The organism is Glycomyces mayteni (assembly GCF_042428885.1).
Lineage (GTDB): Bacteria > Actinomycetota > Actinomycetes > Mycobacteriales > Micromonosporaceae > Glycomyces > Glycomyces mayteni.
In genome coordinates this window covers 168,134-281,072 of record NZ_JBHMBP010000001.1, presented here as the reverse complement: position 1 = coordinate 281,072, position 112,939 = coordinate 168,134, and the positions used below count along the sequence as shown (strand labels likewise).

Here is a 112,939-nt window from a genome sequence, read left to right as displayed (position 1 = left end):
AGCCGGGCTGCTGGCCCTGCGGCTGGCCGTACGGCTGCTGGCCGGGCGCGGACTGCGGGAGCTGGCCCGAGCCGAGCGGGTTCGGCGGCGGGGCCTGCGGGGTCCCGGACGGGTTGAACCCGGTCTGGGAGCCGGTCTGCGGCATGACCGTGGTCTGCGCGTACTCGGCGGCGGGCGGGTCCGACGGGCCGGTCGGGTTCCCGAGCGGGGAGGGCGGCGGGGGCGGGGTGCCCTGCTGGGCCTCGACCCGGTTGATCTTCATGGTGCGGTCGAGTCCGGCCTCCTCCCCTCCTTCAGGGGCCGCGGCGGGCGGCTGCGCGCCGGGCTTGAGCTTGAAGGTGCCGCCGTCCTCGTCGTCGGGTCGGTCGTTCTCTGGGGGAGTCATGACATCCACTCTCCATGCCGGATCGGTTGTGACTGCTCTCCACCTCACCTTACCGACCGTCACGCCGCAAGGGGGTATGCCGTCCGAAGCGGGACGACCAGGGCAGGCCTTTGAACCGTTTCAGCGGCGGTTCGCCAAGCGGCTCAGTCGAAGTGGCGGCGGAGCACGCCCCGGTAGGTGGGCTGCGCGGCCTCGTAGCGCTCCTGCCCGGCGGGGGTCAGCATGAGGAACATGGCGCGGCGGTCGAAGTCGCAGGTCGCGCGCGTGACGAGGCCGGCCTTCTCCAGGCGGGTGACCGTGCGGGAGAGGGCGCTCTGGCTGAGGTACATCTCGGCTTCGAGGTCCTTCATCTTGGCCTTGCCGGTGCTGTCGCAGCACTTGCTGGACAGGATCTTGAGGACCTCGAACTCGCTCAGTCCAAGGTCGTGCCCGTCCTGGAGCGCGTTCTCCAGCTCGCAGGATGTGTTGTGGTACACGCGGAGTGTTTCAGACCACTGGGTGCACACGTCTTCGGATACTTCGGCCTCCATGACCAGGAGATTACCATGTCAAGACATTTAATGTCCACGCATTTGATGTGTTGACATCCAATGCACGTGCATGTAAGTTTCTCGGCATGACGATCACCGAACCGAAACCCCTCCCCACCTCGACTTCGACCAGCATCGATACGCCGTCACACGCCCCGAGCCGCTGGGGTCCAAAGCTGTGGGCCGTCCTCTTCGTGGCCGGCCTCGCGATGTTCCTGGACGCCCTCGACGTCTCCATGGTCGGCGTCGCGCTCCCGTCCATCGGCGCCGAGCTGGGCCTGGAGACGGCCTCGCTCCAGTGGATCGTCAACGGCTACATCCTCGGCTACGGCGGCCTGCTCCTGCTGGGCGGACGCATGGCCGACCTGCTGGGACGCCGCCAGGTCTTCCTCACCGCGCTGGTCGTCTTCGGCGCCGCCTCGCTCATCGGCGGGCTCGTCGAGCACGAGGGCCTGCTCATCGCCTCGCGCATCGTCAAGGGCGTCGCCGCCGCGTTCACCGCCCCGGCCGCGCTCTCGATCATCACCACCACGTTCAAGGAGGGCCACGACCGCAACAAGGCCCTGTCGATCTTCACCGTCTTCGGCGCCACCGGGTACGCCTCGGGCCTCATCGCCTCCGGCCTGCTCACCAGCGTCGACTGGCGCCTGACGTTCTTCGCGCCCGTCATCGTCGTGGTCGGCGTCCTCATCGCCGCGTTCGTCGTGGTCCCCAAGAACAACGAGCGCGAGAAGGGGCACATCGACTTCCTCGGCTCCGCGACCCTGACCGGCGGCATGCTCGCCGCGGTCTACACCATCGTCACGGTCCCCGAGACCGGCTTCACGCCGCTCGTCACCGCCACGACCGCGGCCGCGGTCCTGCTCCTGGGCGCGTTCTTCGTCATCGAGAACAAGGTCGCCCACCCGCTGGTGCGCCTGAGCATCTTCAAGGTCAAGTCGATCGTCCGCGCCAACCTGGCCGCGCTCGCGATCTTCGGGTCCTACATCAGCTTCCAGACGATCGTGTCCCTGTACCTCCAGAACACGCTCCAGTGGGAGCCGATCCAGATGGCCCTCGCGCTGGCCCCCGCCGGGATCATCGTGGCGATCCTGTCGCCGCTCGCGGGCAAGTTCATCGACCGATACGGCACCAAGTCGATGATCATCGCCTCGATGGCCGCGTTCGTCCTCGGCTACCTGTGGTTCATCCTCCGCGGCGGCTCGGCCCAGCCGAACTACCTCACCGACTACCTGCCCGCGTTCCTGCTGCTGGGCCTCGGCTTCGCGATCGGCTTCTCGTCGGTCATGGTCCAGGCCACCGAGGGCATCTCGGACGACGAGCAGGGCCTGGCCTCCGGCCTGGTCCAGACCTCCGGGCAGATCGGCGGCGCCGTGGTCCTCGCGATCGTCACCGGCCTCATCGCCGGGGGCGCCGCCACCTCGATCGCCCAGTACCGGCCCGGCCTGTACCTGGTGACCGCGGTCGCCGCGGTCGGCCTCCTCGCCAGCGCCACCGCCCTCATGGGGCGCCGCACCGCCGAGGTCGTCGAAGCCGCGTAACCGCCGCCTGAGAGAACACCCGCACCGCAGGGCCCGCCGAATACGGCGGGCCCTGCGGTGTCCCTTGCTACCGAGTGGAAGTCAGTACCGGACGCAGCCGCGCCCCTTCGAGTGCGAACGTCGCGTGCGCGCGCGAGGCCGCCGCGGGGTCCTGCGTGACCATGAGCAGGCCCGGCGCCCACTCGTCCACGAGGGACCGCATGAGGTCGAGGACCTCCGAGGCGTCCGCCGGACCGAGCGCCCCGGTGGGCTCGTCGGCGACGACCACGTCAGGGCGCGAGGCGAAGGCCCGCGCGACGGCCGCGCGCTGCTGGAGCACCGGCACGAGGTCGGCGGGGCGGCGCTGGAGGAGCCGGTCGATCCCGGTGCGCTCCGCGAGGTGGCGCAGCCAGTCGCGGTCCTCGGACTCGCCCGCCAGGCGCAGCGGCATCGCCAGGTTCTCCTCGATCGTGAGCGAGGGCAGCAGGTTGAACGACTGGAACACGAAGCCAACCCGGCCCTGCCGCAGGAGCGTCCGCTTCGCCTCCTCCAGGCCCGTGATGCGCCGGTCGGCGATGCGGACCTCCCCGCCGGTGGGGTCGTCGAGCCCGGCCGCGCAGTGCACGAGCGTGGACTTGCCCGAGCCGGGGGCGCCCATGACGGCGATGAGCGCGCCGCCGGGCACGTCGAGGCTGACGCGGTCGAGGACGGTGTGCGCGCCGTCGTAGGTCTTCGTGATCTCCCTCAGGGCGAGCGCGGGCGCGGCGGTCGCGGGGCGCCTGCTCGGGGGAGCGGCGAGGGTGGTGGTCATCGGTGTGCCTCCGGGGTCTCCTTGGTACCGACGACGCTATGGCGTTCCGTGTCCGTTTCCAATGCGGTCAGCTGCCGGAAAAGGGGTGGGGACAACCGGAGCCGGGCGGGTACAGCCAGCTGTAGTACCGGCCCGATCCGGCTTGTACAGCAGGCTGTAGCGACGGCGCGGGCCCGCCGCGGGTACGTTTCCAAGCGAGTTCTTGGAGGAAGCGATGGCGATCGGCAGGCGTGAGCGCGTGCGGGCGTGGTTCGACGCGCAGCTGCGCCCGGACGGCGAGGGCAGGGCCGGGCTCGGCTCGGTGGTCGCCGCGGCCCTGCGCGCCTCCGGGTACGGCGCGGTCGGCGCCGGGTTCGGCATCCTCGCGCTCTACACGATCCCCGTCGCCGTCCTCGTCGGGTTCCTCTCGCTGCTGGGCGCCGGGCGGTTCCTCGTCCACCCGACCATGCAGTGGGTGCGGACGCTCGCGGGCCTGGAGCGGCGGCGCCTGCACCGCCTCGGCCACGACGTCGAGTCCCCGTACTCCGGCCCCGACGTCGAGGCCCCGCGGAGCCTGCGCGAACTGCGCGCCGACCCGTCCGCGCGCCGCGACCTCCAGTGGGTGTTCCTCCACGGCACGTGGGGCCTCATCCTCGGGGCGGTCCTCATCAACATGCCGTTCGTGTCCGTGCGCGACGCGACCTATCCGCTGTGGTGGGCGTTCGCGCCCTCCTCGGAGCAGCAGATCCTCTCGGGCATGATCGAGGCCCAGACCGCGCCCGCCGCCGCCCTCGGCTTCGCCACCGGCATCGCCGTGTTCGCGCTGTGGCTCCTGTTCGGCCCCAAGCTCCTCGACCTCCAGGCCCGCGCCGGCGTCAACCTCCTCGGCCCCGACCCCGACATCGACCTGTCCGAGCGCGTCGCCCGCCTCACCGCGACCCGCGCCGCCGCCCTCGACGCGCACGCCGTCGAGCTGCGCCGCATCGAGCGGGCCCTCCACGACGGGGCCCAGAACCGGATCGTCGCCGTCGCCGTCCTCGTCGGCGCCGCCAAGCGCGAGGTCCCCCGCGACCCCGACCGGGCCGTGGAGATCCTCGGCCGCGCCCAGGACACCGTCGAGGACGCCCTCGCCGAGCTGCGCGCGGTCGTGCGGTCGATCCTCCCGCCCGTCCTGGAGGACCGCGGGCTCGCCGGGGCCCTGAACGCGCTGGCCTCCGACTGCGCCGTGCCCTGCACGGTGGCCGTGGACGTGCCGGGCCGGTGCCCGGCGAGCGTCGAGGCCACCGCCTACTTCGTGGTCGCCGAGTCGCTCACGAACGTGGCCAAGCACTCCCGCGCGACGAGCGCGTCGGTGGAGGTGACGCGGCGGGGGAATACCCTCACTGTGGCCGTGGTCGACGACGGCCGCGGCGGCGCCGACGCCGGGGCAGGATCGGGCCTGGCGGGCATCACGCGGCGCGTCGAGGCCCTCGACGGGACCGCGGCCGTGACCAGCCCACCCGGTGGGCCGACCGAGATCAGAGTGGAGCTGCCGTGCGGATCGTGATCGCCGAGGACGACACCCTCCTGCGCGAGGGCCTGAACCTGGTGCTGCGCGGGGAGGGCTTCGACGTCGTCGCCTCCGTGGGGGACCCGGCCGCGTTCCTCGCCGCCGTCGAGGAGCACCGCCCCGACGTCGCGGTCGTGGACGTCCGCATGCCCCCCACGCACACCGACGAGGGCATCAAGGCCGCCGTCGCGGCCCGCCGCGCCCACCCCGGCCTCGCGGTCCTCGTGCTCTCGGCCTATGTGGAGCAGTCGTTCGCCACCGACCTCCTCGCCGACGGCGCCCGCTCCGTCGGGTACCTCCTCAAGGAGCGCGTCGGCCGCGTCGACGCGTTCGTCGAGGCCCTGCACCGCGTCGCGGGCGGCGGCACCGCCATCGACCCCGAGGTCGTCGCCCAGCTGTTCGCGCAGCGCCGCGCCGACGACCCGGTCGAGCGCCTCACGCCCCGCGAGAAGGAGGTCCTGTCGGTCATGGCCGAGGGCCTGGGGAACGGCGCCATCGCGCAGCGGCTGTTCATCACCGAGAACGCCGTCCACAAGCACATCCGCAACATCTTCCTCAAGTTCGGGCTCACCCCCGACGACGAGACCGACCGCCGCGTCGCCGCCGTCCTCCACTACCTCGACCGCGCCTGACCTCCGCCGCAACCCAGTCCAAATAGCGCAAACGCTCACGAAGCCGCCCCAGTCCTGCCATCCTCTGGAACAGACGTAGGAAACGGTTTCGAGGAGGACGTCATGCGCGCGATCTGGGCCGAACTGGTCGGCACCTTCTGCCTGGTCTTCTTCGCCGTCGGCGCGGCCGTGTACGGCATCGACGGCGAAGCGATCGGATTCGTCGGCGTCGCCTTCGCCTTCGGCCTCGTCCTCTTCGCACTCGCCTACGCGATCGGCCCGATCTCCGGCGCCCACGTCAACCCCGCCGTCACCCTCGGCGCGCTCCTGACCGGACGCGTCGACGCCGCCACCGCGGTCGGCTACTGGATCGCCCAGTTCGCCGGCGGCATCGCCGCCGCCGCGCTCCTGAAGTTCATGACCACCGCCGGGGACGTCACCGACCAGACCGGCGCGCTCGGCTCCAACGACTACGGCGCCACCGTGAACCTCACCGGCGCCATCGTCATCGAAGCGCTCCTGACGTTCCTGCTCGTCTTCACCGTCCTCGCCGTCACCAGCAAGAAGGGCGCCACCCCCGCCGCGGGCGCCGCCATCGGCCTGGTCCTGGTCATCATCCACCTGGTCGGCCTGCCGCTCACCGGCACCTCCGTCAACCCGGCCCGCTCGCTCGGCCCGGCCCTGTTCGCCGGGGGCGCGCCCCTGGAGCACGTCTGGGTCTTCATCGTCGCCCCGCTCGTCGGCGGCATCCTCGCCGCGGCCGTCCAGCCCTGGCTCTACGGCCGCGAACCCAAGGAGACCGACCGCCAGACCTCCGAAGCCCTGTAGCCGCAACGCGAACGAGGGACGGCCCCGCCGGGGCCGTCCCTCGTTCCGTGCCGTCTCAGTCGTCCTGCCACATGCCGCGGTCCGCCGCCTGCGCGAGGTCCTCGGCCTTCTCCAGGGTGTCGCCGATCGTCAGGTCCTGGTGCCGGAGCACATAGGCCTCCGCCATCCCGTCGGCCACCGCCAGCACCGCGTAGTTGATCCCGTTCTCCATCACCACGTGCGCCAGCAGCCGGTCGTACTGGTCGAACACCTCCGCGCCCGGGTCGGTGAACAAGTGGACCATCCGGCCTTCGAGCTTCTTGCGCGCGTACTCCTTCGCCTCCTCGCCCCAGTCCTGCTCCTCGCGGAACCCGCCGGACTCGGGCGCGTTGATGCCCAGCACGCGCACCCGGATCGACTCGCCGTCGATCCGCACCCGGAACGTGTCGCCGTCGATCACGTCGTACGCCTCGGCCGTCGCGTAGAACTCGCCAGGACCATCCATGCCAGTCTCCTCACTGTGAACTCGACCCATCCTCGCACCGGTCCGCCGGTGCCGGGAAGGCGCTGCGGGCGGCGCCCTTGTGACAGACTGGTCGGCGTGGAGCGACGACCGAACCGACGCCCTGGCAGCACAGGGTCCGCGCAGCGCCACACCGTGCGCATCGACGCCTCGGCCCCGCCCCGCCAGCCCCGCAGCGAGAACGAGCGCCCCACCGAGGTCCTCGACACCGGCGCGCGCCCCCGCGCCAAGCGCCCCCGCGCGCTGCTCGCGTCCGCGCTGGCGACGACCGTGTGGTGCGCGACCGTGGTGTTCACGCCGATCCTGGTGTGCGTCATCGCGGGCTGGTGGCAGGCCGGGGCCCAGGGCCCGGTCTCGGTGGTCGCGGCCGCGGCCGGAACGGCCTGGCTCGCCGGGCACGGCGTGCCCGTCGACATCGGACCGGTCCACCTGAGCGTCACGCCGCTGGCCCTGACCGTCCTCATCGCCTGGCGGCTCGCGAAGGCCGCCGCCGGGACGACGCGCGCGATCGGCGGCCGGGACGCCGCGGCCGTGCGCGCCGCCGCCGGGCTCGTCTCGATCCTCTACACCGGACTCGTCGCCGGGGCCGCCGCGCTCAGCGCCCGCGGGCCCTTCGCGATCGACATGCTCCCCGCGCTCCTGCACGCCGTGCCGCTGGTCGTGGCCGCCACCGCGTTCGGCTCCGCCCGCGAGGCCGGGGTCCTGCCGTGGGACGCCGCCTCGGTGTGGCTGCGCCGCGGCCTGCGCACCGGGCTCATCACCACCGGCGCGCTCCTCGCGTTCGGCGCGGCCGCCACGGGCGCGGCGTTCGCCGTCCGCGGCCCGATCGTCGCCGACACCTTGGGGCTGTACGGGAACGCGTCGTGGATCGTGGCGCTCATGAGCCTGCTGTACCTGCCGAACCTCGCCGTGTGGGCCGCCGCGTACCTCGCCGGGCCCGGCTTCGCCGTCGGCGCGGGGACGGCCGTGCAGACCGAGCTCGTGTCGGTCGGGCCGCTCCCGGCGTTCCCGGTGTTCGCGGCCGTGCCCACCGCGCCGCTGCCCGAGTACGCGACGGTCCTGGTCGGCCTGCCGCTCATGCTCGCGGCCGTGTTCGGCGTGATCCTCACGTACCGGTCCCCGGACCTGCGGCTGCCGCGCGTCACGACCGCGTCGATCGTCGCCGCCGCCACCGCGGCCCTGGCGCTCGCGCTCCTGGCGTACCTCTCCGGCGGGGCCGCCGGGCAGGACCTCCTCGCCGACCTCGGGCCCGACCCGGTCGCCGTCGCGGGGGTCGCCGGGGTCCAGTTCCTCATCGGCCTCGTGGGCGCGGCGCTGGTCGCGCGCCTGTTCGCCGTCCACCGCCGCGCCGCCGAAGCCGAGCTCGTGCGCAGAGACACGGTGGTCATCCCCGAACCCGCGCCCGGCCGCGACGACGGGTTACCGTTTCACCCGTGACCGCTGATCTCGTCGTGCTCGTCTCGGGCTCCGGCTCGAACCTCCAGGCCCTCCTCGACGCCTGCGCCGACCCCGCCTACGGCGCGCGGGTCGCCGCCGTGGGCGCCGACCGCGACGGGACCTTCGGGGCCGAGCGCGCCGCGAAGCTCGGCATCCCCACGTTCGTGCACAAGGTCAAGGACTACGCCACCCGCGACGAGTGGGACGCCGCGCTCACCGCCGAGGTCGCCTCCTACGAGCCGGACCTCGTGGTCTCGGCCGGGTTCCTCAAGCTCTGCGGGCCGCGGTTCCTCGACGCGTTCCCCGGCCGCTACGTCAACACCCACAACTCGCTCCTGCCCGCGTTCCCGGGCATGAACGGCCCCGGCGAGGCCCTCGCCGCGGGCGTCAAGATCGCGGGCGCGACCCTCTTCGTCTGCGACTCCGGGGTCGACACCGGCCCGATCGTCGCCCAGTGCGCCGTCCCCGTCGAGGACGACGACACCGTCGAGTCCCTGACCGAGCGCATCAAGGAGGCCGAGCGCGCCCAGCTGGTCGAGTCGGTCGGCCGCATGATGCGCGACGGCTGGAAGGTCCAGGGCCGCAGGGTGATCCTCGGCTAGCATCGCCGAATGCAAGCACCCCTCGCCGTCAACGCGCTGGAGGCCGCCACCGTCTGGGCCTCGCTCCTGCTCGTCCCGCTCGGGCTCCTCCTCGCCTGGGCCCTCGCGGCCCTGCGCGCCCGCCTCGGCCGGCCGCACCCCTGGCGCGACTCCGTCGCCGAGGTCGGCGCGGTGTTCGGCACGCTGCCGTGGCTGTTCCTGGTGCTCACGCCCCGCGGCGGCGACGGCGGCCTGCAACCGGTGCCCTTCGCCGACCTGATCGACCTCGCCTCGGCCGACCCGCGCACCATCGCGGAGCAGCTCGTGGGGAACCTCCTCCTGTTCTTCCTCGCCGGGCTCTTCCTGCCGATCCGGTTCCCGCTGGGGCCGTGGGCGGTCCTCGGGCTCGGCGCGGCGGGGGCCGCGCTCGTGGAGGCCGCGCAGCTCGCGTTCGGGACCGGCCGGGTCGCCTCCGTGGACGACGTGCTCCTCAACGCCCTCGGCGCGCTGCTCGGCGCCCTGGCCTCCCGGCACTGGTGGCGGGCGTCACGCACGGTCGCCGCCCGGGAGCCCGCCGAGAGCGTGTTACGCTCGGCCGGTCGCGACTGGCGAGTGACGTCTTTCGAGGTTTCCCGTGGCACGGACCGGGCAGCTCGTTGTTGAGGGGGGACCTTCAGAAGACGCCACGGGTGGAGTACCACCGGGGAGCGGCGCTGCTGAACCTGTTACTGCGGTCGAACGCCTGGGCCGCAGTCATCTTCGATCAGGAGCAGTGCATTCATGTCCGAGCGGAAGCTCATCAAGCGGGCCCTCGTCTCCGTCTTCGACAAGACCGGCGTCGTCGACCTCGCCCGCGACCTCCACGCCGCCGGCGTCGAGCTCGTCTCCACCGGCTCCACCGCGGCGCGCATCGCCGAGGCCGGCATCCCCGTCACCAAGGTCGAGGACCTGACCGGGTTCCCCGAGATCCTCGACGACCGCGTCAAGACCCTCCACCCGAAGGTCCACGGCGGCCTCCTCGCCGACGTCCGCCGCGAGTCCCACCGCGCGCAGCTCGCCGACCTCGGCATCGAGGCGTTCGACCTGCTCGTGGGGAACCTGTACCCGTTCCAGCAGACCGTGGCCTCCGGCGCGGGCTTCGACGACATCGTCGAGAAGATCGACGTCGGCGGGCCCTCGATGGTCCGCGGCGCCGCCAAGAACCACGCCAACGTCGCCGTCGTCGTGGACCCGGCCGACTACTCGTGGATCCGCGACGCCGCCAAGGAGGGCACCACCGCCGAGCAGCGGCTCCGCCTGGCCGCCAAGGCGTTCGCGCACCTGGCGACCTACGACGCCGCCGTCGCCACCTGGCTCGCCGAGCAGGCCGCCGCCGAGGGCCTGGGCGACTTCCTCGCCCTGCCCGCCGCGAAGCTCGCGGACCTGCGCTACGGCGAGAACCCGCACCAGGACGCGGCCGTGTACGCCGTCCCGGGCGCGCCGGGCCTCGCGCAGGCCGAGCAGCTCCACGGCAAGGCCATGAGCTTCAACAACTACACCGACGCCGACGCCGCCTGGCGCGCCGCGCACGACTTCACCGCGCCCGCGGTGGCGGTCGTCAAGCACGCCAACCCGTGCGGGATCGCCGTCGGCGCCTCGATCGCCGAGGCCCACCGCAAGGCCCACGCGTGCGACCCGCTGAGCGCCTTCGGCGGCGTCATCGCCGCGAACGCCGAGGTCGACGCCGAGGCCGCCGCGCAGATCGCGGAGATCTTCACCGAGGTCGTCGTGGCCCCCTCGTTCACCGACGAGGCGCTCGCGATCCTCACCGCGAAGAAGAACCTGCGGCTGCTGCGGGCCCCTGCATGGGCGCCCGCGGCCCTGGAGCTGAAGCCGATCTCCGGCGGCGTGCTCGCCCAGCGCCCCGACCGCATCGACGCCGACGGCGACGCCCCCGCGAACTGGACGCTGGCGACCGGCGAGCCCGCCGACGACGCGACGCTCGCGGACCTCGAATTCGCGTGGCGCGCGGTGCGCTCGGTGAAGTCGAACGCGATCCTCCTCGCCTCCGGCGGCGCCTCCGTGGGCGTGGGCATGGGCCAGGTCAACCGGGTGGACTCCGCGAAGCTCGCCGTCGAGCGCGCGGGCGCCGACCGCGCCGCGGGCTCGGTCGCCTCCTCGGACGCGTTCTTCCCGTTCCCCGACGGCCTCCAGATCCTCGTGGACGCGGGCGTCAAGGCCGTGGTCCAGCCGGGCGGCTCCGTCCGCGACGACGAGGTGATCGCCGCCGCGAAGGAGGCGGGCGTGACGATGTACCTGACCGGAACGCGCCACTTCACCCATTAGCACGCGGTGAGCGGGCGCTCTGGCTGTGAGAACTCACAGCCGGGGCGCCCGCTTCCGGTTGGGCATCCATGGCCGATTCACGATAGGTTGATGTCATGATGCAGATGCTCTGTCCTAAATGTCAGAACCCGATGCACCAGTACGAGCGGAACGGCGTCGTCGTCGAGCAGTGCTCCGAATGCAAGGGCATCTTCCTCGACCGCGGGGAACTCGAACACCTGATGACCGCCGAGTCGGCCTTCCAGCGCGGCGCCGCCGTCGCGCCCCCCGGCCCCGCCCCCCGCGACCAGCCCCGATACGACGACCGCCGCGACGACCGCCGCTACGAGGACCGCCGCGACGACCGGCGGTACGACGACCGCCGCCGCGACGACCACTACGACGACCGCCGCCACCACGGCGACGACTACCACTACAAGAAGAAGAAGCGCAAGAGCGTCTTCGAGGACCTCTTCGACTTCTGACCGGATCGGCTCAACTCAGGCCGAGCTTGAGGAGCAGCGCCCGGTTGAGATTGTCCAGCTCATCGAAGTCCAAGGCGCCCATGAAGTCACCGAGTCTTCCATGGTCTACCGAGTAGATCTGGTCCGTGAGGACTCGGGACTTCGCGCCGAGGAATTCGATCTCGGGCCGGTAGATCGTGTGATGGGCGCCGGTCGAAGTGAGCGCGATGGTGATGGTGCTGGTGGCGAAGGCGTCGGACTGGATGACGACGCCGTAGCGCCGGCCCTGCTGTTCGTGTCCGGTGGCCTCCTTCGCGGGTTTGACCTCGTAGATCGCCCCGCGGAAGATCACTACGCGACCCCCATGTACCGCATGATCGCCTGGATTTCGGCGCGGTCCTCGGGATCCGCCTCGACTCGGTCGGCGTCGGCTTTGGCCTGCTTGATGAGCTTCTCGCGATAGGCGTGCAGGAGCGCCTCGCGCACCGCCTCGGTCTTGGTCTTGCCGTCGGCGGTCAGCTCGGCGATGGCGATGTCCATCGCCTCGTCGGTGCGTACGTTCAACATGCTCATGCCGCGAGTGTAACACAAATTGTATTGCGAGTTTCATTCGCGAAGCGGGAAGACCGCCCTCGGGGTCCAGGGGACCGGGGCCCCCGCGAGGGTCTCGAAGGTCCAGGCGCCCGGGCTCGGGTGGGTGTAGAGCGTGAAGGACTCGACGCGGAACTTCGCCTCGAAGCCCGCGAGGGACGCGAAGGCGTGGTCGAGGGCCGGGGTGCCGACGTTCTGGGCCACCGTGACGTGCGGGTGGTAGGGGAACGTGCGCTCGCGCTCGGCCGGGCCGGTGCGGATCGCCGCTTCGAGCTGCTCGCAGATCGCGATGCCGTCGGCGACGGCCACGAACACGACCTCGGTGACCGGCCGGAACGAGCCGGTGCCGCGCAGGTGCAGGTCGAAGCGCGGGCAGGAGCCCGCGACGGCCGCGAGGTGGGCGCGGAACGCGTCGAGCGAATCTGCCGGGATCTCGGTGGGCCCCAGGAGCGTCAGGTGCGCCGGGACGATCCCGCCGAGGGGGTCGCCGGAGGCGATGCGGGCGCGGTCCAGGACCTCGCCCCACGGCGGGGGCACCGGGATCGCCACCCCCACCGTGACGGTCCTCCCGCCGGTTCCGGCCACTAAAGCGCCACCGGGGGATAGAAGCCGATCTTCTTGTACGTCTTGGCGATCGTGCGGACCGCGAGGTGCCGGGCCTTCTCGGCGCCCATCGTGAGGACGCGGTCGAGCTCGGCCTTGTCGGCGAGGATCTCCTTGGTGCGCACCGCGACCGGTCCGAGCGTGTCGGCGACGACCTCGGCGAGGTCGCCCTTGAAGTCGCCGTAGCCGCGCCCGGCGTACTCCGCTTCGAGCTTCTCGACCGTGGTGCCCGCGAGGGCCGTGTAGATGTTCATCAGGTTCGACACGCCGGGCTTGGTCTCGGGGTCGAACCGGACCTCGGCCTCGGAGTCGGTGACGGCGCTCTTGATCTTCTTGCGCATCTGGTTCGGCTCGTCGAGCAGGTACAGGCACCCGCGCGGGGAGGCCGAGGACTTCGACATCTTCTTCTCGGGCTCGGCGAGGTCCTTGATGGTCGCGGTCGCCTTGACGATGTACGGCTCGGGGACGGTGAACGTCTCGCCGTACGTGCCGTTGAAGCGGATCGCGAGGTCGCGGGTGAGCTCCAGGTGCTGGCGCTGGTCCTCGCCGACGGGGACCTGGTCGGTCCGGTACAGGAGGATGTCGGCGGCCATGAGGATCGGGTAGGTGAACAGCCCCACCGTTGTGCGTTCTTGTTTGGCGGACTTGTCCTTGAACTGGGTCATGCGGCTGGCCTCGCCGAACCCGGTCTCGGAGCCGAGGATCCACGCGAGCATCGCGTGCTCGGGGACCTGGGACTGCACGAACAGCGTGCACCGCTCGGGGTCCAGGCCCAGCGCCAGGAGCTGCGCGGCGCTCACGCGTGAGCGCTCGTGCAATACCTTTGGGTCGTGATCGACGGTGATCGCGTGCTGGTCGACGACGCAGTAGAGCGCGTCCGTGGTGTCCTGCATCGCCACCCACTGCCGCAGCGCCCCCAGGTAGTTCCCGAGGTGGAACGAGTCCGAGGTGGGCTGGATCCCTGAGAAGACGCGGGGCTTGCGGTCGGCAGTGGTCATGGACCGATTCTGACATCCGGGCCGAGACGGCGGCCACCCGGTATTGCGGCCCCGCCGATCCTGATGTTTAATTGTGTTGGATCTTGAGGGAAGGGGAGTCGCCGATGCTGGCGCAGCAGCGACAGAGCCGGATCGCCGAACGCGTGCACCGGACCGGGGCGGTCCGCGTGGCCGAACTGGTCGAGGAGTTCGGCGTCTCGGACATGACCATCCGCCGCGACCTCGAAACCCTCGCCGACCGCGGCCTGGTCGCGAAGGTCCACGGCGGCGCGACAGCTGTCGACTTCGGCTCCACCTCCGAGCCCGGGTTCGCCGTCAAGCAGGTCCGCCAGGAGCCCGAGAAGCAGGCCATCGCCGACGCCGCCGCGACGCTCGTCGGCCCCGGCCAGGCCATCGCCCTCTCCGCCGGGACCACCACGTGGACCCTCGCGCACCGCCTCACCGACGTCCCCGACCTCACCGTCGTCACCAACTCCGTGCCCGTCGCCGACGTCTTCTACCGGGCCGGCCGCCCCGACCAGACCGTCATCCTCACCGGCGGCGTCCGCACCCCCTCCGACGCGCTCGTCGGGCCCTTCGCCGTCGCCTCGCTGGAGCGGGTCAACGTCGACACCGTGTTCCTCGGCGTCCACGGCATGTCCGCGCGCGCCGGGTTCACCACCCCCAACCTCCTCGAAGCCGAGACCGTCGCGACCCTCGCCGCCAAGGGCCGCCGCCTCGTGGTCGTCGCCGACCACACCAAGTTCGACGTCGTCGGCATCGCCACGGTCGCGTCCCTCGACAGCGCCGACGTCGTCGTCACCGACTCCCTCCTCGACGAGGAGGCCCGCCGCATCCTCGGCGAGCACGTCGACCAGGTCGTGCTCGCGCCCGTCCACATCGAGAAGAGACCATGACCGCGTACTCCGTGGAGACCGGCGGCCTCGCCGACGGCCGCCAGATCCTCTACTTCAACACGCAGCCGGACGCCGGGCGCGCCTCGTTCGCCGACAAGCGCGACCTCGGCGACCGCGTCAGCGCCGGGGAGATCCGGTACGACGTGCTCCGCGACGAGTGGGTGGCCGTCTCGGCCGGGCGGTCCGGCCGCCCCAACCTCCCCGTCGCCTGCCCGCTGTGCCCCTCCGACGGCGACGAGCTCACCGAGGTCCCCGCCCCCGACTACGAGGTCGCCGTCTTCGAGAACCGCTTCCCGTCCTTCGGCGGCTTCGGCGAGCCCGGCCCGCTCCCCCCGACGGAGGCCACCGGGATGGAGACCTCCGCGCCCGCCTCCGGCCGCTGCGAGGTCGTCGTCTTCTCCGACGACCACGACTCCTCCCTCGTGGACCTCAGCCCCGAGCGCGTCGCCCTCATCGTCCGCGCCCAGGCCCAGCGCACCGCCGCCCTCCAGGCCCGCGGCGACGTCGCGCAGGTCTTCTGCTTCGAGAACCGCGGCGTCGAGGTCGGCGTGACCCTCCACCACCCGCACGGCCAGATCTACGGCTACCCGTACACCACCCCGCAGACCCGCAGGCACCTCGAAGCGAACCGCCGCCACCGCGCCGCCACCGGCCGCGACCTCTTCGACGACATCCTCGAATCCGAGCGCCGCGGCCCCCGCGTCATCGCCGAGAACGACCACTGGACCGCGTTCACCCCCTACGCCGCCCGCTGGCCCTTCGAGGTCCACCTCTACCCCAGGCACGAGCGCTTCGCCGACCTCACCGAGCTGCCCGAGGCGTACATCGAATCGTTCGCGCCGCTGTACCTGGAGGTCCTCAAACGCTGCGACGCCGCCTACCCTGGCGAGCAGATGCCGTACATGGCCGGCTGGCACCAGGCCCCGGTCGGCGAGGACCGCGAACTCGGGCGGCTGCGCTTCGAGCTCGTCTCGATCCGCCGCGGCCCCGGGCGCGTGAAGTTCCTGGCCTCCTCGGAGTCCGTCATGGGCGGATGGGTCCACGACCTCGGACCCGAGACCTCGGCCAACATTCTCAAGGAGGCACTGTGAAATACCTCGTGACCGGCGGCGCCGGCTACATCGGCTCGATCGTCGCCACCATGCTCCTCGAAGCGGGCCACGAGGTCGTCGTCCTCGACGACTGCCCTCCCGCAGCGGCAGTGCGCGTCCCTGTCGGGGCGACGCTGGTGCCCTCCGCTGTTCAGTGGGCCAGCGAGGTCCTCGACGAGTCCTTCGACGGAGTCCTCCACTTCGCCGGCCTCATCGCCGCGGGCGAGTCGATGGAGAAGCCCGAGATCTACTGGGAGCACAACACGTCCGGGACGTTCGCGCTGCTCGAAGCGATGCGGGACGCGAATGTGAAGACGCTCGTCTTCTCTTCGACCGCCGCGGTCTACGGCAACCCGGTCGAGGTCCCGATCAGGGAAGACGCGATCAAGGCGCCGACCTCGACATACGGAGCGACCAAGCTCGCGGCCGACATGGCCATCCAGTCCGAGGCCACCGCCCACGGCCTCGCCGCGGTCTCCCTGCGCTACTTCAACGTCGTCGGCGCCTACCAGGACCGGAGCGGCGTCTGGCACGGCGAGAACCACGAGCCCGAGACCCACATCATCCCCATCGCCTTCGACGCCGCCTCCGGGCGCCGGGAGTCCTTCGCGATCTTCGGCGACGACTACCCCACCCCCGACGGCACCTGCGTCCGCGACTACATCCACGTCGCCGACCTCGCCGAGGCCCACCTCCTCGCCCTCGGCGCCGCCGCGGCCGGAGAGCACAAGATCTACAACCTCGGCAACGGCAACGGCTTCTCCAACAAAGAGGTCGTCGCCACCGTCAAAGCGGTGACCGGCACCGACTTCCCCGTCGCCGTCGGCCCCCGCCGCGCCGGAGACCCCGCCGAACTCGTCGCCTCCTCCGAGCGCGCCAAGACCGAACTCGGCTGGAAGCCCAGCCGCGACACCCTCGACCGCATGGTCGCCGACGCCTGGGAGTACTACCAGCATGCCCGCCGATAACCACGCCCTCGAACTCGCCGGGACCGCCGCGGCCGCCTTCCGCGACGCCTACGGGACCGAGCCCGAGGGCCTGTGGGCCTCGCCCGGTCGCGTCAACCTCATCGGCGAGCACACCGACTACAACGACGGCTTCGTGATGCCCTTCGCGCTGCCGTTCTACGCCGTCGTCGCCGCCGCCAGGGCCGACCAGTGGTCCTTCCACTCCACCTACGGCGACGGCGAGACCCGCACGAGCGCCTCCCTCGACGGCGTCGACGGCTGGGCCGCCTACCTCGCCGGGACCGCCTGGGCCCTGAACGAGTCCGGCTACCCGGTCGGCCCGACGCGCCTCGCCCTCCACTCCGACGTGCCCGTCGGCGGCGGCCTGTCGTCCTCGGCCGCCATCGAGTGCGCGGTGCTCATCGCCCTGGCGGACCTGTACGGCCACGACATCGACCGCGCGGAGGCCGCGCGCATCGCGCAGAAGGCCGAGAACGAGTACGTGGGCGCGCCCACGGGCGTCCTCGACCAGTCCGCGTCGCTGCTGTGCGAGGCCGGGCGCGTCATGTTCATGGACTGCCGGGACCTCTCGCGCGAGCAGGTCCCCTTCGACCTGGCCGCCGAGGGCCTCGCGATGCTCGTGGTCGACACGCAGGCGCCGCACCGCCACGCCGACGGCGAGTACGCCCAGCGCCGCGCCGACTGCGAGGAGGCCGCCCGCCAGCTCGGCGTCGCGTCCCTGCGCGACGCGCCCAAGCACGCGAAACTCGACGACGAGCGGCTCAACCGGCGCATGCACCACGTCGTCACCGAGAACGAGCGGGCCCTCAAGACCGCCGAGATCCTCCGCTCGGGCCGCGTCCGCGGCATCGGCGAGCTGCTCACGGCCTCGCACACCTCGCTGCGGTACGACTACGAGGTCTCCTCGGTCGAGCTCGACTGCGCGGTGGACGCGGCCCTGGGCGCGGGCGCCCTCGGCGCCCGCATGACCGGCGGCGGCTTCGGCGGCTCCGCGATCGCCCTGGTCGAGGCCGACGCGATCGCCAAGATCGAGGACGCCGTCACCGGCGCCGCCGCCCAGGCGGGCCTCCCGGCCCCGCGGATCTTCACCGCCCGCGCCGCCCAGGGCGCCCACCGGGTCGCCTAGGGCGCGGTCGTCTACGAGCACAGTCTCCGAAGAGCGCACCGAGAGAGGGGCCGGGCAATTCGCCCGGCCCCTCTCTCGCGCTATCGGAGGAGTCGCGATCCGCTGACGTGCGGTTCCGGGTCCGCCGACAAGCCCAGGCACCAGGCCCGCATGGCCCGGGTCGTCGTCGCGGCGATGAGGCCGACGAAGAGGGCGATCCCCAGGAAGCATCCTCCGGCGACGGTGATGGAGGTGACCGACCAGGACGTGAACGCCACCCCGATCCAGTACACGCAGGCCGCGATGCCCCCGGACTGGAGGACCAAAGCGGCGATCCGCGCCCAGTTCGCTCCCCACCGCAGGTTGAGCGCGACCACCACGTGCGCGGCGGTAAGCAGCCCGTACACGCCGAAGCTGATCGCGGCGCGGCCGGTCAGATCGGTGGCGTCGCCCATGACCGCCAGGTCGAAGACGAGGTAGAGCGCGTTGATCAGGAAGCCCGAGCACAGGCCGGTCGCGACGACCCACAGCCCGGCGAGGGCGATCCCGGCTTCACCGGGCATCGGGCGGGGCGCGGGAGGGGCCTCGGCCTCCTCAAGCGCGGCCTCGTCCACCACGGCGACCTCGGCGACTTCGGGGTTCGGCCCGGTCTCGGATGATTCCTCGGACATGGGGGCTCCTCAAGGGGCGGGGGTCAGCCCAGGATAAGGGCCGCGGGGCCGCCCGGCGGTCCCCGATGTGACTGCGGTTTCGGGACCGGTGACGCTGCGGTGTCACGGTTCCCGCACTCTGGAATACTCCGCGGCATGGACTTCGTACACCTCGTGCTGCGCTACCTCCACCTCCTGGGCTTCGCCGCGGTCTTCGGCGGCTGGCTGGTGTCGTGGCTGTCCGGCAGGTTCAACTTCAACACGGCGATGCTGTACGGGATCGCGGTGCAGCTCGCGACCGGCATCGTGCTCTACGGGATCGTCGCCGCCGCAGGGGACGCCAACCACGCGAAGCTCGGTGTGAAGTTCCTGCTCGCGCTGCTGCTGGCCGTCATGATCGCCATCCCGGTGTGGAAGAAGCGCGACAAGGTCGCCGCCGGGCACTTCTGGGCCACCGGCGGGCTCATCGCGGTGACCGCGGGCGTCGCGGTCTTCTGGCAGTAGACGCGCCCCCTGGTTCACCCGCCCGTAACGCGGGCCGCTGCAATGCGCCTGTATTAGGGGCGAAACACCAGTTCACTCCTGGTCTCAGTCATAGGATGTTTCGGTAACGAAATCATCAAGGAGAGTGTCAGAGGCCATCAAGTGCGGCCATGATTAGGCGGGTATCGACTTACCCCCTTGAATCCTCGAAGGAGACAGTGATGGCTGTGAAGCCGTTCAAGCTGGTCGTGGCGGGCCTTTCCGCCGTTGGCCTTGCCGCTCTTGCCGCTTGCGGCGACGCACCCACTGACGGCGGGAGCGACAACGCTGACGCCTCGTTCCTGGCCTGCATGGTGACCGACTCGGGCGGCATCGACGACAAGTCGTTCAACGAGTCCGCCTGGGCCGGTATGGAGGCCGCTGAGGACGAGAACTCCGACATCGACGTCAAGTACAAGGAGTCCTCGAACACCGACGACTACGACCCGAACCTCCAGGGATCGGTCGACGACGGCTGCGACTTCATCGTCGGCGTCGGCGGGCTCATGTCCGCGAACGTCACCACCGCCGCGCAGGCGAACGAGGGCGTGGGCTTCGCGATCGTCGACGGCTCGCCGTCCGACGCCGAGGGCGCCCCGGTCGAGACCTCGAACGTGTACTCCATCCAGTTCGACACCGCGCAGTCGGCGTTCCTCGCCGGGTACGTCGCGGCCGCGCAGACCCAGACCGGGACCGTCGCGACCTGGGGCGGCATGCAGATCCCGCCGGTGACCATCTTCATGGACGGCTTCGCCGAGGGCATCGCCAAGCACAACGAGGACAAGGGCACCGACGTCAAGCTCCTGGGCTGGGACGAGGCCGCGCAGACCGGCACGTTCCTGAACAACTTCGAGGACGCCGCCGCCGGCAAGTCCACCTCGGACACGTTCATCAGCCAGGGCGCGGACATCCTCTTCCCGGTCGCCGGCCCCGCCGGCATCGGCGCGCTGACGGCCGCCGAGGAAGCGGGCGACGCGGTCAACGCGATCTGGGTCGACACCGACGGGTTCGAGTCCACCGACTACGGCTCGAAGCTCATCACCTCCGCCGAGAAGGGCCTCGCCCAGGCCGTCCAGGACGCCGTCCTGGCCGCCTACGACGGGGACGCCGGGAACGGCACCTACGTCGGCACCCTGGAGAACGGCGGCGTCGGCATCGCCCCGTTCCACGACTTCGACGCCGCGGTCTCCGACGAGACCAAGGCCGAGGTCGAGGCCCTGACGCAGCAGATCATCGACGGGACGCTCGTCGTCGAGTCCCCGGCCAGCCCGGCCGCCTCCTAGCGGTCCGCACACCGGCTTCCATCTCACGAGGGACGTGCATTGCGACTCGAACTGAAGGGCCTGACGAAGAAGTTCGGCTCGTTCACTGCTGACGACGACATCGACCTCGCGGTCGAGCCCGGCCAGATCCACGCGATCCTCGGTGAGAACGGCGCGGGCAAGTCGACGCTCATGAACATGCTCTACGGGATCCTCCAGCCCACCAGCGGGGAGATCCTCATCGACGGGGAGCCGATGGCCTTCTCCGGTCCGGGCGACGCCATCGCCGCCGGGATCGGGATGGTCCACCAGCACTTCAAACTCGTCGGTCCCTTCAGCGTCGCCGACAACGTGCAGCTCGGCCGGGAGCACACCCGCGGTGCGGGAGTGCTCTCGGCCAGGGCCGCGCGCAGAGCCGTCCTGGACGTCTCGGAGCAGTACGGGCTCCGGCTGGACCCCGACGCGGTCTGCGAGGACCTGCCCGTCGGCGTCCAGCAGCGCGTCGAGATCGTCAAGGCCCTCTCGGGCCCCAAGACCGAGCTGCTCATCCTCGACGAGCCGACGGCGGTGCTCACGCCCGCCGAGATCACCGAGCTGCTCCAGATCATGCGGAACCTCGCCGCGTCCGGCACCTCCATCCTGTTCATCTCGCACAAGCTCAAAGAGGTCCAGGCCGTCGCGGACAAGATCACCGTGATCCGCCGCGGCAAGGTCGTCGCCGAGCTGGAGCCCACCGCGTCCGAGTCCGAGATGGCCTCGGCCATGGTCGGCCGCGCCGTGTCGCTCCAGGTCGACAAGACCCCCGCGGCCCCCGGCGAGCCCCGCCTGGAGGTCAAGGACCTCACCGTCGTCTCCGACGCGGGCGTCAAGGTCCTCGACGGACTCGAACTGACCGTCCACGCCGGCGAGATCGTCGGCCTCGCGGGCGTCGAGGGCAACGGCCAGACCGAGCTCGCCCGCGCGATCCTCGGCCTCGTCAAGCCCGACGAGGGCCACATCGCCGTGGACGGGAACGACGTCCACGGCCGCTCCCCGGCCCGGCGCATCGCCGACGGCCTCGGCTACATCCCCGAGGACCGCGGCCGCGACGGCCTCGTCTCGGAGTTCTCCGTCGCCGAGAACATCGTCCTCAACCAGTACCGCGACGCGCCCTACGCGAAAGGCGGGGTCGTCGACACCGCCGCCGTCCACAAGCGCGCCGTGGACTCCATCGCCGAGTTCGACATCCGCACCCAGTCGCCCGACGAGTCGGCCTCGTCGCTGTCGGGCGGCAACCAGCAGAAGGTCATCATCGCCCGCGAGTTCTCCCGGCCCCGCCGGTTCCTCGTCGCGGCGCAGCCGACCCGCGGCGTCGACGTCGGCGCCACCGAGTTCATCCACTCCCGCCTCATCGCCGAGCGCGACACCGGGACCGGGGTCCTCCTCATCTCCTCCGAACTCGACGAGATCTACGCCCTCGCCGACCGCATCGCCGTCATCTACAACGGCCGCATCGTCGGCGAAGTCGCCCCCGACACCCCCCGCGAGGTCATCGGCCGACTCATGGTCGGCGCCTCCGCGGCCCCCGAGACCCAGACCCAGACCGACGAGGACGCCGCCGGAGGTGACCGATGAGCGACAGCACCACCACCGAGGCCCCGGCCGAACCGCCCGCGCCCGCTGAGGAATCGGAGTCGAAACCGAGCTTCATGCGCGTCTTCGGCGGCTACCTCACCGAGGCCAACTCGGTCATGGTCACCGTCTACTCGCTGCTCCTGGCGTTCCTCATCGGCGCGATCCTCCTCATCGTCTCCGACGAGTACACCCGCTCCACGTTCTCCTACTTCTTCGCCCGCCCCCAGGACGCCCTCGCCGCGTCCTGGTACCTCGTGCGCGACTCCTACACCGCGCTCTTCGAGGGCGCGATCCTCAACCTGAACACCCTGGAGTCCTACCAGGCCGGGCAGGCCGACTTCGGGAACCTCCTGCGGCCCCTGTCCGAGACGCTCACCTACGCGACGCCGCTCATCTTCACCGGCCTCGCCGTCGGCCTCGCGTTCCGCGCCGGGCTGTTCAACATCGGCGCCCAGGGCCAGCTCATCTTCGGCATGATGGGCGCCCTCATCGTCGGGTTCAGCCTCGACCTGCCGATCTGGCTCCACCTGCCCCTCGCGATCATCGCGGGCGGCCTCGCCGGCGGCGCCCTCGGCGCCGTCCCCGGCGTCCTCAAGGCCGCCACCGGCGCCCACGAGGTCATCTCCTCGATCATGCTCAACAACATCGCCGCGCTGTTCCTCGTGTGGGCGCTCGGCACGAGCTTCCTCCACTCCGAGACCAAGTCCGACCTGGTCTCCAAGCCCGTGGACGAATCGGCGATGCTCCCGACGCTCCTGTCCTCGTTCAACCCGAGCCTTCGCGTCAACCTCGCCCTGATCATCGGCTTCGCCGCCGCCGTCTTCACCTGGTGGCTGCTCTCCAAGTCCACGTTCGGGTTCCGCATCCGCGCCGTCGGCTTCAACGAGCACGCCGCCGCCACCGCGGGCATGCGCATCGGCTCCACCTACACCACGACGATGACCGCCGCGGGCGCCCTCGCCGGACTCGGCGGCGCCGCGCTCGCGCTCGGCGTCTCCTCCGGCGGCATCACCACCAACACCGCGCTCGACTACGGCTTCAGCGGCATCACCGTCGCGCTCCTGGGCCGCGCCAACCCCGGCGGCATCGTCGCCTCCGCGCTCCTGTTCGGCGCGCTCAAGGCCGGCGCCCTCTCGGCGCAGCCCGACGTCCCGGTCGACATCTCGACCCTGCTCCAGGCCACCATCGTGCTGTTCATCGCCGCACCGGCCCTGGTCAAGGCGATCCTCCACCTGCGCACCCCGCGCGGCGGCCTGGTCACTCTCGAAGCGAAAGGCTGGTGAGCCCGATGGCAGTGGACACCGCGCCCGCGCCCGCGCTGGTCGACGACCGCGCCCCGGCCCGCCACGCGAGGGCCGGGACCGTCTACGCGGTCCTGGGGCTCCTGCTCGTCGCCGTCGCCTTCACCTGGCTCGGCGGCAAGAGCACCGTCATCGCGTTCGACAAGACCCTCACCGACGCCTCCTGGTCCGTCCCGACCTTCGGCGCGGTCCTCGTCCTCGGCCTCCTGTGCGCCGCCGCGGGCGCCTGGATGCTCGTGGGCCTGCCGCAGCGCCAGTTCAAGCTCGCGTCCACCGCGGGTGTCGCCGCGCTGGTGCTGGCCCTGCTGTTCTGGGCCTACTCCCAGGAGGGCACGGTCTTCCGGGCCGAGTCGATCCTCGCCGGGGCCCTGTTCCTGTCGATGCCGTACATCTTCGGCGCGCTCTCGGGCGTCGTCTGCGAGCGCTCCGGCGTCATCAACATCGGCATCGAGGGCCAGTTCCTCATGGGCGCCTTCACGGGCGTGCTCGTCGCGAACATCACCGGCAGCATCTACGCCGGGCTCGTCGGCGCGATGGTCGCCGGGTCGCTCTCGACCATGCTCCTCGCGCTCCTCGCCACGAAGTACCAGGTCAACCAGGTCGTCGTCGGCGTCATCCTCAACCTGCTCGCGCTCGGCTTCACCAGCTTCATGTACGACCAGCTCAAGAAGGCCGAGGGCTTCAACGACGCGTTCGCCGTCCCGGTCATCTCCTGGGGCCCGCTCGCGGACATCCCCGTGATCGGCCCGGTCCTGTTCCAGCAGAAGCTGTTCGTGTACGTCGGCATCGTCATGGTCGCCGTCGTCTGGTTCCTGCTCTACCGGACCCGCTGGGGCCTGCGCACCCGCGCCGTCGGCGAGCACCCGGCCGCCGCGGACTCCATGGGCGTCAACGTCAACCGCCTCCGCTACTGGAACGTGGTGGCCGCGGGCCTCCTCGCGGGCTTCGGCGGCGCCTGGTTCACGCTCGGGAACTCCCTGGCGTTCAACAAGAACATGACCGCCGGGCTCGGCTTCGTCGCGCTCGCCGTCATGATCGTGGGCCGCTGGAACCCACTCGGCGTGCTCGCCGGGGCCCTGATCTTCGGGTTCACCACCCAGATCGCCCGCGACCTCTCCGCCGCCGGGTCCTCGGTGCCCGGCGAGTTCCTCCAGATGCTCCCGTACGCGGTCACGCTGGTGGTCGTGGCGGGCCTCATCGGCAAGGCCAAGGCCCCCGCGGCCGACGGCGTACCGTACAACCCGGGGGACAAATAGGCATGGACGTCGACTGGGAGACCCTGCGCGGCAAGGCCCGCGAGGCCATGGCGCACGCGTACGTGCCGTACTCGAAGTACCCGGTCGGGGTCGCGGGGCTCGTCGACGACGGCCGGATCGTCTCCGGCTGCAACGTCGAGAACGCCTCGTACGGCCTGACCCTGTGCGCCGAGTGCGGCATGGTCTCCCAGCTCGCCGCCACCGGCGGCGGGCGGCTGGTCGCGATCGCGTGCGTCGACGGCGCGGGGGAGCCCCTCACCCCCTGCGGACGGTGCCGCCAGCTCCTGTTCGAGCACGGCGGCCCGGACTGCCTCGTGGACGAGGCGTCCGGGACGACCACCGTGGGGGCGCTGCTCCCCGGTGCGTTCGGCCCGGACCACCTGTCCGCCAACTAGATCCGTATATGTAGTGAGGGAAAGCCAATGATCACCGCCGTCGACGTCATCCGCACCAAAAGGGACGGCGGCGAGCTCTCGTCCGCGCAGATCGACTGGGTCATCGACGCCTACACGAAGGGCGACGTGGCCGACGAGCAGATGTCGGCCCTCGCCATGGCGATCTTCCTCAATGGAGCGAAGCCCCGCGAGATCGCCGACTGGACCGCCGCGATGATCCGCTCGGGCATCACGCTCGACCTGGCGGCCGTGGGCAAGCCGTGCGTCGACAAGCACTCCACGGGCGGCGTCGGCGACAAGATCACCCTCCCGCTCGCCCCGCTCGTGGCGGTCTTCGACGTGGCCGTCCCGCAGCTCTCGGGCCGCGGCCTCGGCCACACCGGCGGCACGCTCGACAAGTTGGAGTCGATCCCCGGCTTCCAGGTCGACATGTCCGAGGCCCAGGTCATCGAGCAGCTCAAGGAGATCGGCGCGGTCATCTGCGCCGCCACCGGCGACCTCGCGCCCGCCGACAAGAAGCTCTACGCGCTCCGCGACATCACCTCCACTGTGGAGTCGATTCCGCTGATCGCGTCCTCCATCATGTGCAAGAAGATCGCCGAGGGGGCCGACGCGATCGTCCTCGACGTCAAGGTCGGCTCGGGCGCCTTCATGAAGGACTTCGCCAAGGCCCGCGAGCTCGCCGAGACCATGGTCCGCCTCGGCGCCGACCACGGCACGGACACCCGCGCCCTCCTCACCGACATGTCGGTCCCCCTGGGCCGCACCGCGGGCAACGCCCTCGAAGTGCGCGAGTCCGTGGAGGTCCTCGCGGGCGGCGGCCCCGCCGACGTGGTCGAGCTGACCGTGGCCCTCGCCAAGGAGATGCTCGCCGCCGCGGGCAAGCCCGACGCGGACCCCGCCGCCGCGTTGAAGGACGGCCGCGCGATGGACAAGTGGCGCAAGATGATCAGCGCCCAGGGCGGCGAGGTCGACGCGCCCCTGCCGATCGCCCGCGAGACCGAGGAGCTCACGGCCGGGTCGGACGGGTACGTCGCCGACATGGACGCCTACGCCGTCGGCGTCGCCGCCTGGCGCCTCGGCGCGGGCCGCGAGCGCCAGGGCCAGCCCGTCCAGTTCGGCGCGGGCATCGAGATCCTCAAGACCGTGGGCGAGCCCGTCAAGGCCGGGGAGCCCGTCCTCCGCCTCCACACCGACACCCCCGACCGCTTCGCCGCGGCAAAGGACGCCCTCGCGGGCCGGTGGTCCGTCGGCTCCCGCCCCGCCGACCGCGGCCCCATCATCCTCGACCGCGTCACCGCGTAACCCGATCCACCGCAAGGGCGGCCCCGCATCGCGGGGCCGCCCTTGCGCGTGTCCGCTGGTGTACCCGGGGTGCAACCGATTTCTGAAAGAATGCGTGTAGTCCATGTCGGACCCCCGGCATCCCCTGGCACGAACCCCAACCTCCAATTGAACAAGGAGCCAGATGAACCCCGATTCCCTCAGGCGCGTTGCCACGCGCCTGGTAGCGGGCGCTGCCGTCGGCCTGATGGCCGCAGCCGCATTCGCAGCACCGGTGGCCGCGCAGGAGGACGACAACATGCCGTTCCTCCATGGCGACGTCACCGTCACCGAGGCGGCGGCCGGCACGACCGCGAACGCCACCCCGGTCTTCTTCCAGCAGCAGGACCTCGCCGCCGGCACCGCGGCCGTCGTCGTGTCGTTCAGTGCGCCGACCGTGCCCGGCACGGTCACCGACGTCGCCTACGACAACTGCACCTCCATCGAGACCGGCGTGGTCGACTGCGTCTTCGCGGGCTTCACCGGCACGACCGGCACCGCCTACACGCTGACCGGCCCGATCGGATACGCCGTCCCCGCCGGGACGCCCGGGCCGATCGAGGTGTGCGGCTGCGAGTACACCGTCACCACGATCGACGAGGCGGAACTCGCCGAGTACCCGGACCTCCCCACGGACCCCGAGCATCCGAACCTCCTGGGGATCACCGAGGCCGCGGCCTGGGACGACCCGTCGGCGACCGCCGACGCCGGGTCGATCTCCGTGGTCACCGCCGCGAACCAGTTCGACCTCTACATCGAGGGCACCGAGCAGGTCGGGACCGCGATCGGCACCGAGCCGATGGTCAGCCTGTTCGTGCACAACGCCGGTCCCGCCGACGCCGCCGACCTCGCGGTGGACGAGCCCGGCTCGTACGTGCTGCGCGGGCGGCTGCCCGACGGCACGGAGCTCACGCAGCTCAACTCCGGCGGGAACGCCGCATGGACGTGCCTGGACGAGAGCGAGCTCGCGGCCGAGTACGCGCGCACCGAGAACACGCTGCTCGACCGCTTCGACTTCGTCTGCCACGTCCAGTCGATCGCCGCGGACGACCACGAGACCTTCCGCTTCTACACCGAGATCACCGGGGGCGCCAACGAGCCCGGCCGGTTCGAGGTCGCCCCGACCTACACGAGCGAGTACAGCGAGAACCTCGACGCCGTGCCGTACAACGACATGTGGTTCGTGCTCTCCGGCATGCCCGCGGTCCCGCTGGCGCGCAACGACTTCAACGACGACGGGTTCGACGACTTCATCTCCGTGCGCGAGACCGACGGCGCGCTGCGCCTGCACGCCGGCAACGGCGACGGGACGTTCGACGGCGCGGTCACCGTCGCCACCGGCTGGGGCGGCTACGACGTCGTCATGGCCGGGGAGGTCAACAGCGACGGCCGTGCGGACCTCCTGGTGCGCGACAACGCCTCCGGCGTCCTGTACACCTACCCCGGTGACGGGAACGGCGGCTTCGGGACCCGAATCCGGTCCGGTTCGAGCTGGAACACCATGGGCGTCTTCACGACCGCCGACGTCACCGGCGACGGCGTCATGGACGTCATGGCCGTGCGCAACTCCGACGGCGGCATGTACGCCTACCCGGGCAACGGCGACGGCACGTTCGGGACCGGCATCCTGTTCGGCTGGGGCTACAACTACATCGACGCGATCGTCTCCCTCGGCGACGTTGACAAGGACGGCGCCGACGACCTCATGGTGCGCGACAGCCAGACCAAGGGCTACTGGGTGCTCGCGTCCACGGCCGAGACCTGGATCGAGCTGTCCCCGTCCCTGGACGACGGCTCGGGCCGCGTCTACCGCCAGGTCACGGGCGCAGGTGACCTCGACCGCGACGGGTACGTGGACCTGCTCTCGGTCGACACCCGGACCAGTGCGCTGTACCGGCACTCGTTCGAGCTGAACGGCTACCTCCAGCCGGAGCCGCCGGTGCAGTCCTCGGGCTGGATCGGCGTCAGCCTGCCGATGGTCACCACCGACCGCGCGCACGACTTCGACGAGGACGGCGGCGACGACATCATCGTGCGGCGCGAGTCCGACGGGAACACGTTCGCGTACTACGGCAACGGGACCGGCGGCTTCGCCGGGAGCTACTCGTGGGGCACGACGTTCTCGGGCATGAACCTGCTCGCGACCGCGGGCGACTTCACCGGCGACGGCCTTGCGGACGTCATCGGCCGCGTCGGCTCCTCCGGGGCCCTGTACGTATACCCGGGCAACGGCATCGGCGACTACGACTACGACGCGCGCATCCGGATCGGCACCGGCTGGAACATCATGAGCGCCATCGTGTCCGCCTACGACTACAACGGCGACCTCAAGGTGGACGTCATCGCCCGCGAGGCCTCGACCGGAGTGCTGTGGCTCTACCCGGGCAAGGCCAACGGGACGGTCGGCACCCGGATCAAGATCGGGACCGGCTGGAACGCGATGAAGGAGATCACCGCGATCGGCGACCTCGACCACGACGGCACCGCCGACATCATCGCGGTCCGCACCTCGGACGACTGCCTGTACTTCTACGGCGGCAAGCCGACCGGCGGCGTCAAGAACGGCGTGAAGATCGGCTGCGGCTGGGGCGCGCTCGACAACATCACCGCGGCGGGCGACTTCAGCGGCGACGGCCACATCGACCTCGTGGCCCGGCGCAAGTCGGACGGGAAGCTGTTCATGTACAAGGGGAACGGCCAGGGGAGCTTCGGCTCCTCCACCCAGATCGGCTCCGGCTGGGGCGGTTTCGACCTCTTCGCCTAGCCACTGAACCATCAAGGACGGGCGGCACCGCGATAGCGGTGCCGCCCTTGCGGCGTCTCAGCAGGAGGTCCGCTCGGCCAGCCACGCGGACATGGCGCGCACGCCGTGGGCGATCGACGCCTCGTCGGGGTCGAACGTCGGGAAGTGCGGGTAGGAGGTCGCGATGTCCGCGCCCGGGGACCGGACGCCGAGGTACGTGTAGGTGCCGGGGATCTCGTCCAGGAACAGCGCGAAGTCCTCGCCGCTGAAGGGGATCGCGGCGTGGACGACCGCCGTCTCGACGTCCCGGCGGTCCAGGAACCGCTTGAGCCCGTAGGCCTCCGGGGCCGGGAGGACCATCGCCGGGAACGGGTCGGCCGGGAACGCCGCCCTCGCGCCGTACGCCTGCGCGAGAGCGTCGACGCCGGCGCGGACCTCGGTGTACCGGTCCTCGGGCCAGCAGCGGGACGAGAACGACACCGTGCCGTCCTCGGCCTGCGCCCGCGTGTACACGAACTCCGCGAGCGGCCCGTCCTCCACCTGGAGGTCCGCGATGAGCCGCTCCAGGTCCGCCGAGTCCTGCGGGACGGCGACCGTCGCGAGCGCGGCGATGTCGGCCGCGAGCCGCGCGGCCCGGCCGGCCGCGTCCGCGCCCGTCAGCGTCACCGTGCCGCGGTCCTGCCCCGGCAGCCCCGAGCCGGGGTTGATCCCGAGCATGCCGACGGGCATGGGGCCGCAGTGGAGCGCGTGGACCTCCTCGGGCCGGTGCGCCGCGAGGACGCCCGCGTCGATCATCGCGCGGGCCCCTTCGAGGGTCTCCTCGGCGGGCTGGAACACGAACACGACGGCGCCGTGCAGCCGGTGCCGTAGCCGCGAGAGCACTTGCGCCGCACCGACGCCGACGGTGGTGTGGATGTCGTGCCCGCACAGGTGCAGCGGCGCGGTCCCGCCGCCGATCTGGTCCTCGGCAGGGACGGCGTCCATGTCGGCCCGGTAGGCGACGGTGCGGCCGCGGTGGCGCCCGCGCAGGACGCCCACGACGCCGTGCCCGCCGACGCTGGCGGTCACCGACAGCCCGGCGTCCCGCAGCGCCGCGGCGACCCGGGCCGCGGTGCGCGACTCGTCCCCGGGGCCCTCGGGATGGGCGTGGAGGTCGCGGCGGAACGCGACCAGGTCGCCTTCGAGCCGGTCCACCTCGGCGTCGATCGCGTCCGGACGCGGCGCGGCCCCGGCGGGTGACGGGAGGCCGACCGCGGCGGCGACGGCCGCGGAGCCGAGCAGCGCGCGGCGGCTGAGGCGGGGGAGACGGGGTGCGTTCATGGTTCCTCCGAATGGAAGTGGATGCCCCGATTCTCGATCCGCCACGGCCCCTTGCGCAGTCATGCAGGCCCCCGGAACGCCGGTCGGGCAGGCCCGTCATGACGTTCGCGTGAGCGATGCGTGGCGGGCGGTGCCACGATCACCGGACCCACTACCGCACCACCGCTTGCGAGGACCGCCGTGCAGACCGGATCGATGATCGCCGACCGCTACCGACTCGACGCCCCGATCGCCTCCGGCGGAATGGGGTCGGTGTGGAACGCCCGCGACACCAGGCTCAGGCGCGCGGTCGCCGTGAAGGTCCTCAAGTCGAACCTGGAGGGCGACGCGACCGCGCGGGCCCGCTTCGCGCACGAGGCGCAGGCCGTCGCCTCGCTGCGCCACCCCGGGATCGCCGCGCTCCACGACTACGGCGAGACCCCCGACGGCGAGGGCGGGACCCTCGCCTACCTCGTCATGGAGCTCATCGAAGGCCCGACGCTGACGGAGCGCCTGCGCGGGGGCCCGCTGCCGCACGCCGACGCGATGCGCCTGACCGCCGAGGTCGCCGAGGCGCTCCACCACGCGCACGGGCACGGCATCGTCCACCGGGACATCAAGCCCGCCAACATCATCGTCGACCCCGGCGGCCACGCCGTGCTCGTCGACTTCGGCATCGCCCTCTCGCCGGGCCGCGGGACGATCACCGAGTCGGGCATGCTCATGGGCACCCTCTACTACGCGTCCCCCGAGCAGCTCGAAGGCCGCCCGCTCACCGGCGCGACCGACGTCTACTCGCTCGGCGCGGTCGCCTACGAATGCCTGTCCGGGACGCCGCCGTTCACCGGCGACACGGCCGGGACCATCCTCAACGGGCACCTGAACCAGCCGCCCCCGCCGCTGGACGCGGCCCTCCCGCCCGCGCCCGCCGCCGCGATCCTCCAGGCCCTCGCGAAAGACCCGGAGCAGCGGTGGGCCACCGCCGAGGACTTCGCGCGCGTGTGCCGCGAGGCGGTCGCCGATCCGCTGACGCCCCAAGCGGTCTCGCCGGTCCTGTCAGTCCCCGGCGCGGCGGGGCCGTGGACGCCCCCCGCCGGGGCCGTGCCGTTCGAGCCCGTCACCGCCGCGACCCCCGCCCCCCGCCGCCGGGGCCGCCGCCTGCTCCTCGCCGCCCCGGCCGCGGTCGCGGTCCTCGCGGCGGCCGTGGTGCTCGCGCTCTCGCCGTGGAGCCGGGCCGACGACAACGGGGACGGCGCGACGGGCGTCATCGAGACCCGCAGCGCCGCAGCGGAGGACACCACCCAGCCCGCCACCGGCACCGGCTCGCCCCCGGCCGACCCGTCCGCGTCCGCGACCGAGCCGCAGACCGCCGAGGCCGCCACCGAGGCCGCCGCATCCGAGTCCGAGGACGACGGCGGCCCCGAAGGCGGCGGCAGCGGCACCGACCCGACGGAGGACGAGGGCGGCCAGGTCGAGCCCGGCGCGGCGTCCCTCCCGGACGTGACGGGCATCTGGTACACCGACGCCCGCGACGAACTCGCCTCGGCCGGTTGGGAGTCGGTCGTCCTCGACACCGTCGCCGACGACCCGGGCAACGGCCAGACCGAATGCTCGGTCGTCCACCAGAACCCCTCCGGCGGCACCCCCACCCACTACGACACCACCGTGACCCTGACCTACTGGGAGTCGTTCCCCGGCGCGTGCTGACCGGCGGCGCGGTGCCGTTGACACCCCGTCCCGGTTCGACCACACTGGAGGCCGCCCGCGCCGCCGGAACGCCGAGGAGACCCATGCCGTCCGAGGACCCCACGCACCCCGCGCCCCTGTACCGGCTCGTGGAGTCGGCGTTCGGCCGCGCCTACCTGCGGCTGCTCGGGCGCCCCGACGGCGAGGACATGGTGTACCGGATCTCGGGCTCGGTGTACGCCGACGTCCCCGGGGACGCGCTGGCCCCGGCCCTGCGGCACGGGACGCGGCTGTTCGGCTTCGAGGGCTTCAACATCCGCCGCCTGCACCGGGAACCGGGCACGGACCTGCTGCACCTGCTGACGCGGGAGATCGTGTTCTACACCGACCCGGCGGACCCGGCGAAGATCCTCACGGAGTGGGCGAACCCGGTGGACGGGCGCACCTACCCGGTCGTGCCGGTGAACAACGACGCGGTCAACCAGGGGCCCTTCCCGATCGCCGCGTCGTTCACCGGCCCGCCGCCGCGGGCCGCGCACGGCCAGGTCGTGTGGTCCATGGACATCCCGCCGCGCACGGACCTGCGCGCGACGCTCGGCGACGACTTCGGGCTGCCGGGCGGTGTGTACACGACGTTCGAGCTGTTCGACTTCATGGTCGCGGAGGACGCGGTGGACGCGTGCCGCCACCGCCGGGTCCCCGAGGGGGCGATGCCGGTGGTGAACACGTGGACCCGTTCGGGCCCGTGGCCGCCGTTCACGGGCCTGGCGGAGGCCGAGACCGGCGGGGCGGGCGTGGTCTACCACGCGCGCTCGTGGACGCTCGGCGGCTTCGAGGAGCTGGAGCGGTGGCTCAAGGACGCGGTCCGCGCCGACTACCCGCTGTACACCGCGGCCCCGCGGGAGCCGGGCCCGAGCCGGACCTCCTGGAGCTCGTTCTGGGCCGACCAGCTCGGCGGGGGCGTGCTGACGTGGGAGGAGTGGCGCGAGGCCAACGGCGCCTGAGCGGCCAAGCCGCACTTCAGGTCCGGCGCGCTGGCCCGCGGACCGGTACCGTCGATCGCAGACCCCCTGCGGGGCCCCGGCCCCGCGCCTCCGTTGCTTCGAGCAGGAAGGCCGGCCATGCACGACGACCACGACATCGAGCTGCCGCCAGGCACCGACACCTCCGTCCCGGCGACGGCGCGCGTGTACGACGCGCTGCTGGGCGGGACGACGAACCTCGCGGTGGACCGGGCCGCGGCGGAGGTGTTCGCGCAGCACATCCCGCAGGCGCGCGAGTGCGCGAAGCTGAACCGGAGCGCGCTGATCCGGGGCGTGGAGTACCTGGTGCGGACGGCGGGGATCGACCAGATCCTCGACATCGGGTGCGGCCTGCCGTCGGCGCAGAACACGCACCAGGTGGCGGCGGGCCTGAACCCGGCGGCGCGGGTCGCGTACGTCGACCACGACCCGATGGTGGTGGCGCACGCGGAGATGATGCTCGCGGACGCGCAGGGCGCCATGGTGATCGAGGCGGACCTGCTCGACCCGGACTACATCCTGTCGCGCACCGAGCTGCGGGCGTTCCTGGACTTCGACCGGCCGGTGGCGCTGCTGCTGGTGGGGATGATCATGCAGATCAGCGACGAGCAGCGCCCGAACGACATCATCGCGGCGCTCATGGGCGCCCTGCCGACCGGCAGCCACCTGCTGATCTCCTCGTGGCCGGACACGGGGGAGGCGGCGCAGGCGGCGCTGTCGGCGGCGTGCATCGAGACGCTCGGGAACGGGTGGATGCGGCCGGTCCCGGTGCTGGAGAGCCACTTCCTGGGCATGGAGATGGTCGCGCCGGGCCTGGAGTACATCCCGCGGTGGTTCCCCGAGGACCCGGACCGGCCGGTGCGGGCGGTCGCGGACCTGGCGCCGTACGAGCGGACCCAGATGGCGGGCATCGCCCGGAAGGTATAGGGGCGCAAGGCGACAGGCAGGGCCCGCGCCGTGCGGCGCGGGCCCTGCCCTCTCATCACTTCAGGCTGCTAGCCCAAACCGTGCTACTGGAGGAACGCGGTGTTCAGCAGGAGGTTCGGGCTGCCGTTGACGCCGGTGACGGCGTCGGGGACGGCGCCTCCGGTGAGGGCGGCGGCGACCTCGTCAGGGGTGGCGTCCGGGCTGGACTCCAGGAACAGGGCGGCGACGCCCGCGACGTGCGGGGTGGCCATGGAGGTCCCGGAGATGGTGTTCTCGGCGTCGTCGGCGCCGATCCACGACGAGGTGATGCCCACGCCGGGGGCGAGGATGTCGACGCACTCGCCGTAGTTGGAGAAGGACGCGGCCGCGTCGTCCTCGTCGGTGGCGCCCACGGTGATCGCGGAGGGCTCGGAGCCGGGGGAGACGTTGCAGGCGTCCTGGGACTCGTTGCCCGCGGCGATCGCGAAGGTGACGCCGGAGTCGACGGCGGCGGCGATGGCGTCGTTGAGGGCCTGGCTGAAGCCCCCGCCGAGGCTCATGTTGGCGACGGCCGGGCCGGTGGCGTTCTGGGCGACCCAGTCGATGCCGGAGATGATCCCGGAGTAGGAGCCCGAGCCGTTGTCGTCCAGGACGCGGACGGCGCGGATGGTGACGTCCTTGGCGAGGCCGTACGTGGTGCCGCCGATGGTCCCGGCGACGTGGGTGCCGTGGCCGTGGCCGTCGGCGGGGTCGGTGTCGTCGTCGACGAAGTCGTAGCCTTCGCCGACGCGCCCTTCGAACTCGGTGTGGGTCGCGTTCAGGCCGGTGTCGAGCACGAACGCCTCGACGCCGGAGCCGGTCTGCGTGTACTCGTAGGAGGCGTCGAGCGGGAGCGCGTCCTGGTCGACGCGGTCGAGGCCCCACGACGGCGGGTCGGTCTGGACCTCGGCGACGTGGGCGAGCTGGTCCTGCTCGACGTAGGCGACGTCGTCGTCGGCGGCGAGTTCGAGGGCCTCGGACTCGGTCAGCTCGGCGACGTAGCCGTTGACGGTGTCGAGGGTGTGTTCGATGTCGACGTCCACGCCGAGGTCGTCGGCGAGGGCGCTGAGGCCGGGGGCCTGGTCTTCGAGGACGACGATGTAGGAGCCGTCGATGGCGTCGGGGGAGTCGGCGCCGATGATGTGGGCCTGCGCGGGCTCCTCGGCGTTCGCGAACGAGGTGGCGGCGATGGCGGACCCGCCGGCGGCGACCGCTGCGGCGGCGATCGCCGCGGCGGTGCGCACGTGTCGGCGCTGGGGCTTTCTGGTTCCTGCCGTAGACAAGAGGAACTCCTTCGGTTGTCCCCGGCGGGCGCGGTGCTTGGGTCGCGCCGCCCGGGGGGAGGGTTTTCGGGTGGGCCCGGTGCTCCGGGGGGAGCGGGGTGCGGGCCCCGGGGCCCGGCGAAGCGCGGACCGGGCCCCCTCGGCCCGGTCCGCGTCACCCGTCCGGGCGCTGCGGCCGTGCGACGGGCCGTCAGACCCTGGCAGTGAGCCTAATACGAGAGAACAAATCGTGTAAAGGGTCCGTACCGGATTTAAAGTTCAGTGAATGGGCAACTACCGTCAAGTGTCCGAAACAGACGAACGGGCTGAGGCGCTGCCCGCCGGTGGCGCGCAGGGCCTCAGCCCGCCTGGTCAGCGGCCTGTCGCGGGGCCGCTCACCCGGTTAGAGGTAGGTGTAGAGCAGCCGGTTGGGGCTGCCGGTGCCGGGGCTGGTCACGACGCCGGTGGTGGCGTTGGAGGTGATCCAGCTCGACACCGCGGACGGGGACGCGCTCGGGTTCGCCTGGAGGTACAGGGCGGCGACGCCCGCGACGTGCGGGGAGGCCATCGAGGTGCCCGAGATGGTGTTGGTCGCGGAGTTGGACGAGTACCACGCCGAGGTGATGGACGAGCCCGGCGCGAAGACGTCCACGCAGGTCCCGTAGTTGGAGTAGGAGGCGCGGGCGTCGGTGGAGGTGGTGGCGCCGACGGTGATGGCCGAGGGCGTGGAGGCGGGGGAGCGGTTGCACGCGTTGGTGGACTCGTTGCCGGCGGCGACCACGAAGGTGACGCCGGAGGAGACCGCGCTGGCGACGGCGTTGTTGAGGGACGCCGAGTAGCCCCCGCCGAGGCTCATGTTGGCGACGGCGGGCTTGATGGCGTTGGTGCGCACCCAGTTGATGCCGTTGATGACCCCGGCGGTGGTGCCGGAGCCGGAGTTGTCGAGGACGCGCACGCCGTGGAGGGTGACGTTCTTGGCGACGCCGTGGATGGTCCCGCCGACGGTGCCGGCGACGTGGGTGCCGTGGCCGTTGCCGTCCTGCGGGGTGGAGTCGTTCTGGATGAAGTCGTACCCGTTGCCGACGCGCCCGCTGAACTGGGTGTGGGACGCGTTGATGCCGGTGTCCACGATGTACGCGTGGACGCCCGCGCCGGTGTAGTTGTAGGTGTAGGTGCCCGACAGCGGGAGGTTCCGCTGGTCGATGCGGTCGATGCCCCAGGTCGCGCCGGTCTGCGTGGCCTGGGTGGTGAACGCGGCGTTCTGCTCGACGAACGCGACGCCGTCCTGCGCGGCGATCTCCCGGGCTTCGAGCTCGGTCGACTCCACGAGGAACGCGTCGACGCCCCGGTAGGTCTCGACGACGTCGGCGCCGCCGCCTTCGACGCTCTTGACCTGGGCCGAGAACGACGCGTCGTCTTCGAGGACGACGATGTACTCGCCCGCGATGGCCCCGGCGGCGTCGTCGCCGAGGATGGTGCCGTACTCCGGGGCGGCCTCGGCCGCGGTCGCGGTGAACGCGAGGGCGGTGAGGGTCGCGGCGGCGAGCGCCGCTGCGGCGCCCGTCCTCTTTCTGATGGGTGACATTGGACATCGGTCCCTTCGGGTGGTCCCGGCGAGTCCAGCGCCGGGACGGGGGTTTTTCAGGGTGGTGCGGGGATCGGTGCGGCGTCCGTCCGTCCGGGGTGGACGGGCGGACACCGGGTCCGATGGATCGTACGGGTGCCGGGCGGCCCCGGTCCGCTCCCGCCGGGGCGACGGCTCCAGGTCGCGGTCTCCGGCGGTCGCGGCCGACGGGGAGGGTCCGCCGCGGTCACCCGCTATTCAGTTGTGAGGGGGGCGGATCAGAGTTCGAGGGTCCAGGAGTTGAGGCGGCCGGTGTCCCCGGCGTAGGCGTCGACGATGCGCAGCGTCCAGGTCCCGGCGGCGGTCTCGTTCGCCAGGTTCACCGTGTAGGTGGCGATGACGTTGTCGGCCGAGTCGCTCGACGAGGAGTTCTTCAGCGTGTACGCGGTGCCGTCGGGGGCGATGAGGCTGATGGCGAGGTCGCCGCGGTAGGTGTGCGTGATGTTCACGGCCACGGTGCTGTTGGAGCGGGCGGTGCCGTCGCAGGCGAGCGTCAGCGTCGAGTTGACGGTGGCGCGGTCGGCGATGGCGGTCGCGGTGGAGTTGGTGGCGGCGCAGTCGCTCGGCTCGGGGTCGCCCCCGCCGTCCTCGTCGCCGGTGTACAGCAGGAGGTTGGGGCTGCCCTGGACGTCGGAGACGCGCCCGGCCCCGGCGTTGCCGGTGATCCACGCGGCCACGTCGTCGGTGGTCGCGCTCGGGTTGAGGCCCAGGTAGACCGCGGCGGCGCCCGCGACGTGCGGGGAGGCCATGGAGGTGCCGGAGATGGTGTTGGTCGCGGTGTTCGAGGAGTACCACGCGGAGGTGATGTCCACGCCCGGTGCGAACACGTCCACACAGGACCCGTAGTTGGAGAAGTACGCACGGGTGTCGGTGTCGTCGGAGGCGGCGACGGTGATCGCGGCGGGCGCGGAGGCGGGGGACACGTTGCACGCGTCCTGGTCCTCGTTCCCGGCGGCGACCGCGAAGGTCACCCCGGCGTCCACGGCGGCCTCGACGGCGTTGTTGAGCGTCGCGGAGTAGCCCCCGCCGAGGCTCATGTTCGCGACGGCGGGCTCGACGGCGTTGGCGGCCACCCAGTTGATGCCGTTGACGACCCCGGCGGTGGTGCCGGAGCCGGAGTTGTCGAGGACGCGCACGCCGTGCAGGGTCACGTTCTTCGCGACGCCGTACGTGGTGCCGCCGACCGTGCCGGCGACGTGGGTGCCGTGCCCGTTGCCGTCCTGCGGGGTCGAGTCGTTCTGGACGAAGTCGTACCCGGCGCCGACGCGCCCGGTGAACTCGCTGTGCGAGGCGTTGATGCCGGTGTCCACGATGTACGCGTGGACGCCCGTCCCGTCGCCGAGGTACTCGTAGCTCCCGTCGAGCGGCAGGTCGAGCTGGTCGATCCGGTCGATGCCCCAGGTCGCGTTGGGCTGCACGTCGTTGATCGAGACGACCGCGTTCTGCTCGACGAACGCGACGCCGTCCTGCGCGGCGATCTCCCGGGCCTGCTCCTCAGTGGACTCCACGAGGAAGGCGCCGACCTCGCCGTAGGAGGCGACGACGTCGGCGCCGCCGCCCTCGATGCTCTTGTTCTGCGCGGAGAGCGAGGCGCCCTCGTCGAGGACGACGAGGTACTCGCCGTCGATGACGTCGGGGGAGGCGGCGTTGAGGATCTCGCCGAGCGGTTCGGCGTGGGCGGCCAGGCCGCCGAAGGTGAGCGAGCCGACGGCCGCCGCGCCTGCGATGGCGGCGGCGGATATCCGGCGGACGGAACGGTGCGAGACGGTCATAGGGGGGTACTCCCTCTCGGTTCAGTTGTTCACCGCGCGAAGCGAAAAGATGGGACGCATCCGCGCGGAGCACACAGTTCGGTGGAACCGGCCCTTTCGGGCTTTCACACCGAGGTTAGGGAAGTCACAACATAAAGTGAAGACCCTGGAAGACCCCCATAAATCACTGAATGAAGAGTCGGTTACCAACCGGTATGACCGGGTCCGGGACTGGTAGGATGTTTGGTTCGCCGCGGCCCCGCTACTCCGCGAGCTCCATCCACCGCTCCTCGATCCCGTCCCGCTCCTCTTCGAGCGCCGCCAGCTTCCCTTGCAGCTCAGACAGCTTCGCCGGGTCCGTCGCGAACTCCGCCATCTGCGCGTGCACCCCGGCGATCCCCGCCTCGGCCCTCTCCAGGCGCCGCTCCAGTTTGGACAGCTCCTTCTGCACGGCCCGGTCCTGCGCGCCCGACGCCTTCGCCGCGGGCGCGGCCTGCACGGCGGCCGCGGGCCGCTCGGCCTTCGGCGCGTCCCCCCGCCGCTCCAGGTACTCCTCGACGCCCCGCGGCAGCATCCGCAGCCGCCGGTCGCCCAGCAGCGCCCACGTCTCGTCCGCGACCCGCTCGGTGAAGTACCGGTCGTGGCTCACCACGACCATCGTCCCCGCCCAGTCGTCGAGCAGGTCCTCCAGCTGCGTCAGCGTCTCGATGTCCAGGTCGTTCGTGGGCTCGTCGAGGAACAGCACGTTCGGCTCGGCCATGAGCAGCCGCGCCAGCTGGAGCCGCCGCCGCTGCCCGCCCGAGAGGTCCCGCACCAGCGTGCGCTGGCGCCCGCCGACGAACCCGAGCCGCTCGGCGAGCTGCCCGGCGCTCATCTCCTTCTTCCCGAACTGGACCCGCTTGGCCACCAGCTCGATCGCCTCCAGGACCCGCCACGACCCGTTGAGGTCCTCCATGTGCTGCGTCAGCCACGCCAGCTTCACCGTGCGGCCCACCTTGACCCGCCCGGCCGCCGGCTGCTGCTCGCCGGCGCCGTCCCAGTCAGCGGCCTGCGCGAGCGTGCGCAGCAGCGAGGTCTTCCCGGCGCCGTTGACGCCCAGCAGCCCGATCCGCTTGCCCGGGCCCAGGATCCAGTCCAGGTGCTCCAGGAGCGTCTGCTCCCCGGCCTTGACCGTGACGTCCACGGCCTCGAACACGGTCTTGCCGAGCCGCCCGGTCGCGAACGACACCAGCTCGGCGGTGTCGCGCGCGGGCGGCTCGTTCGCGATGAGCTCGTTGGCCGCGTCCACGCGGAACTTCGCCTTCGACGTGCGCGCCTTCGGGCCCCGGCGCAGCCACGCGAGCTCCTTGCGCATGAGGTTCTGGCGCTTCTCCTCGGCGACGTTCGCCTGCCGCTCCCGCTCGGCCCGCGCCAGCACGTACGCCGAGTACCCGCCGTCGTACTCGAACACGCTGCCGCGCTGCACGTCCCAGATCCGGTCGCAGATCTCGTCCAGGAACCACCGGTCGTGCGTCACCACGGTGATCGCCGCCCGCGTCGAGTTCAGGTACCTCGCGAGCCAGGCGATCCCCTCGATGTCGAGGTGGTTCGTCGGCTCGTCGAGCAGCAGCAGGTCCGCGTCCGCGGTGAGGACCCGCGCCAGGTCGGTGCGGCGCCGCTCGCCGCCCGAGAGGACCCCGATGACCGAGTCGAGGCCCTCGGGGAGCACGGGCGCGTCGAGGCCGCCGAACAGGCCGGTGAGGATCTCGCGGACCTTCGGGTCCGAGGCCCACTCGTGCGCGTCGAGGCCGCCGAACAGCTCCTCGCGCACCGTCCTGGCGTCGTCCAGGCCGTCGGTCTGGCCCAGCACCGCCACCCGGGTGCCCCCGGTGTGCACGACGCGGCCCGTGTCGGGCTCGTCGGCGCGCGCGATGAGGCGCAGCAGCGTGGACTTCCCGTCGCCGTTGCGGCCGACGACCCCCACGCGCTGGGAGGCGGCGATGCCGAGGGAGACCGCGTCGAGGATGACCTGGTCGGGGTAGGCCTTCGAGACGGCTTCGAGGTTGACGAGATTGGGCGCTGACACGAGGGCCAAGCCTACCCGCCGCCCCCGCCCCACCCGATCGGGTGACACCGGCGGCCCGGGTGCCCGTTTTCGTCGGACCCGGCGGGAAATATCGCACCTACCTTTCCCCGGGCGGGTGGGGGCTCGGGACGGCCGACGGGGCTGCGCCCGCACCGCGACTCTGATATGGTGTCATCGCAAAGTCATTATGACGTCATGAATGGATTCATATGGCACCCCCGCTGAAACCGCGCTTCGAGGCCGCCCGCGCCGTCCTCGCCGTCGTCCGGCTCCTGCCCCGCATCAGCCGCCCCCGCACCGCCCTCTTCACCGCCACCACCGTCCTCACCGCCGCCCTCCCCCTCGCCATGACCATCGCCACCGGCCTCCTCATCGGCGCCGTCCCCGCCGCCGCCGAAGCCGGACCCGGCTCACCCCAGGCCCGCACCGCCTACCTCCTCCTCGCCGCAGGCGTCGCCGCACTCCTCGCCGGACGCCTCGTCAACAACTTCCACAACGCACTCGCCGCCAACCTCGGCCGCGACCTCGAACTCCTCCTCCAAGACCGCCTCCTCGCCGCCGTCGCCCGACCCGTCGGCATCGCCCACCTCGAAGACGACGACGTCCTCGCCCTCCTGCGCATCGCCCGCCAACTCGGCGCCGACTTCATCCGCCCCGAACGCGCCGTCCGCGGCCTCGCCGCCATCGCACCCGAATTCCTCGCCGCCGCAGGCGCCTCCATCGTCCTGTGCCACTTCAACACCTGGATCGGCCTCGCCTGGCTCATCGCCTGGCCCGCCGTCTTCATCGCCATGCAGGCCGACTACAACCGCATCGGCAAAACCGTCTACATGCGATCAACCGAGATGCGCGAGACCGAATACGTCCGCGACCTCGCCATCACCCCCGGCCCCGCCAAAGAGATCCGCGTCTGGGGCCTCATGGGCTGGCTCTTCGACCGCTACGACCGCCAATGGCACGACCGCATGGACTACGCCCACCGCCACCAGCGCCTCCGCGCCCGCACCGCCGTCGGCGTCATCGGCGCACTCCTCATCCTCACCGCCGCCACCAGCCTCGCCCTCGTCGACGCCGGACTCACCGGCGCCGTCGGCTTCGCCGCCCTCTCCGTCTACCTCGTCGCCCTCACCACCATGTTCAACTTCTCCGCCTTCGACGACACCGCCGCCTTCGTCGGCCTCGGCTCCCTCCCCGTCCCAAAAATCCTCGACCTCGACACCCGCCTCACCGCCGACGAACACCCCGCCACCGCCGAACTCCCCACCGCCGCACCCCAACACGCCATCCGCTTCGAGAACGTCGCCTTCGCCTACCCCGGCGCCGACCGCCCCGTCATCGAAGGACTCGACCTCGACATCCAAGCGGGCTCCTCCCTCGCCATCGTCGGCCACAACGGCGCCGGCAAGACCAGCCTCGTCAAACTCCTCGCCGGCCTCTACGAACCCACCGGCGGCCGCATCACCGCCGACGGCACCGACCTCGCCCACGTCGACCCCGCCCAATGGCGCACCCGCCTCTCCGCCCTCTTCCAGGACTTCACCCGCTACCAGCTCACCGTCCGCGACAACATCGCGTTCGGCGCACCCCACCTCGCCGGCGACACCGACCTCATCTGGAAAGCCTGCGAGCCCATGGGCATCCGCACCCTCATCGAATCCCTCCCCAAAGGACTCGACACCGTCCTCTCCAGCGAATACGGCGGCGGCACCGACCTCTCCGGCGGCCAATGGCAGCGCATCGCGCTGGCCCGCGCCCTGTTCGCCGTGCAGGCGGGCGCGAAGGTCCTCATCCTCGACGAGCCCGCCGCGGCCCTCGACGTCCGCGCCGAAGCCGAGCTGTACGAGCAGTTCCTCGACATCACCGCCGGGCTCACCACCATCGTGATCTCCCACCGGTTCTCGACCGTGCGCCGCGCCGACCGGATCGTCGTCCTCGACGGCGGCCGCGTCGTCGAGGACGGCTCCCACGACGAGCTCATGGCCCTCGACGGCCGCTACGCCGAAGCGTTCACCCTGCAGGCCAACCGCCTCGCCCGCACCGCGCCCCTGGAGTCCGAATGATCACCCGCATCCGCAAGAACCTCGGCGGCCTCAAGTACGCCCTCGCCGTGACCGCCAGGGCCCACCCCAAGGCCGCCGCCGGCCAGATCGTCCTCGGCCTCGTCCAGGCGGCCCTCCTGCCGACGACCGTGTACCTCACCAAGGTCATCATCGACTCCGTCCAGGCCGGGCACACCCGCGACGCCTGGCTCGCCGCCGCCGGGCTCGGACTCGGCGTCGCCCTCATCTGGACGGTCGTGTTCGCCTACGTCAAACTCGTCTTCCTCGTCTTCGACCACACCGCCCGCGCCTCCGACCGCGAGATCATGGAGCTCATGGGCACCCCGCCGGGCCTCGACCACCACGAGCGCCCCGGCCACCTCGACCAGGTCCAGCGCATCCGCGAGGACCGCGGCCTCCTCGGCGGGGCCGTCAACTGGCTCGCCCAGTTCCTGCGCGGCCTCGTGACCATCGCCGTCGGCGGGGCCCTCCTCCTCGCCGTCCACCCGCTGCTCCTGGTCTTCCCGCTCGTCTCCCTCGGCGCCATGGCCATCGCCAAACGCGCCGGGGACATCGAAGTGAAAGTCCAAGAGGCCACCAGCGAACCCGAACGCCGCCGCCGCCACCTCTTCGAAGTCGCCACCCTCGCCGAGTCCGGCAAAGAACTGCGCGTCTTCGGCTCCGCCCCCGAAGTCGCCCGCCGCCACCACGACACCGGCGCCGAAGTCGTCGCCGAACGCAACCGCGGCCAGTGGAAGGCCGCGCGCCTCGCCACCGGCGAAGGCCTCCTCTCCGCCGTCGGCATGGCCGCCGGCATCGGCATCGTCCTCTACCTCGCGATCCGCGGCGAGGCCACCGCCGGAGACGTCATCCTCCTCGTCAGCCTCATCGGCATGGTCGCCAACGCCGCCGGCGCCCTCGGCATCCAGACCGCGCTCCTCGTCCGCACCGGCAAGCTCGGCACCCGCCTGATGTGGCTGCGCGAGTACGCGAAGCAGTCCGCCGGCCCCGCCGTCCCCCTGCCCGTCCCGGCCCGCCTCGACGACGGCATCCGCCTCGACGGCGTCACCTTCGCCTACCCCGAAGCCGAACGCCCCTCCCTCGACGACGTCACCCTCACCCTCCCCGCCGGGAAAGTCGTCGCACTCGTCGGCGAGAACGGCGCCGGAAAGACCACCCTCGTCAAACTCCTGTCCGGTTTCTACCAGCCGACCTCCGGCACCATCGACGTCGACGGCACCGACATCGCCCACTTCGAGACCGACGAGTGGCGCGAGCGCATCGGCGCGACCTACCAGGACTTCACCCGCTTCGAGTTCACCGCCCGCGAGACCGTCGGCATCGGCGACCTGAAGAACGGGTACGACGACGACGCCGTCCGCGCCGCCATGACCCGCGCCGGAGCCGAGGACGTCATCGACGACCTCCCCTCCGGCCTCGACACCCGCCTCGGCGCCCGCTGGGACGACGGCACCGACCTCTCCGGCGGCCAATGGCAGAAACTCGCCATCGGCCGCGGCCGCATGCGCCGCGACCCCCTCCTCGTCGTCTTCGACGAGCCGACCGCCGCCCTCGACCCCCAGACCGAGCACGCCCTCTTCGAGCGCTTCGCCGAAGAAGTCCACGCCGGACGCGCCCGCGGCACCGTCACCGTCCTCGTCTCCCACAGGTTCTCCACCGTCTCCATGGCCGACCTCATCGTCGTCCTCGACGGCGGCCGCGTCGCCGAATCCGGCACCCACGACGACCTCATGGCCCGCGGCGGCGCCTACGCGGAGCTGTACACCCTCCAGTCCTCCGCCTACCGCTGACGAACCCCTCCCCGGCGCCTCCATACAATGCGCAAGGTCCCGGCCCGCCCGGGCCGGGACCTCACCTCTCCGAAACCGGAAGCGCCCCAATGGAACACGAACCCGACCAACCGCGCCCCGACACCGCCGCCCCCACAGCCGAGACCACGACCGAACCACGCCCCGAGACCGACCCTCCCGCGGACGAGACCACAGCCGCCGAAACCGAGGCCGCCGAAGCGGTGATCGGCGAGATCACCGTCGAACCCGGCGCCCCCCGCCCCGGAACCGAAGCCGCCGAACCTGAACCCGAACCGGCCCCCGACGTCTGCCTCCACCGCGTCCGCCTCCGCGACCTCACCCCCGGCGGCCGCGCCCTCGCCGCCCTCGGCCTCCTCGCCGCCCTCCTCGCCGGACTCCTCCAACTCGCCGCCCTCTTCGCCGGCGGCTTCCTCGTCTCCATCGGCGCCGAATTCGCCGAACGCGCCCTCGCCGAAGGCATCCTCCTCATCCTCGGCTCCATGTTCGCCATGATCGGCGTCTTCGCCCTCCCCGGCACCTGGCGCCGCCTCCACCGCCCCGAAGCCCCCATCCTCTGGCTCACCATCACCGGCACCCTCCTCACCACCGCCGCGCTCTACCTCCTCGGCGAAACCACCGCCCTCCCCTGGGCCGCCGCCGTCGCCCTCCCCAACCTCGCCGTCGCCGCCCTCCTCGCCTACCTCCGCACCGTCCTCGACCCCCGCGAAACCTGCGACACCAACCCCGCCCTCCCCACCCGCTCCCGCTACCTCCGCCACCCTTGACGCCCCCGCCACCCGCCCACTAAACTCCCCTCACCCCACCCGCCCCCACGGCCGGGACCTCGCCCTATGCGTCACTGAAAGCCCCAAAATGGATAACGAATCCGGCTTGTCCCGGCTCGCCGACCCGCCCGTCACGGTCGAGCCCGGCGGCGAGACGACCGACGGCCGTACCGCGTGGACGACTCCTCGACCGGCCCAAGCGGACACGCCGTGCGCCCACACCGTCCGCGCCCGCGACCTCAAGCCCGCCGGGCGACTCCTGTTCGCGACCACCGTGATCGCCTTCGTCCTCAACTCCCTGCTCCAGGGCCTCGCCGTACTCTTCGGCCTGCTCGAACTCAGCTTCCTCATCGACGGCGACATGCTCGACGCCGCGGTCGCCGCGGCCATGTTCGTCGGCCTGGGCCTGACGATCCCCGGCGGCGCGGCACTCCTGCGCATCTGGACGCGCCTGCACCGGCCGCCGCGAGGGATCCCGGTCCTCCACGCCCTCGGCATCACGGCCTGGGCCGCCGGATACCTGATGCTCGGGTACGTGACCGGCTGGTACCCGCTCATGTTCCTGGTGCTGTTCGCGCTGCCCGTCCCCGCATTGCTGCTCGCCCTCGGGAACCTCCTGTACGACCGGGGCACCTGCCGGAGCCATCCGACCCTGCCGCCGCGCTTCCAGGAGCTGGTCGCCCGCTGCCCGGAGCCGCAGGCGGCCCCGCCCGCGCCGTACCGCGCCAAGGACTGCCCGCACTTCGTCCCCTTCGCCGACCTGCGCCCTCGGCCCCGGTTCATCGCGGCCGTCAGCCCCGTCCTCTCGGTCGTCTACTTCGCGGTGATCGCGCTGTACATCCGGGAGATCTCCCTCGGCGGTGCACAACCCGACCTGGCCATCGGGTCCGCGATCGTCCTGCTGCCGTTGAACTTCGTCGGCCTGCACGAGCTCGGCCGCTGCGCGAAGCGCCTCCACCGGCCGGGTGCCGGCGTCTTCGTCCTGAGCCTCCTGGGCTACCTGATCACCCTGCTGCTCATGGGCGAAGGCGCGCTGTACGGCCTGGGGTTCTGCTGGCCGGGCGCGATCCTCGCGGCGTCCCGGGCGGTCGGCCTCATCGCCGCGATGCGGCGCCTCCCGAAGCGCGCCGTCTGCCGGTCCCTGCCGCCCGACATCCCCGCCATGGCGATGATCCGCCGCGCCGCCCCGATCGCGCCCGCGTCCGCATTGCGCGCGAACGCCTAGCGGCTCAGCACATCACTACCCGGTTCGGGTGGTCTTCGGCGGCGGGGCAGTAGTAGAGCTGCAACGTGTACCCGCGGCCGATGAGGACGTCGACCGGGTCGGCGAACCGCCGGCCGGTGCCGGCCTCCTCGACCGGCTGCCAGCTTCCGGTGCCGCCGTCGAACTCGCCCGACGCGGCCGCCAGCAGCGGCAGTTGCAGCTCCCCGCAGTCGCACACCACCGGGAACGGGTCGATGATCCCCCAGACCCCGCCGTGCCCCAGTGCCTTCCAGCCCGGCGCCTGGGCGTCCCGGTGCGGGTACTCGGTGATCGCCTCCGGATGCAGCACGCACCGGTTCGGCACGTAGTTCTCGTTGCAGACCAGCGGCACCGGCGCCGACGCCAGCGGCGCCGTCACCGAACCCGCAGTGCGCCAGCGCAGCTGGAACTCGGGGTTGTACAAGGCCTCGCCCTCCGGGTGGTCGCGCGGGCACCACAGGATCTGGAGGAGGTCGAACCGGTCGGGCCAGGGCAGGCCCGGCACGTCCCGGTAGTACAACTGCGCCACCGGGATCAGCGCCTCGGGGACGCGTTCGACCGGGCCGTCGAAGGGCTCGTCGAAGACGTCCTCGTGCTCCAGCGAGCACACCGGCCAGGGCTCGTCGGCGGGCCACAGCAGCGGGCCGCCGATGGAACTGGTGTCGGCCGCGGGCTCCCCGAGGCGGGGGTGGAGGCGGATCGCGGTGCGCGCCTGGGCGTCGAGCTGCGGGAAGAGCCCGAGGAGGTCGTGCGGGCGCGGCGGGCTCGTGCGGGTCACCGGTCCGCACCGTCCTCGGGGAGGCGGAGGGCGTCGCGGTCGTCGGCGAGGTTGAACACCGGCGGGTGGGACCAGTCGGCGACGCGGGAGAAGTCGAGGACCGCGGCGTCGATCTCGGGGCGGTCGAAGATGACGGACGTGCCGGTGAAGCTGGCGCGGTTGAAGTCCAGGAGCGGCGCGGCACCGGCCACAGGGGACGCGCAGACCGTCTTCGTGAAGTGGACCTGGCCGCCGGTGAACGCGGTCCCGTCGAACGCCACGTCCCTGGCGAAGTGCGCCGAGCCGAAGTCGAGGAGCCCCGCGGCGATCGTCATCTCCGACAGCAGGACCGGGCCCGCGAACCGCGTCTCGGTGAACCGCAGCCGCGCGCCGAGGAACCGGGCCCGCGTGAAGTCCACGGGGCCTTCGAAGCGGACGCGCGAGAAGTCGACCGTGCCCGCCGTGAAGCGCCCGAACGCGAACGAGACGCGGCCGAGGAACAGGGCGTCGTTGAGGTTCCCGCCGTCGAGGTTCGTTCCGGTGAAGTCGAAGTCGTGCTCGTGCCAGGTGCGGCCCGGCACCGGCGTGCGGCGCAGGCGGCCGCCGACGACGTTGATGACGGTGTGCCGGATGAGCCGCTCCTCCAGGACCGCGCGGAACCGGGGCGGGTCGTTGGCGGCCTCGCGCTCGTGGCGGAACGGCGGCGTCTCGTACGGCATCCGCACGTACGCGCAGAGGACGTTGATGCAGGTCTGGCGCCCGGCGTCCCAGTCGTCGGCGAGCGCGGCCATGGCGTAGACGCCGGCGAGGCGGTTGGCGGCGTGGTCGGAGGAGAGCTGGTCGGCGGCGGAGGCGAAGCGCTCGTTGAACAGTTTGGTGGCCTCGCGGACCTCCGTGGCCTCCGTGATGCGCTGCTTGCGGTAGGAGACGGTGAGGGCGATGACGCCGCCGACGCCTGCGATCGCGTAGAGGGACAGGCGGATGACCTCAAGGGTGGTGCGGTCGTCGGGGTCCGAGCTGAGCGGGGAGGTGAGGTCGCTGGTGAGCAGCCACAGCAGGCCCGAGAGGAGTGCCGAGGCCAGGACGACCATGAGGAGGACGTGCACGGAGAGCGGATAGGTGGGCCGCTCGACACCGCTGCGTTTGAACGCGGTGCGGAAGGCGCTCATGGGGTCGCGAGGGTTCGGCATCGTTCGGTTGTACCAGACGGAGGCGACATTTCGGCTCCCCGAGCGGCTCAGCACCCGGCTGCGGCCCCGCCCATGCCCGCGTCGGCTCCCGTTCCCTCCGCCGCTCCCGCTCCCGCTCCGATTGTCCTGCCGAACGCCCGCCGGTACGCCGCGGGCGTCGTCCCGAGCCGGTCCCGGAACCGCCTGCGCAGGTTCAGAGCCGACGACAACCCCACCCGGGCCGCGATGGCCTCGATCGGCAGGTCCGTGTCCTCCAGCAGCGCCTGCGCCGCCGAGATCCGCTGCGCCAGCAGCCATCTGCCGGGGCTGACCCCCAACTGCTCGTCGAACCGCCGCGCCAGCGTGCGCACCGACACCCGCCCCCTCTCCGCCAAATCCTCGATCGACAACGGCTCATGCAGTCGCTCGGTCGCCCACTCCAACACCGCCCCAAGGGATTCCGAGGGCTCCCCTGCGGCCCCGACCGCATACTGCCGCTGCCCGCCCTCTCTATGCGGCGGCATCACCATGTGCCGCGCAATCCGCCCCGCCAGCCCGGCCCCGTGGTCGCGCCGCACCAGGTGCAGGCACAGATCGATCCCCGCCGCCGTCCCCGCGCTCGTCGCGATGTCGCCCAGGTCCACGTACAGCGCATCGCAGTCCACTTCGACCTTCGGGTACCGCGACGCCAGCTCGCCCGCGTACCGCCAATGCGTCGTGGCCCGCCGCCCGTCCAGCAGCCCCGCCTCCGCGAGCAGGAACGCCCCCGTGCAGATCGCCACCATCCGCGCTCCGCGCGCATGCGCCGCCCGCACCGCCTCCAGCACCGCGGGACTCGCCTCCGAGTCCTTCTTCGCCCACGCCGGAACGAGCACGGTGTCGGCCGCCTCCAGCGCATCCAGCCCCTCGGTCACCGCGAGCGCGCACCCACCCGCCTTCGTCGGCACGATCCCCGGCCGCTCGGTGCACACGGTGAACGAGTACCGGCTCGGCAGGTGCGGCCGGTCCAACCCGAACACCTCGGCGGCACTCGCCAGCTCGAACTCGGCCTGCGGCGGTTGGACGAGCGCGACGACCCGGTGGAGCTCCATGGCATGAAAGTACTCCAGGATGACGATCCTGTCACTGTCGCGCCCGCCCGCCACGGGGCAGACTCGGACCATGAACGGGACCATGAGCAAGGCGCGCAACGACATCCAGTCCGTCCAGGTCGACGCGGTCAAACCCGTCGAGGTCGCCCCGGGCGTCATCCGCCGCCACCTCCCCGGCGCGGGCCCCTCCGACGGCTGGCTCTACGACCTCGTCCCCGGCATCGAATGGCCCGAATCCGACCTCCACCCGGGCCTCGCCCGCACCTACTACATCCTCTTCGGCGAGATCACCTTCAACGACCGCCACCTTGGCCCCGGCGCCTACCTCGTCCTCACCCCCGGTGACCCCTTCCGCCCCCGCACCACCACCGGAGCCCGCCTCCTCGGCATTACCCTCCCCGGCTGATCCCTGCTAGGCGGACCCAGCCCCGCACCCCACCGGCCCGCCCGGGAACGGGCCCCGGTGTCGGTGCGGGTTCGTATGCTCGGGGCATGGAACTGGAGTTCAGCGGCGAGATCTGGCACTGGCGCGGCCCCGCGCCCTGGTTCTTCGTGTCCGTCCCCGAGGACGGCTGCCGCGAACTGGCGGCCGCCTCGGCCGTGGTCAGCTATGGCTGGGGCATGGTCCCGGTGACCGCCGCGATCGGCGACGTCACCTGGTCCACCTCCTTGTGGCCGAAGGACGGCGGCTACATCGTGCCGCTGAAGGCCGACATTCGCAAACGGGCCGGCGGCGTCGACGAGGGCGACACGGTCACGGTCCGCCTGGCGGTCGACGTGTGATGGGCCCGGGCTGCGCTGTTCGGTTGTTTGCGGGCGGCCGACCTGGTGTGGTCGGCCGCCCGCGGTGTGCCCCGCGGGGGCTGGTACCGGCGGGGGCAGGGCCGCGGGTGGTGTCCCGCGCCTGGCCTTGGTATGGCGACGTTCGCGAATTCCCTCTGTCGCCGCCATCCCGCCGATACCGGATGGCGTTTTTTGCTATCTACTACAACAGGTGGGGCAGCCGAGTGTCGAATGTGAAGAAGCTACTTGTGGATAACTCTGTGGATGGCTATTGATTCGCAGTTCAGGGGCTTGTGGATTGTGCGGTGCGAGTGCGTTCTCTGTGGGCGCGGACTTTTGCGATGCCGCCGCAGGAGCGGCCGTCGGGGCCGCCTGCGGTCATGAGGCACCAGCGTTTGCTGCCGTTGCGGCTGTGGTCGTAAAAGACCCAGCGGCAGTCGGGGCAGGCTTTGAGCCGGTGCCACCGGTTCGCCGCTATCGCCTCTAGGACGGCCGCGAGGAGGGTGGCGGCGAGTGGGGTCGGCGGCTGATCGGGTCTGTATTCGATGGCGCCGTTGGTGAGGTGGGGGCGGATCTTGAGGTGGGTGATCCAGTGGTTGAGGGTTTCGGAGGTGTCGGCGGTGTGCTCGACGGCCGCCCGCAGGTCTTCGCGAAGGTCCAGGATCGTCTGCCGTTGGGTTTGGGGCAGTCGGGCTTCACTTGCGTAGGCGTCGAACTCGTCTTCTGCCCGGCGGGTGTCGTTGGGGATGCGCCAGGTGTTGAGCAGGGTTCGCACTGCTTCGAGCGCTCCAGGGGCCTCTTGGCCGCCGCCGTTGTTAACCATTCAATTATTTTACTGGTTTACGATGAGAGTGAGAAGTGTTAACCTCCCATGATGATGGATGGTTATCGTGATGTGCTGCGGCGCCAGATCATGTGGGAGTCGGTGCAGTGGCCGGGCAGTGAGCATCTTGACTTGCGGGCCGATGCAGAAGGCGTCGTCGCCGACGGGGTCGTCCTGGCCGCACCGGAGGGGGACCCGATCCGCCTGGCCTACCGGGTCGAGTGCGATGCGGATTGGCAGACTCGTTTCCTGTCCGTCCAGTTCCACGGCGACTCGCGCCGGACCCTCGTGCGCGACGACGCCGGGAACTGGAGCGAGGACGGGCGCGCCCGGCCTGATCTGAACGGCTGCACCGACATCGACATCGCCCTCACCCCGTTCACCAACACGCTCCCGATCCGCCGCCTCGGCCTCGCCGCAGGGGACGCGGCCGATCTGCGCATCGTCTACGTCCAGCCGGCGCCCGAGCCCCTCTTCAGCGCCGCCGACCAGCGGTACACCCGCCTCGCCGACGACCGCTACCGGTACGAGTCCGGGGACTTCCAGTCCGAGATCGAGGTGGACCGAGACGGGCTCGTCACCGCCTATCCCGGGCTTTGGGCCATGGCCTCCTGACCGGGGACGCCGTAGGGGCGGGCCGCATCGCGGTCCGCCCCTGCGGGTTCTTGTATTGGTCGCTGCTGCTTCGTGGTGGTCGGCTTGTGGCCTCTCCGGGTGCGGCGCTCCTGGTTCGGGCGCGCGGGAATGCGGGACGGCCGGTGGGGCGTCTCGGGTTGCAACAGGGCGGCCGGGTCCCGGCCGAGGTGCGACCTCGCCGGGCCGCGAGGCCCGGCGGAGTCCTAGGCGCGGTTGTAGGCGCTGGCGACGGCGCGCATGGTGGCGAGGACGATGTTCGGGTGGACGCCCGCGCCCCAGACGGTGCGGCCGTCGATGGCGCACTCGACGTAGGAGGCGGCCTGGGCGTGCTGGCCCGCGGACAGGGCGTGCTCGGCGTAGTCGAGGACCTCGACGTGGACGCCCACAGTGGACAGGGCGTCGGTGAACGCGGAGAGCGGGCCGTTGCCGGTGCCGGAGACCTTCTGCTCGACGCCGTCCAGGACGATGGTGGCGTCGAGGTTCAGCTTCTCGTCGGCGTACGTCGTGTCGTGGTCCTCCACGACCAGGCGGGTGCGCGGCTGGTACTCCGGGTGGTACTCGCTGCGGAACACCTCGTGGATCTCCTCGGTGGAGATCTCCTTGCCGGACGCGTCGGTGGCGCGCTGGATCGCCTGGCTGAACTCGATCTGCATGCGGCGCGGCAGGTCGAAGCCGTACTCGCTCTGCATGACGTACGCGACGCCGCCCTTGCCGGACTGCGAGTTCACGCGGATGACCGCCTCGTACGTGCGGCCCACGTCCTTCGGGTCGATCGGCAGGTACGGGACGCCCCAAGTGAAGTCGTCGATCGCGACGCCCGCGGCGTCCGCGTCGGCCTCCAGGTGCGTGAAGCCCTTCTTGATGGCGTCCTGGTGCGAGCCGGAGAACGCCGTGTACACCAGGTCGCCCGCGTACGGGTGCCGCTCGTGGACGGGCAGCTGGTTGCAGTACTCGACGGCGCGCTTGATCTCGTCGATGTTGGAGAAGTCGATCCGGGGGTCCACGCCCTGGCTGAACAGGTTCATGCCCAGGGTCACCAGGCATACGTTGCCGGTGCGCTCGCCGTTGCCGAACAGGCAGCCCTCGACGCGGTCGGCCCCGGCCTGCACGGCCAGTTCGGCGGCGGCGACGCCGGTGCCGCGGTCGTTGTGGGGGTGGACGGACAGGATCAGGGACTCGCGGTTCGGGAGGTTGCGGTGCATCCACTCGATGGAGTCCGCGTAGACGTTGGGGGTGGCCATCTCGACGGTGGCGGGCAGGTTCACGATCAGCGGCCAGTCGGGGGTCGGCTGGATGACCTCGGCGACCTTGGCGCACACCTCGACCGCGTAGTCCAGCTCCGTGCCCGTGTACGACTCGGGGGAGTACTCGTAGCGGATCGCTGTGTCGGGGGTGTGGATGTCCTTGTACTTCAGGCACAGCCGCGCGCCCTGCGTGGCGATGTCGGTGATGCCGTCGCGGTCCAGGCCGAACACGACGCGGCGCTGGAGCACCGACGTCGAGTTGTAGAAGTGGACGATGGCCTGCTTCGCGCCCCGCAGGCTCTCGAAGGTCCGCTCGATGAGGTGCTCGCGGCACTGGGTCAGGACCTGGATCGTGACGTCCTCGGGGATGAGGTCCTGCTCGATCAGCATCCGCACGAAGTCGAAGTCGGTCTGGGAGGCCGACGGGAAGCCCACCTCGATCTCCTTGTACCCCATGGAGACCAGCAGTTGGAACATCTTCTTCTTGCGGTCGGGCGTCATCGGGTCGATGAGGGCCTGGTTGCCGTCGCGCAGGTCCACCGCGCACCAGATCGGGGTCGTGTCGACCACCTTGTCGGGCCAGGTCCGGTCGGGCAGGGCGACCTTGAACTGGGAGTGGTACGGCTGGTAGCGCTTCGCGCGATCGGCGAACGGCGCGGAGGAAGACGTGGAAGTCACGGGAATGCTCCTGAAGAATGACGCTGGTTGTCTGAGCCTGGGACTGATCCAGCCGGCATGCGAAAACCCGCGGCGAGGAGGCCGACCTAGTTGGCCCCGCCGCGGCAGATAAGGAGCATCGAGTACCGCATGACCCCGCGAGCGTACACCGCGGAACCGGCGCCGGTCGATCCCGATGCCCGGATCGTGGGACGGCGCGGCGCGGATGCGGGACGCGTCGCCCCGGGCCGCCGGGACGGACGGGCCCGGCCTACGGCTCGATGAGCAGGTCCTCCACCGGCAGCCGCTCGCGCAGCTTCCGGTCCGGACCGGCCACGTGCTCCGGCAGGTCCGCCGGGTCCCCGGCCACGCCGATCGCCGCCACCGTCGTCGGCACCAGCGGCGCCTCCAGGTCGAACTCCGAGGCCAGCGCCGCCGCGTCGAAGCCGCCCATCTGGCGGACCGTGAGGCCCTCGGCGGCGGCCTGGAACGTGAGGTGCGCCATGGCCTGCCCGAGGTCGTACATGGCGTGGGACAGGGGGCCTCTCGCGTTCGCGTCGGTGCGGACGGCGACCAGGAGCGCGGAGGCGTGGCCGGCCCAGTCGCGGTTGCCGGGGTTGAGGCAGTCGAGGACGCGTTTGAACTCGCCGGTGCCGCGCTTGGCGAGGAGGAACCGCCACGGCTGGGTGTTGCCGGCGCTGGGGGCCCAGCGGGCGGCTTCGAGGAGCGCGGCGATCTGGGCGTCGGTGAGGTCGGTGTCGGGTGCGAGGGCGCGGGTGGAGTGGCGGGTGGCCAGGAGCGGGTGGATGGGGACCGCCGTCGTGGCGTGGCGGTCGATGGGTGCGTTCATGGGCGGTCCTTCGGTTGCGGTCGAGCCCGCCGCCGGCGCCCCTGGCGGGGCCGCCGGTTCGGGCCGGTCGGCGTCGTCGCCATCGTTCATGGTGCCACGCTCAGCAGCGGAAACCGCATGTCGTGTCGGTTTCCTTACTCTCATGTCGCCTCATCGGGGGACGGGCTGAGGGTTTCGGCGGGGGTGGCTGAGGGGTCGGGTGAGGGCGTCCCGGTGGGGGTCGCGGACGGGTCGGGGGTGGGTGTGGGCTCGGGGGGTGCTTTGGCGCTCAAGGGCTCCTCTTCGACGATGTCGCCGGGGAGTTCGACCGTGGCGGCGGCTTCGGCGGGTTCGCCTTCGAGTTCGAGGGTGCCGAACTCGCCGGTCTGGACGGAGAGGATCGTGCCGTCGTCGTCGAGGCACCATTCGCCGCCGGGGATGGGCGTGTCGACGACGACGGTGTTGGGGGTGAGGGTGAAGCAGTCGCCGTCCTGGGCGACGGAGAAGGGCATGTGCCGGTCGAGGAGCAGCGGGAGCCATTCGGTGAAGGGGCGTTGGACGCGGGGGTCGTAGCGGCCGGGGATCTCGCCGGTGATGCCGGCGAGTTTCACGCACCGGCCGGCGGCGCACTGGAAGAACCCGCCGGTGGTCCAGGCGACGGTCACGTCGACGGTGCCGCCGAGGCCCCAGTCGGGGACGTCGACGCGCCAGGTCCCGTCCTGGGCGGCCCACATGGTGACGGTGCCGCCCTCCGACCACGTGTACTCGGCGGTGAAGGTCGTGTCGAGGGCCCTGGTGACGCGCCCGATGAGGGTGGCCTGGGCGCTGTGTCGCGGCGGGGGCTCGTGCGGTTCGGGCTCGGCGGTGGCGGTGCCGCATCCTGCCGCGGCGATCACCGCAGCCGTCGTGAGCGCCGCCACTGTCCGGTTCGTCCATCTCGTTCCCACCGGCCGATTCTCTGTCCCGGCACCCGGAACGACCTGGCGACACACCGGTACGCGCAGCTAAGGTGACATGGCCGCCCCTCTGGGGCGCCGAGAATGTCACGCGAGACATGAGCGAGTGAGGTGAAACCCGTGGCGCTAGTCGTGCAGAAGTACGGCGGTTCATCGGTCGAGAATGCCGAGCGCGTCAAGCGCGTCGCCGAGCGAGTGGTGGCCACGCGAAAGCGGGGCGACGACGTGGTCGTCGTCGTCTCCGCCATGGGGGACACCACGGACGAGCTGCTCGACCTCGCCGCGCAGGTGTCGCCCGTCCCCGAGCCGCGCGAGCTCGACATGCTGCTGACGGCGGGGGAGCGGATCTCCATGGCGCTGCTGGCGATGGCGATCAACAACCTGGGGTTCCAGGCGCGGTCGTTCACCGGTTCGCAGGCGGGGATGATCACGACGGCCGCGCACGGCGTGGCCCGGATCATCGACGTCACTCCCGGGCGGATCCGGTCCTCGCTCGACGAGGGGTTCATCACGATCGTCGCCGGGTTCCAGGGCGTCAGCCAGGACACGAAGGACATCACGACGCTGGGCCGGGGCGGCTCGGACACGACGGCGGTGGCGCTGGCTGCGGCGCTGGAGGCGGACGTGTGCGAGATCTACTCGGATGTGGACGGGGTGTTCACCGCCGATCCGCGGATCGTCCCGAATGCGAAGAAGCTCGACGCGATCACGTTCGAGGAGATGCTGGAGATGGCCGCGTCGGGCGCGAAGATCCTGCACCTGCGGGCGGTGGAGTACGCCCGCCGGTACGGGCTCCCGCTGCACGTCCGCTCGTCGTACTCGACCAAGACCGGCACGATGGTGTCGGGTTACATGGAGGATCTTTCCGTGGAGCAAGCACTCATCAGCGGCGTGGCGCACGACCGCTCCGAAGCCAAGATCACGGTGACCCGCGTGCCCGACAAGCCGGGTGCGGCGGCGCAGATCTTCCAGGTCATCGCGGACGCCGAGATCGACATCGACATGATCGTGCAGAACGTGTCGACGGCCGGGAACGGGCACACGGACATCTCGTTCACGCTCCCGAAGGAGTCGGGGCCGAAGGGCACCGAGGCGCTGAAGAAGCACCAGGGGGCCATCGGGTTCGAGAAGCTCATCTACGACGAGAACATCGGGAAGGTGTCGCTCATCGGCGCGGGGATGCGGTCGCATCCGGGCGTGACGGCGAACTTCTGCCAGGCGCTGGCGGACGCGGGCGTGAACATCGAGATCATCTCGACGTCGGAGATCCGGATCTCGGTGGTGTGCCGGGACACGGACCTGGACGCGGCGGTGCGCGCGGTGCACGACAAGTTCGACCTCGGCGGCGATGAGACGGCCGTCGTGTACGCGGGGACGGGGCGGTAGGCATGGCGCGCAAGCTGAACGTCGCGATCGTCGGCGCCACGGGCGTCGTCGGGTCGATCATGCGCCGGCTCATCGCGAAGGAGCGCGGCAACTGGGGCGAGGTGCGCCTCATCGCCTCCGCGCGGTCCGCCGGGAAGCAGCTGGAGGTCGGCGACGAGGTGCTGACGGTGCAGGCGATCGGCCCGGACGTGTTCGACGGGATCGACATCGCGCACTTCGACCTGCCCGACGAGGTGTCGGCCGAGTGGGTGCCGGTGGCGGCCGCGAAGGGCGTCGTCGTCATCGACAAGTCCGCGTACTTCCGCATGGACCCCGAGGTGCCGCTGGTGTGCAGGGAGGCGAACCCCGGCGACGCCGCGAACCGTCCGAAGGGGATCATCGCGAACGCGAACTGCACGACGCTGGCGCTGATCCCGACGCTCGCGGCGCTGAACGAGCGGTTCGGGCTGGTGTCGATGTCGGTGGCGTCGTACCAGGCCGCGTCGGGTTCGGGCAAGGAAGGGCTGGAGGCGCTGTATGCGCAGCTCCAGAAGGTCGGCGGCGCCGAGGGCGTGGGCACGGCCGGGAACGACCTGCGGCTGGTGCTCGGCGAGGAGTTCAACGCGCCGTTCGGGGCGCCGCTGGCGCTGAACGTGGTGCCGAAGGTCGGCGGGTGGCGCGAGGACGGGTGGACCAGTGAGGAGCTGAAGGTCCGCAACGAGTCCCGCAAGATCCTGGGCCTGCCGGACCTGAAGGTCGCGTCCACGTGCGTGCGCGTGCCCGTGGCCGTCGGGCACTCGCAGGTCGTGCACGCGACGTTCGCGAGCGAGGTGACGGTGGCCGAGGCGCACCGGGTGCTCGCGGCCGCTGAGGGCGTGGACCTGGTGGACGACCCGGAGAACATGGTGTTCCCCATGCCGATCGACTCGGTCGGGCGGGGCGGCACGCAGGTCGGGCGCATCCGCCAGTCGATCGACTTCCCGAACTCCCTGGAGTTCTTCGTCGTCGCCGACAACCTCATGAAGGGCGCGGCCCTCAACTCGATCGAGACCGCGGACCTCGTGCGCCGCGAACTCGAAGCGCAGCAGTAGCGGACACGCGCGAGCGGCCCCGGGGCATCGCCCCGGGGCCGCTTCGCGGTTTTCGGGCACACCAAGCACCGGGGGTTTCGGGGATTTCGGGCCCCCGGCGACAACCCTTGCCGACGGGTACGACGATTCCAAGGTAACGAGACGCGGCCCGTGGCGGATGCCACGGGCCGCGGTCGTGTCTGCGATCAGGCGTCGCGTTTCTTGAAGAGGGTCCAGGCCGAGGCGAGGATGAGGGCCGCGAAGAGGGCGAAGATCCCTCCGGCGCCCCAGCGGGGGAACAGGTCGAAGTCCGGGGCGCCGGGGCCGAAGTCGCCGGGGGCGCTCAGCTCCAGGAGGCGGGCGCCGTCGGAGAACGGGAGGAACTTGACGACCGGGACGAGCCAGTCGAGCTGCGGGATCATCGACAGGCCCATGACCATGTTCTCGATGATGAGCGGCATCAGGAAGATGACGACCAGCGCCGAGGGCACGCCGCGGAACAGCAGGCCCAGGCCGAAGCCGACGAGGACGTACAGGAGCATGTAGACGACGTACCCGATGAGCGACGTCCCGAGGGGGTCGTCGAACAGGCCGGGGGCCTCGCCCCACACCGCGTACACCACGCCGAGGTTGACCGCCATCGACACGAGCGTGACGACGAGGGTCGTGGACAGGACGACCGCGAGCTTCGCGAGGATGAGCCGGTTGCGCTGCGGGAGCGAGGTGAGGGTCGGCTGGATCGTGCCGTGGCGGTACTCGTGGCCGCACGCGAAGATCCCGATGATCGCCATGAACACGGCGAGGAACGGGAGCCCGAACCCGGCGCCGCCGTTGAGGGCGATCCACATGATGTCGGCGGAGACCGGGTCGTTGCGGGCGGCGACGCCGACGAGGACCGCGACGCCGGTGGACACGAGCAGGCCCATGCCGATGAGCCAGTAGGTGGAGCGGAGCGTCGTCAGGCGCTTCCACTCGAAGCGCAGTGCGTCAAGCATCGGGGTTCCCTCCAGCGGCGACGGGGTCCTTGGCGACGAACTGCCCGGAGGCGCCCGTCGCGGACATGAACGCCTCCTCCAGGGAGGCCCGGCGCGTCGACAGCTCGTGCAGTTCGACGCCCGCGGTGAAGGCCAGGTGCCCGACCTTGCCGATCTCCAGGCCGGAGACGACCAGCGCGTCGGCCTCGGGGACCACTTCGGCCCCTTCGGTCTTCAGCGCCGCGGCGAGCGCGGTGGTGTCGGGGCCGCGGACGACGACCTGCGACTGGGTGAACTCGCGGACGAACGTGTCGACGTCGCCGTTGAAGATCATCGTGCCGCGGCCGATGACGACGAGCTCGTCGGCCATGAGCTGCATCTCCGAGAGCAGGTGCGAGGACACGAAGATGGTGCGGCCCTCGGAGGCGAGGGTCTTGAGGACGTCGCGCATCCAGTGGATGCCGTGCGGGTCGAGGCCGTTGGTGGGCTCGTCCAGCAGGAGCGTGCCGGGGTCGCCGAGGAGGGCCTGGGCGAGGCCGAGGCGCTGCGCCATGCCCAGGGAGTACCCCTTGGGCTTCTTGCGTTTGACGTTGCCGAGGCCGACGAACTCCATCACCTCGTCCACTCGGGAGTCGGCGATCCGGTTGCCGGCGGCGAGCATCCGCAGGTGGTTGCGGGCGGACCTGGTGGGGTGGAACGGTTTCGCCTCTAGGAGGGCGCCGACCTCGTTCATGGGGCGGCGGATCGTGCCGAACCGCTGGCCGTCGAAGAGGGTCTCGCCCTCGCCGTGGTCGAGGCCGAGCATGAGGCGCATGGTCGTGGACTTCCCGGACCCGTTGGGGCCGAGGAATCCGGTGACGACGCCGGGGCGCACGTCGAAGGAGAGGTGGTCTACGGCGACCGTCTTGCGGTACCGCTTGTACAGACCCTTCGCGGTGATCATGGGGCTCCCATCCGGGAATCGCGGGTCAGGGACGGGCCAAGTCTATGAGCGCGGGGCGCCTGCGCGCATGGGCGCGCGGACCGATTTCGCGTTCGTGCCACGGGGGGAGGAAAGGGCCGCAACCGGTACCGGGGTACTACGCGGGGGCCGATTCGCGACCCGGAGTTCACTCCCCGTTTCCCCGCCGCTCCGCCCCGGGACCCCTGGCCTCGGTGGACTGGGGCCGTCACCCCCGCATCCCCCGAGAAGTCAGGAAACCGCTGTGCAGAAGCGACTGCTCGTGCCCGCGCTCGCGGTCGGGCTGGCGGCCCTCGCCGTGCCCGTCCCCGCGCTGGCCCAGGACGACCCGGCCCTGGACCTGTCGGTCCTGGGCACCTACTCGACCGGCGCGTTCGCCGCGGGCGGGTCCGAGATCACGGCCTACGACCCCGCGACGAAGCGCGTGTTCGCGGTGAACGCCGAAGCGGGCGTGGTCGACGTGATCGACGTGTCCGACCCCGCGGACCCGGTGAAGCACGCGGTCCTCGACGCCGCGGCCGCCCTGGGCCAGGCGGGTGCGACCGTCAACTCCGTGGCCGTGAACGGCGGGACCGTCGCGGTCGCCGTCGAGGCCCCCGTGAAGACCGACCCGGGCTGGGTCGCGTTCTTCGGCACCGACGGCGTCTTCCAGGGCTCGGCGCAGGTCGGCTCCCAGCCCGACTCGATCGCGTTCACCCCCGACGGGTCCAAGGCCGTCACCGCCGACGAGGGCGAACCGGACGACGACTACGCCGTGGACCCGGCCGGGACGGTCTCCATCGTCGACGCCGCCACCTACGCGGTGACCACCGCGGACTTCACCGCGTGGGACGAGGACTCGCTGCCCGAGGGCTTCCGGGTCTTCGGCCCCGACCTCACCGGCGGCGACGCCGTGCAGCGGGCGATCGAACCGGAGTACGTGACGATCGAGGACGACGCGACCGCGTACGTGACCCTCCAGGAGAACAACGCGATCGCCGTCGTGGACCTCGCCGCCGGTGAGGTCGCCGAGCTCCTCCCGCTCGGCTTCAAGGACCACGCGGCCGAGGGGAACGGCCTCGACGCCTCCGACAAGGACGGCGAGGTGAACATCACGGCGTGGCCGGTGCAGGGCATGTACCTGCCCGACGGGATCGACTCGTTCGCGACCGGCGGCGAGACGTACCTGGTCACCGCCAACGAGGGCGACGTGCGCGAGTGGGGCGACTACTCCGAGGAGGCCCGCGTCAAGGACCTGGAGCTGTGCGAGGGCGCCTTCGGCGGCGCCGACCTCGACGCGCTCCAGGCCGACGAGGCGCTGGGCCGCCTGAAGGTCACCTCCACCCTCGGGCGGACCGAGGACGGCTGCTACGACGAGCTGTACTCGTTCGGCGGGCGCTCGTTCTCCATCTGGTCCACCGACGGCGACCTCGTGTTCGACTCCGGCGCCGAGTTCGAGGCCGTGATCGCCGAGGTCGAGTCCGCGAACTTCAACGCCGACAACGAGGCCAACGACTTCGACGACCGCTCCGACGACAAGGGCCCCGAGCCCGAGGCCGTCGCCGTCGGACAGATCGGCGACGCCGTGTACGCGTTCATCGCGCTGGAGCGGCAGGGCGGCGTCATGGTCTACGACGTCACCGACCCCGCGAACGCCGTCTACGTCGACTACGTGTCGAACCGCGACTTCACCGCCGAGCCCGCCGCGGGCCAGGGCGGCGACACCGGGCCCGAGTCGATCGCGTTCGTCGCGGCCGCCGACTCCCCGACCGGGCGGCCCATGCTCGCGGTCGGCAACGAGATCTCCGGCACCACGACCCTGTGGGACATCGCCGGGGACGCCGTCCCCGGCGGCGGCGACCCGTCCGAGAACCCCTCTGACGACGCGTCCGGCTCCGGGGTCCTCCCCAAGACCGGCACCGGCGCCACCGGGCTCCTGGTGGGCCTCGCCGCGGTCCTCGCGGTCGGCGGCGGCGTCATGGTCGCCCTGCGCCGCAGGGCCGCCTAGGGCCGCCTCCTGACACCGACTGCCTCCCGATGACGGGCCTCCGGCGCGAGCCGGGGGCCCGTTCCGTCTCGCGCCCTTGACACGCGGCCCTCGGGGCGCTAGGGGCGGTCCCCGGTTGTCTAGAATCAACGGGTGAGCCTGCGACTGTACGACACCGGCACCCGTTCGATCCGCGAATTCCAGCCCCGGAATCCCGGGCGCGTCGGCGTCTACCTGTGCGGCCTCACCGTCCAGGGCCCGCCGCACATCGGGCACCTCCGCTCGGGCGTCTCCTACGACGTGCTCATCCGCTGGCTGCGCCGCACCGGCTACGACGTCACCTACGTGCGCAACGTCACGGACGTGGACGACAAGATCCTCGTCCGCGGCGAGGAGCAGGGCCGCCCCTGGTGGGCCATCGCCTACGAGAACGAGCGGAAGCTCGCCGCCGCCTACGCCGCCCTCAACGTCGAGGCCCCCACGTACGAGCCGCGCGCCACCGGCCACGTCACCCAGATGATCGACCTCGTCTCGGCGCTCATCGAACGCGGCCACGCCTACGCCACCGACTCCGGGGACGTCTGGTTCTCCGTGTCCTCCTGGGCCGAGTACGGCCAGCTCTCCCACCGCCGCCCCGAGGACATGCTCGCCTCCGCCGAGCCCGGCGGCGGCAAGCGCGACTCCCGCGACTTCGGCCTGTGGAAGGCCCACAAGGCGGGCGAGCCCGCCGACGCCGCCTGGACGTCCCCCTGGGGGCCCGGCCGCCCCGGATGGCACATCGAGTGCTCCGCGATGGCCCGCCGCTACCTCGGCGACGCCTTCGACATCCACGGCGGCGGCACCGACATCATGTTCCCCCACCACGAGAACGAGCTCGCCCAGTCCCGCGCCGCCGGGCTCGGGTTCGCGAAGTACTGGGTGCACAACGGGATGCTCAACCTCTCCGGCACGAAGATGTCGAAGTCCCTGGGCAACACCCTGTCGGTGGCCGCGCTCGGCGAGAAGGGCTTCACGGCCGCGGCGATCCGCTACTACCTCACCGGCGTCCAGTACCGGTCCGCCGTCGACTTCTCCGAGGACGCGCTCGCCGAGGCCCAGTCCGCGTGGGAGCGCCTCTCGAACTTCGTACACCGTACGGTCGAGGCGCTCGGGCGCGACGCCGTCATCGGCGGCGCCCTCGCGCCGGAGTTCACCGCCGCGATGGACGACGACCTGAACACGCCCGCCGCCGTGGCCGTGATCCACGACATGGCCCGCTCAGGCAACGCCGCCCTCGACTCCGCTTCGACCACCGGCGACGACGCCGCCGCGGCCCGCGTCGGGGCCGCGGTCCGAGCTATGCTCGACCAGCTCGGCCTCGACCCGCTCGACCCGCAATGGGACGACCCGGGTGACGCGAAGCTCACCGGCGCCGTCGACGCGCTCGTGAAGCTCGCACTCGAACAGCGCGCCGACGCCAGGGCCCGCAAGGACTACGCGGCTGCCGACCGCATCCGCGACGACCTCGCGCACGCCGGCATCACCGTCAAGGACACCCCTCGCGGTCCCGTGTGGACCGTGGACTAGGCGACCGCCCGTCCGCAGACGACCGACACCACTGGGGAACTTGAACCGATGAGCACCAAGGGCGGGCACCCGAACCGTCGCAAGACCAGCAAGGCCGGCCCGAAGATCGGCTCCGGCGGGGGCAAGAAGGGCCTGGCCGGGAAGGGCCGCACCCTCAAGGCCGCCGACCGCCCCTGGCACAAGGAGTACACCGGGGACGACAAGCCCCAGAAGACCCAGCGGAAGCAGTCCGCCGAGCGCGCCAAGGCCGCCTCCGAAGGCCGCACCACGAACATCGGCCGCGCCCCGCGCCCCACCGGCACCCGCCGCCGCCGCCGCGACGACGAGCCCGAGCTCATCCTCGGCCGCAACCCCGTGCTCGAAGCGCTCCGCGCGAAGGTCCCCGCGACGGCCCTGTACGTGGCGTTCGGCACGGAACTGGACGACCGGGTCGCCGAGTCCGTGCGCATCGCCGGGAACCGCGACCTGCCGATCAAGGAGCTCGCCCGCCGCGACCTCGACCGGCGCACCAACAACGCCCTCCACCAGGGCATCGGCCTCCAGATCGAGCCGTACGAGTACGCCGAGTTCGAGGACCTCCTCCACATCTCCCAGACCTCCGGGACCGCGCCGCTGCTCGTCGCCCTCGACGGCGTCACCGACCCGCGCAACCTCGGAGCGATCATCCGCTCCGCCGCCGCGTTCGGCGGCCACGGCCTCATCATCCCGTCCAAGCGCGCCGCCTCCGTGACCGCCGTCGCCTGGCGGACCTCCGCGGGCGCCGCCGCGCGCCTGCCCGTCGCGAAGGTCGTCAACCTCACCCGCACGATCCAGGCCTGCCAGCAGGCCGGGTTCATGACCGTCGCCCTCGACGGCGGCGGCGACGTCGACGTGTTCGACCTCCCCGTCGCCGCCGACCCGCTGCTCATCGTCGTCGGCGACGAGGGCAAGGGCGTGTCCCGCCTGGTCGCCGAGACCTGCGACCACCGCGCGGGCATCCCCATCAGCGGCGAGGTCGAGTCCCTGAACGCCTCCGTCGCCGCGTCCATCGCACTCGCCGAGGTCCAGCGCCAGCGCCGGTAGTGAGCGCGCACTAACCTGAAACCCTCCCGCACGCCCTACACCCCGGAGCTGCACGACCATGCCGGCCGATTACCTGCTCAGCGTCGACCTCGGTACGTCCCACACCGTGGCCGTGGTGGTGTGGCCCGACGGCCGCACCCGCCCGCTCCTGTTCGACGGCTCCCCGGTGATGCCCTCGGCGGTGTTCCTCGACCCCGCCGGGACGCTCCACACCGGGAAGGACGCCGAGCGGCTCGCGCTCACCGCGCCCGAGCGGTTCGAGCCGAACCCGAAGCAGCGGATCTCCGACGGGACGCTCCTCTTGGGGGACAGGGAGATCCCGGTGACGGCGGCGTTCGCGGCGATCCTGTCGCGGGTCGCGAAGGCCGCGGTCGAGTCGGTGGGGCGGCTGCCCGACGCGGTGCTGACGTGCCCGGCGGCATGGTCGGAGCAGCGGCGCGCGTCGCTGCACGACGCGGCCGCGCAGGCCGGGTACCGGCCGGTGAAGATCCTCACCGAGCCCGTCGCGGCCGCGCACTACTACACGTCGCGCCTGTCCCACCAGGTGCGGACCGGCCAGCCTTTGGCGGTGTTCGACTTCGGCGGCGGGACGCTCGACATCGCGGTCCTGGAGCGGCGGCCGGACGGCTCGTTCGGGGTGCTCGCCGACGGCGGCCTGCCCGACCTCGGCGGCCTCGACTTCGACGCGGCCCTCGTCGCCCACATCGGGGAGACGGTGCGGCGGCGCGAGCCCGAGATCTGGAAGCGGCTCGAAAACCCCAGCGGCGCGAGCGAACTGCGCAACCGCCGGGAGCTGTGGGAGGAGGTGCGGGCGGCGAAGGAGATGCTGTCGCGGTCCTCGGTCGCGCCGGTGACGGTCCCGGACATGGCGCAGTCGCTGCACCTGACCCGCGGCGAGCTGGACCAGATCTCGCGCCCGCTGCTGTCGCGCGCGGTCGGCGAGACCCAGCGGGTCCTCGGCCTCACCGGGCGCCGCCCCGAGCAGCTCGCGGGGCTGTTCCTCGTCGGCGGGTCCTCGCGGATGCCCATGGTGTCCAAGATGCTCCACGAGGGACTGGGGATCGCGCCCACGGTCCTCGAACAGCCCGAGCTGCCGGTCTCGGAGGGCGCGGCCCTGGCGATGACCGCGGCCGTCCCGGTCACCCCGCCCGCGGCCGTGACCTCCCCGCCCTCGGTCCTGACGGCCCCCTCGATGGGCCTGCCGCCGGTGACCCCCGCCTCGGACGAGACGGTCCTGCTGCGCCGCAGCGGGGGCGCGCCGCTCCCGCCGCCGCGGCGCGGCACCGTCCACACCGCCCGCCGTATTCCTCCGAAGTGGATCGCGATCGGCGTGACCGCGGCCGTGCTCGTCGCGGCGGTCGCGATCGGCGCGTGGTGGCTGCTCAACCCGTACAAGCAGCGCCCGTTCGCCGACGGCCTCACCGAGGTCGCCCCCGCCACCGCGGTGAGCGGCGAACTCGACGACGGGATCTACGAGGTCCGCTCCCGCGGCGACCTCTCGGTGTTCTTCTACACCACCGCCTCCGACGACGAGTCGGGCCAGGAGATGCACGTCCGGGCCCTGTCCAACGAGACCGGCGACCCGGTGTGGTCGCAGGACGCCGTCCTCAAGGGCGACGGCTGGAACACCGGCTACTTCATGTCCGACGAGCTCCTCGCCCTCTCCCAGGAAGTGGAGACCGGGGAGTACAAGTTCGTGTTCCTCGACCCGGGCACCGGCGAGGTCCGCAACACCCAGACCACCGCGAGCCGCACCGCCGCCCGCTCCGGCGACCTCCTCGTCGTCGGCCCCGAGCAGGACGCGGGCGCCGACTTCAAGGTCTTCGACTCAGATGGCGAGCGCGTCGCCGAGTGGACCGCGGGCACCGAGGACGCCACGGTGCGGTCCTGGGGGCTCAACGGCGTCCCCGCGGACCTGAACGCGCCCACCGAGACCGCGAACGGCGACGGTCGGCTGTGGGCGGTCACCAGCGACAACGTCATGCACGTCTACGACATCGAGAGCGGCGACTCGGTCGTGCAGCGCGAGATCGAGACCGTGGACGACATGTACTTCGCGTGGGACGGGAACCTGTACGTGGCCGCCGACAAGGAGACCGGGTACGAGCTGAACGTGTACGGCCTGGAGGACCTCAAGCAGCTCGACTCGCAGTTCATCGAGTCCGGGGACGTCGGCCCGGCCGACATGACCGAGTGCGGCGAGGCCCTGGTGTGCGTCGCGGAGTCGGTGGACGACCAGACCGACGTGTACCACTGGCGGGTGTACGACGCCGACAAGGAGGAGATCTCCCACGACTTCGACGACCAGGAGTACGGGTGGATCGAGCCCCTCGGGGACCGGCTCCTCGTGGAGTACTACGCGGGCGACTCGAAGCGGACCCAGATCTACGACAAGGGCTTCGACGCGGTCGGGAACTCCCTTGAGGAGACGTTCGATCCGATCGACGGCGGCTCGGCGCTCGCCTGGCCCGGCCGGTCCACGTTCGGCACCGTCACCGGCGGCGTCACGGGCCTGGGCCGCGACGGGTCCCGCGCGGAGCTGAGCACTGACCTGGAGCTGTACGCCTGCGACGCAACGGATACGCGCCTGGCGTGCATCCTCCCCGACGGCCTCCAGGTGTTCTCGTTCCGCGACTAGCCTCCGGGCTCAGCCGACGGGGCGGCACCAGGACCGGGTCTCGGGCTTGAGCAGCGCCCACAGGAACGCGGCCGGGACCAGGGCGAGGGCCGCCGGAACCGCCCAGGGCCCGCCCCGGGCCCCGAACGCGACCGCCGCGGCGACCAGCCACAGCGTGTAGACCGCCGCGAGTCCGACGGTCCCCAGCCACCCCCACCTGCGGCGGCGGGTCATCCCGATGTTCAACGCGGCGTGGACGACCGCCGCCGCGACCAGCAGCAGTCCCAGCCAGTCCGCGCCGTCCTCGGCGAGGACGGCACGGGTCCCCGTCTGCACCGCGAACACCACTGCGGCCCAGAGCATCACGAGCTGCGCGACCACCAGGAACGGCGGCTCCTCCCGCTCCCCGATCCGCGGACTGTGGCAGTCCGACGATTCGTCGCACCAGCGCTGCGAGACCGGCAGGACCAGCAGGACCAGCAGCGCCGCGAGCACGAGCGTCCCCGCCAGGCCCGTCCCGAACGTCAGGCCCGCGCGGGTCGCCAGCGCCGTCACCAGGACCGTCGCGCACACGATCACCACCGACCGCCGCGCCCAGTCGCGCCCCGTCCAGACCTTCACGGCCGCAAGCGCGGTCGCCGCGGCGACCGCGAGGAACAAGAGCGGCTCCACGTACGCGAGGGCGCTCGCCGAGCCGGAGAAGCGGGTCGAGACCCGGAACGAGGTCATGACCGCCGAGACGGCGACCAGCCACGCCATCGCCGCGACCATCGCCCACAGCAGGACCACCGCGGCGGCCACCGGGATCGGCGCGCGGGGCCGGGCCGAAAGGGAGGATCGCTCAGGGGTCGCCATCCGCCCAGTTTAGGCTCCCGGCGGTGTTGCCGGTCGGAGACGAATGCCGCGGCGGAGGGGCTGGACGGGGCCGCGAACTCCCGGTACCGCGTGGGCCGGGTGCGCCGCCTGGGACCGCTGCGCCTCCGGGGGTCCCGCGGCGGTATACCGGTCGGCTAGAATCGAACCGTCTCGCTGGGGTAACGGCGCAGGCAGGCCGCTGTAGCTTTAACGGTAGAGCAACTGTCTTGTAAACAGTAGGTTGCGGGTTCGAATCCTGTCAGCGGCTCCACGACGCGGCAAGGCCGCAGGTCGCCAGACCACCGACATCGAAACGGCCGGGCAAGAGCCCGGCCGTTTCGCATCTCCTTCTCAGTCCTCGGTCTTCACGGCTCCGGACACGAGTCCGGCGGCGGCCTCCGCGGCGAGGGCCTCGGCCCGCCGCCCGGCCTGCGTCAGGGTCGAGCGGAGCTCCTCCAGCTGCGCGAAGGCCGCGCCGCGGCGCTGCTGCTCGGCGAGGGCGAGGCGCGGGATCTTCACGGACAGGATGCGGCGTTTGGCTCCCGTGGCGGTGCGCTTCGACGCGGCGGGGAGCCGCGCCGAGAGTGCGGCGGCGATCCATGCGAGGTCCACGGCGGGGCCGCACTCGACGGTCCACTGGATCTCGGTCGCCTCCCCGCGCGGGCCGATGCGCACCGGCGGTTCGCCGACGGGGTCGACGATGACGCAGCGGGGCCCGGTCGGCTCCTCGCCGGGGTCCGCCGCGCCGGGGGGCCTGGTGCCGGGGGCGACCGTGAGGTGGCCGTCGCGTTCGAGGTCTCCGAGGCTCGTCTCCGGGGCCGATTCCTCTGCGCCGCGGGTGAACCGGGGGAGCGTCCGCCCGGCGACGGCCTCCAGGCGCGAGCCGAGGTCGGCGACGGCGTCGGCGAGGTCCTCGGCGCCGCCGGGGGTGCTGGCGAGGTAGACGGCGGGGGAGACGTCGACGTCCTCGTCCCACAGGCGCATGAGGGGGACGGTGACGGAGTCGGGGGTGGCGAGGGGGGCGTCGGGGGCGGCGGTGAACGCGTGCCATGCGGCGGCGAAGTCGCGGCCGTTGGAGACGAGGAGCTGGGTGGTCTCGCCGCGGGGGGCGAGGACCCAGATGTGGGCCTTGGCTTCGGGAGAGTCCACGACGGCGCGGAGCGCGCCCCAGCGGAGGAGTTCGGAGCGGATGCGGCGCCCGGAGCGGCGGTGGGCGACCTGCGCGGGCATGCGCACGACGGCGTGGCCGCCGGGGGCGAGGAGCGCGGTGCAGTGGAGGGCCCACGCGAGTTCGGGTTCGGTGCGCGGCGGGGTGCCGTAGGCCAGGCGGGGGTCGTCGCCGTCGGGGAGGCGGTCGTAGCCCCAGTCCTTGACGTTGAACGGCGGGTCGCACACGACCAGGTCGTAGCGTTCCGCCGGGAGCGCGGTGAGGAGCGAATCGCCCACGTGCACGACGACTTCGGCCTGTCCGACGGAGCGGTTGCCGACGGGTCCGCCGCCGCGCTGGTGCGAGTCGAGGAGCCGCAGGCGCCGTTCGGCGATGGCGGCGCGGGCGCTGGAGAGGTCCTGCCCGGCGAGGACCGCGCAGGGGCCGAGCTTCGCGGCGGCGGCCCTGAGGAGGTCCCCTTCGTCGCAGGCGGGGTCGTGCAGGCGCATCTCCGGGGCGGCCGCGGCGTGCTCGGCGCTGACGGCGGCGGCGGTGTCGGCGAGGGGGCCGATCCCGGGCGGGACGCCGATGCCCTCGGCCTCGCGGGCGCGTTCGATGAAGAACTCGAAGAGGTCGGCGCCGAGGGTCTCGGCGGCGAGCGCCCTGACCTCGGCGGCCAGGTCCCCGTCGCCGTCGAAGGCCGCGGCGACCGCTTCGAGGGCCGCTTCGGCGGTGGGATGGTCGGCGGCGAGGCGGAACCAGAGTCGGTCGGCGCCGGTCACCTTGAGGTCGCGGCCGTGGGCGGCGGCCCAGGACTCCAAGGCGGGCAGGGAGAAGCGGGGGCGGCGGGCGGAGTCGTCGACCGGTGCGGGGAAGTCGGGCTCTCGGCGCCGCCAGTTGCTGACGGCGTTGCGGCCGACCGAGGCCAGGCGGGCCAGGTCGGTGAGGGTGATGGTCTCGCCTGGGCCGGCGTCACGGGAGGTCATGCGGGCTCCTGTCTTGATTTATCGAATCGTAACCCACCCCGCGTTGCGGAGGCTCGACACAGTCTACTAGTCTCGTGAAGTAACTTCACAAGCTTCCATCAACGATCGACACCCCACGGAAGGTTTCCCATGAACATCGAATTCCCCGAGATCTCGAAGCGCCTCCTCGCCGTCAGCGGTGCGACGCTGATCGGCCTCGCGGCCCTCTCCGCGTGCGGCACCGGGGACGACGCCGCGGGCGGCGGCAGCGAGGACACCGGCTCCGACACCACTACCGCCGCCGAAGAGGCCGCGGAAGAGGACACCGCCACCGGCGACGGCCTCAGCCCCGAGGCCCCGCTCCCCGCGGGCTCCACCGTCGAGGTCGGCGACTGGACCCTCTCCGTCAGCGACGTCCAGCTCGACGCGACCGACGCGATCATGGCCGAGAACGAGTTCAACGAGGCCCCGGCCGACGGCAACACCCTCGCCATGTTCACCGTCGACGGCACCTACAACGGCGCCGAGACCGGCACCCTGTGGCTCGACGCCACGGTCGGGATCTGGGCCGACGGCGTCATGTCCGAGACCTGCACCAATGTCGTCCCCAACGACATCATCAACACCGTGGACGTCACCGCGGGCGCCACCTCCACCGGCGCGACCTGCGCCGAAGTCCCGGCCGACGCCGAGCAGACCCTCATCTACATCGAGGACATCTGGGCCCTCGACGGCACCGTCTACTACATCGAGATCGCCTAGCACCCTCCCCGGCCGAGCGCCGGGGACCACCGACCGGAGGGCGCGGAGACCATTGGGCGGAACCCGCGCCCTCCTTTTCCCGATCCGCCACGGGCGCAGGCGAACCGGGCGAACGGCGAAGAAACCTGTCAATACGGCGATCGAGCTTGATCGAATCGCAACCTGGTGATCCCGGTCATGCGGCCTGGCCCACGCTTCCGGCGAAACTGTGAAACCGCAGGTCGGCGAAGTGTGAATGCGCTCCGTGACCGGCTGCGCCGCACGGGTAGTCGACGTCACCGCATATCTTCACGCTGAACTCAGGAGCACCGTTCGACCCGAGACGCGGTGCCGCACAGAAAGCAGCCAATGAACTTGAACTCCGGTCCCATCCGCCGCCTGCTCGCCGTCGGCGGCGTCGCCCTCGCCGGCGCCATCGCCCTGTCCGGCTGCGGCATCCTCGACGCCGCCTCGGACGACACCGAGGGCACCGACGTCAGCAGCGACCAGTTCGACGCCGCCGCCGACGCGGCCGCGGGCGACTGCCTGCCCTACGAGGTCCTCAGCGACGACTCCTCGACCTTCGCGATCGACTGCTCCGGCGACGACGCGTTCTGGACGATCACCTCGATCACCGCCGACCCCGGCCTCACCGCCGCCGGCGGCGACCTCACCGACACCCAGGCCGTCTACGACGCCTGCGGCGAGGAGAACGGCGCGTACATCCCCGGCCAGCCGTGGACCGACTGGAACATGATCTACGACCAGACCACCGGCAACGTCGACTACCTCTTCTGCATCGAGGCCATCGACAAGCCCAACGCCGAGGGCAAGACCCCGGTCACCCCGAACACCGGCGACTGCATGTCCAGCAGCGACGTCGAGTGGTTCAAGCTCGACTGCGCCGACGCCGCAGCCGACACCACGGTCACCGACGCGATCGTCTTCGACGCCGCCGACTGGGCCGCCCCCGACGTGGACGGCGCCGCCGCCACCTGCGCGGCCAGCTACTACGAGGTCACCGACCTCACCGGCACCCGCACCTCCGCGGTCCTCTGCGTCGAGTAGCAGACCCGAGTAGCAGAGCCGAGCAACAGCGCCGAGCAGCGGCCTCGCCGCACGGGCGCACGGCCTGAACCGGCCCCGGGGCGCCTCCCGCCCCGGGGCCTTTCGCGTGCCATGGAGCGGCCGGCCGGCCGTACACTGCCGCCATGGACCCCGCCCGCATCCTGACCGCGCTCGCCGCCCTCGCGCCCGTCAACAAGGCGACCGCCGCCGACTCCGACGAGATCGGCCAGAAGTCCTCCTGGACCGGCAGCCTCACCACCGTCGCGGGCGCCGCCGACCTCGCCGCCCACGACGAGCTCCACCGCGACGAGCGCCTCCTGCGGCAGGGCTGGGGCGTCGTCACCGGCGTGCACTCCGTGGACGGCAAGCGCCGCCGCGTCGCCGTCCCCCTCGTCACCCGGCCCGTGCGGCTCGAAGTGGCCCGGACCGAGCCCTTCGACCACAAGATCGTCCCCGCGGGCGACATCGCGGTCCACCCCAGGCTCGTCGGCACCGAGCACGCCGCGCGCCTCACCGCCGTCCTCAGCCCCGACCGCGCCGGCGGCGACCTCGCCGACCCCTCCTGGCTCCTCGCCGCCGCCACCGCCGCCGGATACGCCGTCAACGCCGTCACCCACCGGCCCGAACCCGAAGGCGCCCAGCCGGTCGTCCTCGCCCGCTCCGTCATCTACGTCTCCGGCCCCCGCACCGAGTCCGGCCCCATCGGGCAGGCCCTCCTCGACTGGTCCGAACGCCCCGGCCTCGAAGCGACCGCGCTCGCCGCCATGTACGGGACCGCCGACGCCCCCGAGGCCGACACCGGCCCCGTCCGCTCCTCCCTGCCGCTCAACCGCGAGCAGGCCGCCGCCGTCTGCAGCGCCCGCACCTCCCCGGTCACCGTCGTCGCGGGCGCGCCCGGCTGCGGCAAGAGCCACACCCTCGCCGCCATCGCCCTCGACACCCTCGCCCGCGGGCAGTCCGTCCTCATCGCCACCCAGTCCGTGTACGCCGCCGACGTCCTCGCCCGGCTCCTCGCCCGCCGCCCCGGACCCGCACCGGTCATGTTCGGCGACACCGAGAACGGCACGCCCGCGCACGCCAACCCCGGCGACGCCCCCCGGCCCGACGCCGCCAAGGACGCCCGCCGCGCCGCCGACGACGCCCTGGACCTCCTCGAACGCGTCGAACGCGCCATCGAGACCCGCCTCGACATGGAGGACCGGCGCCTGCGCGCCCTCGACGCGCCCGTGTTCCTCCTCGACGACTTCCCCGGCCTGCGCGACGCCGACCCCGACGCCGTCGAGGCCGCCGCCGCCCGGACCCGCGGCACCGGCGGATGGCCCTGGACCCGCTGGCGCCGCCGCAAGGCCCGCAAGGAACTCCAGCGGCTCGCCGGGACCGCCGCCGACTCCGCCGCGCTCCAGCAGTGCATCGGCATCACCCGCGACCTCCGCGCCATGACCCGCCTCGCCGCCGACGGCGGCCCCGGCCTCGAACCCATGTGGCGCAACCTCGCCCGCGCCGACGAGGACGCCGCCCGCGCCGCCGCCGCAGCCCTCCTCGCCGCCACCGCCGCCGGCGACCGCCGCGACCGCAAAGCCGGACGCGCCCTCGCCGAGATCAACTCCGCGCGCTTCCGCAGCTCCCGCACCGACCGCCGCAACATCCTCGCGAACGTCGACACCGCCGCCCTCCTGCGCGCCCGGCCCCTGTGGATCGGCACCACCGCCGACGCCGAGGCCATCCTCCCCACCCGCGCGGGCGCCTTCGACCTCGTCATCATCGACGAGGCCAGCCACGTCAACCAGCTCCGCGCCGCCCCCGTCCTCGCCCGCGCCGAGCGCGCCGTCATCGCCGGAGACCCCCGCCAGCTCAAGTTCGTGTCCTTCGCCTCCGACGCCCGCCTCAACGAGGTCCTCGAACGCCACGGCCTCCGCGACCTCGAAGCCCGCCTCGACACCGGCCGCGTCAGCCTCTACGACCTCGCCTGCGGCGCAGGGCCCGTCGTCGAACTCACCGAGCACCACCGCAGCGTCCCCCACCTCATCGGCTTCTCCGCCGCCAAGTTCTACGGCGGGCGCGTCCGCCCCATGACCGCCCACCCGCGCCTCCAGGAGACCGACGCCATCACCGTCCACCGCGTCGCCGCCGACACCGCCGCCGAGGACGGCACCGTCCCCGCCGAAGCCGAACGCGCCGTGGACCTCCTCGCCGAACTCGTCGCCGCCGGAGACCGCGGCCTCGCCGTCCTCTCCCCGTTCCGCGCCCAGGCCGAGGCCATCGAAGCGGCCGTCATGAAACGCTTCGACCTCGACGCCATCCGCGCCCACCGCATCAGGACCGGCACCGTCCACGCCTTCCAGGGCTCCGAATCCGAGACCGTCATCGCCTCCCTCGGCACCGCCCCCGGCGACAGCGCCGGACGCAAGCGGTTCCTCTCCGGCGCCAACCTCTTCAACGTCATGGTCACCCGCGCCCGCGAGCACCTCCACGTCGTCACCGCCCTCGACGACCCCGGCGGCCTCGTCGGCGAATTCCTCGACCACGCCGACCGCGCCCCCGCCCCCCTCCCCGGCGACGGCACCGAAGGCGCCTGGCCCGCGAAACTCGCCGACGCCCTCTCCGGCGCCGACGCCGCCGTCAGGCACGGCTACCCCGTGGGCCACTGGAAGATCGACCTCGTCGTCGGCGAAGGCGACGCCGCGTTCGGCGTCCTGTGCGCCGTCCACCCCGACGGGCCCCGCGCCCACATCGAACGCCAGCGCGCCCTCGCCCGCGCCGGATGGCGCCTGGTCGACGCGTTCCCCTCGACCTACGCCGACGACGCCTCCCGCGCCGCCGTCGCCGTCCTCGCCGAGCTGGGCCGCTGAAGCACAGGCCCTAGGGGATGAAGACGCAGTACTCGCGCAGGTGGTGCTCGAACGTCGGACTGATCTCGATCACCAGCATCACCTCGCCGAGGCTCGCGAACGGGCCCGAGCGCTCGACCCACTCCAGGATCTGGCGCGCGCTCCGCTCCGTCACGCCCGGAAGGGAGGTGAGGACGTGCAGGGGCGCGTGGTTGACGTCCACCAGGCCCCCGTCGTCGAACTGGCGCGGCAGGTCCGGGCGGCCGATCGCGAGCCGCTTCGCGAGCATCGGGTCCACCTGCGCGGTCCGCCGCGCCTGCTCCCGGAGCTTGCGGGCCCGGTCCAGGACCTCGGCGTTCGACAGGTGCGCCACCGGGACCTGCGGGCGCGCCGGCGCCGCCCACACTTTCGAGCGGATGACCAGCAACTGGGCGGTCCCGCCGATCGAGGTGATACCGGTCGTCACGCCGAACAGCGTGTTCGCCCAGTCCGGGGCCGGGTACTCGAACGCGCCGATCACCCCGCAGCCCGCGATGATCAGCGCGCAGTGGAGGACCAGTGCGGCCACCGTCAGGTTGTCGCGGCGCCGGCCCATCGCGATGCCGAACGACACCGGGGCGGCGAACCCGCACGTGAGCAGGGGCGCGAACGCCCACAGGTACGTCCCGACCCGCCCGAGGCGGTACCGGGTCTGCTGCTTCCTGTGGTCGATCGGCGGAGCGTAGGGACCGGGGGCGGTCATCGCGGAGGACTCCCAGGCGAGGCGGAGGGCTGCGACGGCCACCCGGGACTCGCCTGGGGCGGCACGGACCAGGCCCGCAGCAGCCGTTCGGCTTCGATGGTATCGGCATCGTCCGGGCCGAGCGCCGCCGCCATCTCCGGGACGAGCCCGGCCAGGCGGCGGTGCGCCTCCGGGCCCGAGCCGACCGCCGCGAGCATGTCGACTTCGACGCGCCGCGATCTGAGGACCGGGCGGGCCCGCTCGCCCATGAGCCGCCGCTGCCGCTCGATGACGCTGGAGAGCCCCGCCAGGGCGCTGGCCGCGTTCCCCAGGGCCGCAAGGCATTGCGCGGCGCGCACCTGGCAGTGCAGGGCCAGTGCCGGGTCGGGGGTCTCGGAGTCCTTCGCGAGGGAGCGGAACACGCGCAGGGCCGTGTTGTAGTCGCCCGCTGCGTAGGCGCGGTCGGCCTCGGCGATCCGCTCCGCGGAGCGGTCGGGCGCGGGGACCGAGGCGAGGCGCGCGGCCTCGGGGGCGACGCGCGCGGGCGCGAGGGGCGCCCGGAACGGCCAGGTCGGGTCGCCGCAGTCGCGGATCGGCGCGGCCGAGACCGGCGCGGTCGCGAGGAGTTCGGCGAGCCGCAGGTAGACGGCGGCGGCGTCGGAGCCGCGGTCGGCGGGCTCCTTCGACAGGAGCCGGGAGACGAGGCCGTCGAGCCCGGCCGGCATGTCGGGGCGCCTGCGGCGCACGGGCTCGGGCAGCTCCTTGAGGTGCGCGGTCTGCACCTCGTAGGCGGAGCCGCGGTCGGCGAACAGCCGCTCGCCCGTGGACATCTCGTAGAGGAGCGCGCCGAGGGCGTACAGGTCGGCGGCGGGCCCGGCGGGCTGGGCGCGGATCTGCTCGGGGGCCATGTAGTTGAGGGTGCCGGGCTTGTCGCCGGTGGCGGTGAGGCGGGCGGCGTCGAGGTCGAGGACCGCGGCGATCCCGAAGTCCACGACGTGGACGAGGCCCTGGGGTCCGACGATGATGTTGGCGGGCTTGAGGTCCCGGTGGATGACCTGCTTGGCGTGGGCCGCTTCGAGGACGGAGGCGAGCTGGGCGCCGACGGCGAGGGTCCAGTCCGCGGGGAGCGGCCCGGCCTCGTCGAGGAGGTCGCGCAGGTTCAGGCCCGGCAGGTAGGCCATGGCGAGGAACAGCTCGCCGGAGTCCTCGTCCAGGCCGGCGTCGAAGATCGCGGGGACCCCGGGGTGTCCGATCTGGGCGGTGACGCGGGCCTCGCGGCGGAACCGGGCGGCGGCCTCGTACCGCTGCGGGCCGTCCAGGAGGTCCGGTTTGACGAGCTTGACGGCGATCTCGCGGTCGAGCCGCTGGTCCACGGCCTGCCACACGCGGCCCATGCCGCCCGCGCCGATGGGCCGCACGAGCTGGTACCGGTCCGCGACGACTTGGAGGCTGCTCACCTTGCAAGTCTGCCCGGCGGCCGCCGGGGCGTGCGGGCCGGGCCGCCGCTCGGGCTACCCGCAAGTAGTACTTCTTCGTACAGGTGTCAGATGGCCACCGCCACAGTGCGGTCAACGCGTCCCTCCGGACACTTGCGACTCGCGGCGGGGCGAGTGAAACACCTGCGTAACACGTGTATGGAACCTGTACTAATTCCGTGGCCCACGTTGACTCCGGCGTGTGTCGGACGCTACAGTTCTTCACAACCACCCCCACCGAGTGAATGCGCACTCACCCCCACAGGTGAACCCCAAGTGGTAGGGAGCCCCATGCCGACGGTGACCTCAGATCCCCGGACCCTTCGTACGCGCACTGTGGACGGCTTCGGTGCCCTCGGCATACCCGCGCCGCCCGCGCAGTTCCCGCTCCCCTTCCCCGAGGGGCGGCTCCCGCGGCTGCGCCCGCGCGGGCACGTGGAGGCCCGCGCCGCGATCCTGAACATCGTGCAGGCCAGGGTCTTCGACATGCCCGAGGAGCTGGCGATGCGCTGGCTGCTGGACGCGCACGTCCTCGACCACCTCGCGCCCGACGAGTGGGGGTTCATCGCCTGCGGCCGCGGCGACCGCGCCCGGTATGCCGACCAGCTGGAGAGCCTGTACACGGTCTCGTGGCTGCTGGGCCTCGTCGACCACCTCGACCCGGGCGTCCCGTGCTCCGAGGAGCTCCCCGAGCTGCTCCCGGACCTGCGCCGCCCCGAGTCCTTCGGGACCTGGCGCGACCGCCAGCTCACCCCCACCCGCGACCCCGGCGTGGTCGCCGAGATGCTCGACTTCTACTACTGCCTCGACTGGGTCTGCGACCAGGCCCGCCGCACCGGCCAGCCGATGCCCCGCGGCGTCGACGACAACCTGGTGTGGCACCGCCGCTGGGCCCTCGAATGGGCCCTGGTCCTCGACGGCGAGCGCCCCGTCCACTGGGACGAGGTGCGGCTGTGAGGCGGGCCCGCGAACGCGGCTGACTATATTCATGGGATGAATCAAGCTCTCTCCCACGACGAACTGCGCGCGGCCCCCAAGGTCGTGCTCCACGAGCACCTCGACGGCGGCGTGCGCCCCCAGACGCTCATCGAGATCGCCGACGAGATCGGCCACGAGCTGCCCGCGACCGAGGCCGGGGCCCTCGCCGACTGGTTCTTCGAGGCCGCCGACTCGGGCACCCTCGCGCGGTACCTGGAGACCTTCGACCACACCATCGCCGTGTCCCAGACCGCCGAGCACTGCTTCCGCATCGCCTCCGAGTCCGCGCAGGACCTCGCCGCCGACGGCGTCGTCTACGCCGAGATCCGGTACGCCCCCGAGCAGCAGCTCACCGGCGGCCTCTCGCTCGAAGCGGTCGTGGAGGCCACCCTCGCCGGGTTCGAGGAGGGCGAGCGCCTCGCCGAGAAGGCCGGGAACCCGATCCAGGCCCGCACCATCCTGTGCGGGATGCGCCACGCCGACCGCACCCTCGAAGTCGCGAAGCTCGCGACCGCCTACCGCGACAAGGGCGTCGTCGGCTTCGACATCGCCGGCGGCGAGATCGGCAACCCCGCCGAGGCCCACGTCGAGGCCTTCAATTACCTGCGGCGCGAGAACATGCCGTTCACGATCCACGCGGGCGAGTCCGTCGGCCCCGAGTCCATCTGGGGCGCGGTCTCGGTCTGCGGCGCGAACCGCATCGGCCACGGCGTGCAGCTCATCAAGGACATCGACCTCACCGGCGATGACGCGAAGCTCTCGAACCTCGCGCACTACATCCGCGACCGGCGCATCGCCCTCGAAGTGTGCCCGTCCTCGAACCTCCAGACCGAGGGCGCCGAGTCCATCGAGACGCACCCGATCAAGGACCTGTTCGACCTCGGCTTCCGCGTCACCGTCAACAACGACAACCGCCTCATGAGCCGCACCCACACCTCCCGCGAGTTCCAGCTCCTGTCCGAGACCTTCGGGTGGGGGTGGGCCGAGGTCCGCAAGTGCACCGAGAACGCCGTCAAGGCCTCGTTCCTGCACTACCCCGAGCGCCGCCGCCTGCTCGACGAGGTCGTCCGACCCGCCTACGCGGCGCTGGAATCCGCATAGGAGTCCTGAGTAAGCTCGGGCGCATGCACCTTTACACCGCCCCTGTCGTCGTCCCGGTCGCGGGCGACCCGATACGGGAGGGCGCGGTCGGGGTCGACGGCGGGCGCATCGCCTACGTCGGCCCCGCCGCCGACGCCCCCGAAGCCGACGAGACCACCGCCTACGACGGGGTCATGACGCCCGGCCTGGTCAACGCCCACACGCACCTGTGCTACACCTCCTTCGCCGACATGTACGGCAACGAGAAGGAGTTCTTCGAGTGGATCCAGGAGTTCGCGCGCCGCAACCCCGCGACCGCCGATGAGGCCTGGAAGGCCTCCACCCAGGAGGGCATCGACGAGTCGATCGCCCACGGCGTCACCGCCGTCGCCGACATCGTCACCGCCGCGGCCGGCTTCGCGCCGCTGCTGGCCTCCGACCTCGCCGGGGTCGCCTACTGGGAGGCCGTCTTCATCGACGAGGCCGCCTGGGAGGTCCGCCGCGCCGCCTGGCGCGAGGTCGTCACCGACACCCGCGCGATCAACAACTCCGACATCGCCGTCGGCGTCAGCCCCCACACCCTCTACACGCTGGGCACCAACGTCGGCAAGAGCATCGCCGAACTCGCCCGCACCCTCGACATCCGCCTCCACCCACACCTCGCCGAGACCGCCCACGAGGACATGTTCGTGCGCCGCGGCTCCGGCCCGTTCGCGTTCATGAACCGCCGCGCCGGACTCAACCTGGAGATCGCCGACGGCGGGGCCGGGCACTCCCCGGCCGTCCAGATGGACAAGGTCGGCTGGCTCGGCGCCGACTCCCACGTCGCCCACGGCGTCCACCTCGACAAGGCCGACCGGGAGCTGCTGCGCGACAAGGGCACCGCGGTCGCCGTCTGCGCCCGCTCCAACGCCCGCCTCGAAGCCGGCGAGCCTCCGATCGCGGCCCTGCGCGCCGAAGGCAACGCCGTCGCCGTCGGCACCGACTCCCGCGCGTCCTCGCCCGACCTCGACGTCGCCGCCGAATGGCCCGTCCTGCGGAAGATCGCCCTCGCCCAGGGCGACTCCGGCGACGGCCTCGACGAGTGGCTCGTGCGCGCCGCCACCGAAGGCGGCGCCAAGGCCCTCGGCCGCGACGACATCGGCGCCATCAAGGTCGGCAACCGCGCCGACCTCGCCGTCTTCGACGTCCCCGCCGACAGCGACCCGTACGCGGCGCTCGTCGCCGGGGCCGCCGGGCACTGCACCCACACCGTACTCAAAGGCCGTCCCACAGAGCGGTAGCGACGATCCCAGTGGATAACACTTCGATGACGGGACTTGCCGTGCGGCCGGTAATCCGCAATGCTGAATGAGCACCGTGTTGTTCACGGTGTCTTAAGTCTCGATTCACCGGAGAGGCCCCCACCTCTCTGTTGTATCCCCTGGAGAAGGCGGGGCGCGCATTGCGCGCCCCGCCGCCGCTTTTGCCCCCGAAACTCCTGTGACCGCGCCCACCGGCTAGTTATCGGATGGGTTACGCGCGATAACGGTTCGGTTTCATAGATCGACATCACAGCGTCCATGCGTCAAGGTAATCGTGTAGCGCAGACCGCACTCGGGGGATCTCTCAGCGTCATCCCAGACTGGGACCCCGGGCGTCCGCGCCGGGTCCACGACGACGAGGAGGCGCAGTGAACGGTTCACCCACCGCGACCGCTCCCCGTGCGTGCCAACCGGACCCCAGCACAGCTCCCTTCCCGGGCGAGCGTGCGGCCCTTCCCTGCTCCCTCAAGGCCGCACGCGACGCGTGACCCCGCGCGCGCCCGATATAACCCCTTGATCCGCCGGGGCCCACACCGACAGGGCTCCGGCGGATTTTCATCGAGCGGTGTGCGAGGCTGTCGGGGTGATCGAGGCGAACGAAGCGAATACCCCGCGTAAAGAACCCGGCCGCATCGCGGCGATGTTCGACCGCGTCGCGCCGAACTACGACCGCGCCAACACCGTCATGGTCGCCGGGCAGGACAAGCGCTGGCGCCGCTCCGTGCGCGAGGCCCTCAGCCTCCAGCCCGGCGAGCGCTGCCTCGACCTCGGCGCGGGCACCGGCGTCTCCACCGTCGAGCTCGCCAAGTCCGGCGCCGACGTCATCGGCGTGGACTTCTCCCTCGGCATGCTCCAGGCGCACCAGGACCGCCAGGTCCCGCTCGTGAACGCCGACGCCCTGCACCTGCCCTTCGGCGACGACACCTTCAACGCCGTCACCGGGTCCTTCTTCATCCGCAACGTCGCCGACCTCGACGCCTGCCTCACCGAGATCCTCCGCGTCCTCGCCCCCGGCGGCCGCATGGTCCTGTGCGAGGTCTCCACCCCCGTCTGGAAGCCCTACCGCAAGGCCCACGGCGTCTTCGTCAAGCACGTCCTCCCCAAGGTCGCCGGCCGCGTCGGCTCCGACCCCGACGCCTACCGCTACCTCTCCGAGTCCACCCTCGAATGGCCCGACCAGTCCGCCTTCGCCGACCGCATCGTCAAGGCCGGCTACCGCAAGGTCGCCTGGCGCAACCTCGCCGGCGGCGCCGTCGCCATGCACCGCGGCTTCAAGTAGCCCGCACGCCGAAAGGGGCGCCCCGGCCTGAGCCGGGGCGCCCCTTTCCGCATGTCCCTCACGCGAGCTGGAAGCTGCGCTTCGAGAGGCCGAACCAGTAGCCGTCGATCACGGTGGTCGCCGCCTGCTCCTGCTCCGAGGCGGCGCCGTAGGCGACGAAGAGGGGGACGTAGTGGTCCACCGTGGGGTGGGCGTAGGGCATGCCCGGGGCCTGGGAGCGGTAGCGGGCGAGGGAGTCGATGTCGCCGCGGGCGAGGGCCTCCGAGGCCCAGAGGTCGAAGTCCTCGGACCAGGCGGGGACGCGGTCGGGGTGGCGGAAGTCGACGAACGGGAGGCCGTGGGTCATGAAGCCCGAGCCGATGACGAGGTAGCCCTCCTCGCGCAGCGGGCGCAGGCGGCGGCCGAGGTCGATGAGGCGGTCCGGGTCGTGGGTCGGGATCGAGAGCTGGAGGACCGGGACGTCGCCGTACGGGTACATGACCTTGAGTGGCACCCACGCGCCGTGGTCGAGCCCGCGGCTCGCGTGCTGGTGCAGCGGCTCGGTGTCCGGCATCGCGGCGGCCACGCGCTTCGCCATCGCGCTCGCGTCCGGCGTCTCGTACGTCATCTCGAAGTACCGCTGCGGGAACCCGCCGAAGTCGTAGACCAGGGGAGTGCCGGGGTCCGGGCTGGAGATCATCAGCGGCGCGGCCTCCCAGTGCGCCGAGACGATGAGGACGCCCTTGGGCCTGGGCAGGCCCTGCGCCCACGCGAACAGCTGCTCCATCCACCCGGCCTCGTCGAACAGCGGCGGGGCGCCGTGGGAGAGGTACAGCGCCGGGAGGGCCCCGTCCGCGGGCGTCCAGTCGCGGCGCTCGGCCGCGCGGGGCGCGGTGGTGTCGAGGAAGGCGTCGAACGCGGCGCCGGGACGAGTGGGCATCGGGAACTCCAGTCTCTTGAACCTTCAACGAAAATGGTACTCGGGTTGCTTGATACATCAAGTAGTGAAGTTAAGCTTGGGGCATGAGTGATGCGGCGCCGTGGCTTGACGACGAGGAGATGTCGGCTTGGCTGCCGCTGATCGGCCTGGTCATGCGCCTCCCGGGCGCCCTGGACCAGTCCCTGCGCCGCGACGTGGGCCTGAGCCACTTCGAGTACGGCGTCCTGGCCGTCCTGGAGCACGCCGAGGACCAGACCATGCGCATGAGCGACCTCGCCTACCTCTGCAACGGCTCGCTCTCGCGCCTCTCGCATGTCGCCCGCCGTCTGGAGGGCGACGGCCTCCTGCGCCGCCACGCCTGCCCCACCGACGGCCGCTCGACCCTCGCCACCTTGACGGACGGCGGCCGCGAAGTGCTGAAGAAAGCGGCCCCCGGCCACGTGCAGACCGTGCGCGACCTCATCTTCGACGAGCTCACCCGCGACGAGGTGCGGGCGCTCGGGGACATGTCCCGCCGCATCATCGCCCGCATCCAGGCCGCGTAGCCCTATATCCTATAGGAAACGGCGACGCCCGGCCCGTTCCCGCAGGTGCCCTTGGGAATCGGACCGGGCGTTCGGCTGTCTCAGGCGTTGATCGCGGCGCGGCCGGCCTTGAGGGCCGCGGCGGTGGCGACGACGCGCTCGGCCTGGGCGGTGGCCCCGGCGAGGGTCTGCTCGTCGATGTCGTAGCCGTTCCAGTGCGACACGCCGTACGGCGAGGCGTTGGCGAACAGGGTCTCGTTCGCGTAGCCCGGCGCCACGATGATGCCGCCGAAGTGGTGGAACGAGTTGTAGAGCGCGAGCAGCGTCGACTCGTTGCCGCCGTGCTTGCCGGAGGCCGCGGCGAAGCCGGAGTAGACCTTGTCGGCGAGCAGGCCCTGGAACCACTGCGGGCCGAGGGTGTCGATGAACTGCTTGAGCTGCGCCGCCACGTTGCCGTAGCGGGTGGGGGAGCCCATGACGACGGCGTCGGCCCAGAGGATGTCGTCCGCGGTCGCCTCGGGGATCTCCTGGATCGCCTCGAAGTTCGCGGCCCACGCCGGGTTGGAGTCGATCGCGGCCTGCGGGGCCAGCTCGGCCACGCGGCGCAGGCGCACCTCGGCGCCGGCCTTCTCGGCGGACTCGGCGATCTGCTTCGCCAGGGCGGTGACGTTGCCGGTGGCCGAGTAGAAGATCACGGAGACCTTCACGGGTTCGACGCTCATGTGCTGCCTCTTCCGGTAATGCGACTTAGGTAGTTCAGATTTGAATTACCAATCGACCATAGCGGCGCGCCAATGGAAGTTCAAATTTGAACGATGTGGCGCTCGCCACTGTCTGCCCGTTTTGCGAACCAGCCCCGTGAGTGAGTGATCGCGATCCCGGCTCGTGTTACGAGAGTGTTTCCAGGCATCGACAGTTATGTGGGGGCACAACTGTCGGCTTTATCACGTGAGTTCGCGTCGCCACCGCAGCCGCTCCAATCGCACCCGCAACTCTGGTTCAAGTACGCGCGTACGACTCGTGACCTCGATTAATGACAACTTAGGCGGACCTAAGTGACAGGGCGTAGATATCGAAGTTCTAGACTGGCTGCAAACGCTTGTGAAGATCTTCACAAGCGGGTTGGTCGTGTAAAGGATCACCACCCCATCCGCCTGAGAGGACGCCCGTGACCACTCACGCAGCCCCGGATGCCGATGTCATCGTCGTCGGCGCCGGGCCCGGTGGTTCGGCCGCAGCCCATCATCTGGCCGCCCGGGGCCTCGACGTGCTGCTGCTGGAGAAGACCCGTTTCCCGCGCGAGAAGGTCTGCGGCGACGGGCTCACCCCGCGCGCGGTCGCGCAGCTGCTCAAGATGGGGGTCGACACCTCCGAGTCCGCCGGCTGGATCCGCAACCGGGGCCTGCGCGTGGTCGCCGACGACCTCGCCATCGAGCTCGACTGGCCGACCCTCGACCACTTCCCCGACTACGGGCTCACCCGCACCCGCTACGACTTCGACCAGCTCCTCGCCGACAAGGCCGTGGAGGCCGGGGCGAGCCTGCTCACCGGCGTCAAGGTCACCGCGCCCCTCTTCGACCTCGCCGGGCGCGTCTGCGGCGTCACCGCCGTCAGCGACGGCGAGCCCGTGGAGTTCAAGACGCCCTTGGTGATCGCCGCCGACGGCGTCTCCGGGCGCCTCGCCCTGTCCCTGGGCCTCAAGCGAGACGAGAAGCGCCCCATGGGCGTCGCGGTCCGCCAGTACTACAAGTCCGCGGCCAAGCACGACGACGACTACCTGGAGTCCTGGCTCTCGCTGCGCACCGCCGCCGAACCCGACGTGCTGCAACCGGGCTACGGCTGGATCTTCGGCCTCGGCGACGGCCGCGTCAACGTCGGGCTCGGCGTCCTCAACTCCTCCGAGGGCTACGGGAAGACCGACTACCGCGCGCTGCTGCGCGACTGGCTCGCGAACACCCCCGAGGAGTGGGGCCTCGCCGACGAGGCGAACGCCGACGGGCCCGTGCGCGGCGCCGCGCTCCCCATGGGCTTCAACCGGGTCCCGCACTACAGCCGCGGCCTCATGCTCGTCGGCGACTCCGGCGGCATGGTCAACCCCTTCAACGGCGAGGGCATCGCCTACGCCATCGAGGCCGGGGAAGTGGCCGCGAAGGTGGTCGCCGAGGCCCTCCGGGCACCCAGCGTCCCGCGGCGCGAGGCCGTCCTGCGGACCTACGCCGACCGGATGGACGACCTCTGGGGCTCGTACTACCGGATGGGCGGGATCTTCGTCCACCTCATCGGCAGGCCCGCCGTCATGAAGCTGTGCACCGAGCACGGCCTGAAGCGTCCGGCGCTCATGCGCGTCGTATTGAAACTGCTCGCGAACCTCACCGACCGGCCCGGGCGCGACGCCGCCGACCGGATCGTCAACGGGATGCGGTTCGTCACGCCAACACTCGGAAGGAGGCTCTGAGGATGGGGATGGAAGTCTACGTACCGGTCGTCATCATGCTCGCGATCGGAGGCGGCTTCGGCGTCGTCTCGGTCATCGCCTCGCGGATCGCCGGCCCCCGCCGGAAGAACCGCGCCAAGGAAGACCCGTACGAGTGCGGCATCGAGCCCGCGCCCACCACGTCGGGCCCCACCAAGTTCCCGGTGAAGTTCTACCTCACCGCCATGCTGTTCATCGTCTTCGACATCGAGATCATCTTCCTCGTGCCGTGGGCGGTCCACCACGACGTGCTCGGGATCTTCGGGTTCTGGGCCGTCTTCATGTTCATCGCCGCGCTGTTCGTCGCCTACGCCTACGAATGGCGCCGCGGCGGACTGGACTGGGACTAGCCAAATGGGTATCGAAGAGAAACTCCCGCAGGGCATCATCCTCACCTCCGTCGAAGCCCTCGTGAACTGGACGCGGCGGGCCTCCATGTGGCCCGCGACGTTCGGCCTCGCCTGCTGCGCGATCGAGATGATGGCGACCGGCGCCGCCCGCTACGACACCGGCCGCTTCGGCATGGAGGTCTTCCGCGCCAGCCCGCGCCAGGCCGACCTCATGATCGTCGCCGGGCGCGTCAGCCAGAAGATGGCGCCGGTGCTGCGCCAGATCTACGACCAGATGGCCGAGCCCAAGTGGGTCCTGTCGATGGGCGTGTGCGCCACCTCCGGCGGCATGTTCAACAACTACGCGATCGTCCAGGGCGTCGACCACGTCGTCCCCGTCGACATGTACCTCCCCGGCTGCCCGCCCCGCCCCGAGATGCTCCTCGACGCGATCCTCAAGCTCCACGAGAAGGTCCAGCACGAGCCCCTCGGCGAGAAGCGCCGCCAGGCCCTCGCCGACCTCCCCGAGCCGGTCGTCAAGCCCGGCGCGATGCCCTCCTCCTACCGCTTCGACAAGCAGCGCAAGAAGGAGTGGACCGAGGCCGTCAAGGCCGGGACCGAGGAGCAGCTGCGCATCCGGAAGGCGGTGGCGAAGCGATGAGCGACGGCAACGACCAGGGCCTGTTCGGCGTCAAGGGCACCGGCGACACCTCCGGCTTCGGCGGCCTCGTCCGCCAGCCCTCCAGCGCCTTCGAGCTCGTCTCCACGCCCGAGCCGCTCGGCGGGTACTTCGACGAGGTCCTCGCGGCCCTGCGCGAACTGCTCGGCGAGGACGTCGCCCGCGCCGTCGTCGTCGACCGCGGCGAGCTCACGATCCACATCGCGCCCGACCGCACCGAGGAGGTCTGCAAGACCCTCCGCGACGACGAGTCGCTGCGCTTCGAGCTGTGCGACGCCGTCTCCGGCGTCGACTACCCCGACCAGAGGAACCGCCTCCACGTCGTCTACCACCTGACGTCGATGACGTACCGGCGGCGCATCCGGCTCGAAACCGCCGTGGGCCTTGAGAACCCGGTGGTCCACTCGGTGACCTCGGTCTACCCGACCGCCGACTGGCAGGAGCGGGAGGCCTACGACATGTTCGGCGTCGTCTTCGAGGGCCACCCGCACCTCACCCGCATCCTCATGCCCGACGACTGGGAGGGCCACCCGCAGCGGAAGGACTACCCGCTCGGGGGCATCGCAGTCGAGTACAAGGACGGCGCGCACATCCCGCCGCCGGACGAGAGGAGGGCCTACAAGTGACCACCACGGACAACGGGACGCAGCACGGCTCGGACGCCTATGCGGCCGAACGGGACACCACCGAGGGCCGCGTCTACACCGTCACCGGCGGCGACTGGGACGAGCTGGTCGCCTCCGTCGACCCCGTCAGCGAAGAGCGCCTCATCGTCAACCTCGGCCCGCAGCACCCGTCCACGCACGGCGTGCTCCGGCTCGTGTGCGAGCTCGAAGGCGAGACCGTCCGCTCGGTCCGCCCCATCGTCGGCTACCTGCACACCGGCATCGAGAAGAACATGGAGTACCGGACCTGGGTCCAGGGCACCACGTTCGTCACCCGCGCCGACTACCTCGCGCCGATCTTCAACGAGACCGCGTACTGCCTCGCCGTCGAGAAGCTCCTCGGCGTCGAGGTCCCCAAGCGCGCCGACGTGATCCGCGTGATCATGATGGAGCTCAACCGCATCAGCTCCCACCTCGTGGCCCTCGCGACCACCGGCATGGAGCTCGGCGCGCTCTCGATGATGATCTACGGCTTCCGCGACCGCGAGAAGATCCTCGACATCTTCGAGGCCGTCTGCGGCCTGCGCATGAACATGGCGTACATCCGCCCCGGCGGCGTCGCGCAGGACCTGCCCGCCAACGGCGTCCAGATGATCCGCGACTTCGTCGAGTACATGCCGAAGGGCCTCGACGACTACGAGGGCCTCCTCACCGGCAACGCCATCTGGCAGGAGCGCACCCAGGGCGTCGGCTACCTCGACGTCTCCGGCTGCCTCGCGCTCGGCGTCACCGGCCCCGTCCTGCGCTCCGCCGGGCTCGCCTGGGACCTGCGCAAGACCATGCCCTACTGCGGGTACGAGGAGTACGACTTCGAGGTCCCGGTCCACAACGGCGCCGACGCCTGGGCCCGCTACGTGGTCCGGCTCGAAGAGATCCGCGAGAGCCTGAAGATCATCAGCCAGGGGCTCGACAAGCTCGAACCCGGCCCGGTCATGGTCGAGGACAAGAAGATCGCCTGGCCCGCGCAGCTCGCCGTCGGCGGGGACGGCTCCGGCAACAGCCTCAACCACATCCGCCACATCATGAGCCAGTCGATGGAAGCGCTGATCCACCACTTCAAGCTCGTCACCGAGGGCTTCCGCGTCCCGGCCGGGCAGGTGTACACCGCCATCGAGGCGCCCCGCGGCGAGCTCGGGATCCACGCCGTCTCCGACGGCGGCACCCGGCCGTTCCGCGTCCACATGCGAGAGCCCTCCTTCGTCAACCTCCAGTCCATCCCGGCGCTCGCCGAGGGCGGACTGCTCGCTGACGTCATCGCGGGCGGGGCCTCGCTCGACCCGGTCATGGGAGGTTGCGACAGGTGAACTACCCGGAGAAGATCCGCGAGCAGGCCGAGGCCATCCTCGTCCGCTACCCCGAGGGCCGCGAGCGCTCGGCGCTCCTGCCGCTCCTGCACCTCGTGCAGTCGCACGACGGCTGCGTCACCGACGACGGCATCGCGTTCTGCGCGGACGTCCTCGGCATCACCAAGGCCCAGGTGCAGGCGGTCTCGACCTTCTACACCATGTACAAGCGCGAACCGGCCGGCGACTGGCTCGTCTCGGTGTGCACCAACACCCTCTGCCACGCCAAGGGCGGGCAGAAGGTCTTCGACGCGCTCTCCGACGACCTCGACGTCGGCCACGACGAGACCACCGCCGACGGCAAGATCACGCTCGAACACGCCGAGTGCCTCGCCGCCTGCGACTACGCGCCCGTCGTCACCGTCAACTACGAGTTCTACGACAACATGGACGAGGCCAAGGCCCTCGAACTCGTGGGCGAGCTCAAGGAAGGCCGCCGCCCGGTCCCCAGCCGCGGCGCCCCCCTCTGCACCCTCCGCGAACTCTCCGTGCAGCTCGCCGGGTTCGACGAGGAGCGCACCGCCGGACTCGAAGGCAACGCGCAAGGCGACGCCACCCTCGCCGGGGCCCGCCTCGCCGCCGAGGCCGGGATCGCCTCCCCCGCCTTCGACCCGAACGCCCCGCTTTTGACCAAGGAACCCGAGGAAGCGAAGTGAGCGTAACCGTGCCCGGTCCCCGGCGTCCCCGCGAAGCGGTCCTCGACAAGCTCAAGCCCGTCGTCACCAAGCGCTGGCTCTCGCCCGGCGCCTGGCGCCTCGACGTCTACGAGCAGCTCGACGGCTACAAGGCGCTCCGCAAGGCCCTCAAGCACTCCGAAGCGGACCTCATCAGTTTCATGAAGGAGTCCGGCCACCGCGGCCGCGGCGGCGCCGGCTTCCCCGTCGGCATGAAGTGGCAGTTCGTGCCCGACGACGGCCAGGACCACTACCTGGTCGTCAACGCCGACGAGGGCGAGCCGGGCACCTGCAAGGACCTGCCGCTCATGATGAACGACCCGCACGCCGTGATCGAGGGCATCATCATCGCCTCGTACGCGATCAAGGCGTCGCGGGCCTTCGTCTACGTCCGCGGCGAGGCCATCCACGCCGCCCGGCGCCTGCGCAACGCGGTCCGCGAGGCGAAGGAGGCCGGGTACCTCGGCAAGGACATCCTCGGCTCCGGCTTCGACCTCGACGTCGTCATCCACTCCGGCGCGGGGGCGTACATCTGCGGCGAGGAGACGGCGCTGCTGGACTCCCTGGAGGGCAAGCGCGGCCAGCCGCGCCTGCGCCCGCCGTTCCCCGCCACGCACGGGCTCTACAACAAGCCCACGTGCATCAACAACGTCGGCACCATCGCCGCCGTCCCGCACATCGTGCTCGGCGGCGCCCAGTGGTGGAAGGACCTCGGCACCGAGACCGCCGCGGGCACGATGATCTACTCCCTGTCCGGCCGCGTCAAGCGCCCCGGCCAGTACGAGTGCAGCATGGGGACCACGCTCCGCGAGCTCATCGAGCTCGCCGGGGGCATGTCCGAAGGCCACGAGCTGCGGTACTTCACCCCCGGCGGGTCCTCCACCCCGATGCTCTCGGCCGACTCGATCGACGTCCCGCTGGACTTCGACTCGGTCTCCAAGGCCGGGTCCATCCTCGGGACCACCGCGGTCATGATCTTCTCCGACCAGGACTGCCCGGTGGTCTCCTGCTGGCGCTGGATCAAGTTCTACGCGCACGAGTCCTGCGGCAAGTGCACCCCCTGCCGCGAGGGCAACTACTGGATGGTCCGCGTGTACGAGCGCATCCTCTCCGGCCGCGGGCAGCTCTCCGACCTCAAGCTCCTGGAGAGCGCCTGCAAGAACCTCCTGGGCCGGTCCTTCTGCGGCCTCGGCGACGGCGCCACCTCCTGCGTCACCTCGTCCCTGAAGTTCTTCCGGCAGGACTACCTCGACTACATCGAGGGCCACAAGCAGCCCCTCTTCGATGCCGAGAAGATCGGAGCCCACTAGACATGACCGATCAAGTCACGTTCACCATCGACGGCGTCGAGGTCACGGTCCCCAAGGGCACCTTGATCATCCGCGCCGCCGAGCAGCTCGGCATCGAGATCCCCCGGTTCTGCGACCACCCGCTGCTCGAACCCGCCGGGGCCTGCCGCCAGTGCCTCGTCGACGTCCCCGACATGGGCAACGGGCGCGGGATGCCCAAGCCCGCCGCGTCCTGCACGACCACCGCCATGGAGGGCATGGTCGTCAAGACCCAGCACACCAGCGAGGTCGCGAAGGACGCCCAGGAGGGGATCATGGAGTTCCTCCTGATCAACCACCCCCTGGACTGCCCCGTCTGCGACAAGGGCGGCGAGTGCCCGCTCCAGAACCAGGCGATGAGCACCGGCCGCACCGAGACCCGCATGGAGGCCAAGGACAAGCGCCGCTACAAGAAGGCGCTGCCGATCTCCTCGCAGGTCCTCCTCGACCGCGAACGCTGCGTCCTGTGCGCGCGCTGCACCCGCTTCTCCGACCAGGTCGCGGGCGACCCGTTCATCGAGCTGATGGAGCGCAGCGCCCTCGAACAGGTCGGCGTCTACGAGGACGAGCCGTTCGAGTCCTACTTCTCGGGCAACACCGTCCAGATCTGCCCGGTCGGCGCCCTCACCGGCACCCAGTACCGGTTCCGCTCCAGGCCGTTCGACCTCGTGTCCAGCCCGAGCGTGTGCGAGCACTGCTCGGCCGGGTGCGACCAGCGCACGGACCACCGCCGCGGCAAGGTCCTACGGCGCCTCGCCGGGGACGACCCGGCCGTGAACGAGGAGTGGAACTGCGACAAGGGCCGCTGGGCCTCCTCCTACATCGACGCGGCCGACCGCATCACCAAGCCGCTCGTCCGCGAGGCGGACGGGTCGCTGCGGGAGGCCTCCTGGCCCGAGGCCCTGCGCCGCGCCGCGGCCGGGCTCGGCGCCGCCGGGGAGAACACCTCCGGGCGCGTCGGGGTCCTCACCGGCGGGCGGCTCACCGTCGAGGACGCGTACGCGTACTCGAAGTTCTCGCGGATCGCCCTCGCCACCAACGACATCGACTTCCGCTCCCGGCCGCACTCGACCGAGGAGTCCGAGTTCCTCGCGCACGCCGTCGCCGGGGTCTACCCCTCCAGCGGCGCCGTCACCTACGAGGACCTGGAGAAGGCCCCCGTGGTCGTCACCGTGGGCCTCGAAGTCGAGGAGGAATGCCCGATCGCGTTCCTGCGCATGCGCAAGGCCGTGCGCCAAGGCGGCCAGCGCGTCCACGTGGTCGCCCCGTTCGCGACCCGCGGCACCGGCAAGCTCGGCGCGAACCTCATCGAGGCCCTCCCCGGTGAGGAGGCGGAGCTCCTCGACGGCTGGGCCCGCGGCGGCTACGTCCGCGACGCCCTCGCCGAAGACGGCGCCGTGATCCTCCTGGGCGAGCGCCTCGCCACGGTCGAGGGCGCGTTCTCCGCGGCGGTGCGGCTGGCCCGCGCCACCGGGGCGCGCCTGGCCTGGGTCCCGCGCCGCGCGGGGGACCGGGGCGCGGTCGAGGCCGGGTGCCTGCCGGGGCTGCTGCCCGGCGGCGGCCTCGCCTCCTATGCGGCCGACCGCGAGCAGCTCGCCGAGTACTGGGGCGTGGAGTCCCTGCCCGGCGCGGACGGGCGCGGGGCCTGGCAGATCCTCCAGGCCGCCGCGGACGGCGAGATCGACGCGCTGCTGGTCGGCGGCGTCGACCCGTACGACTTCGCGGACGCGCCCGCCGTCGAGGCGGCGCTGTACGCGGCCCGATTCGTGGTCTCCCTTGAGATCCGGCACTCTGCGGTGACGCGGGTGGCGGACGTGATCCTCCCGGTGGCGCCGGTGACCGGCAAGGCCGGGGCGTTCTTCGACTGGGAGGGCCGCCTGCGGACCTTCGACACGGTCATCGAGTCGGACCTGATGAGCGACCACGCGGTGCTCGACGCGCTCGCCGACGTCATGGGCGTGAAGCTCGGGCTCGCGGACACGCGGACCGTGCGGGCCGAGCTCGCGGGGCTCCCGGACCCGATCACCCGCCAGCCCGCGCCGGACTGGACGGCTGACAAGCCGGCCCACCCGGCCGAGGACGGCAAGGCGGTCCTCGCCACGTGGCGCCAGCTGCTCGACGGCGGCTCGCTCCAGGAGAACAACCCGCAGCTCGCGGGCTGCGCGCCGGACCCGGTGGTGCGCTTGAGCGCCGCGACGGCGAAGGCGATCGGCGCGGCCGAGGGCTCGGGGGTGACGGTCTCGACCTCGATCGGCGGGATCACGCTGCCGCTGGCGGTGACCGCGATGCCCGAGGGCGTCGTGTGGCTGCCGCAGAACGCCCCCGGGCGCGGGATCTACCGCCACCTGGGCGCGGGCTCGGGCGACGTCGTCCAGATCCGCGCGTACCCGACCGTTCCCCGCCCCGCGGGGGAGACCGTGGAGGCGGTTGAAGCATGAACGATCCGATCTGGCTGATGCTCGTCAAGGGCGTCCTCGTCTTCATCGTGCTGGTGCTGCTGGTGCTGTTCACGATCTGGTACGAGCGGCGCGTGGTGGCGATCATGCAGGTGCGGCCCGGCCCGAACCGGAACGGGCCCTTCGGGCTCCTCCAGTCCCTCGCCGACGGCCTGAAGCTGGCGTTCAAAGAGGACACGATGCCGCGGACCGCGGACAAGATCGTGTTCATCGCCGCGCCGGTGATCGCCGTGGCGTGCGCGTTCACGGCGTTCTCGGTGGTGCCCTTCGGGCCCGAGGTGAGCGTGTTCGGCATCGAGACCGAGCTCCAGCTCACCGACTTCGAGGTGTCGGTGCTGGTGATCCTCGCGTGCTCGGCGCTCGGCGTGTACGGGATCGTGCTGGCGGGCTGGTCCTCCGGCTCGGCGTACTCGCTCCTGGGCGCGCTCCGCGCTGCGGCGCAGGTGATCTCGTACGAGATCGCGCTGGGGCTCGCGGTGCTCGCAGTGTTCTTCCAGTCGAAGCTGATGTCCACGGGCGCGATCGTCGAGGCGCAGGCCGAGGGCCTGCCGCTGTCGATCGGCGGCGCGGAGATCACGCTGCCGGGCTGGTACTTCATCGTGCTGGCCCCGAGCTTCGTGATCTTCGTGATCGCGATGGTCGGCGAGACGAACCGCGCCCCGTTCGACCTGCCGGAAGCGGAGTCGGAGCTGGTGGCCGGGTTCGCGACCGAGTACTCCAGCCTGAAGTACGCGTCGTTCTTCCTCGCCGAGTACGTGAACATGGTGACGATGTCGGCCCTGGCCGTGACGCTGTTCCTCGGCGGGTGGGCCGCGCCGTTCCCGGACGCCTGGTGGCCGGGGGCGAACGAGGGCTTCATGCCGCTGGTGTGGTTCTTCGGGAAGGTCCTGGCGTTCCTGTTCTTCTACGTGTGGCTGCGCGGGACGCTCCCGCGCCTGCGCTACGACCAGTTCATGAACCTGGGCTGGAAGGTCCTCGTGCCGGTGTCGCTGGTGTGGCTCATGGTCCTGGCGGCCATGAACATCGGCCTGGACACGGGCAACGAGCTGCCGACGCGCATCGCGTTCGCCGGCGGCGCCGCGATCGTGGTCATGGCGCTGATCTTCTTCTGGCCCAGCCGCAAGCAGTACGAGAACCCGGCCGAGCCCGACGCGGGGCTCGGCGGCTTCCCCGTGCCGCCGCTGGACCTGGTGGTCCCGCCGAACCCGCGCTCGATCAAGCAGCTCGAACCCGCCAACACGACTTCAACGCCGATCAACGGCTCCCGTTCCGAAGGGGAGGAGGAGTAATGTCCGGTTTCGCCAAAGGCTTCGGCGTCACCTTCGCGCACATGTTCAAGCCGAAGGTCACCGTCGAGTACCCGGAGAAGCCCTCCAAGCTCGAACCGCGCTACCACGGCCGCCACGTGCTCAACCGGCACCCGGACGGCCTGGAGAAGTGCATCGGCTGCGAGCTGTGCGCGTGGGCCTGCCCGGCCGACGCGATCTTCGTGGAGGGCGCCGAGAACACCGAGGCCGAGCGGTTCTCGCCCGGTGAGCGGTACGCGAAGACGTACCAGATCAACTACGCGCGCTGCATCTTCTGCGGCCTGTGCATCGAGGCGTGCCCGACCCGCTCGCTCACCATGAGCAACGAGTACGAGCTGGCCCGCGACGACCGCCGCGACCTCATCTTCACCAAGGAGGAGCTGCTCGCGCCGCTCATCGAGGGCATGGAGCAGCCGCCGCACCCGATGCGCCTGGGCGACAGCGAGAAGGCGTACTACGAGTCGGGCCCGGTCAACCCGGGCGCGAGCGAGGGCGCCGAGTTCTCGCTCACCGAGATGCTCGCCCAGAAGCAGGGGGGCCAGTCGTGACCGAGCTCGCGCAGTCCGCGTCCGCAGGCGAGTCGGTCTTCTTCTGGATCCTCGCGCCGATCGCGCTCGGCGGGGCCATCGGCCTCGTCCTCGCCCGCCAGGCAATCCACGCGGCGCTCTCGCTCGCGGTCACCATGATGTGCTTCGCGGTCTTCTACATCATGCAGTCCGCGCCGTTCCTCGGCTTCGTGCAGATCATGGTCTACACGGGCGCGATCATGATGCTGTTCCTGTTCGTGCTCATGCTGTTCGGGCGCGACTCGAAGGACTCGATGTTCGAGACGCTCCGGGGCCAGCGGCTCCTGGCGGTCGTCCTCGGCATCGGCATGGCCGCGCTGCTGACCTCGGGCCTGGCCCGGGCCGTCTCGGGCCTGGTGATCGCCGAGCCCGCGACCCCCGCGGCCCAGGGGAACGTCGAGCAGATCGCCGAGGCGCTGTTCTCGACGTACCTGTTCCCGTTCGAGATCGTCTCCGGCGTCCTCACCGTCGCGGCGGTCGGCGCGCTCATGTTCGCGCACGTCGCCAAGAAGGGCGGCCACCGCGGGCAGAAGGAGCACAGCCGCGAGCGGTTCGCGCCCGGCGTGTACCCCGGCCCCAAGCCCGGGCCCGGCGTGTTCGCCACCTCCGACTCGACCGCGACCCCGGCGCTGCGGCCCGACGGCTCGATCGAGCCCGCGTCGCTGTCCGAGTACGTGCCGCCGCGCCAGCTCACGCCCGCCGAGGCGGCCCCGAAGCACACGGAAGGGCGGGAGTCGTGAATCCCGAGTACTACCTGATCCTCGCCGCGGCCCTGTTCTGCATCGGCGCGGTCGGCGTCCTGGTGCGGCGCAACTCGATCGTCGTGTTCATGTGCGTGGAGCTGATGCTCAACGCCGGGAACCTGACGCTCGTGACGTTCGCGCGCACCACCGGCACGATCGACGGGCAGGTGATGGCGTTCTTCGTGATGGCCGTCGCCGCCGCCGAAGTGGTCGTCGGCCTGGCGATCATCATGGCGATCTACCGGTCCCGGCGCTCCGCCTCCGTCGACGACGCCAACCTCCTGAAAGCCTAGAGGGACACTGTGGACGAAATCTCGTACGCGCCCGCCGAGGGGCTGCTGTCCTTCACCTGGGCGCTCATCGCCCTGCCCGCCCTGGGCGCCGTCATCCTCCTGCTCGCCGGCCGCCGCGCCGACAAGTGGGGCCACTGGGTCGGCGTCGCGACCGTCGGCGCGGCCTTCGCGCTCGCGCTCGGCCTCTTCGGGTCCCTTGCGGGCCTTGACAACAAGAGCGCGCACCTGGACCTCTTCACGGTCATCGAGGTCGGCTCGGTCAAGATCGACGCGAGCCTCCTCTTCGACCCGCTGAGCGCGGTCTTCTGCCTGCTCATCACCGGCGTCGGCTTCCTCATCCACGTCTACGCCGTCGGCTACATGGCCCACGACCCGGGGCGACGGAAGTTCTTCGCGTACTTCAACCTGTTCGCCGCCGCGATGCTCATCCTGGTCCTCGGCGGCAACTACTTCATGACCTTCGTCGGCTGGGAGGGCGTGGGCCTCGCGTCCTACCTCCTCATCGCGTTCTGGCAGCTCAAGCCCGCCGCCGCGACCGCCGGCAAGAAGGCGTTCCTCACCAACCGGGTCGCTGACGTCGGGTTCCTCCTCGCGATGTTCCTCATGCTCGGCACGCTCGGCACCGTCGACTTCGCGGGCGTCTTCAACGGCGCCGCGGAGCTCTCGACCACCACGAGCCTCGCGCTCGGCCTGCTGCTGCTCGCCGCCGCGTGCGGCAAGTCCGGCCAGTGGCCGTTCCAGACCTGGCTCCCCGACGCCATGGAGGGCCCGACCCCCGTGTCGGCGCTCATCCACGCCGCCACCATGGTCACCGCGGGCGTGTACCTCATCGCCCGCTCGAACGTCATCTTCAGCCTCAACGCCGACGTGCAGACCGCCGTCGTCGTCGTGGGCGCCCTGACGCTCCTGTTCGGCTCCATCGTCGGCTGCGCCAAGGACGACATCAAGCGGGTCCTCGCCTGGTCCACCGTCTCCCAGATCGGCTACATGTTCCTGGCCGTGGGCCTCGGCGGCGGCGCGTTCGCGCTCGGCATCATCCACCTGCTCGCGCACGGCTTCTTCAAGGCCGGGCTGTTCCTCGGCTCCGGCTCGGTCATGCACGCCATGAACGACCAGACCGACATCCGCCGCTTCGGCGGGCTGTGGCGCAAGATGCCGCTCACGTACGCGACGTTCGCCGCCGGATGGCTCGCCATTATCGGCCTGTTCCCGTTCTCGGGCTACTTCACCAAGGACCCGATCATCGCCGCCGCGTTCACCCGCGAAGGCTGGCAGGGCTGGGTGATCGGCGGGGCCGCGCTCCTGGGCGCCGCGCTCACCGCGTTCTACATGACCCGCCTGTTCGTCCTCACCTTCCACGGCCCCAAGCGGTGGACCGAGGACGTCCACCCGCACGAGTCCCCGGCGATCATGACCGGCCCGCTCGTGCTCCTGGGCATCGGCTCGCTCGCCGCGGGCGGCCTCATGGCCTCGCCCGTGACCGAGTGGCTCACGCCGGTGTTCGGCGAGCAGCACGAGGCCCACGGCCACCTGACGCACATGCAGGTCACCGTCGCCACCACCGTCGCCGTCGTCCTCGGCGCGGCCCTCGCCTGGCTCCTGTTCCGCGGCGGCACCGACGAAGTGCCGCGCGCCGCCGCCTGGCCCGTGCGCCTCGCCCGCGCCGACCTCGGCGGCGAGGCCGTCAACCGCGGCGTCTTCGAGCGGCCCAGCCGCCTCGCGGCCTCCGCGTCCGTGGCGATGGACGGCCGCGTCGTCGACGGCGCCGTCAACGGCCTGTCCGCGGCGATCGGCGGCTCCTCGCGGCGCCTGCTGACGCTCCAGACCGGCTTCGTCCGCTCCTATGCCCTGTCCATTCTGTCCGGGGCGGTCATCGTGGTGGCCGCGCTCATGGTGGTGGTCACCCAATGAACGAACTCCCGTTGCTGTCGGCGCTCGTCGCCGTCCCCTTGATCGGGGCGGTCGTCGTCGCGTCGATCAAGCGCGAGAACGCCGACGCGGCCCGCTGGACCGCGCTCGGCTTCGCGGGCGCCGTCGCCGTCCTCACCGCGCTCGTCGCGGTCGGCTTCGACTACGCCGACGGCGCGCCCTGGCTCCAGTTCACCGAGTCCTACACGTGGATCTCCGCGTGGGACCTCAACCTGTCCTGGGGCGTCGACGGGATCGCGCTGCTGCTCGTCGCGCTGACCGCCGGGCTCACTCCGATCGCGATGCTCGCGGCCTGGCGCGACCTCGACGCCGTCACGCGCTCGGTCCCGGCGTTCTTCGCGCTCGTGCTCGCGCTCGAAGCGGCGATGCTCGCGACGTTCCTCGCCTCGAACGTGCTCCTGTTCTACTTCTTCTTCGAAGCGATGCTCGTCCCGATGTACTTCCTCATCGGCTCCTACGGCACCGGCCCGAAGAAGCAGTACGCGGCCGTCAAGTTCTTCCTGTACTCGCTCCTGGGCGGGCTGCTCATGCTCGTCGCCGTGATCGCCCTGTGGGTGAACAACGGCGGGGTCTTCGACTGGCAGACGCTCGTCGAGTCCGACCCGATGGCCTCCGGGACGCTCCAGAACTGGCTGTTCCTCGGGTTCTTCGTCGCGTTCGCGATCAAGGCCCCGTTCTTCCCGTTCCACACCTGGCTCCCCGACGCGGGCGGGGCCGCCCCGGCGGCCGTCGCCGCGCTCCTGGTCGGCGTCATGGACAAGATCGGCACGTTCGCGATCCTGCGGTACTGCATCCCGCTGTTCCCCGACGCCACGAAGACCTTCGCGCCGTGGGTGATCGGCATGAGCGTCATCGGCGTGGTCTACGCGGCGTTCGTCGCGATCGGGCAGACCGACCTCAAGCGCCTCGTCGCGTACACCTCGATCGCCCACTTCGGCTTCATCGGCCTGGGGATCTTCGCGTTCACGTCCGAGTCCGCCACCGGCGCGGTCCTCTACATGTTCAACCACGGCCTGGCGACGGGCCTGCTGTTCATCGTCGTGGGCTTCCTGACGCTGCGCCGCGGCTCGGCCCAGATCAAGGACTACGGCGGGGCCGCCAAGACCCTGCCGCTGCTCGCCGGGATCTTCCTGTTCGCGGGGCTCGCGTCGCTCTCCCTGCCGGGGACCGCGCCGTTCATCTCGGAGTTCCTGGTCCTGTTCGGGGCGTTCACGCACAACGAGCCGGTCGCGGTCCTGGCGACGCTCGGGATCATCCTCGCCGCCGCGTACGTGCTCTGGATGTACCAGCGCACCATGCAGGGCGAGCGGAACCCGCAGCTCGACGAGGTCCCCGCGATGAAGCGCGACCTCACGTTCCGCGAGAAGGCCCTCGTGGCGCCGCTCGTGGTCGCGATCCTCGGGTTCGGGTTCTTCCCGCAGCCGCTCATCGACATGATCGAGCCGGCCGTCGACCACACGCTCGGGTTCGTCTCCGACGAGCCCGTCGACCTCCCCGCCGCTGAAGGAGCCGGTAATGAGTGAGTCCACAGAGCTCACGATCGACTGGGCCGGCCTGGCCCCCATGGTGATCGTGTTCGTCGCGGCCTTCGCGGGGCTCCTGGTCGAGGCGGCCGTGCCCAAGGCCCGGCGCCTGCCCGTCCAAGTGGCGCTGGCGGTGGCCGCGCTCGCGGGCGCGTTCGTCGCGGTGGTCCTCAACGCCGACAAGAGCGGCGCGGTCTTCAACCTCGGCGGCACCGGCCTCGGCTCGGTCGTCGTGGACGGCCCCGGCCTGTTCCTCCAGGGCACCATCGCGATCCTCTCGATCATCGCGGTGCTCCTGCTCGCCGAGCGCCGCACGGTGCGCGGCGGCGACTTCGTCGCGGAGGCCGCGGTCGTGGCCGACTCCGCCGCCGACGTCGAGCAGCGGCGCGAGGACGGCGCGACGGAGATCTTCCCGCTCACGCTGTTCGCCGTCACCGGCATGATGATGTTCGTGACCGCGGGCGACCTGCTCACCATGTTCGTCGCCCTCGAAATGCTCTCGCTGCCGCTGTACCTGCTGTGCGGCCTCGCCAAGCGCCGCCGCCTCATCAGCCAGGAGGCCGCGCTCAAGTACTTCCTGCTGGGCGCCTTCGCCTCCGCGTTCTACGTGTACGGCATGGCCATGCTCTACGGCTTCGCCGGGACCGTGGACCTCGCCGGGATCAACCAGGCGGGCGTCTCCTCCGGGCAGCCGCGCATCCTCCTGTACATCGGCGTCGCGATGATCGCCGTGGCCCTGCTCTTCAAGGCCGCGGCCGTCCCGTTCCACATGTGGACGCCCGACGTGTACACCGGCGCCCCGACGCCCGTGACCGCCCTGATGGCCGCGTGCGTCAAGGTCGCGGCCTTCGGCGGGCTCCTGCGGGTGTTCAACGTCGGGCTCTCGTCCTCGGCGTGGGACTGGCACCTGATCCTCACGGTGATCGCCGTGGCGACGATGATCGGCGGCGCGATCTTCGCGGTCACGCAGCGGAACATCAAGCGGCTCCTGGCGTACAGCTCCATCGCGAACGCCGGGTACCTGCTCATCGGCGTCATCGCCCTCGGCGACGCGGTCGGCCAGACCATGTTCTACCTCGCGGCCTACGGCTTCACGGTGATCGCGGCCTTCGCCGTCGTCTCGCTCGTGCGCGACGGCGACGAGGAGGCGACCCACCTCGCCCGCTGGGCGGGCCTGGGCAAGAACTCCCCGGGCACGGCGGTCGTCTTCACGATCCTCATGCTCGCGCTCGCGGGCCTGCCGTTCACCTCGGGCTTCACGGCGAAGTTCTCGCTGTTCTCCGCCGCGCTGCAAGCCGACGAGCTCGGCCTCGTCATCGTCGGCGTCGTCTCCTCGGCGATCCTGGCCTTCCCGTACCTCCGCGTGGTCGTCCTCCTGTGGCTCAACGAGCCCGCCCCGGACGCCCCCACGGTCAACCTGCCGAGCCCCATGGCCGGCACGGTCGTCGCCGCGGGCGTGGCCGCCACGCTGATCCTCGGCGTCGCCCCGGGCTTCCTCCTCGACATCGTCGACCAGGCCAGCACCTTCCTGAACACCTAGCGAACACACGAGCAGAGGCCGCAGGGGCGACCCTGCGGCCTCTGTCGCGTTCCGTACTACCTCGCGGCCTCGAACTCCGCGGTGTCGGAGAGTTCGCGGTCGAGGTCGTCGAAGAGCTCTCCTGCGGCGAACCAGGCCTTGGCGGCGCGGGTGTGGAGGAGGGAGACGACGACGGCGGGGAAGGAGCCGCAGACGACGAGCATGGCGGCGGCGCTCAGGAAGAACGGGGCCGAGTCGGGGAAGGTCGCGAAGTAGGCGCGGCCGAGGACCCACAGGTACATGGCGGCCGGGACGATCACCAGGGCCCACCACGCGATCGTGACGGCCTTGGCGCGGCGGCGGCCGATCCAGGAGGCGATGAACGGCATCGAGACCGTGATGGCGACGCTGAGGGTGATCGTCACGAGGTTCTCGGCCCCGATCGAGCCGATCACGTCGAGCATCGAGTCGTGGCTGGACGACGACCTGGTCGCGTCGAACAGGAACCGCAGCCCCGTCGCGTACAGGAGCATGATCGCGAGGAACTGGAGCCAGAGCACGCCCTGGGCGGCGAGAACGGCCTTCGGCCTGGCTGAGGGTCGCACAGCGCCCCCTTCTCGGCGGGGACAGTGCACGCCGGAGGTGTCGGAACCTGGGAGGACGCCCTCACGAGGGCGGCGCCTTGAACCATAGCGAACCAGGACAACAACCGGGCAACGGGTGCGCGGCAGAACACACCCGGTCCGGTCAGGCGTCGCGCTCGATCATGTAGTCGCAGATGTCGACCAGGGCGTTGCGGGCCGGGCCCTCGGGGAGGGCCGCGGCGAGGGCGCGGGCCCTGGCCTGGTACTGGTGGAGGGTGTCTTTTGCCTGCTCAAGGGCGTGTGAGGCGCGCAGGAGCGTGAGGGTCTCCTCCAAGTCCTCCTCGGCGACGGGGCCCGAGACGAGTTCGCGCAGGCGCGCCCCGGCGGGGTCGTCGTCGGCGAGGGCGTAGAGGACCGGGAGGGTCGGGACGCCTTCGAGGAGGTCGGTGCCGGGGGTCTTGCCGGAGGCGTCGGAGGCCGAGGCGATGTCGATGATGTCGTCGGCGATCTGGAACGCGACCCCGATGACCTCGCCGTACTCCTCCGCGACCGCGGTGACGGCCTCGTCGGCGCCGCCGAACCAGGCGCCGAACTTCGCGCACGTGGAGATGAGCGACCCGGTCTTCTCCGAGAGGATGCCCAGGTGCCACTCGACGGCGTCGATGCCCTCGGGCCGCGGCATGGTCTCGTTGATCTGGCCGCGCACGAGGCGCGCGAAGGTCGCGGCCTGGAGGCGCACGGCCTCCGTGCCGAGGTCGGCCATGATCTGGGCGGCCTGGCTGAACAGGTAGTCGCCGGTGAGGATCGCGACGGAGTTGTCCCAGCGGGCGTTGGCGCTGGGGGCGCCGCGGCGCACGGGGGCCTCGTCCATGACGTCGTCGTGGTAGAGCGTCGCCAGGTGGGTCAGCTCCAGGGCGACGGCCGCCTCCAGGATGTTCGGGCGGTCGGGGTCGCCCAGGTGCGCGCACGCGAGGGTGAGCATGGGGCGGAAGCGCTTCCCGCCGGCGCGGATGAGGTGCGACCCGGACTGGCGCAGCAGCGGCTGCTCGGTGTCGACGGCTTTGAGCAGTCGCTCCTCGACGAGGTCGAGCGAAGCGCCGATCGCCTCGGCGAACGTCTCGTCGGTAAAGGTCAGCGCGGTCTGTCGGGTGGTCACCACAGCCTCACCTTATCGTGTTGCGGTGCCGGACGAGACGGGGCGGGATCGGGAGTCGCCCGGACCGCAGTCAGGAACGTCAATGCCGGGACCCCGCGAAGAGCGTGCTGCCCGCGACGATGAACAGCGCCGACAGCGCCATCGACGCCGCGACCGCGATCCACCCGGCGCCCCAGCCGAAGTGGTCGGCGACGAGCCCGAACGAGATGGGCCCGACGGCGCCGCCGAGGAAGATCCCCGTCTGCGTCACCGAGGTCGCCACCGCGGGCGCGTCGGGGTACCGGCTGGTCACCGCGTGGTTCATGAGCCCCGGCCAGGCCCACCCGAACGCGTAGGCCGCCACGGTCCCCAGCGGCAGCAGCCACGGCAGCTCGAACAGGAACGTCGCCACCCCGGCCGCCCCGGTGAGCAGCATGGCCGTGATGACCAGGAACTCCCGGCCCGTCCCGCGGTCGCCGACCGCGCCGAACGCGGTGCGCCCGACGACCCCGGCGATGCCGCCGATCATGAGGACCAGGCCCGCATAGCTCTCGGACCCGCCGATGTCCACGGTGTACGTCGTCAGGAACGAGCCGATCGGCGTGGCCGCGGTCGCGCCGAGGAACGTCGCCACCGCGAACACCAGGAGCTGCGAGTCGAACGCCTTCGCGCCGGGCACCTTCGGGCGCGTCGCGGGCCGCCCGAGCCCCGCCAGGGGGATCAGCGCCGCGAGCACCAGCGCCGCGCCGAACACGAACGCCCACCGCCACCCCAGCGTCAGCGCCACGACCGGGACGCTGAGCCCGCCGAGCATGATGCACAGCGGCACCGACGCCTGCTTGGCGCCGAACAGGAGCCCCCTGCGGCCCTCCGGCGCCCACTCGGTGAGGACCGTGTTGGACGCGAGCTGCCCGAGCCCGTTCGCGGGCGCGCACAGCACCAGGAACGCCGTCAGCGCCGCCGGGTGGTGCGCGAAGCCCGCGACCCCCAGCAGGGCCGTCGCCGAGAGCCCCACGGCCACACGGGCGGTCACGAGCGCACCGAAGCGGTCCACGAGCCGTCCGGAGGGGACGGTGGTGAGCGCCGAGACCGCGAAGTACAGCCCCGAGATGAGCCCGATCGCGCTGACGCCCATCCCCAGCTCGTCCGAGATCTGCACCGCCAGCCCGCCGAACAGGAACAGCGGCAGCACGGCCGCGACCTGGACGCTCATGGCGGCCGTGATCGTCACGGAGGTCCTGGGTCTGGATGGCGCTTGCAGGGCTGGGGGCACGGCGGCAACCGTACTCCAACGCGAGGAACGCGCCCAGAATGTGTTCACATCGAGGGAAACGCGGCGTGCGTTCACGGATTCGGGTGACTTGTCTTGACTCGCACACTCAGCGTGTGCGACGGTTGAACCCGGTGTCACCGAGTGGCGCCGGCCGGGACCTCCCGCGAATCGCCATGCGCCGCAAGGACATGCGAAACGCGGCGGCCCTGGTGGGAGGGAGCCGCCGCGTTTCGGTTATTCGTATGTCCGCGGCTTCGGCGAGGAAGTTTGGTGGGGACTCGACGCCGCCGCCGCGGTTTGTCCGCGGTCGGCCGGAGCCGATTCGCGAACGGTGCTGACACATCGATACTGCCCTGTATGCGACGGAGACGCAACCGGCTGTTGTTTATATAGTTAGATCACGGCCGATCCGGTGGGCGCCCCGCGGCGCCACGGCCATCGGATCACGGTGTGCAATTGGAGCGACGGTATGGTGGACCGGCAGCGACCAGGGGTTTCTTCGCAGGACGCCCGGGGTGCGGACCCCAGCGCGACCCCGCGCCAGGAACCGACCAAATTGATCCAGAGCGTCCAACGCGCACTGCGCATCATGGAGCTCGTGGGCCGCCACGCCGACGGCGTCTCGGCCCCCCGCATCGCCTTCGAGTGCGGCCTCAACCGCGCCACCGCCTACAACCTCCTGCGGACCCTCGTCTACGAGGGCTACCTGCGCCGCGACGGCGAGGGCCGCTACTCGCTCGGCCTGGAGGTCTCCGACCGCTACTCCGAGCTCACGCGCGCCATCTCGGGCCCCAAGACCTGCGGCGACTACATGCGCAAGGTCTCCGCCGAGACCGGATACTCCACGTTCGTGGCCCGCTTCGTGGAGGACCGCCCCGCGGTCACCGAGGTCATCGAGGGCAACCGCAGCCCGCACGTGGAGGACCTCATCGTCGGCTTCGACGACGGCGCCCACGCCACCGCCCTCGGCAAGGCCCTCCTCGCGACCCTGCGCCCCGACGACCGCGCCCGCTTCCTGCGCGCCGCGGGCATGCGCCGCTTCACCGGCCGCACCCTCGTCGAACCCGACGCGTTCGAGCACGACCTCGCCGTCGGCGACGAGTCCGGCGTCTACGCCGAACTCGGCCAGTTCAAAGCCGGCGTCGCCTGCGCCGGGGTCGTGGTCCGCCGCGACGGCAACCCCTCCGAGCGCGTCGTCTTCGCGGTCGCCATGCCGCTCGGCGACATCCGCGAATCCTGGCAGCGCATGTCCGCGCGCCTGCGCGAGGCCGCCGCCGAACTGCAACCGCTCGTCTGAGGCAACCACAGGCCCCGTACCGCGCGTACCTCAAGAGTCGACTGCCTACGACTTCCCTTGAGAGGAACGCGGACACCTATGCAACCGAAGCTCCGGACCGCAGGAGCCCTCTGCGCCGCCCTCGCCCTGGCCGCCGCTGCCTGCACCGAGGACCCTGGAGGCGGCTCCGAGGCCGAAGGCCCCGCCGCCGGCGAGGTCTTCGAGGAGGACCGCCTCCTCACCATGGTCAACGAGAGCAACCGTCTCCTGGCCGAACTGGAGAACACCGAGCAGCGGATCGTCCTCGCCTGCCTCGACCGCGAGGGCTTCGACGTCCACGACCAGTTCTGGTTCGACACCGCCGAGCCCGTGGAGGAGGACGCGCTCTACAACGAGGGCGACTGGGGGAACTGGCTGCCGACCTCCGAGGAGGCCGCCATGTACGGCCTCGGGATGTGGGCCTGGTCCACCGAGGGCGCCTCGGACCCCGAGCTGGAGGCCTACTCCGACTACGCGGGACTCGCCCTCGGCGAGGACGACATGGGCGGCCTCGGCGGCGACGTCGACCTGCCCGACAACTCGGCGTTCGAGGCGCTCGCCCCTGAGGACCAGTACGCCTGGTACGTCGCCTTCTACGGCGAGGCCACCGCGATCGACGAGGTCGGGTACCTCCTCGGCGAGGACGCTCCCGAGCCGACGAACACCGGGGGCGACGAGGAGATCGACCTCGGCGGCGACTTCGACTACGTGCAGCCCGAACCGGGCGGATGCCAGCGGGAGATGATCGACGCCCTCTACGGCGACCCCCAGCTTGTGGAGGACCCCGAGGGCCAGGAGTACCGCTCCGCGAACTGGTCCTGGCGCCCGGTCAACCCGATCGACGACTTCGCGGCGACCGATGCGGCCAACCTCGCCTACGAAGAGGCGCTGGCCCCGGTCAAGGACGAGCTGCTCAACTGCCTCGAAGGCAAGGGCCGCCTCGACTGGGAGTTCGACGAGGAGGGCTACCTCCCCCTGAGCGACTACTTCACCGAGCTCTACGAGGGCTCCGTGGACGTCCACGACCACCCCGACCTCCCCGGCGACGCGCCCACTGGTTACGAGGGCAAGAAGGAGTACGAGATCGCCTTCGCGGTCGACCTGGCCGCGTGCGGCGACGAGACCGGCTACCGGGAGGCCGCCGAGGAGGAGTGGGCCGTCTCCCGCAACGACCTGTACCTGTCGATCGAGGTCGCGACCTACGTCTGGCAGGACGAGGTCCGCGCGGCCCTGGAGAAGGCCCAAGAGGTCCTCGAAGCCTGAACGGGCGCATGAGCAAGCGGCCGGGCCCCACCGGGCCCGCCCGCTCACTCGCCTTGCAGCGCTTTACAGCACGGTCCAGGTGTCCCCGCCGTGCAGGAGCCGGTCGAGGGCCTCCTTGCGGTCGACGCCGGCCGCGGCCTCGTCGACCTGGGTGCGCACGCCCTTGTCGTACGTGGGCCGCTTGACGGAGCGGAACACGCCGATCGGGGTGTGGTCGAGGGCGATGCCGGAGAGGCGCGAGAGCGCGAACGCGTACGCGGGGTCCTCCACGTCGGCCTTGTGGACCACGACCTCGGACTCGTCCACCTCGGACGCGTCCTTCACCTGGAGCCCGTACCCGGACTGCACGACGACCTTGTCGCCGAAGCGGATCGGCTCGCCGTCCCGGAGGCGGATGATCGCCTCGTCGCGGGTGTCGGGGTTCTTCAGGATCTCGAAGGCGTTGTCGTTGAAGATCGGGCAGTTCTGGTAGATCTCCACGAACGCCGAGCCCTCGTGCTCGGCGGCGGCGCGGAGCACCTCGTGCAGGTGCGCGCGGTCGGAGTCCAGGGTCCGGGCCACGAACGTGGCCTCGGAGCCGAGCGCGAGCGACAGCGGGTTGAACGGGGCGTCGACCGAGCCCATGGGGCTGGACTTGGTGAGCTTGCCCGGCTCGGAGGTGGGGGAGTACTGGCCCTTGGTGAGCCCGTAGATCCGGTTGTTGAACAGGAGGATCTTCAGGTTCACGTTGCGGCGCAGCGCGTGGATGAGGTGGTTGCCGCCGATCGACAGGGCGTCGCCGTCGCCGGTGACGACCCACACAGACAGGTCCGGGCGGGAGACCGCCAGGCCGGTGGCGATGGCCGGGGCGCGGCCGTGGATCGAGTGGATGCCGTACGTGTTCAGGTAGTACGGGAACCGCGAGGAGCAGCCGATGCCGGAGACGAACGCGATGTTCTCGCGCTCCAATCCCAGCTCGGGCAGGAACGACTGGACCGCGGCCAGGATGGCGTAGTCGCCGCACCCGGGGCACCAGCGCACCTCCTGGGTCGACTTGAAGTCCTTGGCCTTCAGCTTGGGGGCGTCCAGCTTCACCGCGTCAGCCATTCTTGATGACCTCCTCCAGGGCGTCAGTCAGTTCGTTGGAGGTGAACGGCAGGCCGCGCACCTTGTTGTAGCCGACCACGTCGGTGCCGGGGAAGTTGCCGCGCAGCAGCAGCGCGAGCTGGCCCAGGTTCATCTCGGGGACGACGACCTTGTCGTACTGCTCAAGCACGTGGGCCGTGTTGCGCGGCATCGGGTTGAGGTAGCGCAGGTGCGCGCGGGCGATCGAGGCGCCCTTCTCGCGCAGGGCCCGCACTGCCGCGCCGATCGGGCCCCACGTGGAGCCCCAGCCGAGCACGAGGACGTTCGCGTCGCCGGTCGGGTCGTCCACCTCCAGGTCCGGGACCTCGACGCCGGCGATCTTCGCGGCGCGGGTGCGGACCATGTGGTCGTGGTTGATCGGGTCGTAGGAGATGTCGCCGGTGCCGTCGGCCTTCTCGATGCCGCCGATGCGGTGCTGGAGGCCGGGCGTGCCGGGGACGGCCCACGGCCGCGCGAGCGTCACCGGGTCGCGCTGGAACGGCAGGAAGATCTCCTCGCCCTTGGCGTCCACGGCGTTCGGCTCGGTCGCGAACTCCACGGACAGGTCCGGGAGGTCGGCGAGCTCGGGGAGCTTCCACGGCTCGGCGCCGTTGGCGATGTACCCGTCCGACAGGACCATGACGGGCGTCCGGTAGGTCAGCGCGATGCGCGCCGCCTCCAGCATGATGTCGAAGCAGTCGGAGGGCGACTGCGGCGCGAGGACCGCGATCGGGGCCTCGCCGTGGCGGCCGAACATGGCCATCACGAGGTCGGCCTGCTCGGTCTTGGTCGGCATGCCCGTGGAGGGTCCGGCGCGCTGCACGTCCACGACGACGAGCGGCAGCTCCAGCGACACGGCGAGCGAGATCGTCTCGGACTTGAGCGCGATGCCGGGGCCCGAGGAGGTGGTGACGCCGAGCGCCCCGCCCCACGAGGCGCCCAGGGCCGCGCCCACGGCCGCGATCTCGTCCTCGGCCTGGACCGTGGTCACGCCGAACCGCTTGTGCTTGGACAGCTCGTGGAGGATGTCGCTGGCGGGGGTGATCGGGTACGCGCCCAGGAACACCGGCAGGCCCGAGGCGACGCCCGAGGCGGTGATGCCCCACGCGAGGGCGGTGTTCCCGGTGATGTTCCGGTAGGTCCCGGCGGCGAGCTTCGCCGGCGGGATCTCGAACCTGACGGCGAACGCCTCGGCGGTCTCGCCGTAGTTCCACCCGGCCCGGAGCGCGGCGATGTTCGCCTCGGCGATCACGGGCTTGGCCTTGAACTTGCCGCGGAGGAACTCCTCGGTGGCCTCGGTGGGCCGCGAGTACATCCACGACACCAGGCCCAGCGCGAACATGTTCTTGGACCGCTCGGCGTCCTTCTTCGACACCTCGTGCTCGGCGAGCGCGCCGATCGTGAGGGTCGCGAGGGCCACCGGGTACACCTGGTAGTCGTCGAGCGAGCCGTCTTCGAGCGGGTTGTCGTCGTACCCGACCTTGGTGAGGTTCCGCTTGGTGAACTCGTCGGTGTTCACGACGATGGTGCCGCCGGGCTTGAGGTCGCGCAGGTTCGCCTTGAGCGCGGCCGGGTTCATCGCGATGAGCACCTCGGGCTGGTCGCCCGGGGTGAGGATGTCGGTGTCCGCGAAGTGGATCTGGAAGCTCGACACGCCCGGGAGGGTCCCGGCGGGCGCCCGGATCTCGGCGGGGTAGTTCGGGAGGGTCGACAGGTCGTTGCCGAGCTTGGCGGTCTCCGCGGTGAAGCGGTCACCGGTGAGCTGCATCCCGTCGCCGGAGTCCCCTGCGAAGCGGATGACGACCCGGTCGAGCTGCCGGACGGTGTTCACCTAGTTCTCCTCTTGCTGGGGCGCGCAGGGACTGCGGCTTCGGTCCCGGCGGAGACGGGCTCCGCCGCTGCTTCAACGGCGGGTCCCCGCCATGTCTTACTTGCGATGCTACGCGGGCGCGCGGCGGCGGTGCCAACCCCGCGCGGCGGGCGCGATGTAGGCGACACCACTCGGTGCGATACCTCTCACTGTATGGGAACGACGGCCGGTTTCAGTGACCTGGACCTCTCGTTTCGGCTGTCCGGGGCGGTGTCCCGTCCCCGGGAGCCCGTCCCGGATGCTGGGCGCGCGCGGCGCGCGGCGGTGGTGAGGGAGGCTCGCGCGGGGGCCCGTCAGGACCCGCCCGCGCCTGTCGTCCCGGACGTCGCGGCGTCGGTCGTCGGCGTCTCGGAGGGCGCCGAGGACGTGGTGGTCGCGGAGTCCGTCGGCTCGGCGCTGGCGCCCTCGTCCACGGGCGCGAACACCAGCTCCTCGGGGTCCCACGCGAACGACGCCGTCCACGGCTCGTCCAGTTCGTCCACGCCCGTCACGGTCACGACCCCGGTCTCCGCCGCGGTCACGGTCTCGGGGACGCGGAGCTCTTCGCCGGGCTGCCACACCCAGCCGAAGGACGCCAGCACGGGCGCGCCCTCGTCCTCGGCGGCGGCGAACGCCGCGACGCCGGTCAGCTCGCCGCACGTGAGCGCCAGGAGCGTGTCCTTCTCGCCGTCCAGGTCCACGTCGCCTTCGGCGGCGAACGCGATGCTCCAGCCGGTGTCCCCGGTGATCTCCCAGGACTCGAAGTCCGCGTCCTGGAGGCCCGGCGCGCACTCCTCGGCCCAGTCGCCGGTGAACGGCCCCTGGACGAGCAGGGCCTCGATGTCGTCGGCGGGCGGGGACGGCGCGAACGTGGTCGCCTCGCCGTCGTCGATCCCGCCGCTCGCGGGGCCGCCGGGGGAGGCGGAGGGTCCGTCGCCGGACTCGGTGTTCGAGACGGGCCCGTCCACGGACCCGGTCGGGTCCGGTTCGCCCTTGAGCGGCCCGAGGGTCTGCGCGACGGCGAAGCCGCCCGCGGTGACCGCGGTGCACGCGCCCACGACCGCGGCGAGCGACACGAGGCGCCGGCGCCGCAGGGCGGCCGGGCCGCGCATGATGAGCTCGTCGACCGGCGGGGGCGGGAACTGCGCGGCGGACTCCGCCTTCAGGCTCCGGAACGCCGCCGCGACCGTCTCGTGGTCGCGATCGAAATCGGAACTCATGAGCGGTCCTCCTTCACGGAAGATCGGCGGGCGGCGGGGCGGGGGACCCGGGCGCCGCGGCGGATGCGGATCGGCATGGTGTCGGGGTCGGCCGCGGCCTCTGCCTTGAGGGCCGTGGTCCGGATGGCCGCGGTGTCGTCGGACCGGTCGGCGAGGAGCGCGGCCAGCTCCTTGCGCCCGCGGTGCAGCCAGGACTTGACGGTGCCCTCGCGGGCCCCGGTCTCCTCGGCGATCGCGCTGATCGTCATGTCCGCCATGTAGTGCATGACGAGGGCCTGGCGGCGCTTGTGCGGGACCTGCTTGAGCGCGGCGACGAGCGCGACGTGGTCGGGGCTCGCGGCCGGGGCGGGCTCGGGGGCCTGCGACTTCTGGAGGAACTTGCGCGCCACCTGGTTGCGGCGGTGGCGGCTGGTGGCGAGGTTCCACGCGACGCGGCGCACCCACGCGACCGGCTCCTCGTACCCGCCGACCTTGTCCCAGCGCTGCCACGCCCGCAGGAACGCCTCCTGGACGAGGTCCTGGGCCTCGGTGGCGTCCCCGAGATAGGCGCACACCTGCGCGGCGAGCTCCGAGAAGTGGCTCTCGTAGAGGTCGGTGAACTCCGCCTCCGTTCGCACATCCGCTCCTGCGCAGGTAGGGGAAACTAGGGCATTCAACGGGCCCTGATGCTCGTGCCCGGCGGCAACCATTGTCGCTTTCGCGCAGTCGGAGACACGAGGGGGGGTCGCCATGTCGACAATACTGTCAGCGACGGTTCCGCGGGGTCCCCGGCGGCCGTCCGGCGCCCACTCGCCGACGACCTCGGCGAACTCGGCGTCCAGGACCGCGGCGTCGACCGGGCGGATCGTCGGTGCGCTGGCAGCGGTCACGGGCCGTGACCCCCTTCCGAAGTGTCAGCTTGCGTTCGCGGGTGTACAGCTTCAACACGTGTGTGAGTGCCGCTCGGTTGCGGCGTGCGCAGGGGAGATCCGCGTCAACCGCTCGCCGTCCGCGCTTCGGCGGCGAATCCGGCGCGCACGGGTATCGCCGGACCCCTTCGCGGCATTAGGGTGTCGATATGGACACCTCCCGCCTGGGCGAGTACGCCGTCTTCGGCGTCCTGCTGCTGGCCGGCTTCGCGTTCGTGGCCGCCGCCATGGCGGCCAACGCGGTCCTGCGCCCCAGCGCCCCTTCGAAGGCCAAGGGCTCGACGTACGAGTGCGGCGTCGACCCGGTGGGGAAGGACTGGGCCCAGGTCCAGATCCGCTACTACGTCTACGCGTTCCTGTTCGTGCTCTTCGCGGTCGAGGCCGTGTTCCTGTTCCCGTGGGCCGCGGTCTTCCGCGCCTTCGGGGCCGCGGCGGCCGTGGAGATGGGCGTGTTCGTCGGCGTCCTGGCCCTCGGCCTCGCGTACGCCTGGCGCAAGGGGGTCCTGCGGTGGCGGTGAAGCTCCCGTTCCCGTCCAGGCCCGGCGAGAGTGCCGGGATCGTCGGCGAGCCGATCCGGTTCGTCCTCAACTGGGGCCGCCGCTATTCCCTGTGGGTCTTCAACTTCGGCCTCGCGTGCTGCGCCATCGAGTTCATCGCCGCGTCGATGAGCCGCCACGACTTCATGCGCCTGGGCGTCATCCCCTTCGCGCACTCGCCGCGCCAGGCGGACCTCATGGTCGTCTCCGGCACCGTCACCGACAAGATGGCCCCGGCCATCAAGCGCCTCTACGACCAGATGCCCGAACCGAAGTACGTCATCTCCTTCGGCGCGTGCTCCAACTCCGGCGGCCCCTACTGGGACTCCTACTGCGTCACCAAGGGCGTCGACCAGATCATCCCCGTGGACGTCTACATCCCCGGCTGCCCGCCCCGACCCGAAGCGCTCCTGCACGGCATCGGCGAGCTCCAGAAGCAGATCGGCGCCGCCCCCCTGCGCAAACCCAGCCTGCGGCCGCTGCTGCGGAGGCCCGAATGACCTGGGACGAGCGGGTCCGCGAGGCCCTCGGCGTCGAGGAGACCGCGGCCGACGGCGCCCGCGCCGTCGCCGACGTCGCCCCCGAGGACTGGCACGAGTCGGTCCGCCGCTGCCGCGACGACCTCGGCTGCGACTTCTTCGACTGGCTCTCGGCCGTGGACGAGGGCCCCGAAGGACTCCGGCTCGTCGCCCACCTCTGGTCGATCGCCGAGAAGCGCGGCGTCCTCCTGCGCTCCGTGCTCGCCGGACCGGCCGCGCCCACCGTCACCGACCTCTACCCCGGCGCCGACTGGCACGAGCGCGAGACCCGCGAGATGTTCGGCCTCGACTTCCCCGGCCACCCCAACCCCGCCCCGCTGCTCCTCGCCCCCGAGTTCGAGGGCCACCCGCTGCGCAAGGACTTCGTGCTCGCCGCCCGCGTCGTCAAGCCCTGGCCCGGCGCGAAGGAGCCCGGCGAGGGCCACGGGACGGTCCGCAAGCGGGCCCCCAAGCGCCCGCCGGGCGTCCCCGAGGACTGGATGCGCGATGGCGCTTGAGATCGCGGTGAAAGTCGTCGCGGTCCTCGCCGCGTTCCTCGTCCTCCCGCTCGTGGTCGGCCAGACCGAGCACAAGCTCATGGCGCACATGCAGGGCCGCCTCGGCCCCATGCACGCCGGGCGCTTCC

100 protein-coding genes, 1 tRNA gene, 2 pseudogenes and 1 riboswitch (2 of these 104 cut by a window edge) are annotated in these 112,939 nt (G+C 71.5%); of the genes and pseudogenes, 67 read left to right on the top strand and 36 right to left on the bottom strand.

The window, feature by feature from the left end; translation table 11 throughout:
• A protein-coding gene (locus tag ACFFXY_RS01310; RefSeq protein WP_382345121.1) for a hypothetical protein crosses the window boundary here: on the bottom strand, positions 1 to 385 show its 5' end (the start). It extends 671 nt beyond the left edge of the window; the window shows 385 of its 1,056 coding nt (coding positions 1-385); the start codon lies at positions 383 to 385; its stop codon lies off the left edge, out of view.
• A 143-nt stretch (positions 386 to 528) separates the two neighbouring features.
• Entirely contained in the window at positions 529 to 915 is a 387-nt protein-coding gene (locus ACFFXY_RS01305) for a MarR family winged helix-turn-helix transcriptional regulator (RefSeq protein WP_382345119.1), read from the bottom strand.
• A gap of 86 nt (positions 916 to 1,001) precedes the next feature.
• Here ACFFXY_RS01305 and ACFFXY_RS01300 point away from each other — a divergent pair, with 86 nt between their 5' ends.
• Positions 1,002 to 2,456 carry an MFS transporter gene (locus tag ACFFXY_RS01300; RefSeq protein ID WP_382345117.1) on the top strand — a complete coding sequence of 485 codons (1,455 nt, stop codon included), beginning with the start codon at positions 1,002 to 1,004 and terminating at the stop codon, positions 2,454 to 2,456.
• 67 nt (positions 2,457 to 2,523) lie between these two features.
• Here ACFFXY_RS01300 and ACFFXY_RS01295 read toward each other — a convergent pair whose 3' ends face one another.
• Positions 2,524 to 3,246, bottom strand: coding sequence for an ABC transporter ATP-binding protein (locus ACFFXY_RS01295; RefSeq protein WP_382345115.1), 723 nt, complete (start codon positions 3,244 to 3,246; stop codon positions 2,524 to 2,526).
• Between the two features lie 214 nt (positions 3,247 to 3,460).
• Here ACFFXY_RS01295 and ACFFXY_RS01290 point away from each other — a divergent pair, with 214 nt between their 5' ends.
• The 3 genes from ACFFXY_RS01290 (at position 3,461) to ACFFXY_RS01280 (ending at position 6,213) form a co-directional block, all read left to right on the top strand.
• Entirely contained in the window at positions 3,461 to 4,771 is a 1,311-nt protein-coding gene (locus ACFFXY_RS01290; RefSeq protein WP_382345113.1) for a sensor histidine kinase, read from the top strand.
• The gene (locus ACFFXY_RS01285) at positions 4,759 to 5,406 is read left to right on the top strand and encodes a response regulator transcription factor (RefSeq protein WP_382345111.1); all 648 of its coding nucleotides are present in this window, start codon (positions 4,759 to 4,761) and stop codon (positions 5,404 to 5,406) included. The genes ACFFXY_RS01290 and ACFFXY_RS01285 overlap by 13 nt, the downstream gene beginning before the upstream one ends.
• A gap of 102 nt (positions 5,407 to 5,508) precedes the next feature.
• A complete protein-coding gene (locus tag ACFFXY_RS01280) occupies positions 5,509 to 6,213 on the top strand; it encodes an MIP/aquaporin family protein (RefSeq protein WP_382345109.1) in 705 nt (234 codons plus the stop codon).
• 55 nt (positions 6,214 to 6,268) lie between these two features.
• On the opposite strand, the gene ACFFXY_RS01275 is transcribed toward ACFFXY_RS01280, so the two are convergent.
• Positions 6,269 to 6,697: a thermonuclease family protein gene (locus ACFFXY_RS01275; protein WP_382345107.1), complete on the bottom strand. Its 429-nt coding sequence runs from the start codon at positions 6,695 to 6,697 to the stop codon at positions 6,269 to 6,271.
• A gap of 96 nt (positions 6,698 to 6,793) precedes the next feature.
• Between ACFFXY_RS01275 and ACFFXY_RS01270 the strand changes: the two genes are divergently transcribed.
• From ACFFXY_RS01270 to ACFFXY_RS01250, 5 genes and pseudogenes are all read left to right on the top strand, one after another.
• Positions 6,794 to 8,152 (top strand): cell division protein PerM, encoded by a 1,359-nt coding sequence (locus ACFFXY_RS01270; protein WP_382345105.1) that lies wholly within the window; start codon positions 6,794 to 6,796, stop codon positions 8,150 to 8,152.
• Positions 8,149 to 8,754 carry a phosphoribosylglycinamide formyltransferase gene (purN, locus tag ACFFXY_RS01265; RefSeq protein ID WP_382345103.1) on the top strand — a complete coding sequence of 202 codons (606 nt, stop codon included), beginning with the start codon at positions 8,149 to 8,151 and terminating at the stop codon, positions 8,752 to 8,754. Before ACFFXY_RS01270 ends, purN begins: the two co-directional genes overlap by 4 nt.
• 9 nt (positions 8,755 to 8,763) lie before the next feature.
• A pseudogene (locus ACFFXY_RS01260) lies at positions 8,764 to 9,249 on the top strand (VanZ family protein); the annotation flags it as partial.
• Between the two features lie 75 nt (positions 9,250 to 9,324).
• Positions 9,325 to 9,488, top strand: a riboswitch (ZMP/ZTP riboswitch).
• A 25-nt stretch (positions 9,489 to 9,513) separates the two neighbouring features.
• The gene (purH, locus tag ACFFXY_RS01255) at positions 9,514 to 11,058 is read left to right on the top strand and encodes a bifunctional phosphoribosylaminoimidazolecarboxamide formyltransferase/IMP cyclohydrolase (protein WP_382345099.1); all 1,545 of its coding nucleotides are present in this window, start codon (positions 9,514 to 9,516) and stop codon (positions 11,056 to 11,058) included.
• A gap of 95 nt (positions 11,059 to 11,153) precedes the next feature.
• Positions 11,154 to 11,522 (top strand): TFIIB-type zinc ribbon-containing protein, encoded by a 369-nt coding sequence (locus ACFFXY_RS01250; RefSeq protein ID WP_382345097.1) that lies wholly within the window; start codon positions 11,154 to 11,156, stop codon positions 11,520 to 11,522.
• Between the two features lie 10 nt (positions 11,523 to 11,532).
• Here the strand turns inward: ACFFXY_RS01250 and ACFFXY_RS01245 are convergent, their stop codons facing one another.
• From ACFFXY_RS01245 to trpS, 4 genes are read right to left on the bottom strand one after another with little or no spacing between them, the layout of a single operon-like run.
• On the bottom strand, positions 11,533 to 11,853 hold the full coding sequence (locus ACFFXY_RS01245; protein ID WP_382345095.1) for a type II toxin-antitoxin system PemK/MazF family toxin: 321 nt from the start codon (positions 11,851 to 11,853) through the stop codon (positions 11,533 to 11,535).
• The gene (locus ACFFXY_RS01240; protein WP_382345092.1) at positions 11,853 to 12,074 is read right to left on the bottom strand and encodes a hypothetical protein; all 222 of its coding nucleotides are present in this window, start codon (positions 12,072 to 12,074) and stop codon (positions 11,853 to 11,855) included. Before ACFFXY_RS01240 ends, ACFFXY_RS01245 begins: the two co-directional genes overlap by 1 nt.
• Before the next feature lie 33 nt (positions 12,075 to 12,107).
• Positions 12,108 to 12,677 carry a 2'-5' RNA ligase family protein gene (locus ACFFXY_RS01235; protein ID WP_382345090.1) on the bottom strand — a complete coding sequence of 190 codons (570 nt, stop codon included), beginning with the start codon at positions 12,675 to 12,677 and terminating at the stop codon, positions 12,108 to 12,110.
• Entirely contained in the window at positions 12,677 to 13,693 is a 1,017-nt protein-coding gene (trpS, locus tag ACFFXY_RS01230) for a tryptophan--tRNA ligase (RefSeq protein WP_382345088.1), read from the bottom strand. Before trpS ends, ACFFXY_RS01235 begins: the two co-directional genes overlap by 1 nt.
• Positions 13,694 to 13,797: 104 nt before the next feature.
• Here trpS and ACFFXY_RS01225 point away from each other — a divergent pair, with 104 nt between their 5' ends.
• Genes ACFFXY_RS01225 through galK form a run of 4 tightly spaced genes read left to right on the top strand, consistent with a single transcriptional unit; the run spans position 13,798 to position 17,774 of the window.
• The gene (locus tag ACFFXY_RS01225; RefSeq protein ID WP_382345086.1) at positions 13,798 to 14,589 is read left to right on the top strand and encodes a DeoR/GlpR family DNA-binding transcription regulator; all 792 of its coding nucleotides are present in this window, start codon (positions 13,798 to 13,800) and stop codon (positions 14,587 to 14,589) included.
• Positions 14,586 to 15,680, top strand: coding sequence for a galactose-1-phosphate uridylyltransferase (galT, locus tag ACFFXY_RS01220; RefSeq protein WP_382345084.1), 1,095 nt, complete (start codon positions 14,586 to 14,588; stop codon positions 15,678 to 15,680). Before ACFFXY_RS01225 ends, galT begins: the two co-directional genes overlap by 4 nt.
• On the top strand, positions 15,623 to 16,648 hold the full coding sequence (gene galE, locus ACFFXY_RS01215) for a UDP-glucose 4-epimerase GalE (RefSeq protein WP_382345082.1): 1,026 nt from the start codon (positions 15,623 to 15,625) through the stop codon (positions 16,646 to 16,648). The genes galT and galE overlap by 58 nt, the downstream gene beginning before the upstream one ends.
• Positions 16,635 to 17,774, top strand: coding sequence for a galactokinase (gene galK, locus ACFFXY_RS01210; protein WP_382345080.1), 1,140 nt, complete (start codon positions 16,635 to 16,637; stop codon positions 17,772 to 17,774). The genes galE and galK overlap by 14 nt, the downstream gene beginning before the upstream one ends.
• Before the next feature lie 80 nt (positions 17,775 to 17,854).
• On the opposite strand, the gene ACFFXY_RS01205 is transcribed toward galK, so the two are convergent.
• A complete protein-coding gene (locus tag ACFFXY_RS01205; protein ID WP_382345078.1) occupies positions 17,855 to 18,424 on the bottom strand; it encodes a hypothetical protein in 570 nt (189 codons plus the stop codon).
• 135 nt (positions 18,425 to 18,559) lie between these two features.
• Between ACFFXY_RS01205 and ACFFXY_RS01200 the strand changes: the two genes are divergently transcribed.
• The 8 genes from ACFFXY_RS01200 to ACFFXY_RS01165 all read left to right on the top strand — a co-directional run bounded on the left by ACFFXY_RS01200 (position 18,560) and on the right by ACFFXY_RS01165 (position 28,840).
• Positions 18,560 to 18,907, top strand: coding sequence for a hypothetical protein (locus tag ACFFXY_RS01200; protein ID WP_382345076.1), 348 nt, complete (start codon positions 18,560 to 18,562; stop codon positions 18,905 to 18,907).
• 200 nt (positions 18,908 to 19,107) lie between these two features.
• On the top strand, positions 19,108 to 20,208 hold the full coding sequence (locus tag ACFFXY_RS01195; RefSeq protein WP_382345074.1) for a BMP family lipoprotein: 1,101 nt from the start codon (positions 19,108 to 19,110) through the stop codon (positions 20,206 to 20,208).
• A gap of 39 nt (positions 20,209 to 20,247) precedes the next feature.
• Positions 20,248 to 21,801, top strand: a complete 1,554-nt coding sequence (locus tag ACFFXY_RS01190; RefSeq protein ID WP_382345072.1) for an ABC transporter ATP-binding protein — start codon at positions 20,248 to 20,250, stop codon at positions 21,799 to 21,801.
• Positions 21,798 to 23,084, top strand: a complete 1,287-nt coding sequence (locus tag ACFFXY_RS01185; protein WP_382345070.1) for an ABC transporter permease — start codon at positions 21,798 to 21,800, stop codon at positions 23,082 to 23,084. Before ACFFXY_RS01190 ends, ACFFXY_RS01185 begins: the two co-directional genes overlap by 4 nt.
• Before the next feature lie 5 nt (positions 23,085 to 23,089).
• Positions 23,090 to 24,358, top strand: coding sequence for an ABC transporter permease (locus tag ACFFXY_RS01180; RefSeq protein WP_382345068.1), 1,269 nt, complete (start codon positions 23,090 to 23,092; stop codon positions 24,356 to 24,358).
• Positions 24,359 to 24,360: 2 nt separating this feature from the next.
• Positions 24,361 to 24,753, top strand: coding sequence for a cytidine deaminase (locus ACFFXY_RS01175; RefSeq protein ID WP_382345066.1), 393 nt, complete (start codon positions 24,361 to 24,363; stop codon positions 24,751 to 24,753).
• A 27-nt stretch (positions 24,754 to 24,780) separates the two neighbouring features.
• Positions 24,781 to 26,058 carry a thymidine phosphorylase gene (locus ACFFXY_RS01170; RefSeq protein ID WP_382345064.1) on the top strand — a complete coding sequence of 426 codons (1,278 nt, stop codon included), beginning with the start codon at positions 24,781 to 24,783 and terminating at the stop codon, positions 26,056 to 26,058.
• A gap of 226 nt (positions 26,059 to 26,284) precedes the next feature.
• The gene (locus tag ACFFXY_RS01165; RefSeq protein ID WP_382345062.1) at positions 26,285 to 28,840 is read left to right on the top strand and encodes an FG-GAP repeat domain-containing protein; all 2,556 of its coding nucleotides are present in this window, start codon (positions 26,285 to 26,287) and stop codon (positions 28,838 to 28,840) included.
• 57 nt (positions 28,841 to 28,897) lie between these two features.
• Here the strand turns inward: ACFFXY_RS01165 and ACFFXY_RS01160 are convergent, their stop codons facing one another.
• On the bottom strand, positions 28,898 to 30,139 hold the full coding sequence (locus ACFFXY_RS01160; protein ID WP_382345060.1) for a M20 metallopeptidase family protein: 1,242 nt from the start codon (positions 30,137 to 30,139) through the stop codon (positions 28,898 to 28,900).
• A gap of 180 nt (positions 30,140 to 30,319) precedes the next feature.
• Here ACFFXY_RS01160 and ACFFXY_RS01155 point away from each other — a divergent pair, with 180 nt between their 5' ends.
• The 3 genes from ACFFXY_RS01155 to ACFFXY_RS01145 all read left to right on the top strand — a co-directional run bounded on the left by ACFFXY_RS01155 (position 30,320) and on the right by ACFFXY_RS01145 (position 33,753).
• Complete coding sequence (locus ACFFXY_RS01155; RefSeq protein ID WP_382345058.1) at positions 30,320 to 31,825, top strand: serine/threonine-protein kinase; 1,506 nt, start codon at positions 30,320 to 30,322, stop codon at positions 31,823 to 31,825.
• An 83-nt stretch (positions 31,826 to 31,908) separates the two neighbouring features.
• Positions 31,909 to 32,808, top strand: a complete 900-nt coding sequence (locus ACFFXY_RS01150; protein ID WP_382345056.1) for a DUF1838 family protein — start codon at positions 31,909 to 31,911, stop codon at positions 32,806 to 32,808.
• A 117-nt stretch (positions 32,809 to 32,925) separates the two neighbouring features.
• A complete protein-coding gene (locus tag ACFFXY_RS01145; protein WP_382345054.1) occupies positions 32,926 to 33,753 on the top strand; it encodes an SAM-dependent methyltransferase in 828 nt (275 codons plus the stop codon).
• An 83-nt stretch (positions 33,754 to 33,836) separates the two neighbouring features.
• Here the strand turns inward: ACFFXY_RS01145 and ACFFXY_RS01140 are convergent, their stop codons facing one another.
• From ACFFXY_RS01140 to ACFFXY_RS01125, 4 genes are all read right to left on the bottom strand, one after another.
• Positions 33,837 to 35,054, bottom strand: a complete 1,218-nt coding sequence (locus tag ACFFXY_RS01140) for a S8 family peptidase (RefSeq protein WP_382345052.1) — start codon at positions 35,052 to 35,054, stop codon at positions 33,837 to 33,839.
• A gap of 382 nt (positions 35,055 to 35,436) precedes the next feature.
• Positions 35,437 to 36,618: a S8 family peptidase gene (locus ACFFXY_RS01135; protein ID WP_382345050.1), complete on the bottom strand. Its 1,182-nt coding sequence runs from the start codon at positions 36,616 to 36,618 to the stop codon at positions 35,437 to 35,439.
• A 257-nt stretch (positions 36,619 to 36,875) separates the two neighbouring features.
• Positions 36,876 to 38,429, bottom strand: a complete 1,554-nt coding sequence (locus ACFFXY_RS01130; RefSeq protein ID WP_382345047.1) for a S8 family serine peptidase — start codon at positions 38,427 to 38,429, stop codon at positions 36,876 to 36,878.
• Positions 38,430 to 38,670: 241 nt separating this feature from the next.
• The gene (locus ACFFXY_RS01125) at positions 38,671 to 40,473 is read right to left on the bottom strand and encodes an ABC-F family ATP-binding cassette domain-containing protein (protein ID WP_382345045.1); all 1,803 of its coding nucleotides are present in this window, start codon (positions 40,471 to 40,473) and stop codon (positions 38,671 to 38,673) included.
• Positions 40,474 to 40,682: 209 nt separating this feature from the next.
• Between ACFFXY_RS01125 and ACFFXY_RS01120 the strand changes: the two genes are divergently transcribed.
• The 4 genes from ACFFXY_RS01120 to ACFFXY_RS01105 all read left to right on the top strand — a co-directional run bounded on the left by ACFFXY_RS01120 (position 40,683) and on the right by ACFFXY_RS01105 (position 46,333).
• Entirely contained in the window at positions 40,683 to 42,533 is a 1,851-nt protein-coding gene (locus ACFFXY_RS01120) for an ABC transporter ATP-binding protein (RefSeq protein ID WP_382345043.1), read from the top strand.
• Positions 42,530 to 44,323 carry an ABC transporter ATP-binding protein gene (locus ACFFXY_RS01115; RefSeq protein ID WP_382345041.1) on the top strand — a complete coding sequence of 598 codons (1,794 nt, stop codon included), beginning with the start codon at positions 42,530 to 42,532 and terminating at the stop codon, positions 44,321 to 44,323. Before ACFFXY_RS01120 ends, ACFFXY_RS01115 begins: the two co-directional genes overlap by 4 nt.
• Positions 44,324 to 44,412: 89 nt before the next feature.
• Positions 44,413 to 45,108, top strand: a complete 696-nt coding sequence (locus tag ACFFXY_RS01110) for a hypothetical protein (protein ID WP_382345039.1) — start codon at positions 44,413 to 44,415, stop codon at positions 45,106 to 45,108.
• Positions 45,109 to 45,214: 106 nt separating this feature from the next.
• Positions 45,215 to 46,333 (top strand): hypothetical protein, encoded by a 1,119-nt coding sequence (locus ACFFXY_RS01105; protein ID WP_382345037.1) that lies wholly within the window; start codon positions 45,215 to 45,217, stop codon positions 46,331 to 46,333.
• 4 nt (positions 46,334 to 46,337) lie between these two features.
• Here the strand turns inward: ACFFXY_RS01105 and ACFFXY_RS01100 are convergent, their stop codons facing one another.
• From ACFFXY_RS01100 to ACFFXY_RS01090, 3 genes are read right to left on the bottom strand one after another with little or no spacing between them, the layout of a single operon-like run.
• The gene (locus ACFFXY_RS01100; RefSeq protein WP_382345035.1) at positions 46,338 to 47,129 is read right to left on the bottom strand and encodes a hypothetical protein; all 792 of its coding nucleotides are present in this window, start codon (positions 47,127 to 47,129) and stop codon (positions 46,338 to 46,340) included.
• Positions 47,126 to 48,298, bottom strand: a complete 1,173-nt coding sequence (locus ACFFXY_RS01095; protein ID WP_382345033.1) for a pentapeptide repeat-containing protein — start codon at positions 48,296 to 48,298, stop codon at positions 47,126 to 47,128. The genes ACFFXY_RS01100 and ACFFXY_RS01095 overlap by 4 nt, the downstream gene beginning before the upstream one ends.
• Before the next feature lie 47 nt (positions 48,299 to 48,345).
• On the bottom strand, positions 48,346 to 49,368 hold the full coding sequence (locus tag ACFFXY_RS01090; protein ID WP_382347318.1) for a GlxA family transcriptional regulator: 1,023 nt from the start codon (positions 49,366 to 49,368) through the stop codon (positions 48,346 to 48,348).
• 70 nt (positions 49,369 to 49,438) lie between these two features.
• On the opposite strand from ACFFXY_RS01090, the gene ACFFXY_RS01085 reads away from it, so the two are divergent.
• Both ACFFXY_RS01085 and ACFFXY_RS01080 read left to right on the top strand, forming a co-directional pair.
• Positions 49,439 to 49,774 carry a pirin family protein gene (locus ACFFXY_RS01085; RefSeq protein ID WP_382345031.1) on the top strand — a complete coding sequence of 112 codons (336 nt, stop codon included), beginning with the start codon at positions 49,439 to 49,441 and terminating at the stop codon, positions 49,772 to 49,774.
• A gap of 86 nt (positions 49,775 to 49,860) precedes the next feature.
• Positions 49,861 to 50,151: a DUF1905 domain-containing protein gene (locus tag ACFFXY_RS01080; RefSeq protein ID WP_382345029.1), complete on the top strand. Its 291-nt coding sequence runs from the start codon at positions 49,861 to 49,863 to the stop codon at positions 50,149 to 50,151.
• Between the two features lie 283 nt (positions 50,152 to 50,434).
• On the opposite strand, the gene ACFFXY_RS01075 is transcribed toward ACFFXY_RS01080, so the two are convergent.
• Entirely contained in the window at positions 50,435 to 50,974 is a 540-nt protein-coding gene (locus ACFFXY_RS01075; protein WP_382345027.1) for a CGNR zinc finger domain-containing protein, read from the bottom strand.
• A 48-nt stretch (positions 50,975 to 51,022) separates the two neighbouring features.
• On the opposite strand from ACFFXY_RS01075, the gene ACFFXY_RS01070 reads away from it, so the two are divergent.
• Positions 51,023 to 51,589 (top strand): putative glycolipid-binding domain-containing protein, encoded by a 567-nt coding sequence (locus ACFFXY_RS01070; protein WP_382345025.1) that lies wholly within the window; start codon positions 51,023 to 51,025, stop codon positions 51,587 to 51,589.
• A 224-nt stretch (positions 51,590 to 51,813) separates the two neighbouring features.
• Here ACFFXY_RS01070 and leuA read toward each other — a convergent pair whose 3' ends face one another.
• The 3 genes from leuA to ACFFXY_RS01055 all read right to left on the bottom strand — a co-directional run bounded on the left by leuA (position 51,814) and on the right by ACFFXY_RS01055 (position 55,287).
• On the bottom strand, positions 51,814 to 53,538 hold the full coding sequence (gene leuA / locus ACFFXY_RS01065) for a 2-isopropylmalate synthase (protein ID WP_382347315.1): 1,725 nt from the start codon (positions 53,536 to 53,538) through the stop codon (positions 51,814 to 51,816).
• A gap of 244 nt (positions 53,539 to 53,782) precedes the next feature.
• Entirely contained in the window at positions 53,783 to 54,361 is a 579-nt protein-coding gene (locus ACFFXY_RS01060) for a nitroreductase family protein (RefSeq protein WP_382345023.1), read from the bottom strand.
• Between the two features lie 140 nt (positions 54,362 to 54,501).
• Positions 54,502 to 55,287 carry a hypothetical protein gene (locus ACFFXY_RS01055; protein WP_382345021.1) on the bottom strand — a complete coding sequence of 262 codons (786 nt, stop codon included), beginning with the start codon at positions 55,285 to 55,287 and terminating at the stop codon, positions 54,502 to 54,504.
• Positions 55,288 to 55,416: 129 nt separating this feature from the next.
• Here ACFFXY_RS01055 and ACFFXY_RS01050 point away from each other — a divergent pair, with 129 nt between their 5' ends.
• Both ACFFXY_RS01050 and ACFFXY_RS01045 read left to right on the top strand, forming a co-directional pair.
• Positions 55,417 to 56,682: an aspartate kinase gene (locus tag ACFFXY_RS01050; RefSeq protein WP_382345019.1), complete on the top strand. Its 1,266-nt coding sequence runs from the start codon at positions 55,417 to 55,419 to the stop codon at positions 56,680 to 56,682.
• A gap of 2 nt (positions 56,683 to 56,684) precedes the next feature.
• Positions 56,685 to 57,752 carry an aspartate-semialdehyde dehydrogenase gene (locus tag ACFFXY_RS01045; RefSeq protein WP_382345017.1) on the top strand — a complete coding sequence of 356 codons (1,068 nt, stop codon included), beginning with the start codon at positions 56,685 to 56,687 and terminating at the stop codon, positions 57,750 to 57,752.
• A 185-nt stretch (positions 57,753 to 57,937) separates the two neighbouring features.
• Here the strand turns inward: ACFFXY_RS01045 and ACFFXY_RS01040 are convergent, their stop codons facing one another.
• Both ACFFXY_RS01040 and ACFFXY_RS01035 read right to left on the bottom strand, forming a co-directional pair.
• A complete protein-coding gene (locus tag ACFFXY_RS01040) occupies positions 57,938 to 58,726 on the bottom strand; it encodes a DUF2705 family protein (RefSeq protein ID WP_382345015.1) in 789 nt (262 codons plus the stop codon).
• Positions 58,719 to 59,648 (bottom strand): ATP-binding cassette domain-containing protein, encoded by a 930-nt coding sequence (locus ACFFXY_RS01035; protein ID WP_382345012.1) that lies wholly within the window; start codon positions 59,646 to 59,648, stop codon positions 58,719 to 58,721. Before ACFFXY_RS01035 ends, ACFFXY_RS01040 begins: the two co-directional genes overlap by 8 nt.
• A 262-nt stretch (positions 59,649 to 59,910) precedes the next feature.
• Between ACFFXY_RS01035 and ACFFXY_RS01030 the strand changes: the two genes are divergently transcribed.
• The 4 genes from ACFFXY_RS01030 to ACFFXY_RS01015 all read left to right on the top strand — a co-directional run bounded on the left by ACFFXY_RS01030 (position 59,911) and on the right by ACFFXY_RS01015 (position 66,898).
• Positions 59,911 to 61,653 (top strand): choice-of-anchor I family protein, encoded by a 1,743-nt coding sequence (locus ACFFXY_RS01030; RefSeq protein WP_382345010.1) that lies wholly within the window; start codon positions 59,911 to 59,913, stop codon positions 61,651 to 61,653.
• Between the two features lie 132 nt (positions 61,654 to 61,785).
• Positions 61,786 to 63,198, top strand: a complete 1,413-nt coding sequence (gene cysS, locus ACFFXY_RS01025) for a cysteine--tRNA ligase (protein WP_382345007.1) — start codon at positions 61,786 to 61,788, stop codon at positions 63,196 to 63,198.
• A 48-nt stretch (positions 63,199 to 63,246) separates the two neighbouring features.
• Entirely contained in the window at positions 63,247 to 64,260 is a 1,014-nt protein-coding gene (gene rlmB, locus ACFFXY_RS01020; RefSeq protein ID WP_382345005.1) for a 23S rRNA (guanosine(2251)-2'-O)-methyltransferase RlmB, read from the top strand.
• A gap of 58 nt (positions 64,261 to 64,318) precedes the next feature.
• Positions 64,319 to 66,898: an Hsp70 family protein gene (locus ACFFXY_RS01015; RefSeq protein WP_382345003.1), complete on the top strand. Its 2,580-nt coding sequence runs from the start codon at positions 64,319 to 64,321 to the stop codon at positions 66,896 to 66,898.
• Positions 66,899 to 66,907: 9 nt separating this feature from the next.
• Here ACFFXY_RS01015 and ACFFXY_RS01010 read toward each other — a convergent pair whose 3' ends face one another.
• Positions 66,908 to 67,732, bottom strand: coding sequence for a hypothetical protein (locus ACFFXY_RS01010; RefSeq protein WP_382345001.1), 825 nt, complete (start codon positions 67,730 to 67,732; stop codon positions 66,908 to 66,910).
• Positions 67,733 to 67,927: 195 nt separating this feature from the next.
• Between ACFFXY_RS01010 and ACFFXY_RS01005 the strand changes: the two genes are divergently transcribed.
• Positions 67,928 to 68,003 (top strand) — tRNA-Thr (locus tag ACFFXY_RS01005).
• A gap of 80 nt (positions 68,004 to 68,083) precedes the next feature.
• Here the strand turns inward: ACFFXY_RS01005 and ACFFXY_RS01000 are convergent.
• Positions 68,084 to 69,865, bottom strand: a complete 1,782-nt coding sequence (locus ACFFXY_RS01000) for an N-6 DNA methylase (protein ID WP_382344999.1) — start codon at positions 69,863 to 69,865, stop codon at positions 68,084 to 68,086.
• Between the two features lie 129 nt (positions 69,866 to 69,994).
• Here ACFFXY_RS01000 and ACFFXY_RS00995 point away from each other — a divergent pair, with 129 nt between their 5' ends.
• The 3 genes from ACFFXY_RS00995 to ACFFXY_RS00985 all read left to right on the top strand — a co-directional run bounded on the left by ACFFXY_RS00995 (position 69,995) and on the right by ACFFXY_RS00985 (position 74,502).
• Entirely contained in the window at positions 69,995 to 70,606 is a 612-nt protein-coding gene (locus tag ACFFXY_RS00995; protein WP_382344997.1) for a hypothetical protein, read from the top strand.
• A 348-nt stretch (positions 70,607 to 70,954) separates the two neighbouring features.
• The gene (locus tag ACFFXY_RS00990; protein WP_382344995.1) at positions 70,955 to 71,653 is read left to right on the top strand and encodes a hypothetical protein; all 699 of its coding nucleotides are present in this window, start codon (positions 70,955 to 70,957) and stop codon (positions 71,651 to 71,653) included.
• A gap of 143 nt (positions 71,654 to 71,796) precedes the next feature.
• Positions 71,797 to 74,502 carry an AAA domain-containing protein gene (locus tag ACFFXY_RS00985; protein WP_382344993.1) on the top strand — a complete coding sequence of 902 codons (2,706 nt, stop codon included), beginning with the start codon at positions 71,797 to 71,799 and terminating at the stop codon, positions 74,500 to 74,502.
• A gap of 10 nt (positions 74,503 to 74,512) precedes the next feature.
• Here ACFFXY_RS00985 and ACFFXY_RS00980 read toward each other — a convergent pair whose 3' ends face one another.
• Positions 74,513 to 75,265, bottom strand: a complete 753-nt coding sequence (locus tag ACFFXY_RS00980) for a ComEA family DNA-binding protein (protein ID WP_382344991.1) — start codon at positions 75,263 to 75,265, stop codon at positions 74,513 to 74,515.
• A complete protein-coding gene (locus ACFFXY_RS00975) occupies positions 75,220 to 76,659 on the bottom strand; it encodes a serine/threonine-protein kinase (protein WP_382344989.1) in 1,440 nt (479 codons plus the stop codon). Before ACFFXY_RS00975 ends, ACFFXY_RS00980 begins: the two co-directional genes overlap by 46 nt.
• Positions 76,660 to 77,013: 354 nt before the next feature.
• Here ACFFXY_RS00975 and ACFFXY_RS00970 point away from each other — a divergent pair, with 354 nt between their 5' ends.
• The 4 genes from ACFFXY_RS00970 (at position 77,014) to ACFFXY_RS00955 (ending at position 81,318) form a co-directional block, all read left to right on the top strand.
• Positions 77,014 to 77,634 (top strand): DUF4272 domain-containing protein, encoded by a 621-nt coding sequence (locus tag ACFFXY_RS00970; protein ID WP_359952577.1) that lies wholly within the window; start codon positions 77,014 to 77,016, stop codon positions 77,632 to 77,634.
• 36 nt (positions 77,635 to 77,670) lie between these two features.
• Positions 77,671 to 78,756, top strand: a complete 1,086-nt coding sequence (locus ACFFXY_RS00965) for an adenosine deaminase (RefSeq protein WP_382344987.1) — start codon at positions 77,671 to 77,673, stop codon at positions 78,754 to 78,756.
• Between the two features lie 23 nt (positions 78,757 to 78,779).
• The gene (locus ACFFXY_RS00960; protein WP_382344985.1) at positions 78,780 to 80,018 is read left to right on the top strand and encodes an amidohydrolase family protein; all 1,239 of its coding nucleotides are present in this window, start codon (positions 78,780 to 78,782) and stop codon (positions 80,016 to 80,018) included.
• Between the two features lie 661 nt (positions 80,019 to 80,679).
• A complete protein-coding gene (locus ACFFXY_RS00955) occupies positions 80,680 to 81,318 on the top strand; it encodes a class I SAM-dependent methyltransferase (RefSeq protein WP_382344983.1) in 639 nt (212 codons plus the stop codon).
• 58 nt (positions 81,319 to 81,376) lie between these two features.
• Here the strand turns inward: ACFFXY_RS00955 and ACFFXY_RS00950 are convergent, their stop codons facing one another.
• Positions 81,377 to 82,237, bottom strand: coding sequence for a dioxygenase family protein (locus ACFFXY_RS00950; RefSeq protein ID WP_382344981.1), 861 nt, complete (start codon positions 82,235 to 82,237; stop codon positions 81,377 to 81,379).
• A gap of 83 nt (positions 82,238 to 82,320) precedes the next feature.
• Here ACFFXY_RS00950 and ACFFXY_RS00945 point away from each other — a divergent pair, with 83 nt between their 5' ends.
• The gene (locus ACFFXY_RS00945; RefSeq protein WP_382344979.1) at positions 82,321 to 82,782 is read left to right on the top strand and encodes a MarR family winged helix-turn-helix transcriptional regulator; all 462 of its coding nucleotides are present in this window, start codon (positions 82,321 to 82,323) and stop codon (positions 82,780 to 82,782) included.
• Positions 82,783 to 82,862: 80 nt separating this feature from the next.
• Here ACFFXY_RS00945 and wrbA read toward each other — a convergent pair whose 3' ends face one another.
• Positions 82,863 to 83,483, bottom strand: a complete 621-nt coding sequence (wrbA, locus tag ACFFXY_RS00940; protein ID WP_382344977.1) for an NAD(P)H:quinone oxidoreductase — start codon at positions 83,481 to 83,483, stop codon at positions 82,863 to 82,865.
• A 446-nt stretch (positions 83,484 to 83,929) separates the two neighbouring features.
• On the opposite strand from wrbA, the gene ACFFXY_RS00935 reads away from it, so the two are divergent.
• From ACFFXY_RS00935 to nuoN, 15 genes and pseudogenes are all read left to right on the top strand, one after another.
• Positions 83,930 to 85,216: a geranylgeranyl reductase family protein gene (locus ACFFXY_RS00935; protein ID WP_382344975.1), complete on the top strand. Its 1,287-nt coding sequence runs from the start codon at positions 83,930 to 83,932 to the stop codon at positions 85,214 to 85,216.
• Between the two features lie 8 nt (positions 85,217 to 85,224).
• A complete protein-coding gene (locus tag ACFFXY_RS00930; RefSeq protein WP_382344973.1) occupies positions 85,225 to 85,584 on the top strand; it encodes an NADH-quinone oxidoreductase subunit A in 360 nt (119 codons plus the stop codon).
• A gap of 4 nt (positions 85,585 to 85,588) precedes the next feature.
• The gene (locus ACFFXY_RS00925; RefSeq protein WP_359952563.1) at positions 85,589 to 86,224 is read left to right on the top strand and encodes a NuoB/complex I 20 kDa subunit family protein; all 636 of its coding nucleotides are present in this window, start codon (positions 85,589 to 85,591) and stop codon (positions 86,222 to 86,224) included.
• The gene (locus ACFFXY_RS00920) at positions 86,221 to 86,868 is read left to right on the top strand and encodes an NADH-quinone oxidoreductase subunit C (RefSeq protein WP_382344971.1); all 648 of its coding nucleotides are present in this window, start codon (positions 86,221 to 86,223) and stop codon (positions 86,866 to 86,868) included. Before ACFFXY_RS00925 ends, ACFFXY_RS00920 begins: the two co-directional genes overlap by 4 nt.
• Complete coding sequence (locus ACFFXY_RS00915) at positions 86,865 to 88,211, top strand: NADH-quinone oxidoreductase subunit D (protein ID WP_382344969.1); 1,347 nt, start codon at positions 86,865 to 86,867, stop codon at positions 88,209 to 88,211. Before ACFFXY_RS00920 ends, ACFFXY_RS00915 begins: the two co-directional genes overlap by 4 nt.
• Positions 88,208 to 88,885, top strand: a pseudogene (gene nuoE / locus ACFFXY_RS00910) (NADH-quinone oxidoreductase subunit NuoE); the annotation flags it as partial. The gene ACFFXY_RS00915 and the pseudogene nuoE, both read left to right, overlap by 4 nt.
• 17 nt (positions 88,886 to 88,902) lie before the next feature.
• Positions 88,903 to 90,234, top strand: a complete 1,332-nt coding sequence (gene nuoF / locus ACFFXY_RS00905; RefSeq protein ID WP_382344967.1) for an NADH-quinone oxidoreductase subunit NuoF — start codon at positions 88,903 to 88,905, stop codon at positions 90,232 to 90,234.
• Positions 90,235 to 90,236: 2 nt separating this feature from the next.
• A complete protein-coding gene (locus tag ACFFXY_RS00900) occupies positions 90,237 to 92,690 on the top strand; it encodes an NADH-quinone oxidoreductase subunit G (RefSeq protein ID WP_382344965.1) in 2,454 nt (817 codons plus the stop codon).
• Positions 92,687 to 93,997: an NADH-quinone oxidoreductase subunit NuoH gene (gene nuoH / locus ACFFXY_RS00895; protein ID WP_382344963.1), complete on the top strand. Its 1,311-nt coding sequence runs from the start codon at positions 92,687 to 92,689 to the stop codon at positions 93,995 to 93,997. The genes ACFFXY_RS00900 and nuoH overlap by 4 nt, the downstream gene beginning before the upstream one ends.
• Positions 93,997 to 94,563, top strand: a complete 567-nt coding sequence (gene nuoI / locus ACFFXY_RS00890; protein ID WP_382344961.1) for an NADH-quinone oxidoreductase subunit NuoI — start codon at positions 93,997 to 93,999, stop codon at positions 94,561 to 94,563. The genes nuoH and nuoI overlap by 1 nt, the downstream gene beginning before the upstream one ends.
• Complete coding sequence (locus ACFFXY_RS00885; protein ID WP_382344959.1) at positions 94,560 to 95,321, top strand: NADH-quinone oxidoreductase subunit J; 762 nt, start codon at positions 94,560 to 94,562, stop codon at positions 95,319 to 95,321. Before nuoI ends, ACFFXY_RS00885 begins: the two co-directional genes overlap by 4 nt.
• Positions 95,318 to 95,617, top strand: coding sequence for an NADH-quinone oxidoreductase subunit NuoK (gene nuoK / locus ACFFXY_RS00880; RefSeq protein WP_091052246.1), 300 nt, complete (start codon positions 95,318 to 95,320; stop codon positions 95,615 to 95,617). The genes ACFFXY_RS00885 and nuoK overlap by 4 nt, the downstream gene beginning before the upstream one ends.
• A gap of 9 nt (positions 95,618 to 95,626) precedes the next feature.
• Positions 95,627 to 97,528 carry an NADH-quinone oxidoreductase subunit L gene (nuoL, locus tag ACFFXY_RS00875; RefSeq protein WP_382344957.1) on the top strand — a complete coding sequence of 634 codons (1,902 nt, stop codon included), beginning with the start codon at positions 95,627 to 95,629 and terminating at the stop codon, positions 97,526 to 97,528.
• Entirely contained in the window at positions 97,525 to 99,069 is a 1,545-nt protein-coding gene (locus ACFFXY_RS00870) for an NADH-quinone oxidoreductase subunit M (RefSeq protein WP_382344955.1), read from the top strand. Before nuoL ends, ACFFXY_RS00870 begins: the two co-directional genes overlap by 4 nt.
• A complete protein-coding gene (gene nuoN / locus ACFFXY_RS00865; RefSeq protein ID WP_382344953.1) occupies positions 99,062 to 100,609 on the top strand; it encodes an NADH-quinone oxidoreductase subunit NuoN in 1,548 nt (515 codons plus the stop codon). The genes ACFFXY_RS00870 and nuoN overlap by 8 nt, the downstream gene beginning before the upstream one ends.
• A gap of 56 nt (positions 100,610 to 100,665) precedes the next feature.
• Here the strand turns inward: nuoN and ACFFXY_RS00860 are convergent, their stop codons facing one another.
• From ACFFXY_RS00860 to ACFFXY_RS00850, 3 genes are all read right to left on the bottom strand, one after another.
• A complete protein-coding gene (locus ACFFXY_RS00860) occupies positions 100,666 to 101,193 on the bottom strand; it encodes a hypothetical protein (protein ID WP_382344951.1) in 528 nt (175 codons plus the stop codon).
• 142 nt (positions 101,194 to 101,335) lie between these two features.
• Positions 101,336 to 102,328: a polyprenyl synthetase family protein gene (locus ACFFXY_RS00855; protein ID WP_382344949.1), complete on the bottom strand. Its 993-nt coding sequence runs from the start codon at positions 102,326 to 102,328 to the stop codon at positions 101,336 to 101,338.
• 79 nt (positions 102,329 to 102,407) lie between these two features.
• Positions 102,408 to 103,538 (bottom strand): MFS transporter, encoded by a 1,131-nt coding sequence (locus tag ACFFXY_RS00850; RefSeq protein WP_382344947.1) that lies wholly within the window; start codon positions 103,536 to 103,538, stop codon positions 102,408 to 102,410.
• Positions 103,539 to 104,136: 598 nt separating this feature from the next.
• Here ACFFXY_RS00850 and ACFFXY_RS00845 point away from each other — a divergent pair.
• Positions 104,137 to 104,877: an IclR family transcriptional regulator gene (locus tag ACFFXY_RS00845; RefSeq protein WP_382344945.1), complete on the top strand. Its 741-nt coding sequence runs from the start codon at positions 104,137 to 104,139 to the stop codon at positions 104,875 to 104,877.
• Between the two features lie 78 nt (positions 104,878 to 104,955).
• Positions 104,956 to 106,158 carry a hypothetical protein gene (locus ACFFXY_RS00840; protein WP_382344943.1) on the top strand — a complete coding sequence of 401 codons (1,203 nt, stop codon included), beginning with the start codon at positions 104,956 to 104,958 and terminating at the stop codon, positions 106,156 to 106,158.
• A 63-nt stretch (positions 106,159 to 106,221) separates the two neighbouring features.
• Here ACFFXY_RS00840 and ACFFXY_RS00835 read toward each other — a convergent pair whose 3' ends face one another.
• The 4 genes from ACFFXY_RS00835 to ACFFXY_RS00820 all read right to left on the bottom strand — a co-directional run bounded on the left by ACFFXY_RS00835 (position 106,222) and on the right by ACFFXY_RS00820 (position 110,948).
• A complete protein-coding gene (locus tag ACFFXY_RS00835; RefSeq protein ID WP_382344941.1) occupies positions 106,222 to 107,244 on the bottom strand; it encodes a 2-oxoacid:ferredoxin oxidoreductase subunit beta in 1,023 nt (340 codons plus the stop codon).
• On the bottom strand, positions 107,237 to 109,093 hold the full coding sequence (locus tag ACFFXY_RS00830) for a 2-oxoacid:acceptor oxidoreductase subunit alpha (RefSeq protein WP_382344939.1): 1,857 nt from the start codon (positions 109,091 to 109,093) through the stop codon (positions 107,237 to 107,239). Before ACFFXY_RS00830 ends, ACFFXY_RS00835 begins: the two co-directional genes overlap by 8 nt.
• Before the next feature lie 332 nt (positions 109,094 to 109,425).
• A complete protein-coding gene (locus ACFFXY_RS00825) occupies positions 109,426 to 110,331 on the bottom strand; it encodes a hypothetical protein (RefSeq protein WP_382344937.1) in 906 nt (301 codons plus the stop codon).
• Positions 110,328 to 110,948, bottom strand: coding sequence for an RNA polymerase sigma factor (locus ACFFXY_RS00820; RefSeq protein ID WP_382344935.1), 621 nt, complete (start codon positions 110,946 to 110,948; stop codon positions 110,328 to 110,330). The genes ACFFXY_RS00825 and ACFFXY_RS00820 overlap by 4 nt, the downstream gene beginning before the upstream one ends.
• Before the next feature lie 440 nt (positions 110,949 to 111,388).
• Here ACFFXY_RS00820 and ACFFXY_RS00815 point away from each other — a divergent pair, with 440 nt between their 5' ends.
• The 4 genes in view from ACFFXY_RS00815 to ACFFXY_RS00800 are tightly spaced (at most 38 nt apart) and all read left to right on the top strand, a layout consistent with a single transcriptional unit that may run on beyond the window.
• The gene (locus ACFFXY_RS00815; RefSeq protein WP_359952516.1) at positions 111,389 to 111,757 is read left to right on the top strand and encodes an NADH-quinone oxidoreductase subunit A; all 369 of its coding nucleotides are present in this window, start codon (positions 111,389 to 111,391) and stop codon (positions 111,755 to 111,757) included.
• Between the two features lie 38 nt (positions 111,758 to 111,795).
• Entirely contained in the window at positions 111,796 to 112,275 is a 480-nt protein-coding gene (locus ACFFXY_RS00810) for an NADH-quinone oxidoreductase subunit B (protein ID WP_106363446.1), read from the top strand.
• The gene (locus ACFFXY_RS00805; protein ID WP_382344933.1) at positions 112,272 to 112,811 is read left to right on the top strand and encodes an NADH-quinone oxidoreductase subunit C; all 540 of its coding nucleotides are present in this window, start codon (positions 112,272 to 112,274) and stop codon (positions 112,809 to 112,811) included. Before ACFFXY_RS00810 ends, ACFFXY_RS00805 begins: the two co-directional genes overlap by 4 nt.
• Positions 112,801 to 112,939 carry the start of a complex I subunit 1/NuoH family protein gene (locus ACFFXY_RS00800; RefSeq protein ID WP_382344931.1) on the top strand. Its footprint extends 815 nt past the window's final position, so 139 of the gene's 954 nt are visible here — the first part of the coding sequence; it begins with the start codon at positions 112,801 to 112,803; its stop codon lies beyond the right edge, outside the window. Before ACFFXY_RS00805 ends, ACFFXY_RS00800 begins: the two co-directional genes overlap by 11 nt.

Bases quoted from the DNA above. Each gene is read 5' to 3' on its own strand.
- ACFFXY_RS00995 (WP_382344997.1), top strand. From the start codon at position 69,995: ATGAACATCGAATTCCCCGAGATCTCGAAGCGCCTCCTCGCCGTCAGC.
- ACFFXY_RS01090 (WP_382347318.1), bottom strand. From the start codon at position 49,368: ATGGAGCTCCACCGGGTCGTCGCGCTCGTCCAACCGCCGCAGGCCGAG.
- ACFFXY_RS01300 (WP_382345117.1), top strand. From the start codon at position 1,002: ATGACGATCACCGAACCGAAACCCCTCCCCACCTCGACTTCGACCAGC.
- ACFFXY_RS01070 (WP_382345025.1), top strand. From the start codon at position 51,023: ATGATGATGGATGGTTATCGTGATGTGCTGCGGCGCCAGATCATGTGG.
- ACFFXY_RS01115 (WP_382345041.1), top strand. From the start codon at position 42,530: ATGATCACCCGCATCCGCAAGAACCTCGGCGGCCTCAAGTACGCCCTC.
- ACFFXY_RS00930 (WP_382344973.1), top strand. From the start codon at position 85,225: ATGGAAGTCTACGTACCGGTCGTCATCATGCTCGCGATCGGAGGCGGC.
- ACFFXY_RS00900 (WP_382344965.1), top strand. From the start codon at position 90,237: ATGACCGATCAAGTCACGTTCACCATCGACGGCGTCGAGGTCACGGTC.
- ACFFXY_RS01040 (WP_382345015.1), bottom strand. From the start codon at position 58,726: ATGCTTGACGCACTGCGCTTCGAGTGGAAGCGCCTGACGACGCTCCGC.
- ACFFXY_RS01120 (WP_382345043.1), top strand. From the start codon at position 40,683: ATGGCACCCCCGCTGAAACCGCGCTTCGAGGCCGCCCGCGCCGTCCTC.
- galE (WP_382345082.1), top strand. From the start codon at position 15,623: ATGGGTCCACGACCTCGGACCCGAGACCTCGGCCAACATTCTCAAGGA.
- ACFFXY_RS01200 (WP_382345076.1), top strand. From the start codon at position 18,560: ATGGACTTCGTACACCTCGTGCTGCGCTACCTCCACCTCCTGGGCTTC.
- trpS (WP_382345088.1), bottom strand. From the start codon at position 13,693: ATGACCACTGCCGACCGCAAGCCCCGCGTCTTCTCAGGGATCCAGCCC.
- ACFFXY_RS00965 (WP_382344987.1), top strand. From the start codon at position 77,671: ATGAATCAAGCTCTCTCCCACGACGAACTGCGCGCGGCCCCCAAGGTC.
- ACFFXY_RS01170 (WP_382345064.1), top strand. From the start codon at position 24,781: ATGATCACCGCCGTCGACGTCATCCGCACCAAAAGGGACGGCGGCGAG.
- ACFFXY_RS00835 (WP_382344941.1), bottom strand. From the start codon at position 107,244: ATGGCTGACGCGGTGAAGCTGGACGCCCCCAAGCTGAAGGCCAAGGAC.
- galK (WP_382345080.1), top strand. From the start codon at position 16,635: ATGCCCGCCGATAACCACGCCCTCGAACTCGCCGGGACCGCCGCGGCC.
- ACFFXY_RS01240 (WP_382345092.1), bottom strand. From the start codon at position 12,074: ATGAGCATGTTGAACGTACGCACCGACGAGGCGATGGACATCGCCATC.
- ACFFXY_RS01165 (WP_382345062.1), top strand. From the start codon at position 26,285: ATGGCCGCAGCCGCATTCGCAGCACCGGTGGCCGCGCAGGAGGACGAC.
- purH (WP_382345099.1), top strand. From the start codon at position 9,514: ATGTCCGAGCGGAAGCTCATCAAGCGGGCCCTCGTCTCCGTCTTCGAC.
- ACFFXY_RS00990 (WP_382344995.1), top strand. From the start codon at position 70,955: ATGAACTTGAACTCCGGTCCCATCCGCCGCCTGCTCGCCGTCGGCGGC.
- ACFFXY_RS00950 (WP_382344981.1), bottom strand. From the start codon at position 82,237: ATGCCCACTCGTCCCGGCGCCGCGTTCGACGCCTTCCTCGACACCACC.
- ACFFXY_RS00805 (WP_382344933.1), top strand. From the start codon at position 112,272: ATGACCTGGGACGAGCGGGTCCGCGAGGCCCTCGGCGTCGAGGAGACC.
- nuoN (WP_382344953.1), top strand. From the start codon at position 99,062: ATGAGTGAGTCCACAGAGCTCACGATCGACTGGGCCGGCCTGGCCCCC.
- ACFFXY_RS01130 (WP_382345047.1), bottom strand. From the start codon at position 38,429: ATGACCGTCTCGCACCGTTCCGTCCGCCGGATATCCGCCGCCGCCATC.
- ACFFXY_RS00840 (WP_382344943.1), top strand. From the start codon at position 104,956: ATGCAACCGAAGCTCCGGACCGCAGGAGCCCTCTGCGCCGCCCTCGCC.
- ACFFXY_RS01175 (WP_382345066.1), top strand. From the start codon at position 24,361: ATGGACGTCGACTGGGAGACCCTGCGCGGCAAGGCCCGCGAGGCCATG.
- ACFFXY_RS01195 (WP_382345074.1), top strand. From the start codon at position 19,108: ATGGCTGTGAAGCCGTTCAAGCTGGTCGTGGCGGGCCTTTCCGCCGTT.
- ACFFXY_RS01250 (WP_382345097.1), top strand. From the start codon at position 11,154: ATGATGCAGATGCTCTGTCCTAAATGTCAGAACCCGATGCACCAGTAC.
- ACFFXY_RS01290 (WP_382345113.1), top strand. From the start codon at position 3,461: ATGGCGATCGGCAGGCGTGAGCGCGTGCGGGCGTGGTTCGACGCGCAG.
- ACFFXY_RS01010 (WP_382345001.1), bottom strand. From the start codon at position 67,732: ATGGCGACCCCTGAGCGATCCTCCCTTTCGGCCCGGCCCCGCGCGCCG.
- galT (WP_382345084.1), top strand. From the start codon at position 14,586: ATGACCGCGTACTCCGTGGAGACCGGCGGCCTCGCCGACGGCCGCCAG.
- ACFFXY_RS01000 (WP_382344999.1), bottom strand. From the start codon at position 69,865: ATGACCTCCCGTGACGCCGGCCCAGGCGAGACCATCACCCTCACCGAC.
- ACFFXY_RS01185 (WP_382345070.1), top strand. From the start codon at position 21,798: ATGAGCGACAGCACCACCACCGAGGCCCCGGCCGAACCGCCCGCGCCC.
- ACFFXY_RS01015 (WP_382345003.1), top strand. From the start codon at position 64,319: ATGCCGGCCGATTACCTGCTCAGCGTCGACCTCGGTACGTCCCACACC.
- ACFFXY_RS00920 (WP_382344971.1), top strand. From the start codon at position 86,221: ATGAGCGACGGCAACGACCAGGGCCTGTTCGGCGTCAAGGGCACCGGC.
- nuoI (WP_382344961.1), top strand. From the start codon at position 93,997: ATGTCCGGTTTCGCCAAAGGCTTCGGCGTCACCTTCGCGCACATGTTC.
- ACFFXY_RS01080 (WP_382345029.1), top strand. From the start codon at position 49,861: ATGGAACTGGAGTTCAGCGGCGAGATCTGGCACTGGCGCGGCCCCGCG.
- ACFFXY_RS01075 (WP_382345027.1), bottom strand. From the start codon at position 50,974: ATGGTTAACAACGGCGGCGGCCAAGAGGCCCCTGGAGCGCTCGAAGCA.
- ACFFXY_RS01095 (WP_382345033.1), bottom strand. From the start codon at position 48,298: ATGCCGAACCCTCGCGACCCCATGAGCGCCTTCCGCACCGCGTTCAAA.
- ACFFXY_RS01275 (WP_382345107.1), bottom strand. From the start codon at position 6,697: ATGGATGGTCCTGGCGAGTTCTACGCGACGGCCGAGGCGTACGACGTG.
- ACFFXY_RS00985 (WP_382344993.1), top strand. From the start codon at position 71,797: ATGGACCCCGCCCGCATCCTGACCGCGCTCGCCGCCCTCGCGCCCGTC.
- ACFFXY_RS01160 (WP_382345060.1), bottom strand. From the start codon at position 30,139: ATGAACGCACCCCGTCTCCCCCGCCTCAGCCGCCGCGCGCTGCTCGGC.
- ACFFXY_RS00870 (WP_382344955.1), top strand. From the start codon at position 97,525: ATGAACGAACTCCCGTTGCTGTCGGCGCTCGTCGCCGTCCCCTTGATC.
- ACFFXY_RS01060 (WP_382345023.1), bottom strand. From the start codon at position 54,361: ATGAACGCACCCATCGACCGCCACGCCACGACGGCGGTCCCCATCCAC.
- ACFFXY_RS01295 (WP_382345115.1), bottom strand. From the start codon at position 3,246: ATGACCACCACCCTCGCCGCTCCCCCGAGCAGGCGCCCCGCGACCGCC.
- nuoH (WP_382344963.1), top strand. From the start codon at position 92,687: ATGAACGATCCGATCTGGCTGATGCTCGTCAAGGGCGTCCTCGTCTTC.
- ACFFXY_RS01180 (WP_382345068.1), top strand. From the start codon at position 23,090: ATGGCAGTGGACACCGCGCCCGCGCCCGCGCTGGTCGACGACCGCGCC.
- ACFFXY_RS01280 (WP_382345109.1), top strand. From the start codon at position 5,509: ATGCGCGCGATCTGGGCCGAACTGGTCGGCACCTTCTGCCTGGTCTTC.
- ACFFXY_RS01145 (WP_382345054.1), top strand. From the start codon at position 32,926: ATGCACGACGACCACGACATCGAGCTGCCGCCAGGCACCGACACCTCC.
- ACFFXY_RS00825 (WP_382344937.1), bottom strand. From the start codon at position 110,331: ATGAGTTCCGATTTCGATCGCGACCACGAGACGGTCGCGGCGGCGTTC.
- ACFFXY_RS01045 (WP_382345017.1), top strand. From the start codon at position 56,685: ATGGCGCGCAAGCTGAACGTCGCGATCGTCGGCGCCACGGGCGTCGTC.
- ACFFXY_RS01135 (WP_382345050.1), bottom strand. From the start codon at position 36,618: ATGTCACCCATCAGAAAGAGGACGGGCGCCGCAGCGGCGCTCGCCGCC.
- ACFFXY_RS00955 (WP_382344983.1), top strand. From the start codon at position 80,680: ATGTTCGACCGCGTCGCGCCGAACTACGACCGCGCCAACACCGTCATG.
- ACFFXY_RS01085 (WP_382345031.1), top strand. From the start codon at position 49,439: ATGAACGGGACCATGAGCAAGGCGCGCAACGACATCCAGTCCGTCCAG.
- ACFFXY_RS01150 (WP_382345056.1), top strand. From the start codon at position 31,909: ATGCCGTCCGAGGACCCCACGCACCCCGCGCCCCTGTACCGGCTCGTG.
- ACFFXY_RS00925 (WP_359952563.1), top strand. From the start codon at position 85,589: ATGGGTATCGAAGAGAAACTCCCGCAGGGCATCATCCTCACCTCCGTC.
- ACFFXY_RS01110 (WP_382345039.1), top strand. From the start codon at position 44,413: ATGGAACACGAACCCGACCAACCGCGCCCCGACACCGCCGCCCCCACA.
- ACFFXY_RS00960 (WP_382344985.1), top strand. From the start codon at position 78,780: ATGCACCTTTACACCGCCCCTGTCGTCGTCCCGGTCGCGGGCGACCCG.
- ACFFXY_RS00815 (WP_359952516.1), top strand. From the start codon at position 111,389: ATGGACACCTCCCGCCTGGGCGAGTACGCCGTCTTCGGCGTCCTGCTG.
- ACFFXY_RS01035 (WP_382345012.1), bottom strand. From the start codon at position 59,648: ATGATCACCGCGAAGGGTCTGTACAAGCGGTACCGCAAGACGGTCGCC.
- ACFFXY_RS00945 (WP_382344979.1), top strand. From the start codon at position 82,321: ATGAGTGATGCGGCGCCGTGGCTTGACGACGAGGAGATGTCGGCTTGG.
- ACFFXY_RS01205 (WP_382345078.1), bottom strand. From the start codon at position 18,424: ATGTCCGAGGAATCATCCGAGACCGGGCCGAACCCCGAAGTCGCCGAG.
- ACFFXY_RS01225 (WP_382345086.1), top strand. From the start codon at position 13,798: ATGCTGGCGCAGCAGCGACAGAGCCGGATCGCCGAACGCGTGCACCGG.
- wrbA (WP_382344977.1), bottom strand. From the start codon at position 83,483: ATGAGCGTCGAACCCGTGAAGGTCTCCGTGATCTTCTACTCGGCCACC.
- ACFFXY_RS01305 (WP_382345119.1), bottom strand. From the start codon at position 915: ATGGAGGCCGAAGTATCCGAAGACGTGTGCACCCAGTGGTCTGAAACA.
- rlmB (WP_382345005.1), top strand. From the start codon at position 63,247: ATGAGCACCAAGGGCGGGCACCCGAACCGTCGCAAGACCAGCAAGGCC.